The 110,890-nt window shown below is 55.2% G+C and carries 104 protein-coding genes, 2 tRNA genes, 2 pseudogenes and 1 riboswitch (1 of these 109 running past the window's edge); of the genes and pseudogenes, 48 read left to right on the top strand and 60 right to left on the bottom strand.

The annotated features are described in order from the left end of the window. The first annotated feature begins 1 nt into the window (after position 1). A tRNA-Glu gene (locus tag TA5113_RS08695) sits at positions 2 to 76 on the top strand. On the opposite strand, the gene TA5113_RS08690 is transcribed toward TA5113_RS08695, so the two are convergent. From TA5113_RS08690 to TA5113_RS08670, 5 genes are all read right to left on the bottom strand, one after another. Then, positions 64 to 1,074, bottom strand: coding sequence for a GGDEF domain-containing protein (locus tag TA5113_RS08690; protein ID WP_058314751.1), 1,011 nt, complete (start codon positions 1,072 to 1,074; stop codon positions 64 to 66). The genes TA5113_RS08695 and TA5113_RS08690 overlap by 13 nt on opposite strands. Continuing rightward, entirely contained in the window at positions 1,071 to 1,646 is a 576-nt protein-coding gene (locus TA5113_RS08685) for a heme NO-binding domain-containing protein (protein ID WP_058314655.1), read from the bottom strand. The genes TA5113_RS08690 and TA5113_RS08685 overlap by 4 nt, the downstream gene beginning before the upstream one ends. A gap of 65 nt (positions 1,647 to 1,711) precedes the next feature. Continuing rightward, complete coding sequence (locus tag TA5113_RS08680; RefSeq protein ID WP_082625848.1) at positions 1,712 to 3,460, bottom strand: DUF4153 domain-containing protein; 1,749 nt, start codon at positions 3,458 to 3,460, stop codon at positions 1,712 to 1,714. A 38-nt stretch (positions 3,461 to 3,498) separates the two neighbouring features. Beyond that, entirely contained in the window at positions 3,499 to 4,191 is a 693-nt protein-coding gene (locus TA5113_RS08675; protein WP_058314653.1) for an HAD family hydrolase, read from the bottom strand. A 76-nt stretch (positions 4,192 to 4,267) separates the two neighbouring features. After that, positions 4,268 to 4,552 (bottom strand): DUF3572 domain-containing protein, encoded by a 285-nt coding sequence (locus TA5113_RS08670; RefSeq protein WP_058314652.1) that lies wholly within the window; start codon positions 4,550 to 4,552, stop codon positions 4,268 to 4,270. A 76-nt stretch (positions 4,553 to 4,628) separates the two neighbouring features. Here TA5113_RS08670 and TA5113_RS08665 point away from each other — a divergent pair, with 76 nt between their 5' ends. After that, the gene (locus TA5113_RS08665) at positions 4,629 to 6,011 is read left to right on the top strand and encodes a diguanylate cyclase (RefSeq protein WP_058314651.1); all 1,383 of its coding nucleotides are present in this window, start codon (positions 4,629 to 4,631) and stop codon (positions 6,009 to 6,011) included. 15 nt (positions 6,012 to 6,026) lie between these two features. Here the strand turns inward: TA5113_RS08665 and TA5113_RS08660 are convergent, their stop codons facing one another. The 4 genes from TA5113_RS08660 to TA5113_RS08645 all read right to left on the bottom strand — a co-directional run bounded on the left by TA5113_RS08660 (position 6,027) and on the right by TA5113_RS08645 (position 8,095). Beyond that, complete coding sequence (locus TA5113_RS08660; protein ID WP_058314650.1) at positions 6,027 to 6,563, bottom strand: periplasmic heavy metal sensor; 537 nt, start codon at positions 6,561 to 6,563, stop codon at positions 6,027 to 6,029. A 4-nt stretch (positions 6,564 to 6,567) separates the two neighbouring features. Further along, positions 6,568 to 6,960, bottom strand: a complete 393-nt coding sequence (locus TA5113_RS08655; RefSeq protein WP_058314649.1) for a hypothetical protein — start codon at positions 6,958 to 6,960, stop codon at positions 6,568 to 6,570. Beyond that, positions 6,953 to 7,537: an RNA polymerase sigma factor gene (locus tag TA5113_RS08650; protein WP_058314648.1), complete on the bottom strand. Its 585-nt coding sequence runs from the start codon at positions 7,535 to 7,537 to the stop codon at positions 6,953 to 6,955. The genes TA5113_RS08655 and TA5113_RS08650 overlap by 8 nt, the downstream gene beginning before the upstream one ends. 84 nt (positions 7,538 to 7,621) lie before the next feature. Continuing rightward, positions 7,622 to 8,095, bottom strand: coding sequence for an EF-hand domain-containing protein (locus TA5113_RS08645; RefSeq protein ID WP_058314647.1), 474 nt, complete (start codon positions 8,093 to 8,095; stop codon positions 7,622 to 7,624). Between the two features lie 349 nt (positions 8,096 to 8,444). On the opposite strand from TA5113_RS08645, the gene TA5113_RS16650 reads away from it, so the two are divergent. Beyond that, positions 8,445 to 8,804 carry a DUF983 domain-containing protein gene (locus tag TA5113_RS16650; protein ID WP_082625846.1) on the top strand — a complete coding sequence of 120 codons (360 nt, stop codon included), beginning with the start codon at positions 8,445 to 8,447 and terminating at the stop codon, positions 8,802 to 8,804. Further along, positions 8,743 to 9,459 (top strand): NUDIX hydrolase, encoded by a 717-nt coding sequence (locus TA5113_RS08640; protein WP_058314646.1) that lies wholly within the window; start codon positions 8,743 to 8,745, stop codon positions 9,457 to 9,459. The genes TA5113_RS16650 and TA5113_RS08640 overlap by 62 nt, the downstream gene beginning before the upstream one ends. A 5-nt stretch (positions 9,460 to 9,464) precedes the next feature. Here TA5113_RS08640 and TA5113_RS08635 read toward each other — a convergent pair whose 3' ends face one another. From TA5113_RS08635 to cobO, 6 genes are all read right to left on the bottom strand, one after another. After that, complete coding sequence (locus TA5113_RS08635) at positions 9,465 to 10,367, bottom strand: EamA family transporter (RefSeq protein ID WP_058314645.1); 903 nt, start codon at positions 10,365 to 10,367, stop codon at positions 9,465 to 9,467. Between the two features lie 72 nt (positions 10,368 to 10,439). Then, complete coding sequence (gene modC, locus TA5113_RS08630; protein WP_306338164.1) at positions 10,440 to 11,576, bottom strand: molybdenum ABC transporter ATP-binding protein; 1,137 nt, start codon at positions 11,574 to 11,576, stop codon at positions 10,440 to 10,442. After that, entirely contained in the window at positions 11,534 to 12,235 is a 702-nt protein-coding gene (gene modB, locus TA5113_RS08625; protein WP_370736438.1) for a molybdate ABC transporter permease subunit, read from the bottom strand. The genes modC and modB overlap by 43 nt, the downstream gene beginning before the upstream one ends. Further along, the gene (modA, locus tag TA5113_RS08620; RefSeq protein WP_058314643.1) at positions 12,225 to 12,950 is read right to left on the bottom strand and encodes a molybdate ABC transporter substrate-binding protein; all 726 of its coding nucleotides are present in this window, start codon (positions 12,948 to 12,950) and stop codon (positions 12,225 to 12,227) included. Before modA ends, modB begins: the two co-directional genes overlap by 11 nt. Before the next feature lie 72 nt (positions 12,951 to 13,022). Beyond that, positions 13,023 to 14,483, bottom strand: a complete 1,461-nt coding sequence (locus TA5113_RS08615; RefSeq protein ID WP_058314642.1) for a cobyric acid synthase — start codon at positions 14,481 to 14,483, stop codon at positions 13,023 to 13,025. Positions 14,484 to 14,581: 98 nt separating this feature from the next. Next, entirely contained in the window at positions 14,582 to 15,199 is a 618-nt protein-coding gene (gene cobO, locus TA5113_RS08610) for a cob(I)yrinic acid a,c-diamide adenosyltransferase (protein ID WP_370736437.1), read from the bottom strand. A 39-nt stretch (positions 15,200 to 15,238) separates the two neighbouring features. Beyond that, positions 15,239 to 15,454: riboswitch (cobalamin riboswitch) on the top strand. Positions 15,455 to 15,549: 95 nt separating this feature from the next. Between cobO and TA5113_RS08605 the strand changes: the two genes are divergently transcribed. The 7 genes from TA5113_RS08605 to cobJ are packed head-to-tail and all read left to right on the top strand — an operon-like array spanning position 15,550 to position 23,640. Next, the gene (locus TA5113_RS08605; RefSeq protein WP_245627140.1) at positions 15,550 to 15,975 is read left to right on the top strand and encodes a DUF1636 family protein; all 426 of its coding nucleotides are present in this window, start codon (positions 15,550 to 15,552) and stop codon (positions 15,973 to 15,975) included. Between the two features lie 35 nt (positions 15,976 to 16,010). After that, positions 16,011 to 17,099 (top strand): cobalamin biosynthesis protein CobW, encoded by a 1,089-nt coding sequence (cobW, locus tag TA5113_RS08600; protein WP_058314640.1) that lies wholly within the window; start codon positions 16,011 to 16,013, stop codon positions 17,097 to 17,099. Between the two features lie 18 nt (positions 17,100 to 17,117). Continuing rightward, the gene (gene cobN, locus TA5113_RS08595) at positions 17,118 to 20,393 is read left to right on the top strand and encodes a cobaltochelatase subunit CobN (RefSeq protein ID WP_058314639.1); all 3,276 of its coding nucleotides are present in this window, start codon (positions 17,118 to 17,120) and stop codon (positions 20,391 to 20,393) included. After that, entirely contained in the window at positions 20,390 to 21,532 is a 1,143-nt protein-coding gene (gene cobG, locus TA5113_RS08590) for a precorrin-3B synthase (protein ID WP_058314638.1), read from the top strand. Before cobN ends, cobG begins: the two co-directional genes overlap by 4 nt. Next, positions 21,532 to 22,161, top strand: coding sequence for a precorrin-8X methylmutase (locus TA5113_RS08585; protein WP_058314748.1), 630 nt, complete (start codon positions 21,532 to 21,534; stop codon positions 22,159 to 22,161). Before cobG ends, TA5113_RS08585 begins: the two co-directional genes overlap by 1 nt. A gap of 4 nt (positions 22,162 to 22,165) precedes the next feature. Beyond that, entirely contained in the window at positions 22,166 to 22,891 is a 726-nt protein-coding gene (locus TA5113_RS08580) for a precorrin-2 C(20)-methyltransferase (protein WP_058314637.1), read from the top strand. Further along, complete coding sequence (gene cobJ / locus TA5113_RS08575) at positions 22,888 to 23,640, top strand: precorrin-3B C(17)-methyltransferase (RefSeq protein ID WP_058314636.1); 753 nt, start codon at positions 22,888 to 22,890, stop codon at positions 23,638 to 23,640. The genes TA5113_RS08580 and cobJ overlap by 4 nt, the downstream gene beginning before the upstream one ends. On the opposite strand, the gene TA5113_RS08570 is transcribed toward cobJ, so the two are convergent. Further along, complete coding sequence (locus TA5113_RS08570) at positions 23,613 to 24,371, bottom strand: cobalt-precorrin-6A reductase (protein WP_058314635.1); 759 nt, start codon at positions 24,369 to 24,371, stop codon at positions 23,613 to 23,615. The two genes, cobJ and TA5113_RS08570, sit on opposite strands and share 28 nt — an antisense overlap. Between TA5113_RS08570 and TA5113_RS08565 the strand changes: the two genes are divergently transcribed. The 6 genes from TA5113_RS08565 to cobF are packed head-to-tail and all read left to right on the top strand — an operon-like array spanning position 24,370 to position 29,515. Beyond that, positions 24,370 to 25,572: a bifunctional cobalt-precorrin-7 (C(5))-methyltransferase/cobalt-precorrin-6B (C(15))-methyltransferase gene (locus TA5113_RS08565; RefSeq protein ID WP_058314634.1), complete on the top strand. Its 1,203-nt coding sequence runs from the start codon at positions 24,370 to 24,372 to the stop codon at positions 25,570 to 25,572. The genes TA5113_RS08570 and TA5113_RS08565 overlap by 2 nt on opposite strands. Further along, entirely contained in the window at positions 25,569 to 25,931 is a 363-nt protein-coding gene (locus TA5113_RS08560; RefSeq protein ID WP_058316678.1) for a cobalamin biosynthesis protein, read from the top strand. Before TA5113_RS08565 ends, TA5113_RS08560 begins: the two co-directional genes overlap by 4 nt. Then, complete coding sequence (gene cobM / locus TA5113_RS08555; protein ID WP_058314632.1) at positions 25,928 to 26,722, top strand: precorrin-4 C(11)-methyltransferase; 795 nt, start codon at positions 25,928 to 25,930, stop codon at positions 26,720 to 26,722. The genes TA5113_RS08560 and cobM overlap by 4 nt, the downstream gene beginning before the upstream one ends. Then, positions 26,715 to 28,040, top strand: coding sequence for a cobyrinic acid a,c-diamide synthase CobB (locus tag TA5113_RS08550; RefSeq protein ID WP_058314747.1), 1,326 nt, complete (start codon positions 26,715 to 26,717; stop codon positions 28,038 to 28,040). The genes cobM and TA5113_RS08550 overlap by 8 nt, the downstream gene beginning before the upstream one ends. Further along, positions 28,037 to 28,756 (top strand): uroporphyrinogen-III C-methyltransferase, encoded by a 720-nt coding sequence (gene cobA / locus TA5113_RS08545; protein WP_058314631.1) that lies wholly within the window; start codon positions 28,037 to 28,039, stop codon positions 28,754 to 28,756. The genes TA5113_RS08550 and cobA overlap by 4 nt, the downstream gene beginning before the upstream one ends. Before the next feature lie 3 nt (positions 28,757 to 28,759). Continuing rightward, positions 28,760 to 29,515: a precorrin-6A synthase (deacetylating) gene (cobF, locus tag TA5113_RS08540; protein ID WP_058314630.1), complete on the top strand. Its 756-nt coding sequence runs from the start codon at positions 28,760 to 28,762 to the stop codon at positions 29,513 to 29,515. Here cobF and acuI read toward each other — a convergent pair whose 3' ends face one another. Together acuI and acuR are read right to left on the bottom strand one after the other, a co-directional pair. Continuing rightward, positions 29,516 to 30,505, bottom strand: a complete 990-nt coding sequence (acuI, locus tag TA5113_RS08535) for an acrylyl-CoA reductase (NADPH) (protein WP_058314629.1) — start codon at positions 30,503 to 30,505, stop codon at positions 29,516 to 29,518. Between the two features lie 13 nt (positions 30,506 to 30,518). Beyond that, positions 30,519 to 31,154 carry an acrylate utilization transcriptional regulator AcuR gene (acuR, locus tag TA5113_RS08530; RefSeq protein ID WP_106387462.1) on the bottom strand — a complete coding sequence of 212 codons (636 nt, stop codon included), beginning with the start codon at positions 31,152 to 31,154 and terminating at the stop codon, positions 30,519 to 30,521. 180 nt (positions 31,155 to 31,334) lie between these two features. Between acuR and TA5113_RS08525 the strand changes: the two genes are divergently transcribed. After that, positions 31,335 to 32,243 (top strand): endonuclease/exonuclease/phosphatase family protein, encoded by a 909-nt coding sequence (locus TA5113_RS08525; protein WP_058314627.1) that lies wholly within the window; start codon positions 31,335 to 31,337, stop codon positions 32,241 to 32,243. Here TA5113_RS08525 and TA5113_RS08520 read toward each other — a convergent pair. From TA5113_RS08520 to TA5113_RS08460, 13 genes are all read right to left on the bottom strand, one after another. Further along, positions 32,240 to 33,352 carry an aldose 1-epimerase family protein gene (locus TA5113_RS08520; protein ID WP_058314626.1) on the bottom strand — a complete coding sequence of 371 codons (1,113 nt, stop codon included), beginning with the start codon at positions 33,350 to 33,352 and terminating at the stop codon, positions 32,240 to 32,242. The genes TA5113_RS08525 and TA5113_RS08520 overlap by 4 nt on opposite strands. Before the next feature lie 30 nt (positions 33,353 to 33,382). After that, positions 33,383 to 34,819, bottom strand: a complete 1,437-nt coding sequence (locus TA5113_RS08515) for an aldehyde dehydrogenase family protein (RefSeq protein WP_058314746.1) — start codon at positions 34,817 to 34,819, stop codon at positions 33,383 to 33,385. A gap of 54 nt (positions 34,820 to 34,873) precedes the next feature. Further along, entirely contained in the window at positions 34,874 to 35,992 is a 1,119-nt protein-coding gene (locus TA5113_RS08510; RefSeq protein WP_058314625.1) for a fumarylacetoacetate hydrolase family protein, read from the bottom strand. 55 nt (positions 35,993 to 36,047) lie between these two features. Further along, on the bottom strand, positions 36,048 to 36,893 hold the full coding sequence (locus TA5113_RS08505) for an amidohydrolase family protein (protein ID WP_082625844.1): 846 nt from the start codon (positions 36,891 to 36,893) through the stop codon (positions 36,048 to 36,050). Continuing rightward, positions 36,890 to 37,918 (bottom strand): aldo/keto reductase, encoded by a 1,029-nt coding sequence (locus tag TA5113_RS08500; RefSeq protein ID WP_058314624.1) that lies wholly within the window; start codon positions 37,916 to 37,918, stop codon positions 36,890 to 36,892. The genes TA5113_RS08505 and TA5113_RS08500 overlap by 4 nt, the downstream gene beginning before the upstream one ends. Before the next feature lie 3 nt (positions 37,919 to 37,921). Then, positions 37,922 to 38,950: an aldo/keto reductase gene (locus tag TA5113_RS08495; protein WP_058314623.1), complete on the bottom strand. Its 1,029-nt coding sequence runs from the start codon at positions 38,948 to 38,950 to the stop codon at positions 37,922 to 37,924. A 2-nt stretch (positions 38,951 to 38,952) separates the two neighbouring features. Beyond that, positions 38,953 to 40,479, bottom strand: a complete 1,527-nt coding sequence (locus TA5113_RS08490; RefSeq protein ID WP_058314622.1) for a sugar ABC transporter ATP-binding protein — start codon at positions 40,477 to 40,479, stop codon at positions 38,953 to 38,955. Beyond that, positions 40,476 to 41,456 carry an ABC transporter permease gene (locus TA5113_RS08485; RefSeq protein ID WP_106387461.1) on the bottom strand — a complete coding sequence of 327 codons (981 nt, stop codon included), beginning with the start codon at positions 41,454 to 41,456 and terminating at the stop codon, positions 40,476 to 40,478. The genes TA5113_RS08490 and TA5113_RS08485 overlap by 4 nt, the downstream gene beginning before the upstream one ends. Before the next feature lie 13 nt (positions 41,457 to 41,469). Then, on the bottom strand, positions 41,470 to 42,486 hold the full coding sequence (locus TA5113_RS08480) for an ABC transporter permease (protein ID WP_058314621.1): 1,017 nt from the start codon (positions 42,484 to 42,486) through the stop codon (positions 41,470 to 41,472). Positions 42,487 to 42,559: 73 nt separating this feature from the next. After that, entirely contained in the window at positions 42,560 to 43,588 is a 1,029-nt protein-coding gene (locus TA5113_RS08475) for a substrate-binding domain-containing protein (protein WP_058314620.1), read from the bottom strand. A 173-nt stretch (positions 43,589 to 43,761) separates the two neighbouring features. Beyond that, on the bottom strand, positions 43,762 to 44,532 hold the full coding sequence (locus tag TA5113_RS08470; protein ID WP_058316677.1) for an IclR family transcriptional regulator: 771 nt from the start codon (positions 44,530 to 44,532) through the stop codon (positions 43,762 to 43,764). A 502-nt stretch (positions 44,533 to 45,034) separates the two neighbouring features. After that, positions 45,035 to 45,109, bottom strand: a tRNA-Gln gene (locus TA5113_RS08465). A gap of 167 nt (positions 45,110 to 45,276) precedes the next feature. Continuing rightward, complete coding sequence (locus TA5113_RS08460) at positions 45,277 to 45,738, bottom strand: GatB/YqeY domain-containing protein (protein WP_058314618.1); 462 nt, start codon at positions 45,736 to 45,738, stop codon at positions 45,277 to 45,279. 186 nt (positions 45,739 to 45,924) lie between these two features. On the opposite strand from TA5113_RS08460, the gene carA reads away from it, so the two are divergent. Continuing rightward, positions 45,925 to 47,088: a glutamine-hydrolyzing carbamoyl-phosphate synthase small subunit gene (gene carA / locus TA5113_RS08455; RefSeq protein ID WP_058314617.1), complete on the top strand. Its 1,164-nt coding sequence runs from the start codon at positions 45,925 to 45,927 to the stop codon at positions 47,086 to 47,088. Positions 47,089 to 47,158: 70 nt separating this feature from the next. After that, a complete protein-coding gene (locus TA5113_RS08450) occupies positions 47,159 to 49,042 on the top strand; it encodes a glycosyltransferase family 2 protein (RefSeq protein ID WP_131726409.1) in 1,884 nt (627 codons plus the stop codon). Here TA5113_RS08450 and TA5113_RS08445 read toward each other — a convergent pair. Further along, positions 49,025 to 49,663, bottom strand: coding sequence for a GntR family transcriptional regulator (locus TA5113_RS08445; RefSeq protein WP_058314615.1), 639 nt, complete (start codon positions 49,661 to 49,663; stop codon positions 49,025 to 49,027). The two genes, TA5113_RS08450 and TA5113_RS08445, sit on opposite strands and share 18 nt — an antisense overlap. A 104-nt stretch (positions 49,664 to 49,767) precedes the next feature. Between TA5113_RS08445 and TA5113_RS08440 the strand changes: the two genes are divergently transcribed. Then, on the top strand, positions 49,768 to 50,418 hold the full coding sequence (locus TA5113_RS08440; protein ID WP_058314743.1) for a pyrimidine 5'-nucleotidase: 651 nt from the start codon (positions 49,768 to 49,770) through the stop codon (positions 50,416 to 50,418). Between the two features lie 54 nt (positions 50,419 to 50,472). Next, complete coding sequence (locus tag TA5113_RS08435; RefSeq protein ID WP_058314614.1) at positions 50,473 to 51,669, top strand: UbiH/UbiF family hydroxylase; 1,197 nt, start codon at positions 50,473 to 50,475, stop codon at positions 51,667 to 51,669. A 74-nt stretch (positions 51,670 to 51,743) separates the two neighbouring features. Here TA5113_RS08435 and TA5113_RS08430 read toward each other — a convergent pair whose 3' ends face one another. From TA5113_RS08430 to TA5113_RS08420, 3 genes are all read right to left on the bottom strand, one after another. Beyond that, positions 51,744 to 52,868 (bottom strand): aminotransferase class V-fold PLP-dependent enzyme, encoded by a 1,125-nt coding sequence (locus tag TA5113_RS08430; RefSeq protein WP_058314613.1) that lies wholly within the window; start codon positions 52,866 to 52,868, stop codon positions 51,744 to 51,746. Between the two features lie 102 nt (positions 52,869 to 52,970). Then, positions 52,971 to 53,426 (bottom strand): Lrp/AsnC family transcriptional regulator, encoded by a 456-nt coding sequence (locus TA5113_RS08425; RefSeq protein WP_058314612.1) that lies wholly within the window; start codon positions 53,424 to 53,426, stop codon positions 52,971 to 52,973. Then, positions 53,423 to 53,878 (bottom strand): Lrp/AsnC family transcriptional regulator, encoded by a 456-nt coding sequence (locus tag TA5113_RS08420; protein ID WP_058314611.1) that lies wholly within the window; start codon positions 53,876 to 53,878, stop codon positions 53,423 to 53,425. The genes TA5113_RS08425 and TA5113_RS08420 overlap by 4 nt, the downstream gene beginning before the upstream one ends. A 129-nt stretch (positions 53,879 to 54,007) precedes the next feature. Here TA5113_RS08420 and ilvC point away from each other — a divergent pair, with 129 nt between their 5' ends. Further along, a complete protein-coding gene (gene ilvC / locus TA5113_RS08415) occupies positions 54,008 to 55,030 on the top strand; it encodes a ketol-acid reductoisomerase (RefSeq protein ID WP_058314610.1) in 1,023 nt (340 codons plus the stop codon). 74 nt (positions 55,031 to 55,104) lie between these two features. Here the strand turns inward: ilvC and glmM are convergent, their stop codons facing one another. The 8 genes and pseudogenes from glmM to TA5113_RS08375 all read right to left on the bottom strand — a co-directional run bounded on the left by glmM (position 55,105) and on the right by TA5113_RS08375 (position 65,641). Then, positions 55,105 to 56,448 (bottom strand): phosphoglucosamine mutase, encoded by a 1,344-nt coding sequence (gene glmM, locus TA5113_RS08410; protein WP_058314609.1) that lies wholly within the window; start codon positions 56,446 to 56,448, stop codon positions 55,105 to 55,107. Next, positions 56,438 to 57,452: pseudogene (gene folP, locus TA5113_RS08405) on the bottom strand (dihydropteroate synthase). The gene glmM and the pseudogene folP overlap by 11 nt, the downstream one beginning before the upstream one ends. 42 nt (positions 57,453 to 57,494) lie before the next feature. Continuing rightward, positions 57,495 to 58,403, bottom strand: a complete 909-nt coding sequence (locus TA5113_RS08400) for a dihydroneopterin aldolase (RefSeq protein ID WP_245627139.1) — start codon at positions 58,401 to 58,403, stop codon at positions 57,495 to 57,497. A 69-nt stretch (positions 58,404 to 58,472) separates the two neighbouring features. Continuing rightward, positions 58,473 to 59,108: a cell wall hydrolase gene (locus tag TA5113_RS08395; protein ID WP_058314607.1), complete on the bottom strand. Its 636-nt coding sequence runs from the start codon at positions 59,106 to 59,108 to the stop codon at positions 58,473 to 58,475. Positions 59,109 to 59,258: 150 nt separating this feature from the next. Next, a complete protein-coding gene (ppdK, locus tag TA5113_RS08390) occupies positions 59,259 to 61,811 on the bottom strand; it encodes a pyruvate, phosphate dikinase (protein WP_082625843.1) in 2,553 nt (850 codons plus the stop codon). A gap of 145 nt (positions 61,812 to 61,956) precedes the next feature. Next, positions 61,957 to 64,182, bottom strand: a complete 2,226-nt coding sequence (glyS, locus tag TA5113_RS08385; protein ID WP_058314606.1) for a glycine--tRNA ligase subunit beta — start codon at positions 64,180 to 64,182, stop codon at positions 61,957 to 61,959. A 2-nt stretch (positions 64,183 to 64,184) separates the two neighbouring features. Beyond that, positions 64,185 to 64,712, bottom strand: a complete 528-nt coding sequence (locus TA5113_RS08380; RefSeq protein WP_245627138.1) for a DUF6446 family protein — start codon at positions 64,710 to 64,712, stop codon at positions 64,185 to 64,187. After that, positions 64,709 to 65,641: a glycine--tRNA ligase subunit alpha gene (locus tag TA5113_RS08375; RefSeq protein ID WP_058314605.1), complete on the bottom strand. Its 933-nt coding sequence runs from the start codon at positions 65,639 to 65,641 to the stop codon at positions 64,709 to 64,711. Before TA5113_RS08375 ends, TA5113_RS08380 begins: the two co-directional genes overlap by 4 nt. A gap of 153 nt (positions 65,642 to 65,794) precedes the next feature. Between TA5113_RS08375 and TA5113_RS08370 the strand changes: the two genes are divergently transcribed. After that, a complete protein-coding gene (locus TA5113_RS08370) occupies positions 65,795 to 67,537 on the top strand; it encodes a serine protease (RefSeq protein WP_058314604.1) in 1,743 nt (580 codons plus the stop codon). Positions 67,538 to 67,592: 55 nt separating this feature from the next. Here the strand turns inward: TA5113_RS08370 and TA5113_RS08365 are convergent, their stop codons facing one another. From TA5113_RS08365 to hisS, 4 genes are all read right to left on the bottom strand, one after another. Beyond that, the gene (locus tag TA5113_RS08365; protein ID WP_058314603.1) at positions 67,593 to 67,961 is read right to left on the bottom strand and encodes a DUF4260 domain-containing protein; all 369 of its coding nucleotides are present in this window, start codon (positions 67,959 to 67,961) and stop codon (positions 67,593 to 67,595) included. A 92-nt stretch (positions 67,962 to 68,053) separates the two neighbouring features. Continuing rightward, the gene (gene hisG / locus TA5113_RS08360; RefSeq protein WP_058314602.1) at positions 68,054 to 68,752 is read right to left on the bottom strand and encodes an ATP phosphoribosyltransferase; all 699 of its coding nucleotides are present in this window, start codon (positions 68,750 to 68,752) and stop codon (positions 68,054 to 68,056) included. Then, on the bottom strand, positions 68,749 to 69,834 hold the full coding sequence (locus TA5113_RS08355) for an ATP phosphoribosyltransferase regulatory subunit (protein ID WP_058316676.1): 1,086 nt from the start codon (positions 69,832 to 69,834) through the stop codon (positions 68,749 to 68,751). The genes hisG and TA5113_RS08355 overlap by 4 nt, the downstream gene beginning before the upstream one ends. After that, positions 69,835 to 71,334 (bottom strand): histidine--tRNA ligase, encoded by a 1,500-nt coding sequence (gene hisS, locus TA5113_RS08350; protein WP_058314600.1) that lies wholly within the window; start codon positions 71,332 to 71,334, stop codon positions 69,835 to 69,837. Between the two features lie 197 nt (positions 71,335 to 71,531). On the opposite strand from hisS, the gene TA5113_RS08345 reads away from it, so the two are divergent. Both TA5113_RS08345 and TA5113_RS08340 read left to right on the top strand, forming a co-directional pair. Then, positions 71,532 to 71,726 carry a SlyX family protein gene (locus TA5113_RS08345; protein WP_058314599.1) on the top strand — a complete coding sequence of 65 codons (195 nt, stop codon included), beginning with the start codon at positions 71,532 to 71,534 and terminating at the stop codon, positions 71,724 to 71,726. A gap of 74 nt (positions 71,727 to 71,800) precedes the next feature. After that, positions 71,801 to 72,049, top strand: coding sequence for a hypothetical protein (locus TA5113_RS08340; protein ID WP_058314598.1), 249 nt, complete (start codon positions 71,801 to 71,803; stop codon positions 72,047 to 72,049). A gap of 32 nt (positions 72,050 to 72,081) precedes the next feature. Here the strand turns inward: TA5113_RS08340 and dnaE are convergent, their stop codons facing one another. After that, positions 72,082 to 75,600, bottom strand: coding sequence for a DNA polymerase III subunit alpha (dnaE, locus tag TA5113_RS08335; RefSeq protein WP_058316675.1), 3,519 nt, complete (start codon positions 75,598 to 75,600; stop codon positions 72,082 to 72,084). A 344-nt stretch (positions 75,601 to 75,944) separates the two neighbouring features. Between dnaE and xdhA the strand changes: the two genes are divergently transcribed. The 8 genes from xdhA to TA5113_RS08290 all read left to right on the top strand — a co-directional run bounded on the left by xdhA (position 75,945) and on the right by TA5113_RS08290 (position 85,903). After that, positions 75,945 to 77,321 carry a xanthine dehydrogenase small subunit gene (gene xdhA / locus TA5113_RS08325; protein WP_058314595.1) on the top strand — a complete coding sequence of 459 codons (1,377 nt, stop codon included), beginning with the start codon at positions 75,945 to 75,947 and terminating at the stop codon, positions 77,319 to 77,321. Further along, entirely contained in the window at positions 77,318 to 79,663 is a 2,346-nt protein-coding gene (xdhB, locus tag TA5113_RS08320) for a xanthine dehydrogenase molybdopterin binding subunit (RefSeq protein WP_058314594.1), read from the top strand. The genes xdhA and xdhB overlap by 4 nt, the downstream gene beginning before the upstream one ends. Continuing rightward, complete coding sequence (gene xdhC / locus TA5113_RS08315) at positions 79,656 to 80,600, top strand: xanthine dehydrogenase accessory protein XdhC (protein ID WP_058314593.1); 945 nt, start codon at positions 79,656 to 79,658, stop codon at positions 80,598 to 80,600. Before xdhB ends, xdhC begins: the two co-directional genes overlap by 8 nt. 13 nt (positions 80,601 to 80,613) lie before the next feature. Continuing rightward, positions 80,614 to 82,158: an ABC transporter ATP-binding protein gene (locus TA5113_RS08310; RefSeq protein ID WP_058314592.1), complete on the top strand. Its 1,545-nt coding sequence runs from the start codon at positions 80,614 to 80,616 to the stop codon at positions 82,156 to 82,158. Continuing rightward, positions 82,155 to 83,237: an ABC transporter permease gene (locus TA5113_RS08305; protein WP_058314591.1), complete on the top strand. Its 1,083-nt coding sequence runs from the start codon at positions 82,155 to 82,157 to the stop codon at positions 83,235 to 83,237. The genes TA5113_RS08310 and TA5113_RS08305 overlap by 4 nt, the downstream gene beginning before the upstream one ends. Beyond that, a complete protein-coding gene (locus TA5113_RS08300; RefSeq protein ID WP_058314590.1) occupies positions 83,237 to 84,157 on the top strand; it encodes an ABC transporter permease in 921 nt (306 codons plus the stop codon). Before TA5113_RS08305 ends, TA5113_RS08300 begins: the two co-directional genes overlap by 1 nt. Positions 84,158 to 84,204: 47 nt before the next feature. Next, positions 84,205 to 85,275 carry a BMP family ABC transporter substrate-binding protein gene (locus TA5113_RS08295; protein WP_058314589.1) on the top strand — a complete coding sequence of 357 codons (1,071 nt, stop codon included), beginning with the start codon at positions 84,205 to 84,207 and terminating at the stop codon, positions 85,273 to 85,275. A gap of 157 nt (positions 85,276 to 85,432) precedes the next feature. Next, a complete protein-coding gene (locus TA5113_RS08290; RefSeq protein WP_058314588.1) occupies positions 85,433 to 85,903 on the top strand; it encodes a PaaI family thioesterase in 471 nt (156 codons plus the stop codon). Here TA5113_RS08290 and TA5113_RS08285 read toward each other — a convergent pair. Continuing rightward, positions 85,893 to 86,507 carry a CDP-alcohol phosphatidyltransferase family protein gene (locus TA5113_RS08285; protein WP_058314587.1) on the bottom strand — a complete coding sequence of 205 codons (615 nt, stop codon included), beginning with the start codon at positions 86,505 to 86,507 and terminating at the stop codon, positions 85,893 to 85,895. The two genes, TA5113_RS08290 and TA5113_RS08285, sit on opposite strands and share 11 nt — an antisense overlap. Positions 86,508 to 86,624: 117 nt before the next feature. Between TA5113_RS08285 and TA5113_RS08280 the strand changes: the two genes are divergently transcribed. Next, positions 86,625 to 87,572: an aldo/keto reductase gene (locus TA5113_RS08280; RefSeq protein ID WP_058314739.1), complete on the top strand. Its 948-nt coding sequence runs from the start codon at positions 86,625 to 86,627 to the stop codon at positions 87,570 to 87,572. Beyond that, a complete protein-coding gene (locus TA5113_RS08275) occupies positions 87,572 to 88,237 on the top strand; it encodes a DUF938 domain-containing protein (protein ID WP_058314586.1) in 666 nt (221 codons plus the stop codon). The genes TA5113_RS08280 and TA5113_RS08275 overlap by 1 nt, the downstream gene beginning before the upstream one ends. On the opposite strand, the gene TA5113_RS08270 is transcribed toward TA5113_RS08275, so the two are convergent. Both TA5113_RS08270 and TA5113_RS16950 read right to left on the bottom strand, forming a co-directional pair. Beyond that, positions 88,226 to 89,299 carry a hypothetical protein gene (locus TA5113_RS08270; protein ID WP_058314585.1) on the bottom strand — a complete coding sequence of 358 codons (1,074 nt, stop codon included), beginning with the start codon at positions 89,297 to 89,299 and terminating at the stop codon, positions 88,226 to 88,228. The genes TA5113_RS08275 and TA5113_RS08270 overlap by 12 nt on opposite strands. Before the next feature lie 114 nt (positions 89,300 to 89,413). Beyond that, on the bottom strand, positions 89,414 to 89,557 hold the full coding sequence (locus tag TA5113_RS16950; RefSeq protein ID WP_165589399.1) for a hypothetical protein: 144 nt from the start codon (positions 89,555 to 89,557) through the stop codon (positions 89,414 to 89,416). Positions 89,558 to 89,734: 177 nt separating this feature from the next. Between TA5113_RS16950 and panC the strand changes: the two genes are divergently transcribed. Both panC and panB read left to right on the top strand, forming a co-directional pair. Further along, positions 89,735 to 90,574, top strand: coding sequence for a pantoate--beta-alanine ligase (panC, locus tag TA5113_RS08265; protein WP_058314584.1), 840 nt, complete (start codon positions 89,735 to 89,737; stop codon positions 90,572 to 90,574). Further along, a complete protein-coding gene (gene panB, locus TA5113_RS08260; protein WP_058314583.1) occupies positions 90,571 to 91,380 on the top strand; it encodes a 3-methyl-2-oxobutanoate hydroxymethyltransferase in 810 nt (269 codons plus the stop codon). The genes panC and panB overlap by 4 nt, the downstream gene beginning before the upstream one ends. Before the next feature lie 97 nt (positions 91,381 to 91,477). Here the strand turns inward: panB and TA5113_RS08255 are convergent, their stop codons facing one another. Further along, positions 91,478 to 91,999, bottom strand: a complete 522-nt coding sequence (locus tag TA5113_RS08255) for an SH3 domain-containing protein (RefSeq protein ID WP_058314582.1) — start codon at positions 91,997 to 91,999, stop codon at positions 91,478 to 91,480. Between TA5113_RS08255 and TA5113_RS17355 the strand changes: the two are divergent. Both TA5113_RS17355 and TA5113_RS17350 read left to right on the top strand, forming a co-directional pair. After that, positions 91,932 to 92,567 (top strand): annotated as a pseudogene (locus TA5113_RS17355) (Rossmann-fold NAD(P)-binding domain-containing protein); the annotation flags it as partial. The gene TA5113_RS08255 and the pseudogene TA5113_RS17355 sit on opposite strands and share 68 nt — an antisense overlap. Further along, complete coding sequence (locus TA5113_RS17350) at positions 92,486 to 93,085, top strand: NAD(P)-dependent oxidoreductase (RefSeq protein WP_370736436.1); 600 nt, start codon at positions 92,486 to 92,488, stop codon at positions 93,083 to 93,085. The pseudogene TA5113_RS17355 and the gene TA5113_RS17350, both read left to right, overlap by 82 nt. A 19-nt stretch (positions 93,086 to 93,104) precedes the next feature. Here the strand turns inward: TA5113_RS17350 and TA5113_RS08245 are convergent, their stop codons facing one another. Then, positions 93,105 to 93,611, bottom strand: coding sequence for an anthrone oxygenase family protein (locus tag TA5113_RS08245; RefSeq protein WP_058314580.1), 507 nt, complete (start codon positions 93,609 to 93,611; stop codon positions 93,105 to 93,107). 91 nt (positions 93,612 to 93,702) lie between these two features. Here TA5113_RS08245 and TA5113_RS08240 point away from each other — a divergent pair, with 91 nt between their 5' ends. Next, positions 93,703 to 94,296, top strand: a complete 594-nt coding sequence (locus TA5113_RS08240; protein WP_058314579.1) for a TetR/AcrR family transcriptional regulator — start codon at positions 93,703 to 93,705, stop codon at positions 94,294 to 94,296. 6 nt (positions 94,297 to 94,302) lie between these two features. Here TA5113_RS08240 and rpe read toward each other — a convergent pair whose 3' ends face one another. Then, entirely contained in the window at positions 94,303 to 94,983 is a 681-nt protein-coding gene (rpe, locus tag TA5113_RS08235; RefSeq protein WP_058314578.1) for a ribulose-phosphate 3-epimerase, read from the bottom strand. Between the two features lie 324 nt (positions 94,984 to 95,307). On the opposite strand from rpe, the gene TA5113_RS08230 reads away from it, so the two are divergent. Both TA5113_RS08230 and TA5113_RS08225 read left to right on the top strand, forming a co-directional pair. Continuing rightward, positions 95,308 to 96,018: a hypothetical protein gene (locus TA5113_RS08230; RefSeq protein ID WP_058316674.1), complete on the top strand. Its 711-nt coding sequence runs from the start codon at positions 95,308 to 95,310 to the stop codon at positions 96,016 to 96,018. Between the two features lie 117 nt (positions 96,019 to 96,135). Then, positions 96,136 to 96,360: a DUF1127 domain-containing protein gene (locus TA5113_RS08225; protein ID WP_058314576.1), complete on the top strand. Its 225-nt coding sequence runs from the start codon at positions 96,136 to 96,138 to the stop codon at positions 96,358 to 96,360. A 107-nt stretch (positions 96,361 to 96,467) separates the two neighbouring features. Here the strand turns inward: TA5113_RS08225 and ilvD are convergent, their stop codons facing one another. The 4 genes from ilvD to zwf all read right to left on the bottom strand — a co-directional run bounded on the left by ilvD (position 96,468) and on the right by zwf (position 102,389). Further along, on the bottom strand, positions 96,468 to 98,321 hold the full coding sequence (gene ilvD / locus TA5113_RS08220; RefSeq protein WP_058314738.1) for a dihydroxy-acid dehydratase: 1,854 nt from the start codon (positions 98,319 to 98,321) through the stop codon (positions 96,468 to 96,470). A 144-nt stretch (positions 98,322 to 98,465) separates the two neighbouring features. Continuing rightward, complete coding sequence (eda, locus tag TA5113_RS08215; RefSeq protein WP_058314575.1) at positions 98,466 to 99,113, bottom strand: bifunctional 4-hydroxy-2-oxoglutarate aldolase/2-dehydro-3-deoxy-phosphogluconate aldolase; 648 nt, start codon at positions 99,111 to 99,113, stop codon at positions 98,466 to 98,468. A 4-nt stretch (positions 99,114 to 99,117) separates the two neighbouring features. Next, on the bottom strand, positions 99,118 to 100,923 hold the full coding sequence (gene edd, locus TA5113_RS08210; protein ID WP_058314574.1) for a phosphogluconate dehydratase: 1,806 nt from the start codon (positions 100,921 to 100,923) through the stop codon (positions 99,118 to 99,120). 26 nt (positions 100,924 to 100,949) lie between these two features. Beyond that, positions 100,950 to 102,389, bottom strand: coding sequence for a glucose-6-phosphate dehydrogenase (gene zwf, locus TA5113_RS08205; protein ID WP_058314573.1), 1,440 nt, complete (start codon positions 102,387 to 102,389; stop codon positions 100,950 to 100,952). 457 nt (positions 102,390 to 102,846) lie between these two features. Here zwf and xylB point away from each other — a divergent pair, with 457 nt between their 5' ends. The 3 genes from xylB to TA5113_RS08190 are packed head-to-tail and all read left to right on the top strand — an operon-like array spanning position 102,847 to position 106,604. Beyond that, positions 102,847 to 104,301 (top strand): xylulokinase, encoded by a 1,455-nt coding sequence (xylB, locus tag TA5113_RS08200; protein ID WP_058314572.1) that lies wholly within the window; start codon positions 102,847 to 102,849, stop codon positions 104,299 to 104,301. A gap of 18 nt (positions 104,302 to 104,319) precedes the next feature. Further along, a complete protein-coding gene (locus tag TA5113_RS08195) occupies positions 104,320 to 105,303 on the top strand; it encodes an aldose epimerase family protein (protein WP_058314571.1) in 984 nt (327 codons plus the stop codon). Then, positions 105,300 to 106,604, top strand: coding sequence for a cytochrome-c peroxidase (locus tag TA5113_RS08190; protein ID WP_058314570.1), 1,305 nt, complete (start codon positions 105,300 to 105,302; stop codon positions 106,602 to 106,604). Before TA5113_RS08195 ends, TA5113_RS08190 begins: the two co-directional genes overlap by 4 nt. 9 nt (positions 106,605 to 106,613) lie before the next feature. On the opposite strand, the gene TA5113_RS08185 is transcribed toward TA5113_RS08190, so the two are convergent. Together TA5113_RS08185 and TA5113_RS08180 are read right to left on the bottom strand one after the other, a co-directional pair. Continuing rightward, on the bottom strand, positions 106,614 to 108,152 hold the full coding sequence (locus TA5113_RS08185) for an FG-GAP repeat domain-containing protein (protein WP_058316673.1): 1,539 nt from the start codon (positions 108,150 to 108,152) through the stop codon (positions 106,614 to 106,616). Beyond that, on the bottom strand, positions 108,142 to 109,350 hold the full coding sequence (locus TA5113_RS08180) for an ROK family transcriptional regulator (RefSeq protein ID WP_106387460.1): 1,209 nt from the start codon (positions 109,348 to 109,350) through the stop codon (positions 108,142 to 108,144). The genes TA5113_RS08185 and TA5113_RS08180 overlap by 11 nt, the downstream gene beginning before the upstream one ends. 170 nt (positions 109,351 to 109,520) lie before the next feature. Between TA5113_RS08180 and xylF the strand changes: the two genes are divergently transcribed. Beyond that, entirely contained in the window at positions 109,521 to 110,549 is a 1,029-nt protein-coding gene (gene xylF / locus TA5113_RS08175) for a D-xylose ABC transporter substrate-binding protein (RefSeq protein ID WP_058314567.1), read from the top strand. Between the two features lie 74 nt (positions 110,550 to 110,623). Beyond that, positions 110,624 to 110,890: the start of a sugar ABC transporter permease gene (locus TA5113_RS08170; protein WP_058316672.1), read on the top strand. 1,032 nt of this gene lie beyond the right edge of the window; only the first 267 of its 1,299 coding nucleotides appear in the window; the start codon lies at positions 110,624 to 110,626; the stop codon falls past the right edge of the window.

The raw sequence follows: 110,890 nt of genomic DNA, 5'->3' as shown, positions 1-110,890 counted from the left end.
TGGCCCGTTCGTCTATCGGTTAGGACGCCAGGTTTTCAACCTGGAAAGAGGGGTTCGATTCCCCTACGGGCTGCCACTTTTCCCAAAATCACACGACTTTGAAAAAGCATACTGACTGCGACCTCTCGCTTTGCTCGAATAAAGCGCTTTATCGGCTTGTTGCATCAGTTGATCAGAGGTCAAGACACGCCCTGACTGCACTTTTGATATGCCAATACTTGTGGAAATCCGGCACATCTCTCCTTCAAACATAATGGGCTCGGACAGGTGATCAATGATCCCTTGCGCAAGCTCAGCCAAACGGATGTCATCAATTGGCCCCCTCAGGACAATGACAAACTCATCCCCCCCAATACGAGCCACATCATCCCCAGCGCGTGTCGCGGTTAGAAGTCGGCTCGACACAACCTGCAAAACATGATCACCGGCCGCATGACCCATTGTGTCATTCACGGCCTTAAAAAAATCTAGGTCGAGCTGCATGAATGTAAATGCAGCCCCATCCTCAAGCAAACGCTCAACACTTTGTTCAACCGCCCGCCGGTTCTTCAATCCCGTCAATGAATCGGTGAATGCTTGCAACTCGGCTGCGTTTTTTGCCTTTTCCAACCGGCGATTGAGGCTTAGCGACGCATTCATTGCAGCCGACTTTGCTTCGACCAAGAATAACATCTCGATTGCCATGTCTGTTGCCGCGAAATCCGCATTTGTCAGTCCATAAGTCTGCACCGCATCTAAAACGCTGATCCCGAAACTGAGGTTGATCAAAACGCCCTCGCGGAACGGATCGGACACGACGATGCCCTGCAATGTGGTGTTTGGTGGATCTCCCAATTGCAAATGCAACTTGATATTGCGTGCTTCAAGCAGGTTGCTTTTGATCCCGAGGCGATGCGGTCTCAACACACGAAAAACCTCGAGAAAGCTCTGCCCCACCCATTCCAAATCCGGGCGCAACTTCTGAATTGTGGGCCCGACATGATGAATTCGGCCCGTTTGATCGACCTGAACGTGCATCGGACACAGCGCATCCAGTGCAAACGACCACTTGGAGGTTTTTGCTCGCACATTCATGCGGGCTTTGCTCCCAGCTCAAATCGACGCCCGGCGCTGAATTCCTCTTGGAATAGCTGGATATTAATGTCCCGATTGTTTGTGGTTTCCAGAAAGACAAGTGCTCCGTAGTCATCAGCCATCGTGCGCAGGACGCCCATGAACACGTAACTGAATCCAGTGTAGTCGTGCCTACATTCAAGGCTGTAACAATGACCTCCATGATCTTGCAGCTTGAGTTCTGGTAAATCCAGGTCCTCAAGAGCCAGTCGCGCACGGTCGCGCAGATCATCGAGCGAATGCAGAAACTCAAGGAAAGTGACACCGCTAAAGCGCAGCAAGCGACGTGGCGCTTGCTCTGATTTGCTGCTTACCAAGTAGGTTCCGATGTCTTCCAGAACCGTCGGCACCGGCAGGTCCAGCTCGGCAGCAACAGAGTCGACAACAACCGAAGTGATTTCATCATCATAGTGCAGCATCGCCTCAAATTGCGGTGTTTGGAGCCCCGCACGGCGTGCGGCGGAGAGCCATTTTGCGTCACCATATGTATCGCGCACAAAGCACTCGACCGCTCGGTTGATCAACCCGTGCATTTACACCCTCGCCTTCAATTGAGGCTTAGTATCAGACCAAGGGTTTTAAGATTTCTCCAATAAATTCAATTGTCGCTAGTTATTTCGACATCGCCAAACCATAGGGATTTGCGACTTGCTGAGCCAATGCGGTAGCCCCCGGCGATCAGTTTTTGATATTGATCTTCAGTCAAGCGGCGATACCCATCATGCCGCATGAGCGGATAGAAATAGGGCTCCTGATTGTTCTCCAGTGACGCGCCATACCCCTCAGCGCCTCCTTCAGCCTCTGGAACAAAAAAGAGAGACGTTTCAGTTCCTTGGTGTCCGAATGGACCGAAAACCAGCGTACACGGACGCTCTTTTTCACGGCTGCACGCGTCTACCCACCCATTTAGCTGATGGCGCGAACTATTTGAGAAGTATTCCGCTGGAACCTTGTGATCTTCGGGCCAAACTTTCAGCTGCTCTTCAATCTGTTGAGAAAGGGCGGCAAAGCTCGGCTTGCCCTCACTTTGGTTAAATTCCCACCGATTTAAATCTGCAGCACGTGTCAGTTTTTCTAAGAGAGCACCATGGCCCTCTGCATCCAGTGACTGCAATTCCGCCACCGCATTTTGGCCCGCAAGACCCCAAGAATGCGTGATTTCCCAAGCAGGGAACCCTTCGGCTTCTGTGAGGCCACCCAAATAACGGCTGATCTGTGAATGTGCAGAAAGCCTCTGAGCGTCCATGAGTGGCGTCATCCAGAGCATCGATAGGCCCAACACTGTCAAAGCCATGCCAATATTGCCTTGCCGGATCATGCGTCGCCAACCATTGCCTTGCAATACGGCAAGGCCATAGATCACCCCATAAGCTAGGATCAAAAGCGCCGCGAGGCTCGCAGCCGCACGCTCCGGCGTCCAGCCGTAAGTCGACACCCGCACCCAAATGGCCCACGTGGCAAGCCCGGCTAAGATCGGAAGTAAAAGTGCAAGCCCGCGCGTCGCAAAGGTCATCATCTTAGATTGCACGCCATCTGAATCCACCCGATCCAAAGCTGATGAAATCAGGGAAATTGCCGCAATTGCAACGCTCATGAGGATCGCTGCTGCAGAGAAGTCTCCGAACAATTGCGACAGCCCTTGAATCGGCAGCGCGACGATAAAGACCGTCACAACCAACAGCACCATGGGCAACAGCAACCGCAACAGTCGCAGCGGCAGGTAAGGCGAAATGAAGTCTGACAACTCCTGAGCAACCGATAGCGCCAACCCAAGCGCTGCGCCGGTTAGCAGATAAGGCACCGGGTCAAGATCAATCAGATCGTCGATAATTGTGATCCCAACGATCTCTAGCAATTCGTTCGACAGCATCAGCAGGCCCCAAAACAGCCCAACGAAAACCCAAGCAGCCCCATAGCGCACGACGATCCCCCAAGAGATGTCAAACAGCGCGGCATAGTCACGCGCCCTGCCCTGCAATGCGGCGGCCATAAAGGGCGCGCCTATCAGCAAAACCACACCCCAAGCCAGCAGCGCATAGCTCTCGTCCAGCAGGTTTTCGACAACCAGAAACCGGTTGCTTGCCCAGTACAGCAAGGCGGCATCGACCAGCGCCAAGAGCAATGCGCCCATCATCGCATCACGCCAACGCAAGCTGCCCAGCAGCGCAAAAATAAGCACGAAAAATCCAACCGTCGCGCTCGCAAGCCAGAGAAGAAGCCGTTGGTTTTCAACGATATCCGTCAGAAGCTCGAAGAGAACCCACATGGACAGACCTGCAAGCCCGCCCAAAAGAGCCATCCAGAGATGTTGTTTTTCTGAACTGTGTTGTGAACGCGTTGATTGCATTGCTCGCCCCTTGTTTTGGGTGAGCTTACAACATGCGCTTAGCCGCGACCTAACCAATTCGGCAGATGGCCGATATGGGGCAAAATATAGTCTGCATAATGGGCCAGTTCTTCTTCCTTTGCTGGCCCTGTCAAAACACCAATGGTCATCATGCCCGCACGACGCCCCGCAATCAGATCGTGCGTACTGTCGCCGACCATGACAACGTTTCGCGGATCAAGTTCTTGTTTCTGGGCAAATGCCAAGAGGGGGTCAGGGTCTGGCTTTGCTCCGAATCCGCTGTCGTGACCCGCCACAAAATCAAACAATTCCAAGGCATTGGCTTCGCTCAAATGGGCGCGCGCGCCTCGCTCAGTGTCATTCGTCATGACGCCAAGCTTGAGGCCTTGGCTTCGAAATTCCGTCAACAGCGGCCCCAATGGAACCACGGGCGCAAGGGGCGCTTTGGCGGCTGCTTGCGCAAGGTAGGTTTCAACATAGTCGACATCTGCATCCGCCAAAGCGGATGCGACAAGCTCGGCCGCTTCTCGGTTTGTGCCAGCTATGATGGGACTACTCGGTAAGAAAACGCGTTCGCTGAGATTAAATTGGATCGTTGTCGCGATATGAGCCGCAAGCTCAGCGCTGCCTTCGGCGAAATGATCGATGATGCCAACGGTCCAATTGCTCCATGTTTCGTTGAAATCAAACAACGTACCGTCTTTGTCAAAAAGAAGCCCCTGAACCTGCATCGGATCACCTGTGCTGTCGCTTTAAATCAAGCGCCTTCTGACACGCGCAGGGTGTTAGGTCAAAACGATCTTTTGCCTAGGTCCAATTCACCTGTTCGCCACCCGGCAACACCTGCCGAGCCATCATTGGAGCGGTGTATTCCAAATTTTGGGCATCGCAAAAAGCGATCACCCATTGATCATCCATGATGATGAAATCAAGAACAGAGGCCAAAAAAGCCGGATCACCAGCTTGGGTTTTCAAATCATCTACGGAAACGCCAGTACTGCCCATGAAAATTGGCATTAACTCATCATTGCCCGACAGCCATGCAAGCGCCTGTAAAGCAAGGGTTTCAGCGGATTCGGGAGAAAAAGACAATTTAGTTAACCTTCGAAATGGTTTCTTAACCAATGTCCTTACAAATAGAGCGCATCACTTGGCAAGGACAGGACAAATGCCCGGTAAGATTCTGATTGTGGATAGCATTGCGACCAATCGCATTGTCCTAAAGGTTAGGCTAAGCAACGCGTTTTATAAGGTTATTCAGGCGGCCGACCCAAACGAGGCCGACGTTATTCTGCAAAATGAAGCCATCGACCTTGTTATGGTTAATGCTCATTTGGAGAGCGCTGACGCCATCGCGTTTTGTCGTCGGTTGAAAACAGGCCCCAAAACATCGCATTTACCAATCTTGGTGATCAGCAGCCAACATGATCGCGAAATGCGGTTAGCTGCCCTAAAAGCCGGGGCGAATGATGTTTTGGTGCGCCCGATTGACGATGTATTTCTATTCGCACGATTGCGCAGCTTACTACGCAGTCTTGAGACAGCGGAAGAAAGTGAGTTGCGCCAAAAGACCGGCCAGGCAATGGGATTCGCGGAAACGACCACAAGTTTTGTCGCACAATCACAAATACATGTGACCACACCCGAAAGTGCAACTTCGATCCGGTGGGCCACCGTGCTGAAAACAATGATGCCCTACAGGATCACTCCCACAATTCATTCAGACACGCTCAAACACCTTTCTGGATCAAAGGTTCCGGACGTTTTTGTCATCGCCGTCGACCGCCAGAAACCAGATACGGCCTTGCGTCTGATCGCTGAGATCCGCGCGCGCGCCTCAACACGTCATTCTGGCATTCTGGTGGTCGTGGATGATGAACGACGCAGGATCCTAGTTGACGCCATGGACCTTGGTGCGCACGACGTCATGATGAACGGATTTGACCCCGACGAAATGAGCCTGAGGATTTCGACCCTGGCATCGCAGAAGAGGCTCTCGGATCGCTTGCGCGACAACGTTACGATTGGTTTGGATGCGGCGGTCACCGATCCGTTGACCGGTCTCTTTAATCGCCGTTACGCACTGCCGCACGTGGAGCGCCTTTGTAGCCGCGCAAAGCTCAAGAAACAGCAATTTGCGATCATGATTGCCGACCTTGATCATTTCAAACAAGTGAATGATCAGTTTGGCCACGCCACGGGAGATGCAGTATTAACAGAAGCGGCGCGCCGCCTGCGCGAACATCTACGCCCAGTTGATCTCGTCGCTCGCATTGGCGGCGAAGAGTTCTTGATCGCGATGCCCGAAACCACACCCGAACGAGCAAACCGAATGGCGTTAGATATGTGTTCCGTAATGCGCGAACGCCCTGTTCAGGTTTCAAGCATCAACAAACGCATTTCTGTCACGATGAGCATCGGCGTGACCATGGGCGGGTGCGGACACCTCACGAAACCGGTCAATGCCCTCATCGAACAAGCAGACTCTGCGCTTTATGACGCAAAATTACGGGGCCGCGATCAGGTCAGGTTTGCGAAAGAGCACGCCTGACCCTCCTCACCTCGCTTAGTAGCCATCGTTGTTCGGAGCTTTGGCTGGTTTGTCTGGCTTGCCGTTGGGTTTATTACGCGGCAAGCGCTTGAGCTGCGCCTCGATTTGATCTGCATAGTCTTGGCGTTCGGCGTCGCTCATCGCTTCGACACGCTCCAACCAAAACACCTGTGCCGCTTGACGGCGATCAAAGGCAGCCTGCGCTTGCAATTCAAGACGCTCGGTCATCGCGCCTGCATCAAAAGGCGTGGCGCGCAGCATCGCCAGCATCTCTTGGAACTGGGCCCGCGCCTGGTCACGACCGATCCCTGATTTGCGGTGGTACTCGCGGATTGATTTGCCAATGGCGCGGCGATCCTCGTCGGGCAATGCCCGTGTGTAAGCCCCCATGAAGTCGCCACTGCGAGGTGGCTTAACGCCTTGACGATCCTTGCCAAACACTGCCCCTGCGACCAGCCCGACAACGATTAAGTTGGCTGCCAACGAAGCAAACAAAAGCACGCGTAGACTACGGCGCATCGGGGTTTTTGCTTGTGGTGTTTCGTCACTCATCCGCTCATCCTTCCCCAAGATCAAAACTAAAGTCACCGCCGAGATCAGACAGGTAGAATTCCGTGTCCCCTGACACAACGGCCTGCAACCCCTCGACCGTTAGGCTATCGGCGCCTGAAAACCCGATCCAGACGCTGGCCATGGTTGCAGCGACCAATCCGCCAGTGCCTTGCCAGCCGCCCAGCGTCGCAAACAGAGTGGCCAACAATCCACGCGACGGTACCGTCGCGGGCGATGCAGCCACTGGAGGCGCCTCTGGCTGCAAACGTTCTGCATCCGCCAAAACTCGCGCCATGAAATCTTCTGTCGGGGCCGGCGAGCTATCTGCCTTGGCCTCCGCAAAAAGATCGTCCAACAGATCATCCATATTCTGTTTTCCAGCCATTTTATCAGCCATCAGAATACCCCAATTCTTCTTTGCGCCCGGCCAATGCATTGGCAAGCGCGCGTTTTCCTCGTGCGGTCAGGCTTTCGACAGCTTCAACGCCGACTTCCATGATCTCTGCAATCTCGGGGTTACTCAACCCTTCTATGTGACGCAGAATAACCGCCTGTTTCTGCCGTTCTGGCAATGTGTTGAGCCCCGCCTGCAATGCATCAAGGCGCGATTTGTGTTGTATCTGCTCGACGGCGCTGGCCGCCTCGTCTTCTGGTTCCGGGATCGCGTCTAGATCGACACCCTTGGTTTTGCGCAGCCGGTCGGTACAAAGGTTGGCAACAACCCGGTACAGCCAAGTGGTGATTTTCGCCTCACCCTGCCGCCAATCTGGCGCGAGCTTCCAAAGACGGATCAACGCTTCTTGCGCCACATCTTCTGCTTCGCTGCGTTCCCCCAACATGCGATAGGCATGGCCCATCACCTTTGGCGTCAACCGCAAGGTCAATGCGCGGGCCGCCTCGGGATCACCATTGGCATAAAGAACCAATAGCGCCTCATCGCTTGCGTCTTGAAAGCTGTCTCGCGGCATATCCATCCCAGTTGGAGTAGCGGGTTGATGTCCCCACATCAATCAATTTGGGGGCGCTCCGTTTCCGATGCGCCCACCGAAGCTTTCAGATCAACCTTGGTCGTTTTCGCCTTTATCGCCGCGCTTGCCTTTGCGCTTGCCTTTCATCTCGGCGAATTCTTCCGCGGAAATCACGCCGTCGCCATTGTCATCAAGACGTTCAAACATCTTGTTTGCACGATCTTCATTGGGTTGCATTTCCGCTTGGCTCAACTCGCCATCGCCATTCTCATCGCGCTTTTCAATCATGCGCGCGATACGCTCTTCTTTGGCGCGTTCAGAGGCCGCAGCCAGTTCTTCAGCCGACAGATTGCCGTCACCATTGGTGTCCGCTTCATTAAAGCGCGCTGTCGCTTGCGCGGCGAGTTCCTCTTTGGTGACTTGGCCATCACCATTTAGATCAAGCTGTTCAAAGGTCATTCGCGGTCCACCTTTGCCGCCGTGGCCACCTTTCGCAGCGACAACGCCAGCGCTCAGCGCCAGAGCAAATGCGGTTACACCAGAGATCAATACTGCACGTTTCATAGTCAGGTTCCTTTTTTGCGTTTTTCCAAACCGGCTTGCTGCCCGTTTTCAGAAGGTCAAACGCTGGGCCATGCAGTTTCCGTCGCAAAAAAATTGGATTTTTTCGAAAAAATGCGAATGCGGTTTTGAATCGACGATTTTTCCCTCAATCCCCCTTGGATCTTTGCGACACGAGGACGCGGACGCGCTCATTTCCCTTTGAGCCTTGGATTTATGGCCCCAAGTTTGGTGCAAGTAAGAGGTACATTTGTCGGATTTCATCGCCAAAACAGATCAAAACACGCTCGCCCGCTCACTCTTTCGAGGATGGCGTCGTCGCTGCCCGAAATGCGGAAGCGGCCCAGCAATTATGCCGTTTCTAACGGTCCGCAGCCCATGTTCTGTATGTGGTGAACCTTTGTCGATCCGCCGCTATGGGCTATTTCCTGTGCTGTTCACTCTGCTTCTGGTCGCTCCTATTATGGGGCTGGCAATTTACGTGCTCCATTACAAATTACGTCCCGACGCTTTGACCTTGTTTTCGATCCTAGCTGTTGGCTGTGTCGCACTAACGCTCTACCTTTTACCTAGAATGAAGGGTGCGGTTCTTGCATTTGAATGGCGACAAGAAAATGCGATGAACGCATCAGATCCGGGGAGCAAGGGGCATGGACAAAACGGCAATTCGCGACGCGGCGACAGTGATTGTGCTGAGAGACAAAGCGACTGAGCCCAAAGTTTTGATGGGTCAACGCGGCTCCAAGGCCGCATTCATGCCTAACAAATTTGTCTTTCCCGGTGGCGCGGTAGACGCGGGCGATCATGCGGTCTCCCTTGCCTCTTCGCCGACCGGTCTAACTGCAGCGCGACTTGCCGAGGATTTGCGCCCAGAAACTGCAAGTACAATAACAACCGCCTTGTTTGCGGCGGCCATTCGTGAACTCTGGGAAGAAACTGGCCTAGTGCTCGGTGCCAAAGGCGATTGGGAACAGCCACCGGTCGAAGATTGGCATTCCTATGCTAAAACAGGGCATAAGCCGCATGCCGAAGGCTTAAGCTTTGTTTTTCGGGCCATAACGCCACCGGGTCGTCCCCGCCGGTTTGATGCGCGATTTTTCCTTGTAGATGCCGAAGATCTCAATTCTGATCCCGACGATTTTTCGCGGGCAAGCGATGAGCTCTCACACCTACAATGGGTGCCGCTTGCCAATGCTCGTGGTTTTGATCTGCCATTCATCACCGAAGTTGTTTTGGCCGAGATCCAAAATCGACTGCCAGACACCAGTCAGCGCCAAAGCGTTCCCTTTTTCTACAATACGGATGAAACAGAGCTCTTTACACGACTGCACGGTCGCGCACCAACCAAAGACGACCTAGGTGGCTAAAGCCTTTAAGACCAGAGAACCAAAACCATGATGCTTGTGGCGACGAGCGCCATACCTGCGATTTCGCGCTTCGTGATTTTCTCTTTAAAAAACAAGGTTGCAGCGGCGATGCCGAAGATAAGTTCGATCTGACCAACGGCCTTCACGTAAGCTGCGTTTTGCAATGTGAAGGCCGCAAACCAACAAAAAGAGCCCGCGAGGCTGGTAAGCCCAACGAAAACCGCTGTTTTCCAGGTGCTCAGGACACGGAGTATTTCAGGACGATCTCGGAAATAAAGCCACACACTCATGGCGATCATTTGCATCATGGTGACAGCTGCAAGGGTTACGATTGCGCGTTCAAATGGGTCCGCACTTGAGACAGTCAGACTGGCGGCGCGATAGGACACGCTGGACACGCCGAAAAACGCGCCAGCAGAAAGACCAAGGATCGCCGACGGGGTGAAAAGCCGCCTTAAAAAGGATCCCTCCACTTCGATCGGGCCCGAAAGCACCAAGACCCCAGCCAGACCGATGCACAGTGCAATTGAGCCAAATGCAGAAATCATATCTCCCAAGAATACCATGCCAATCAGCGCTGCCATCATGACCTCGGTTTTCTTTAGAGTGATCCCAACAGCAAAGTTTCTTCTCCCGAACAACATCACCGTAAACACGGTCGCCAAAATTTGCGCAGTGCCGCCAAGAGCACCATGGGCCCAAAAACCGATGGATAGATTGGGGACGCCCTTGCCGACAGTGTGTAAGTAGATCGCAGCAACACCCAGTGCGAGCGGCGCCGAATATAAAAACCGCGCAAATGTTGCCCCAGACGCGCTGAGTTTGATCTGGCTTAGTTGCTTTTGCAGCATGAAACGCACTGTTTGAAACAGCGCACCTGCCATAGACAAAAAGACCCAAAGTTCCATGGAAGCTCCAAAGTATACAAATGCAAACAAGCCAAATGCAAGCTATGTCAACGATTTTGAATTTTGGTGATGTTACCCTTGTCCCACATCGCCGCGTGCGACCGATACCGTTTTTAAGACCGCATAGATTGGCTCACCAACCCTAAGATCTAGCGCGTTGAGCGACCGCAAGGTGATACGGGACAGAAGCAGGTCATCTCCGCAACGGACTCGCACCAAAACGCCCTTTCCTGATTGATCAGGGTCCTTAGATATGTCGACAATCGTGCCAGAAAGAACATTCAGAGCGGAAATCTGCTCTGGCTTTTGACGACTGAGCATGACGTCTTGAGCACGGATGCGAACGCGCTGAAACGCACCAATGTCTGCGTTGGTTTTGGGGAGGAACAATCGCCCCCCTGCCGAAGCCAATTCAGTGACACCATCGGAATGATGCGCGTGCACCTTGGCAAACAATACAGCACCGAGATCCTCTGCTCCCATCCGTCCAGCGGCGTGCGGATGGGCAAAAACATCTCCGACCGGACCGAGAACACTCTGCTGACCCTGATCGATCACCAGCACCTGATTTGAAAGCCGCGCCACTTCACTGACCGAATGGCTTACATAAAGAATTGGCAAACGCGCCTCATCCCTAAGTCGTTCCAAATAAGGTAAAATCTCTTGACGCCGCATCTGATCTAAAGAAGCAAGCGGCTCATCAAGCAACAAGACTTCCGGTGCAGACAATAAGGCGCGACCAATGGCGACGCGCTGTTTCTCTCCGCCGCTCAGGGCAAAGGGGGAACGTCCAAGCAGTTGCTCTAGCCCCAACATGGAGACAATGCGATCGAAATCCGCGCGGTTTTCACCAATCTTGCGCGCGCGACGGCCAAAATTTAGGTTCGCCTTCACATCAAGATGCGGAAACAAGCGATGATCTTGAAACACGTAACCAACCTGCCGCTTTTGCGTGGGTAGATTGATCCGTCGGTCACTGTCAAAGAACGTCGCGCCGCGTGACGTGATGCACCCAGAATGGGGTAAGAACAGGCCGGCCACCGCATTGATGATCGTCGTTTTACCCGCGCCGGATGGGCCAAAAATGGCCGTTACACCTTCTGGAGCCTCGAGATCCACATCCAAGCGGAACGCGGGAAATGGGTGAGATATGCGAACCGAAAGCGTCATTGCCCCTGCATCCCCCGCACTTGCCGTCGGGCCAGCCATTCTGACGCCATCAGAGCACCCATCGCCAATAGGATGGATAGGACAACAAGTTTGATGACATCCCCTTCGCGGCCGGGAACTTGCAAGAACGCATAAATTGCGGATGGGACGGTTTGGGTCTCGCCCGGGATATTACTGACAAAGGTGATCGTCGCGCCGAACTCGCCCATTGCCTTGGCAAACCCCAATACGGAACCAGCAATGACCCCGGGCATGATCAGCGGCAAAGTCACGGTGCGAAACACAAAGAACCGGCCTCCTCCCAAAGTTGCTGCCGCTTCTTCAAGTTTGGGATCAACCGCTTCAATCGCCAAGCGTATGGCGCGCACAATGAGAGGAAAGGCCATCACTGCTGCCGCCAGTGCCGCACCGGTCCAACGAAAAGCGAATTCAATGCCAAATTGTTCAAGAAACTGGCCCACTCCAGACCGGCGCCCAAAACTCAGAAGCAAAAGATAACCCGTAACCACAGGGGGAAGAACGAGCGGCAAATGCACCAAACCATTCAGAACTTGTTTTCCAAAAAAATCTTTTCGGGCCAGAAGGTAAGCCACCCAAACCGCCAGCGGCAAACTGCATAGGGTCGCCAAGAGCGACACCCTTAGAGAGAGAAAAACCGCATACCAGCTTTCAGCGCTCAGGAAAGGATCAGCCATCATCTGCGCCCTTTGCAATGAAGCCGAACTCCGCAAAGACCAACTGCGCCTCTACAGACGTTAGATGCGTCATATAGGACATCGCGTCAGGCGCTTCCGATAGCAATGCGGTCTTATAGATGATCTCAGAATGCAGTTCTGAAGGCACCACATCCAAGACCCGGGCGTCAGTCGATTGCGCGTCGCTTTGATAGACCACCCCGTAGCCGACTTCTCCTAACTCCACGAGTGCCAAGGCCGCTCGCACGTTGTCAGTTTGCACAATATGCGGCGCGACACGCTCCCAAAGTGATAAGTTTTCAAAGGCTTGCTGTGCATAGATACCCGCAGGCACCGCATCAACAAAACCCACCGCCAAGTTCCGTCCCTCAAGTTTGTAGGGAAGGTCTTCTAAGGCCGTCTCTGACGCCTTACTTGACGCGACCAAAACCAGCCGGTTGCTCATAAGATCCGCACTCTGCAGCACCGAAACAAATTCATCGTCTTCCAAATACTGCACCCAATCGGTGCTCGCAGAAACAAACACATCCGCCGGTGCGCCTTGTGCAATCTGCCGGGCAAGAGTTGCGCTGCTGGCATAGGAAACACGCACATCGCCCTCAAACTCTGCATTCACCGCATCCAGCGCCCCACGCAGGCTTGCTGCGGCAAAGACGGTGACCTCCGCACGCGAAGGCGACGCAAAAAACACAAGGCAAATCAAAGCGATGAGACGCATTATGGGGCTCCAAAATCGACTGTACTATTGTCGATGTCTGGACCAGTGACAAGCCGTGCAACCAACATGCCTTTATCGCGCGCTGGCGAGCAGTCCTTCTACATCCAAATGAGTTTCTAGATGATCCGCGAGCGCATCGAGCGTGTCGTCGACAGTCTGGCTGTAAGAGGTGCCGCTTCCTTCACCGCCCAAAGAGGTCAAAAACGCACTGCGAAAGCCATCATCGGCAAACATACCGTGCAAATAGCTGCCCATAACCGCGCCATTCAAAGACACGGCCCCTTCATTGCGGCCATTGACCTGCGCAAAGGGGCGCTCACAATCGGCACCTTCCGTGCGGCCAATATGGATTTCATAGCCTGCGAAACTTTGCCCTGACGCCGTGTGAATCGCATTCGTCTCGGTCAAACGTTTGTCTGATGTCATGCGTGTCGTCACATCAAGAAACCCAAGCCCTTGCGTTTCCCCGGGCGCACCTTCAATACCCTCGGGATCACTGATGCTGGACCCAAGCATTTGATATCCGCCACAAATCCCCAACAGGGCACCGCCCCGCCTCAGATGCGCCTGCAGGTCCACATCCCATCCTTGGGCACGCAAAAAGGCCAAATCACCGCGGGTCGATTTACTTCCAGGGATGATCACCAAATCCGTATCTCCGGGGATCACCTGACCAGCACGCAGCATAGATAAGTGCACGCTGGGCTCCTGCGCCAGTGGATCAAGGTCATCAAAATTCGCAATGCGGGAAAGCCCAAGGCAAACGATCTTTAAGTCCCCACCCCGACCAGAATCTCGGCCAGAGCCCCGAATATCCAATGCATCCTCTGCTGGCAGCTTCCACGCGTCAGGAAAATGCGGCAAAACACCAAAACCCGGCCACCCGGTACGCTCTTCAATGAAGGCATATCCATCATCAAAAAGACTTGGATCACCGCGAAATTTGTTAACCAGAAAGCCGCGCACCATGGCAGCGTCTTCAGGATCAATCACGGCCTGCGTACCGACAAGCTGCGCGATCACCCCACCGCGATCAATGTCGCCAGCGAGGATTACAGGCGTATCGCTCGCCTGCGCAAACCCCATATTGGCGATATCGCCTTGCCGCAGGTTTACTTCCGCTGGACTGCCTGCCCCTTCCACAATCACCAGATCATGTTGCGATTTCAGAAGCTCAAAACTCTCCAAAACGCGCGTCATCAAAGTCGGTTTTAGCTTTGAATAATCCCGCGCTTTTGCAGTTGTGAGGCGCTTGCCTTGCACCACCACCTGAGCCCCTACATCGGTCTCAGGCTTCAACAGAACCGGGTTCATATGCACGGTCAAAGGCACGCGACACGCCAGAGCCTGAAGCGCCTGCGCGCGCCCGATCTCGCCGCCATCAGACGTCACCGCAGCGTTATTTGACATGTTCTGAGACTTAAACGGCGCAACAGAAAGGCCGCGGCGCACCGCAGCGCGACAGAGCCCCGCCACCAACATGGATTTTCCCACATTGGATCCGGTGCCTTGGATCATGATGGCCTTACTCAAATCAGTGCCCCGTCCATTATCTCGCGAAACCTCATGTTTCTTCTGGCCCAAATATCCTCGCCGAAGGCGTCATTGGCATCTAAACAAGCTGAAAAGTGTTAGAATTCCACACCCTTCTGCGCCTTGATGCCATCGCGGAACGGATGTTTCACCAAGGTCATCTCCGTCACCAGATCCGCCGCCTCAATCAGTTCTGGTTTCGCGTTCCGACCCGTCAAACAGACATGGGTCATATCTGGCTTCTCAGACAGCAGGAAATCAACGACCTCATCAATATCCAGATAGTCATTGCGCAGCGCGATATTGATCTCATCCAGCAGCACAAATCGATTGGTCTCATCACGGATCAGCTGCTTGGCCAATTCCCATCCTGCTTCGGCCTTTGCGATATCGCGATCCCGATCTTGGGTTTCCCAGGTGAAGCCCTCGCCAGAAACGTAGAATTTACATTCATCAGCAAAATGGGTTTCCAAAAAGTCTCGTTCGCCCGTCGCCCAAGCGCCTTTGATGAACTGCACAACGGCGCAAGGCATGCCGTGAGAAATGCACCGCATGATCATGCCAAATCCGGAAGAAGACTTGCCCTTACCGGGACCTGTATGGACCATGATCAGGCCCTTTTCTTCGGTCTTTGTGGCCATCAGCTTGTCCCGCGCGGCCTTAATCTTCTTCATTTTCTCTGCATGGCGCGCGTTTTGATCTGATTTGTCAGCCACGTCACAATCCTCCAAGCTTGACTCACCTTGCGCCATGGCGCATGTGCATTCCGTTGGTTCCTGTTCTTAGAGCAGGTGAAAAGGGAATGCGATAAGGATTGCGACATATCTGAAACGCAGCCGCCCCCGCGACCGTGACCGGAGAGGGTCTGGACGCCACTGGCCAAGTGCCGGGAAGGCCCAGATTCACCAGAGATGATTTGATCATCTCTGATATCCGTAAGCCGGGAGACCTGCCAGCAAGGAAAGACATGTAACCGGACGGGGTGTTCCGGTGTCGGGACATTGGGCGTCAGGAAACCGACCGCCCGCCCCGTACCAACGCCCCGCCCATTGATGGGAGAGGCATCTTGTCCAAAGATGAAACGCCAGATCAAGCACCAGAGGCAACTCTGGAACTCGCGCCGGTCGAGCTATTGGTTTGCGCCACTTGCCGCTCGAGCGTACAGGAACAAACCGACCCAGAGGCCGCACGCCCCGGCGCGCTGTTAAGCGCAGCGCTTTCGGAAAAGGCCTGGCCTGACCACGTGACTTTGCGCGAAGTGGAATGCCTTTCAAATTGCACCAGCGGTTGTTCCGTTGCCATACGAGGCGGGGCAGATCGTTGGACCTATGTCTACGGTAATTTTGATGGGGCCAATGACGCGGATGTTCTGCACGAAGGCGCGGTGAAATACGCATCCACCCCCGATGGTGTCGTTCCGTGGCGAGAACGCCCCGTCCATTTCCGCAAAAACTGCATAGCGCGGGTCCCACCGCTCAATTTGCCAGACTAATTTCCGCCGAAGTAACGCAAGATCGAGAGGCGCCGATGAGCAACCTTGAAAAACTACCCGTCACCGTCATCACTGGCTTTTTGGGAGCCGGGAAAACGACACTTGTGCGCCATCTCATGCAGAACCCGCAAGGCAAGCGATTGGCCGTTGTAGTGAACGAATTTGGCGATGTGGGTGTGGATGGTGAGATTCTGAAGTCCTGCGCCATCCCTGAATGCCCGGCTGAAAACATCATGGAACTGGCAAATGGTTGCATCTGCTGCACCGTTGCCGATGACTTCATTCCGACAATCGAAGCGCTCATGGCGCTGGAGCCGCGCCCCGAGCATATCATTATCGAGACCTCCGGCTTGGCATTGCCAAAACCGTTGCTGAAGGCGTTTGATTGGCCAGATATCCGCTCCAAAATCACGGTGGATGGCGTGATTGCGTTGGCGGATGCTGAGGCGGTCGCAGATGGTCGTTTCGCTACCGATGTGGCCAAAGTAGACGCCCAGCGCGAGGCAGATGACAGCTTGGATCACGAAACACCGCTTTCGGAAGTGTTCGAAGACCAAATTGCCTGTGCAGACATCATTCTGCTGACCAAACCGGATTTGGCAGGCCCAGATGGGGTCCAAAGAGCCAAAGCAGTGATCGCAGAAGAATCCCCACGCTCTATCCCGGTCGTCGAAGTGGCCGAAGGCGCGGTTGATCCGCGTGTGGTTCTGGGCCTAGAGGCGGCTGCCGAAGATGATATCGATGCGCGCCCATCCCATCATGAAAGCCACCATCATCACCATGATCACGACCATCATCACGGACATGATCACGACCACCACCATGACCACGATCATGATGATTTCCACAGCGTTATTATTGAGCTCCCGGAACAGACAGATGCTGCAGATTTTGCTGCGCGCGTGGAACGTCTTGCAAAAGAACAAAACATTTTGCGCGTAAAAGGGTATGCTGCGGTAGAAGGCAAACCGATGCGCTTGCTGGTTCAGGCGGTTGGAACACGGGTACGCCATCAATTTGACCGCCCTTGGCAGCCCGACGAGAACCGTCAGGGCAGAGTGGTGGTCATTGCGGAACAAGCAAACGTCAACCTTGATGCGATCCGCTCTGTTTTGATCGACTGAAGGAGCTGAAGACCAGCGATGCATGTCGTCTTTCGTGAAAGCCACGGGTTAGAGGAAAGCGAAACCCCAATGGACCTGGGCCAAAGCCCGGCGGACTTGGTGGTATTGTCTTTTTCTGACAGCGACCTCGGCGCATTCGCGGCGGGCTGGCATCGCGCGAATGGCGACCTGCCAACCCTGCGACTGGCCAATATCACGGCGCTGAAACACCCTCTCTCGGTCGATACCTATGTTGAGCAGACCCTTGAGGGGGCAAAAGCGATCCTCGTGCGCTTGATCGGGGGTATTCCTTATTGGTCCTACGGTATTCAACAGCTGCAAGATTTAGCGAGACGCAACGGCGTTGCGCTCGCTGTTTTGCCTGCAGATGGACGCCCTGACAGTCGTTTGGTTGAGGTCTCGACCTTACCCAAGTCCACCTTGGATCGTCTCACCCATCTCTGCGACACTGGCGGAGCGGTTGCGGCGCAGGCCGCACTTGCGCAATTGTCATTGGCGGCGGGGCTTTATGCCAAACCGGTTCCGGGGACAAAAAACGTACCAAACCATGGCGCATGGCGGCCTGACATCGGTATCTGCGCTGCCGAACGACAAAGCGACAAGCCCCTGATCGTGCTGAGTTTTTACCGTTCCTATCTAACGGCTGCCGACATGGCCCCGATAGAAGCGCTCTCTGCAGAATTTGAGACCCGTGGTTTTGAGGTGATCGGCCTGTTCGCTCCAACGCTCAAGCAACCGGACGCCGCGGCTTGGATTGCACAAATGCTACAAGAGCTGCGCCCAGCGGCCATCGTGAACGCCACCGCTTTTTCCGGCAAAGGCATGGACGGCACCTCTCCGCTTGATGCGACTGACGCGCCCGTCTTCCAAATGGCTCTGGCCACCAGCCGCAAAAAGGCATGGGCTGAAGCAGAACGAGGGCTGGCACCGGCGGATCTGGCGATGCATGTGGTTTTGCCCGAAGTAGATGGTCGCTTGTTTTCGGGCATCGCCAGCTTCAAAGAACCGGGCAAGAAAGACCCGCACCTTGAATATTCCCGCTTTGGCCATCGCCCCCATGCGGACCGGATCTGTGCGATCGCCGACAAGGTCGAGCAATGGGTGCGCCTCGAGCAAACCCCAATGGCAGACAAAAAACTCGCCATGGTGCTGTCCACCTATCCCGGTCAGGATTGGAACATGGCCCATGCGGTCGGTTTGGACGCCTTGGCCAGCGCCGAGGCAATCGCGGGTGACCTAACGGAGGCAGGTGCCAAGATTGATGCTGGCCCTGCCCTCAGCGAAGCTTTGGCTGATGCCGAGTTTTCTTGGCCGCTCGCTGAATACAGGGAAGCGTTGAAATCCCTGCCACAATCATTGCAAGAAGACCTTGCGAAGGTTTGGGGTGATCCCACCGAGGACCCCAGCTTTGAAAATGGCACATTCCGTTTCAAAGCCACCCAGCGCGGCAATCTGTTGATTGCTTTGCAACCTGAACGCGGTGCAGATGATCAACGCGCGGACGAATACCACGATCTCGCCCGCACCCCGCGCCACAGCTATGTGGCCTTCTACCTGTGGCTCCGCCAGCACTTTACGGCCCATGCACTGATCCATGTGGGTGCCCATGGCACATTGGAATGGTTGCCAGGTAAATCCGTTGCCCTCTCTGACGAATGCTGGCCTGAGGTCCTCACGGGTCACCTGCCGGTCGTATACCCCTTCATCGTGAACGACCCCGGTGAAGCCGCCCAAGCCAAACGGCGCATTGGCGCTGTGACCTTGGGTCACGTGCCCCCACCGCTGAAAGAGAGCGCTGCGCCACAACGGTTTGCTATCCTAGAAAACCTGCTGGACGAGTTCTCAAACGCCGATGGTCTGGATCCAAAGCGCCGTGATCGGCTGCAGGACAATATTCGCACCGAAGCGGATGCGCTTGGCTTGTCAGACCAACTTGGGTTGAGCGAAGCCACGTGTTTGGCCGAGGCCATCACCCGGATCGACACCTTCGTCTGTGACATCAAAGAAAGCCAATTTGGCGATGGCCTCCATGTCTATGGTCGTCGTCCAGACAACCAAACCGCCTTTGATGCAAGTACCTCAGCGGATGCCGAACGCGACGCCCTGATCCGTGCGCTAAGTGGCAAACGCATTGAAGCGGGGCCATCCGGCTCTCCTTACCGCGGTCGCACCGATGTTCTGCCGACTGGACGCAACCTGTTCACCACCGATCCGCGCAGCGTTCCGACGCGTTCAGCCTATGCTCAAGGTGTGAAACTCGCCGAAGAACTGGTGCGCAAACACCTTCAGGACGAAGGCGATTACCCAAAGAACCTGATCGTGGATCTGTGGGGTTCTGCCACCATGCGCACTGCCGGCGAAGAATTCGCCATGGCCTTGCACCTGTTAGGAGCCAAACCGGTATGGGATGAAGGCTCTGAGCGGGTCTCTGGCGTTGAAATCCTGCCCATTGCCATGCTGGATCGTCCACGTTTGGACGTCACCTTGCGGGTCTCTGGTCTCTTCCGTGATGTTTTCCCAACCCTCTCGGCTCTCTTCTCCCAAGCGGTGCGCGCCCTATCAGAGCGCGATGAGGCCGCAGATTGGAACCCGTTTGTTGGCGACCCGCCTGCCCCGCGCGTTTACGGACCAGCCCCAGGCAGCTACGGTTTGGGAATGGGGCACCTGACTGAATATGGTGAAGACGCCCGTGCGCAAGCCGGTGCGGCGTGGCTATCGGCCTCAAGCTGGGCGCTGGACAAAGATCAGCCACACCAAGACAAAGAAGGCATTCAAGACCGCGTCGCCGCAGCTGATAGTTTTGTGCATCTGCAAGATATGCCAGAAACCGATATTCTTCTGGCGGTGGATTACGCGAGCCACGAAGCAGGCTTTAAGGCGGCGCAGTCGATTACCGGCGGCGATGCAGCGCTCTACCACTTGGACGCAACCAATCCTGAAAAGCCCCGTGCGCGCACATTGGATGAAGAGGTTGCGCGCGTCGTTCATGCCCGCGCCACCAACCCGGATTGGCTTGCAGGCATGATGCGTCACGGGTTCCGCGGTGGCGCAGAAATTGCTGCTACGCTTGAGCATTTGGCTGCCTTCGCACACCTAGCTGATGCAGTTCACCCTGCCCTGTTTGATGCTTATCACGAGGCCACTTTAGGCAATGAAGCAATCGTAGATTTCTTAGCCGAAAATAACCCGCAGGCGCTTGCAGCCATGCGTGACCGTTTTGCGGCCCTGCATGAAGCAGGCCTATGGCAGACCCGGCGGAACTCGATCCTCGTTGAGCTGGAGCGCAGCGCATGAGCCAAATCGCCCAACGCCCTGACGCAAAAGGCTGGTGCCCCGGTGCCTATCGCCCAATGATGTCCGGCGATGGGCTAGTGGTTCGGGTGCGGCCCACATTGGCGCGACTGACTGCAGATCAGACTTTTGGCTTGTGTGATTTGGCAGAGCGACATGGCTCTGGCGTCATAGACCTCACAAACCGCGCCAATCTTCAAATTCGCGGGGTGCGGCCAGAAAATCATGAGGCGCTTCTGAGCGACTTACAATCGTTGGGGCTGCTGCCCGATGACCCAGATTTGGAGGCAAGACGCAATGTTCTTGTGCCGCCAGACTGGGTAGACGGAGACGCGACTTCCACGATCACACGTGAATTGATCCAAAGACTGGATGAGCTCCCCCTTCTGCCAGAGAAGTTTGGTTTTGCGATTGACGCTGGAACCGCACCAATGTTGGCCAACCAATCCGGCGACCTGCGCATAGAACGCACCGTCGACGGGTTAATTGCCAGAGCTGATGGTTTGAAACGCGGCCTTCCTGTGACGGTGGAAACCGCTGTCGATCAGCTCATTGAAATGGCACATTGGTTTATCGCGTCCGGCGGTTTTGACGCGAAACGCATGGCCCGTCATTTGACGTCGGTAAAGGCACCTAATGACTGGCAACAAGCTGCGCCCCGCCAAGAACGCGCTAGACCGGTCATCGGCCAGCACCCGAACGGCGCGGTATATGGCGTGGCATTCGGTCAGATGATTGCGCAGGATCTGCGCGCGCTCCTAAACGCGTCCGGCTGCAAAGCGCTGCGCGTGACCCCTTGGCGGCTGATCCTCACCGAAGACGCAGCGCCAGTCGCGAGCAATACCTTTATCACCGACCAAAATGATCCCCTCTTACGCATCGACGCTTGTTCAGGCGCTAAAGGGTGCCCTGCCGGCGAGTTTGACACCCGCATGCTCGCGCGCGAGCTGGCTGGCCTAACCGAAGGAAGCTTGCATGTGAGCGGCTGCGCCAAAGGCTGTGCCCGCCCCCGTGCTGCAGACGTCACGTTGGTGGGTCGCGATGGAAAAATCGATCTTGTCCAAAACGGCCTCCCATGGGATGAGCCAATGGCCCGCGCGCTTGCCGCAAGCGAATTAAAAGACCGCATCGGAGACTTATGATGCCCTATGATTATGAAAAGAATGGCCAAGCCATTTATGATGAAAGCTTCGCCACCATTCGCCGCGAAGCAGAGCTTTCAGGGTTTGACCAAGACGAAGAACAAGTGGTTGTGCGCATGATCCATGCTGCGGGCATGGTTGGGCTTGAGAAGTTTGTAAAATTCACCCCGGGCATGGTGGCCGCCGCACGCAATGCGATGGAGAATGGAGCCCCCATTTTCTGCGATGCGCGTATGGTTTCAGGCGGTGTGACCCGTCCGCGTCTGCCTGCCAACAATGACGTGATCTGTACCTTGCATGCGGATGGTATCCACGAGCTGGCAAAAGAGATGGGCAACACCCGCTCTGCCGCCGCTTTGGAACATTGGCGAGATCGTCTTGGCGGCTCGATTGTGGCGATCGGCAACGCCCCAACCGCGCTTTTTCATTTGCTGAATATGCTTGAAGATCCAGATTGCCCACGTCCGGCTGCGATCATAGGTTGCCCAGTGGGCTTCGTCGGCGCACGCGAAAGCAAAGACGCGCTTTGGCAAGATCAGCCAGTGCCGTGCATGATCGTCGAAGGTCGCCTTGGCGGCTCAGCCATGACCGTCGCAGCGATTAATGCCATCGCCAGCCGGAAGGAATAAATCCATGAGCGGTACTATTTACGGCATCGGCCTTGGCCCCGGCGATCCAGACTTGATGAGCGTGAAAACGCATCGATTGCTGACCAATGCGAAGCATGTCGCTTTCTTCCGGAAAGCGGGCCGCAAAGGACAGGCACGCAGCATCGTTGACGGTATGATCCCTGAAGATGCCGTTGAATTCGCAATGGAATATCCGGTCACGACAGAGATCCCTTTGACCGATCCTCGCTATAATGAAATCCTGTCTGGTTTCTACGAAGAGGTCACCTCTCACCTGATAGACCTAGCCAAATCCGGCGAAGATGTCGTCGTGCTTTGTGAGGGCGATCCATTCTTTTATGGCTCTTTCATGCACATCTACACCCGTGTGAAAGATCACGTGCCTACAGAAGTCGTCCCCGCCATCACCGGCATGTCGGGCGCTTGGACCGCGACTGGTGCGCCGATCACATGGGGCGATGATGTTCTGACCGTGCTGATGGGCACATTGGATGAGGACAAACTCGTCAGTCATATCGCCGCCACCGATGCACTGGTGATCATGAAGATTGGAACCAATTTCGAGAAAGTCATTCGCGCCTTGAAGGCGGGTGGTAAGTTTGATGATGCCTACCTGGTGCAATTTGCGACCATGGCGAAGCAGACCTGCATGAAGCTGTCGGAAGTGACCGAAAAAGTCACGCCTTACTTCTCGATTATTGTCGTGCATGGCCAAGGGCGCAGGCCATGACCGGGTCCGTGACCATCGTTGGAATTGGCCCCGGCGATGACAATCTGATTACGCCCGAAGTGCAGGCGGCCATTGATCAAGCCACGGATGTTGTGGGCTATATTCCCTATGTCGAACGGATCACCGCACGCGAGGGGTTGACGAAACATGCGTCCGACAACCGCGTGGAGATTGATCGCTCTCGGCACGCCTTAGAGATGGCGAGCGAAGGCAAAAAAGTCGTCGTCGTGTCGTCCGGAGATCCCGGCGTGTTTGCTATGGCCGCTGCGGTTCTTGAAGCCGTGGAACACGGCGAACCGGATTGGCGAAATTTAGACATTCAAGTCCTGCCAGGCATTACGGCGATGCTGGCCGCATCCGCCGCCTGCGGTGCCCCTCTTGGGCATGATTTTTGTGCCATCAACCTTTCGGACAATATGAAACCGTGGGAACTCATTGAAAAACGCCTCCGGCTTGCGGCCGAGGCCGATTTTGCAATGGCCTTCTATAACCCACGCTCCAAATCCCGCCCGGAAGGGTTTGGAAAAGCTGTAAAAACCTTACAGGAGGCCTGCAGCGACAATCGTCCGATGATTTTTGCCCGCAATGTAAGCCGGCCGGATCAAACCATTCGTATTGTGCCTTTGCCAGACGTAACAGAGGACATGGCGGACATGCGGACCGTCGTGCTTTTGGGTTCATCAACAACACGCATTATCGAACGGGATGGCGCTCCACTGATTTATACACCCAGATCGGTTGCTGGATGATCAGACACCCACTCCAAAATCTCGGCGGGCGTCGCGCATTCGGGCCGGATAGGCAGTTCGGGGCGATCAATCATGATGACCGGCAAACCCAACGCCCTTGCGGCGTGAAGCTTCGCAATGGCGCCGGTACCGCCAGCATTTTTGCAGACGACCACGTCCACCGCATGGGCTTTGAAAAGCGCTGTGTCGTTGGCCACATCAAACGGGCCTCGAGCGACGGTCACCGTGTGGCTGGGCAAAGCTGGCGGTGCTTCGGGCTGATCGACCAGTCGCAGAATGTAGTGGTGTTGCGGTTGCGCAGCGAAGGCGTCCATGTGCAATCGACCCAGCGCCAACATGACCCGCTTTGGCGGGCCTTCCAGCGCAGCGATCGCGACGTCGATATCGGGTACAGATTGCCAGTTGTCTCCGGTCTGAGGCTGCCAAGCTGGTCGCGTCAGCGCCGCCAATCGTGCACCCGTCATCTCGCAAGCTTTAGCCGCATTCCAACTCATCTGCGCAGCAAATGGATGCGTCGCGTCGATCACATGGGTCACCGCGTTGTCATGAATGTAGCGCGCCAGCCCGTCGGGGCCACCGAACCCACCGGTCCGGGTCGGGAGTGGCTGGGGTTTTGGGTTGTCCACACGCCCCGCGTAGCTGAAAGTCGCCTGCAAACCGCGCTCCGCAACCAGCCGCGCCAAAGCGCTGGCTTCCGTTGTGCCACCCAAAATCAGGAGGTGTTGCGTCATGGCTGATCCCGTTTCTCACCCGTGGTTGACCATCGTCGGTCTGGGCGAAGATGGCGCAGATGGCTTGCCGCCCGCAAGCCTGAAGGCGCTGGAAAACGCAAAAATCATCATGGGGGCGAAACGTCATCTTGGCTTATTGCCAGATGTCGATGCGGAATTGGTGGAATGGCCTGTGCCCTTCGCCGATGGGATTTCTGTTTTGCAGGGATTTAAGGGGCAAGAGACAGTCGTGCTCGCGTCAGGAGATCCGTTTTGGCACGGGGCGGGCGGCGCTCTTTTGGATATTTTTGACCAAAAAGAAGTTAAGGTTTTGCCCGGTGTCAGCAGCTTGTCTTTGGCCGCTGCACGACTGGGCTGGCCTTTAGAAAAGACGCCTTGTTTGGGGCTTCATGCAGCGCCTTTTGAGCGGCTGCGGCCGCTCTTGGCAGAGGGGCGGCGCGTGTTTTGTACCGTCCGCGACGGAGATGCGGTAAAAGCGTTGGGTGCTTGGCTCGATGAAGCTGGGTTTGGCAGCTCGTTGGTTCATATCCTCGAAGCTCTTGGCGGGCCTAGGGAACGGGTGCGCGTTGTGCGCACTTCCCATATCCCAGATGACATACAGCATCCCGTATTGGTCGGGCTGGATGTCCGCGGTGATGGGCAAACACTGCCTTTTGCAAGTGGCCGACCAGATGCATTCTTTGGCAATGACGGCCAGATCACCAAATCGCCGATCCGAGCGATGACCCTTTCAGCCCTAGCGCCAACATTTGGCGAGCATTTGTGGGATATTGGCGGCGGCTCAGGCTCAATCGGCATCGAATGGTGCCTGGCAGACGCGTCATTGTCAGCGACCATATTTGAAATTGATCGAGAACGTTCTAAACGCATCGAGACCAACGCCCATTCGCTGGGAGTTTCTGTCAACGTCGTGACCGGACCTGCCCCGGAAACACTGCGTGATCAACGCGCACCGGACGTGGTTTTCATCGGCGGAGGCATATCCGCTCAGATGCTTGATTGGATTTGGACGAACGTCTCTGAAGGCAAACGCCTTGTCGCAAACGGGGTGACCTTGGAAGCGGAAGCTTTATTGGCGGCTTGGCATCGCGAAAAAGGTGGAAAGCTCTTGCGAATTGACTTGAGCGAAGCCGCACCTCTTGGCAGTAAGCGCGGCTGGAAGGCAAACTATCCAATTGTGCAATGGAGCGTCACCCTATGATTATCGCTGGTTTTGGGTTTCGTGGGGAAGCCACTTTAGACAGCCTGCGGGATGCCTATGAGCGTCTTGGTGGTGGAGCGGATGCGCTGGCGGTTCCAAACGACAAAGCTGGCGCTCTTTGTATAAAGCAGTTGGCAGCGGAAACGTCCCTGCAACTGATAAGAGTTTCTGCCGAGGCACTGCAAAACACCGAAACCGAAACGCAGGCGGAGCGCGTGATTGAAGCGCGCGGGACGGGCAGCGTTGCGGAAGCATGTGCACTGGCAGCCGCGGGCACGGATGCTCGATTGATCGCTGCACGGCATATATCGACCGACCGAATGGCCACCTGCGCCTTGGCAGAAGGAAATGACCAATGACCGTGCACTTTATCGGTGCAGGACCAGGCGCGGCGGACCTGATTACGCTTCGTGGACGCGATCTGATCGCCTCTTGTCCGGTGTGCTTATATGCGGGCTCTTTGGTGCCCGACGAAATCCTATCCCATTGCCCGGAAGGGGCGCGGATCGTGAATACTGCGCCGCTGGATTTGGATGCCATCGTGACCGAATGCAAAGCCGCTGCCGAGGCAGGCCATGACGTGGCACGTATCCATTCGGGTGACTTGTCGGTTTGGTCGGCCATGGGCGAACAAATTCGCCGCCTGCGCGCAGAAGGCATTGACGTCTCTGTCACACCGGGTGTTCCGAGCTTTGCCGCAGCCGCGGCTGCGCTTGAAAGCGAACTGACCCTGCCAGGCCTTACCCAATCGGTGGTTTTGACCCGCACGCCAGGGCGTGCGTCGTCAATGCCGGACGGCGAAACATTAGCGAATTTTGCAGCCACGGGCGCGACCTTGGCGATCCATCTTTCCATCGGAAACTTGGATAATGTCGCGAACGAGCTGACCCCATATTATGGCGCTGAATGCCCTGTCGCCGTAGTGTATCGCGCTTCCTGGCCTGACCAGGAAATCATTCGCACGACGCTCGCCACGCTTCCCAAAGACGTCCCCGATCATGTGACGCGCACTGCGTTGATCCTCGTTGGCCCCGCCCTGGCGGCGCAGGGGTTTGAGGAAAGCGCCCTTTATTCAACAGATTACGACCGCCGCTACAGACCCCAAAGCGCTGAGAGCCCGTGGTCCAGCTGGAGACATGGCGATGATTGATAACGCGAAGACGAATGCACCCGGTATCTTAATTTCTGCGCCCTCTTCGGGCACCGGCAAGACCACAGTCATGCTGGGTCTTTTGCGCGCATTGGCGGAAGATGGGCTGAATGTGCAGCCCTTCAAATCTGGCCCTGACTACATTGACCCAGCCTTTCACCGGGCGGCAGCGGGTCGGCCCTCGTTCAATCTAGACACATGGGCTATGCGTCCCGAATTGGTAGGCGGAATTTCCCAGCAATCAAATGGCGCAGATATCATCGTCGCGGAAGGGTCCATGGGCCTATTTGATGGCGTTGCAACCAAGGGCGAAAGTGGCTTTGGCTCCTCGGCAGAGACCGCTCTGACCATGGGCTGGCCCGTTGTGTTGGTCATCGATGTGGGCGGCCAAGCGCAATCAGCTGCGGCGACGGCGCTGGGATTTAAGGCCTACAATCCAGAGCTGCCCTTCGCGGGCGTCATCCTCAATCGCTGTGCAAGTCCGCGCCACGAGCGGCTAACCCGCCTTGGCATGGAAAAGGCAGGTGTTAAGGTGCTTGGCGTCTTGCCCCGTCGCGGAGATCTGGCCCTGCCTGAGAGGCATTTGGGCCTGATCCAAGCGGTAGAACATCCGGATCTAGAAGCGGCGATCGCGGGCTATGCGGCCTTCTTGCGCGAAAACGTTGATTTGGAAGCTATCAAAGCAGCCGCCGCGGCTGGACCAAGTTTGACGGGTGCATTGCCACAGCCGCCGGCGCAAAAAATTGCCATGGCGCAAGATGCGGCGTTTAGTTTTACGTACCCACATTTGGTGGAAGGATGGCGCGCAGCGGGCGCAGAGATTGCGCCCTTCTCTCCACTGGCGGATGAAGCGCCTGCGCATGACGCAGATCTTGTGTGGTTACCGGGCGGATATCCGGAACTCCACGCTGGTAAGATCGCAGCGGCGACAAATTTCCGTAACGCAGTGCGCAAACACGCAGAAACAAAACCCGTCCACGGGGAATGCGGTGGCTACATGGCCCTTGGCGAAACACTGATCGACAAAGAGGGCATTCGTCACCAAATGCTTGGACTACTCGGTCTAGTCACCTCCTATGAAAAAAGAAAATTCCACCTTGGATACCGGCAGGCAACATTGAACGCACGAATGCTTGGCTATGAGGCCGGCGCGCGTCTTCGCGGCCATGAATTCCACTACTCGACCATTTTGGAAGAACCAGATGCGCCATTGGCGCAAGTTGGCGATGCAGACGGCAATCCTGTGCCGGAAACCGGCTCTGTGAAGGGCCAAGTGACAGGCACGTTCTTCCATCTGATTGCAGAGGCGACGTCATGAGCGGATTTGTCAGCTTCGTCAGCTCGGGACCGGGCGATCCAGAGCTTTTGACGGTGAAGGCCGTCGATCGGTTGAAAAAAGCCGACGCCATTCTGTTTGATGACCTGAGTTCCGGACCCATTTTGGAGCATGCGGGACCAGAGGCCGATTTGGTGGGCGTTGGCAAACGCGCTGGCCGGCCATCGCCGAAACAAAACCATGTGAGCCAGTTGCTTGTGGACTATGCCAAAACGGGTGCCCATGTGGTGCGGCTAAAGTCCGGAGATAGCGGCATTTTCGGCCGTCTTGAGGAAGAGCTGGACGCGCTGAAAGAGGCTGGAATTTCTTATGAAATTATCCCCGGCGTCACGTCCGCATGCGCAGCGGCTGCGGCGGCTGGCATACCTTTGACCCGTCGTTTGGTGGCGCGCCGTGTCCAGTTTGTCACCGGCCATGATGTGGCGGGAGCCCTGCCCGGTGATTTGAACCTGCAGTCCCTCGCCGACCCGGGCGCGACCACCGTCTTGTTTATGCCCAAACGCACCTTCCCGGAACTGGCTGAGAAACTGTTTGAGACCGGTCTGCGGCGTGACTGCCCTGCCCTTTTGGCGGAAAATGTAACTCACTCAGACCAGACGCTCACCCGAACAACGATGGAAGAGCTGGCGGCGCAGCTGCGTGAAGAGGTTTCCCCTGCGGCGGGCCTAATTCTCTTTGGCGAATTGGCGGAGACGTAAGCCATGATCACGCTGTCTCTTGTTGGTATCGGATCTGGCAACCCAGATCACCTGACGCTGCAAGCGATCAAAACCCTTGAAGGCGCGGATCTGATCCTGTTGCCGCGTAAAGGGGACGAGAAGACAGAGCTCGCTGATCTGCGCCGAGATATCGTGGCTGGTGTTCTGAAAACCGCACCGAGCGTCGTCGAATTTGATTACCCCGTGCGCGACGCGAAGACGCCAAAATACCTTGATGGGGTGAATACATGGCACGACGCTTTGGCCTCGATCTGGGGCGGCTTAATCGCTGAACACGCGAAACCAAATGCAAATGTCGCGCTGATGGTTTGGGGCGATCCATCGCTTTATGACAGCACATTGCGCATTGCAGACAGGCTGATTGCACAGGGGTTGGATATCAAAGTAGAAGTTGTCCCTGGTATTACGTCGCTTCAAATGCTGACAGCGGCCCATGGCATTCCGCTGAATGACCTTGGCGCACCTGTGGTGATCACCACTGGACGCCAATTGCGTGAAAATGGGTGGCCTGATGGCACCAATGCTGTCGCGGTTATGCTGGACGGGGAGTGTTCATTCAAACATATCGATCAAGAAGGCATTGATATCTGGTGGGGCGGCTATGTGGGCATGCCTCAGCAGATCTTGAAAGCAGGTCCATTGGCAAAAGTTGGTGCCGACATCATTCGCACCCGCGCCGAAGCGCGGGAGCTCAATGGTTGGATTATGGATATCTACTTGCTGCGCAAACGCGCCTGATTAAAGGTCGGTATTGATCGGGACGATTACACGTCCGCGCACCTTGCCGTCCAAAAATTGTGGCGCAGCGTCAATAACTTGATCAAAGGCCACTTCAGTTTCCATATCCGCAAGCTTGCCCATATCCAGATCCTGCGCCAACCGTTCCCATGCGGCGACGCGTTCTGGTTTCGGGCACATCACACTGTCAATCCCAGCCAGAGTGACACCACGCAAGATGAAGGGGGCTACAGAACTTGGCAGATCCATTCCGCCTGCTAGTCCACAAGCGGCAACAATACCGCGGTATTTGATCCCCGCCAGTAGGTTCGCAAGCATAGTGCTGCCCACCACATCGATGCCTGCCGCCCAACGTTCTGCATTCAACGGGCGCACTTTGCCCTCTAGCTCCGAACGATCGACAATCGACGTGGCCCCAAGTGATTTGAGATAACCCTCTTCCGCCGGACGCCCAGTCACCGCCGCCACAGAATAACCTTTCGCCGCCAACAAAGCCGTCGCAACGCTTCCGACACCACCCGCGGCACCTGTCACAACAACGTCGCCGCTCTCAGGCGTAATACCGTGGTTTTCCAGAGCCAGAACGCAAAGCATAGCCGTATAGCCAGCGGTCCCGACCACCATCGCTTGGCGCAATGACATGCCGTCTGGCAGCTTAACAAGCCAATCACCTTTGACTCGCGCCTTCTCGGCCAAACCACCGGAGTGTTTCTCGCCAACACCCCAACCATTCAGCACCACCCGGTCACCGGGTTTGAAATCGGCATGTGCACTTTCCGTGACGACCCCTGAAAAATCGATACCCGGTGTCAGCGGGTACTTACGAATGATAGGAGCAGAGCCAGTCAGAGCCAAAGCATCTTTATAATTCAACGTGCTATAGGCAACATCGACCTGCACATCACCTTCAGGCAACTGGTCTTCGCCAATCTGTGTTAGGGCAACGGTTTGTTTATCTTCAGGTTTGTCGATGACAATGGCATTGAACATGAGTGTTCTCCGATCAGGCGGTTAACATGGTGAAAAAGGTCTCGGTGAAGTCGGTGAGCGGTTTCGGGCTGCGTTCAAGTTTCGCGCGCAAAACCGCCCCCTCCCAACCAATCCAGAAGAAACTGGCGAGGGCTTTGGGGTCTTTGGTCTTTGGGATTTCTTCCTGGGCTTGTGCCCGGCTTAAGCAGTCTGCGGAATGCGTTTCCCACTGCGACAGAACATCAATCAGCTTGGCACGGTAGTCTTCAGGCAATGCGCCCATCTCCTGACCAAGGTTTCCAACAAGGCAGCCCCTGCGAAACCCGTGGTGGGCCATGCGCTCAATAGCTCCTTCAGTAAACGCGCTGAATTGATTGAGTGGCGTCAAATCCTCGTCAGAAAAGGCCTCATCGAGCCGACCAATAAAATAGTCGTTATAGGCGTCGATCAACTGGCTGCCATAGTCAGCTTTGTTCTGGAAGTAATGGTAAAAGCTTCCCTTTGGGACGCCGGATGCCTTCAAAATCTCGTCCACGCCCACCGAAGAGTAACCCCGCTCCGTCAAATGAATGAGCCCTGTGCGGATCAATTTCTGCCGCGCTTCGGCAGTTTGCGGGTCACGCTTAGGGCGTCCGCGTCTTTTTTCGGTGGATGGTGAGGCAGCCGTCATAGTTATTTTCTAGACTAACCTGTCTAATAAATCAATTTCGATACGCACCGCCGACGCAACGTCGCTTTTGACCGCCTACAATCCGGAGTTGCGCTCTATGTCACAGAAACTCAACAAAGTTGATTCAACATAACAACGCCATTAGGCTTCAGTTTTATTGAATTTTCGGGAGGATTTTTTATGAAAGTTAAAGTGCTTAGCTGGAATGTCGAACATTTCACGGGAAAGAAATCCGGCGCAAGAAAGGACCGATTGAAGCGTGTGATCGACGTCATCAAACAAGAAGACCCGGATGTTTTTGGTCTGATCGAAGTGGAAAGCGACGATGTCGAAGACGCATTCAAAGATGCTTTCCCGAACCATTCGCAGTTCGTGACCCGCGGCGACAATTCCCAGCAAATCCTGACCTCTGTGCGGCCGGGACTGGGAAATCTCACAATCCAAAAAGATCAGTTTAAGAAGAACAATCCTTATCTTCGGCCGGCCGCCTGGCTAAACCTTCATGATGGCACCGGCAAAGATGACCTCTATTTCCTGTTTTCGCATTTCAAAAGTAGTTCGACACCAGAGGGTTTCGGCCTGCGCGACGCGATGTTTGATCACGTCAAAAAACTAAAGAAAAAGTATGATGAGAAGCATGAAACAGAAGGTGGCTGTAAAATGGTCCTTCTGGGCGATCTGAATTTCATGGGTATGAACCTCACCTATTCAGATAAGGACTTTGTCAACTATGAGGAAATCGAGCGCTTCGACAAAATCCTTGGCAGACAGGGGCTTGATCGCAAAACCATGACCCTGCCCCAAGTGATTCCAAGCAAGTATGAAGATCATTACACCGACGAAGCCGACGAGCTGAACATCCCCTATGTGCCGCGCCCGATGACCTATAATGGCGGCTCAGATTCAAGCTATGTGCCCGCACTCTTGGATGCGGTCTACGCAACCGACAACTTGACGTTCACACCAACGGGTGGCGAAGACGTCCGTGTTGGCGGCTGGGCCGAAGAGGCCAGCGAAGCGGCACAGGACGATTGGATTGAACGCTTCTCAGACCACGCGCCGCTCATTTTCGAAGTGTCGACGACCTAAGCTGGCATGAGGCGCGCTTTGAGATCGTTTAGCGCGCCCTCTCCGACATGGCATGTCATCGCCAGCTGGTAAGTGCGAGACTCACCATGGGCCAGCATGGGCATCTCACCTTTCGCAAGCCAATCTGCGCGGGAACCGGCGTGGGTTGAGCAAGGTTCGATCGCCGTCACATAGTTGCCGGATTGGAAATATTGCCATTGGAAGAAAGCGGGTAAAGTATTTGAATCATAAGACAATTCAAACGCCAACCCGCTCCCATGCTGCGGCGAAACGAATGATTGGTTTGCAAGTGCAACAGACACCATTCCGTCGGCGCCTGCTGCAACATCGTGTTCATAAACCCGTTGTTCATATGGCGCAGAAGGCTTGCCATGGATGATCGGATCGCCGTCCCGCAACGTCCAAGGGGTGGAACGGATGTCGGCCCAAAGTTCGGTACCCTCATCTAGCACAGGATACCCGAGGTTTACGTGATAAAGAATGGCGTGAGGCGTCGGGTCAAAACCGATATTGGTGACCGTGTCTGTTTGGCGAATGGTCTGCCCACCCACATCGGCCTCAATCCGCCGGATGAGGCTAAGTTGTTCCCCAAACAGAGCAGCCTGGCGTATCTCAGCCTCAGCAAAGATCACAGCCTCATCGCCAGACCATTCAACGCCGTATGAGCGAAGCCGCGCTGGCGCAAAAGAAATACGGCCATGTAATTTATGCGCAACCCGGTCCTTTAGGTCATAGTGATAGTGATCCGCCGTATCCTCGACCGGAGCATGGATGTGATCCAGACCACAAGTGCTGACCAAGCCCGAAGCGGAACGCGCCCATCCAAGGCCGTCTTCACCTTCCGGCTCATGATAGGCCCCATGTCGGAAGCCAGCGGGACCATGCCAGCCAACTGGCACTCCACCGTGGCGCATGGACGCGATATCCATGGCCCGATCCAGAATAACGTCAAATTCCAGCCCGCCACCGGTGCGAAACCGCAACATGCGCACGCCGCGCTCTGGGCCATCCTGAAAGGTGAACTGATCCACGCCAAACAGCAGTGAAGGATCACTGCAATAGGTGTTCAACTCTGCCCGAGTGAGGGACTTTCCAAAAAGCTTGGGCATGGGTGGCCTCGCAAGTGTTAGCGCTAAAACTCAAGCTGCGGTATAGGCTGTCTTCACGGTTGTAAAGAACTCAGCGGCGTACCGACCCTGTTCGCGCGGACCAAAGCTTGAGCCTTTGGAGCCACCAAATGGCACGTGAAAATCCACGCCTGCAGTTGGGACGTTCACCATCACCATCCCAGCCTTAGAATTGCGTTTGAAATGGGTCGCGCGCTTTAGGCTTTCAGTGCAAATCCCCGCAGAAAGACCAAATTCCGTGTCATTCGCCAAAGCCAGAGCTTCGTCATAGTCCTTGGCTTTGATGACGCCTGCCACCGGACCAAAGATCTCTTCTTGGCAAATGCGCATGTCATTGGTGCAATCTGTGAACAAAGCCGGACGCATGTAGAAACCGGGTGTGTTCGCAGAAACCACATCGCCGCCAAAGGCAAGTGTCGCACCCTCTTCCTGACCGATCGCCACATAGGACAGGTCTTGGTCAAGCTGGGATTGGTCCACAACAGGACCAATGTGCACCCCTTCCCCACGAGCGTCACCGATGCTTGTCTCTCCCAGACGCTCGATCAGACGGGCCACAAAGCGGTCGTGAATTCCTTCGGTCACAATCAAACGAGAGGACGCGGTGCAACGTTGGCCTGTGGAATAGAACGCGCCATTTAGGGCACATTCGACAGCATTCTCCAGATCCGCATCATCCAGAACCACGAGAGGGTTCTTGCCGCCCATTTCCAACTGGAATTTGCGCATGTGTTTGACCGACGCCGCTGCCACGCGCTGACCGGTGCCGACGGAACCAGTGAAAGTGATCGCATTGATATCTGGGCTATCAAGCATCGCTTGCCCGACAACGGACCCCTTACCCATAACGAGGTTCAGAACTCCATCCGGCAGCCCAGCGCGGTGCAGAATATCGACGATGGCCCAGGCGCTGCCTGGGACCAGATCGGCAGGCTTAAACACCACCGTATTGCCATAACAAAGCGCTGGAGCGATTTTCCATGCGGGGATCGCAATCGGGAAGTTCCAAGGGGTTATGATGCCCACAACACCTACCGGCTCGCGGGTGATCTCAACGCCAATGCCCGGCCGCACGGAAGGAATGGTATCGCCAGCCAAACGCAGGGCTTCACCGGCGAAGAAATCAAACACCTGCGACGCCCGGATGGTTTCACCAATCCCTTCAGCGAGGGTTTTGCCCTCTTCACGCGACAGCAGCGCGCCGAGTTCTTCTTTGCGCTCTAGGATTTCATCTGCTGCTTTGCGCAAAACCGCATGGCGCTGCAGGATGCCTGACTTACCCCAGTCTTCCGAGGCCGCTTTCGCCGCCGCGATTGCCTCAAGAGCGTCCGCTTCCGTTGCGTGGCCGTATTCGCCGATTACGTCATTTGTGTCAGACGGGTTGATATTGGCTTTGAAGGTTTCGGCCTTCCATTCGCCGTTGATCAGGTTTTTGAATTGTTCAGTCATCAGAAGGTCTCGTGTCTTGGCGCTCAAAAAGGCGCACATGAAAAAGAAGGAAAGTTAGATCAGGCCGCGGGCCGCAAGGTTGCGCATCAAGGCGCGTGGACCGAAGGTCCATGGTGGGCAGTCGTTAGATCGCGCTACTGGATTGCGAAGCTCACCCAATAATGGTGTGGAGATGGACACCACGTCATTCATATGATGGGTGAAACCCATGCCCGGTGCGCCTCGGTCTTTGGTCGGAGCGAAAGGCGTCCCCAAGAACAGCATGAAGCCATCCGGATATTGATGGTGCCCGCCCACTGTTTGGATCACCAAGTTGCGTGGATCGCGGCTAATTTGCGACATTTCGCAAGTCTCAGAAAGCTCGAAACCGTCTTCTCCGGAAATGCGTAGAGTGAGCGTTTGCTGCATTAGCTGATCAAGGGTGAACTCGTCATCAAACAGCCGGATCATAGGTCCGATCGCGCAGGAAGCGTTGTTGTCTTTTGCTTTAGACAACAAAAGCGCAGAGCGGCCTTCGACATCCCTTAGGTTCACATCATTTCCGAGTGTCGCACCGATGATTTTCCCTTTGGAAGAAACGGCCAAGACAAGCTCTGGCTCTGGGTTGTTCCAATTGGACATGGGGTGAAGGCCCACATGGTCCCCGTGGGCCACCGCGGACAAGGATTGGGATTTCGAAAAGATTTCTGCATCAGGCCCAATGCCCACCTCAAGATACTGGCTCCAAAGATCCTGTGCCATGAGCGCTTGTTTGGCTTTCTCGGCCAGCACTGATCCCGGCTGAATGTCCTTCAGGTTAGCGCCAATCGCTTCCGTAACCTGCTGACGGATCTGATCCGCCAATTGTGCATCTCCCGCGGCGCGTTCTTCGATCACCCGCTCTACCATGGAGGCGACAAAAGTCACGCCAGCGGCCTTGATCGCTTGCGTGTCGCACGGGGCGAGCAGTTTTACTGTTTTTGCTGTCCCGCTCAAAACCTCGTCAAGCTGGGCCACTGCCCTTCCCGATTGGCTTTTCACGAAAGTCAGCGGGTCATCCATTTCGAAAATGTCACTGACCAGCGGCGCGGTTTTAGAGGTGATGTCATACACAGTGCCGTCGCGCACGGTCGCCACGATCGGGCCGTCGGTCTGATTGCACCAAAGGCGCAACACATAGGTTTCGGTGGTCATTTTTCTCTCCACTGAGGTGGATACGGCCCAGGGTCCCGGGCCGCGTCGCATTCAGTTACACATCAAGTCGATAAATCCGGGCGGCGTTTTGCCCGAACACTTTGCGTTGATCTTCTGGCGACAACGTGCCGGTCAGGCTTTGGGCAGCCTCAAAGATATCCGCGTAGTCGCCAGCCAGCAGACACACCGGCCAGTCAGAGCCAAACATCACGCGGTCCGGGCCAAACACTTCCAAGATCACATTGGCATATTGGCGCAGATGATCGACGGTCCAGTTCTCCCAATCCGCTTCGGTCACCATGCCGGAAAGCTTGCATGCCACGTTGGGGCGTTTGGCGAGTTCAGACACGAGATCCACCCAAGGCTCAAGCGCGCCTTCTGCAATGCGGGGTTTGGCGATGTGATCAAGCACGAACTGAACGTCGGGCAACGCATCGACACATGTGATGCAAGACGGCAGTTCAGGCTCTTTCGGCAGCAGATCATAGACCAGCCCGGCATCTCCACAGGCCTTGATGCCTTGGATCACTTCGGGACGCGCCAGCCAACTTTTGTCTTCTTCGTCATGGGCCTGATGGCGAATGCCTTTGAGATAGTGCCCATGGGGACCAGACAAGATCTCGGCCAGAACGCGGTGCACTTTTGGGTCTTGCAGGTCCACCCATCCAATGACCCCTTTGACAAAATCCGTTGCCGCCGCAGTCGCCAGAAACTCCTCTGTTTCTTCGACTGTTGGAACGGTCTGCACGATGATCGTTCCTTCAACACCTTTCGCCTGCAGATGCGGGCGCATGTCTTCGGGGCCGATCGGCCGACGGATCGGCGCAAGCACGTCACCACCCATCCAATAATAATCGCGTTCTTCTGGGTTCCAAAAATGGTGGTGGCTATCAATGATCATTGCAAACCTCGGTCTTGAGTGTTGTCTGGGGTTGGCGCATCGGCCGGTAAAAGATTTTCGCTGCGCAGGTCGCTCCACAGCTGATCTGGAATCGGCGTTTCAAAAAGCACCCGGTTCTCTTCAAATTCTGCCACGCTTGTGACGCCGGTGAGGATCGAAGAAATGGCCGGATGAGAAAGCGGGAACTGAATGGCCGCCGCCTTCATATCGACGCCGTTTGCTTCACAAACCGCTTTGATGGCCAATGCGCGATCCAGAATTGGTTTTTCGACTGGCACATAGTTGAAGGTGATGCCCGGTTTCGGGTCCGCCAAAAGGCCCGAATTGTAAACTCCGCCAGCGATAATCCGTGTGCCATGTTCCAAGCATTTCGGCAGGAAACTTGGCAGCGCCGTATGATCGAGCAGCGTGTACCGACCAGCCAGCAAGAATGCGTCATAGCGACCGTGATCCATGAAATCTGACAGCATTTCCCACTGGTTCATGCCAGCAGAGACACCTTTGATCACACCTTCTTCGCGCAGCTTCGCCAGCGCCGGGTATGCCCCTTTGACCGCTTCATCAAAATGATCATCAGGGTCATGGATATGCAGGATATCCACGTAATCCATTTGCAGACGTTCAAGGCTTTCTTCAAGCGAACGCATTATCCCGTCATAGGAATAATCGCGCACAACATTTCTTTCGGGATAGGCAAGATAGAAGCTCTTGCCACCATCATAAACTTCAGCCCCAGAGCGCTCCCCTTCGCGGATCAGGCGTCCGACCTTGGTGGATACTACAAAGTCCGAGCGGTCTTGCCCTTTCAGCGCCCGCCCGAGGCGTTCTTCGGCGAGGCCGTAGCCATAAAATGGGGCGGTGTCGTAATAGCGAACACCTGCATTGAGAGCTGCTTCAAACGTGGCTTCGGATTGCTCCTCTGGGATATCTTTCAGCAAGTTCCCCAGTGGCGCCGTGCCTAATCCCAGCTGGGAAAGGTTGAGGCCAGTTTTGCCAAGCGGCGTTCTGTCAGTTGCAGATGGCATCCGTTAGGTTCCTGTCATTTCAAGGGTTTGTGGGACCGGGCAGCTTTCTGGCAGCAGCCCCTCAGTTTTTAGGGCATGCCACAGTTCCGCTGGGATATCGGTGGAGAACAGTCGCACGTTCTCTTCCACTTCAGTCGCCTTGCGCACGCCAATCAAGACACTCGCGATAGCCTCATGACCCAGCGGGAACTGTAATGCCGCTGCTTTCAAAGGCACATCGAACCGCTTGCAGACGCTTTCGATTTTCAAGGCGCGTTCGACAAGATCGGATGGGGCCGCCTTGTAATTGTAGGTGGCATTGCCACGCGGGTCCGCGAGCAGGCCCGAGTTGAAAACGCCACCCAACGCTATGCGGCAACCAGTGCGGATGCATTTGGGCAGGAAGGATTCCAGCGCTGGTTGTTCCAAAAGCGAATAGCGCCCCGCCAAAAGAACAATGTCGAAATCAACATGGTCGAGGAAGTTCGACAGCATCTCCCATTGGTTCATGCCCGAACCAATGGCTTTCACGACCCCCTGCTCGCGCAGCTCGACCAGCGCTTTGCAGGCCCCGTTCACCGTGTCCTCAAAATGCAAGTCTGGATCGTGAATATAGGCGATGTCGATACGGTCCTGTCCCAAACGCGTCAGGGATTCTTCGATAGATCGGAACACCGCATCGTAGGAGTAATCGCTCACCAGCATCATGTCTGGCTTTGCGTAGTAATAGGGCTCTCCGTTTTCCTGAATCTCATCCGCTGCCGTGCGCGGACCTTTGCGAACCAAGCGCCCAACCTTGGAGGAAAGCGCAAAGTCAGACCGGTTGTGCGGCCGCAGCCCCATACCAATCCGTTCTTCCGCCAACCCATAGCCATAGAATGGAGCAGTGTCATAGTAGCGGATGCCTAAATTCCACGCGGTTTCAATGGATTGCGCGGCATCCTCATCGCTCACTTCAGACAGAAGATTGCCAAAAGGTGTCGAGCCCAGCCCCAGTCGCGTAACCGTCACGCCAGTGTCGCCGATGGCGACTTTTTCTGTTGGATCCGCCATGGTTACGCGCTTTCTTTTAAGTCAGACGCGCCGACGATGGATTGCATAATCTTCTGGCTCATCTCGTCGTAGTCACGCGAGTTCGGCAGATCGCCAACAACCTGCATTTCATTCATCACAATCAGGCGGTCCGCCACGGCGACGATTTCTGGCATGTCTGAGCTGATCACCAAAACGGTCACCCCAGCCTCTGCCACTTCCCAGATGAGTTTGTGCAAATAGCCTTTGGTCCGGATATCCACCCCGACGGTGGGCTCATCAATGATGAGAATTTCCGTCTCAGCGGCGAGCCATTTTGCAACCGACACTTTTTGCTGATTGCCCCCGGACAGATTGCCCAAGGTCTGTTGCAGAGAAGGTGTTTTGACTTCCAGCCGATCAACAAATCCTCTGACGGATTTGCGTTGCATCGTGTCCGTCACGAACCCGCCAAACTTCGCAATCTTGTGCCAGATGGTGACACCGATATTGTCCGCAACAGAATGTGCCAAGATCAGGCCATCGCCTTTGCGGTCCTCGCTGACATAGCCCATTTGATACTTGCGCAGCGCATCCTGAACGCTGGAAATCTTAGCTTCCTTGCCGTCGATCAATACCTGACCGCCGGTAATTTTATCTGCACCGATCAGGGCGCGGGCGAGTTCAGACCGCCCTGCCCCGACCAGACCATAGAACCCAAGAACTTCACCTTTTTTGGCGTGCAAATTGACGTTCGAATGGCCGATGCGAGTGGAGACGTCTTTTAGCTCAAGCTTGGTCGGCGCATCTACCGGCGCGCGGTGTCCAAGATCAGAAAGCGCATTGTCGCGGCCAACCATATGGGCAACCACGCCATCGCGGTTCAAATCAGAGATTGGAACATTCGTGCAGGCGTTTTTGCCGTCGCGAAGCACGGTCACCCGGTCACAAATTTCAAACACTTCTTCAAGTTTGTGGCTCACGAAAAGGATCGCAACGCCTTGTGCTTTCAGTTTCCGCAGAAAGCTAAACAACACCTGAACTTCGTGTTCCGTGATCGACGCAGTGGGTTCATCCAGAAGCAGCACCCGGCTTTTCAGAGATAGCGCGCGCGCAATTTCCAAGAGCTGCATTTGAGCCACGGAGAGACGTTGCACCGGCAGGTCCGGGTCAATATCCAGATCAAGCTCAGACAGCCAATATTCGGCCTGGCGGCGCATCTCAGCATAGTCCACTTGACCGCGCTTGGTGGGCACCGCTTCCAACATGATGTTTTCGGCAACAGTAAAGCGCGGGATCAGGTTACGTTCCTGGTGCACCGCACCAATGCCTGCATCCATGGCGTCATGAGGCGACTTAAAGGTGACCTCTTCGCCATCGACCCATACTGTGCCTTCGGTAGGCTCATGCACGCCGGTGATGATTTTGATCAAGGTGGATTTACCCGCCCCATTCTCACCGAGCAGAGCGTGGACTTCACCTGGGCGCAATTCCAGCGCCGCGTGATCCAGAGCCAGAACTCCTGGGAACCGTTTGGTGGCGTTTTCGATTTTCAGAGCAACGTCAGTCATGCTTTGCCCTCCTTCAAGCGCGCTTCGGCCCGCAGGCTGCGCCAGTGGTTAAAGCCCACGGCGGCCAAGATCAGAGCGCCGACAAAGAATTCGTTGTATTGCGGGTCCACGCCGTAGAGCACGAGAAGGTTCTCGATCAGGATGATCACCAGAACGCCAAGCACCGTGCCGAGGATCGGGATATGGCCACCCAATAGGATCGCTCCACCAATCACCGGCGCTGCGAAGGACGCCAGCAGCCAATCACCGCCGATGGTCGGCTGCCCGACCCCAAGGCGCGCCACTGACAGCATGCCTGCCACACCCGCCAATGCACCGGAAATCGTGTGCGCCAGAATGGTCACACGGTTGTTGGAAATCCCGGCGAGCTCTGCCGCATGAGCATTGCCGCCCACCGCCAAAATCTGACGGCCATAGATGTTGTATTTCAGGAACCACGCCAACGCGACGACGCAGATCACCGGTACGATCAAGATCGCGGCAAAGGGTCCAAAGCGAGCCTCGCCAAACCACACCAGCGCGTCGGGCATTTCATAGAACGGGATCGACTTGGTGACCCCAAGATTCAGACCCTTGAAGATGGAAAGCGTCGCGAGGGTTACGATAAAGCCGTTGATGCCAGAGAAAGCAATGATCGCGCCATTCAGTGCGCCTGCAGCCACGCCGCAAGCGAAACCGATGGCGATGGCGACAGGGATCGGAAAGCCCCAAGCTTCCATCATGCCGCCAAAGAACACGGCGACCATGCCACCGATAGCGCCCACGGCGAGGTTCATCTGGCCGATGCCAATCACGATCGCCTGGGCAAAGGCCACGATCAGCAGCGGTGCCAGAGAGCGTGTCAGGATCGCTTGGTTGTCAAAGTTCAAAAAGCGAGGGGTAATGATCGTCATCGCGGCCATCATGACCAGCGAGAGGATCAACAAAGATGACCATTCAGCGGCCAAGAAACGTTTCATAAGATTATCGTTTTTCATCAGTCTGCCCGCCTCAATTGCCGCGCCGTGCCGCAAGCACGTTGCGCAGTCGATCCAAGGAAACGGTGATTAGAAGAGTGAGGCCCAGCACGAACTCGACCCAGAAATCAGGAACGCCGATCAGGACAAGGCCGTTTTGTAGAATGCCGACAAGCATTGCCCCAAGGAACGCGCCCACAACAGACACATAACCGCCAGCCAAAAGTGTGCCGCCTAGGAGTGGTGCCAAGAAGGACGCAAGCAGCCAGTCTTCGCCGGTCGACAGCAAGGCAGATCCCTGCCGCGCGGTGAACATGACACCCGCAAGTGCCGCAAGGAAGCCAGACAACGTGTGTGCCAACAGGATCGCGCGAGATACCGGGATGCCGGAAAGCTCTGCCGCGTCGGGGTTTGCCCCGGTGGCCAACATTTGCCGTCCCAATGTCGTGAAGCGATACATCACTGCCAGAACGACGCCTGCAACTAGCGTGATCAGCAGCATGCCAGACACCCAACCAAAATAACGTGTCTTCGAGATACCAGTGAATTCGCGGGGAAGGTCAGAGATCGGGCCGCCTGGAAACATGATCAACACAAGCCCCAAAAACATCGACGCTGTCGCCAATGTAATAATGAACGAGTGCAGCTTGGTTTTGACAATCAACCAGCCATTGAGCAGCCCCAAAAGAGAACCAACAGCAAGACCACAACCCACGGCCACAGGCACCGGAAGCGCCGCCACTTTCATGACCCAGCCCATGATCATAACCGAGGCCAAAGCCGTTGACCCAAGTGCCAGGTTCATATGCCCCAGCGCCAAAACGACCATCATCCCGAAACCAACAACAGCAGCAACCGAGAGGTTCCGTGTCAAGTTGAACAGGTTGAATTTGCTGGTAAACCCTTGCGCGCCGTATACAAAGATGAGGATCAAAACCCCAACAATCAGCGCAAGCCCGGCGGATTTGGCGATCCGGGCGAGCAACTCGTTGAGGTTTACGGCGTCAGGCCGAGGGGGCATTGGTTTGCCCTCCATTTCTGAGGCAGACATTTCGGTATTCCAGAATGTAAGTGTTTAAGGATGGGCCGCGATCGGGGAGAGTGATCGCGACCCAAAGTGCGACTTAGCTTGCGCAGTCGAGGAATTTCTCGTCAAACGTCGCCATGATGCCGTCAGTCACGGCTTTCATCTCAGCTTCCCAGTTGTCGATGTTGTCTTTTGTGACCAACATGGTGCCGCTGTCGATGAAGGTTGTGTGCTGTGGCGTTGGGCTGAATGGTGCATCCGCTTTGATGGTGCAGCCGTTCAACAGTTTGTCCAAAGCATAGGTCGCGATATACGCCTGACCATGCGGGTTCTGCAGCATGGTCCCCTGAATAACGCCGTCTTTGATCGCGTCCAGAACGATCTGGTCGTGGTCAATCGCGATGAATTTCAGGTCTTCATTGTTGGAAGAACGCAGTGCTTTGGATGTCACAACGGAAGCAACCCAAGCGGTGGATACCAGACCGTCAAACTCATGCGCTTTACCCGCGAGCAGAGCGTTGATTTTCTGGTCCGCTTTTTCTTGGTCATCCACGTCGGTCAGGTGCTGATACAGCTCGACCTTTTTGCCTTCCGCTTGTGCGTCAGCAATCGCTTGCTCTACCGCCGCAACGCGTAGCTGCGTGTTCGGGTCAATCAGCAAAGATGTTTCGTGAACGATTTTGCCTTCGTTGCCCATCGCTTCGATCAGAGCCATGGTGCCTTGATATGCAGACTTATAAACGTCTGTCGCCAGGCAGAACTCAACCGGGCTTGGGGACTGGGTGCAGCCCGCAATAGAAACTGTCGGCGCACCGAAGTCTTTCAGTTCGGAAACCATCGCATTGGTGCCGTTTGCATCGCCAGGGAAGACGGCAAAGGCGTTGTAGCCTTGGCTCACCAGGCTCTCGAGCATTTTGTTCTGCATGTCGAGCTTCCACTCTTGTGGAACGCGGTAGTCAGAAGATGCCACACCAAAGTCTTTCACGGCATCAACGCCGCCACCTTCCCAGTTGGCAAAGAATGGGTGTGGGCCACCAGGGACCAGCGCGACACGGGTTTCCGCCGCCGCCATAGTCGCCGCTGATGCTGTTACAGCCAAAACGGCCGATTTAATGAAGTTGTTCATGTAATCCTCCCTAAGGTCTGCAGCGTCTTGCCGCTCATTCAATCTAGCTTTGCGGTTCCCCCCTCAGAACCGCGGAGCCGGGTTTTCCACCGGCTTTGGTGTGAATTTAGTGATTTTTGAGTTTATTTATTCTCCATTGTTCACTATTTGATTTTCTTAACACTTTTTAAACATCAGACTGACCACTGTGGCCCGCCCCGACGACGTGTCAGCTCTCGCGCCCCTTCTCGAAGAATCACCTCAAGCTCGGCAACTCGCTCATCTGTGTAACGGCCGGTCGGCCCAGACATCGCGATGGTAGAGCGTACACTTCCATCGGCTTCAAAGATCGGGGCAGCCAGACAACGCAGCCCAATCATCAACTCTTCATTGTCGTAAGCAACGCCATGCGCACGAACAGTCAGAAGCTCTTGGCGGAGCTCGGACGGTGTACATATTGTATTGACGGTGTGACGCGGGAGCTTCTTAGACAAGATCTTCTGAGTAAAGCGGGTGTCGGCGAATGCGAGCATCGCCTTGCCGCCTGCTGTTGAATAAAGCTCGGCGCTTTCGCCAACTCCAAATTCCACACTTACAACCTGTTTTCCCCTTTCTCTTAGGGTTATCACAGACTTTTCGCCATCAAGCGTTGAATAGTGGCATGTCTCTGTGGAACGGTGGGAAATCATGCGCATTACCTCGCGCACCATCTCTACTTCTTTGTCTTCTTGCAGGAGCTTCCGCGCCAAAGAGACGACACGGAAACTGATTTCAAACTTCTTTGTGTCGACATCCAAAGAAACATACTGCGCCTCTTTAAGAGTCATCAGAAGCCGATAACAAGTCGCTCGGTCATACCCAGTTTCACGCGCGATCTGCGTCGCAGACATAGGCGTATCGCTGTCTCCTAAAGCTTCCAGAACAGAAAATGCTTTCAAAACTGTGGTACTGGTTTTTGCAGACATGTGACTGGCTACCTCTTCTTGGTACTTTCCCTCGTATGTTTACATTGTGAATTATTTGTTCACTTTTGGCGATTCATTTTTTTGCAAGCGCTACGCAATTGCGTTCAAATAGAACCAGCGCATGTACATTGTGAACAAAATTGACAAATCAATCGCACCCAGTATCGAAATGCAGCCCCATAGGTTTGAACATCACAGGCTTCGAACATAGGCGTCGCGCAGCCCAAGCGCGTTAATTTGAGATTTCGTAATCAGTAATCATAAACGGCAATCATCTAGCGCCAAAACTGCCAAAGGGATCGCCCATGCCGCGTCAAAAATTACGCGCCCAGTCGACAGTTGTTGATTTGGGATATCGCTCTCGGTCAACGGCATAAAACTCGTCGGGACAACTAGGTCGCCATGCCGTTTGACATACACATGATCTCTGCCGGAAACACCACATTCGACGACCGTCACAAAATCGCGAAGGGATCTCAGTTTCTTAGATCATGGAAGTGTTTGGCTGGGATGGTAGGATTCGAACCTACGGTACACTGTACCAAAAACAGTTGCCTTACCACTTGGCTACATCCCAACTGTGAGCGGCTGAATACGACTTGTGTCCGGGCGGTGCAAGACCTGAAAAGCAAATTTTTTCGCCAAATCAGATTTTTTTTATTTCCTCACTTCGGACCACCCAAACGAAAAGAGGAGCGCAGTGCTGCCACACCGGCCCCTCCAAAAATACGCTGATATTTGCGCTTACTGGTTCAGGCGCGCCTTCACCATGCCGCCCACCTGGCCAAAGTCCATTTGGCCGGTGTATTTGGCCTTCAACCCGCCCATGACCTTGCCCATATCACGAATGGAGCTTGCGCCCACTTCCGCGACAACCGCATCAATCGCAGCAGTGATTTCGTCGTCAGACAACTTACGTGGAAGAAAATCTTCAATAACGGTGATCTCTTTGAGTTCACCTTCCGCTAGATCCAGACGACCACCCTCTTCATAGGTTTTCGCGCTTTCTTGGCGCTGCTTCACCATCTTGGACAGAATTTGTAGGACATCAGCTTCGCTGGCCCCCTCTTCTTTCCCCTCACCACGCAAGGAGATATCCATGTCTTTGATCGCTGCGTTCATAAGGCGCAGCGTGGAAAGGCGCTCTTTGTCGCGCGATTTCATCGCTTCCTTTAAGGACTCGTTGATTTTTGCACGCAAACTCATCTGGTTATTCCCCGGCTTAGACTAGAGGCTTGGACCATAAGGGATTGCCAAGAAAGGCGCAAGCGGCGTTAAAAAATGTTAAGGCATTGATTTTATTAAATTTTCAAACCAGCGATTGCCCTTGACGTCGATGCCCCTGGGCCTTAGTTTCCCGACAATTTGTCCCCAGCCCGGAGAGTCGCTGCCATGGCCCAGGTCCCCACCAATACCCCAACCGCTTGCCTTGCCCTTGCCGATGGGACAATCTTCTATGGTCGAGGATTTGGCGCAACCGGTGTGACCACCGCAGAACTTTGCTTTAACACAGCGATGACCGGCTATCAGGAAATCATGACGGACCCGTCTTATGCGGGTCAGATCGTGACCTTCACCTTCCCACATATCGGCAATACCGGTGTGAATGCTGAAGATGATGAAACCGGCGATCCTGTGGCGGCGGGCATGGTTGTGAAATGGGATCCGACCGATCCTTCCAATTGGCGCTCTACTGGCGATTTGCCAAGCTGGCTTGCAAGCCGCAATCGTATTGCGATTGGCGGTGTGGATACGCGTCGTCTTACCCGCGCAATTCGTGCCCAAGGTGCGCCACATGTCGCGCTGGCACATGATCCAGAAGGCAAGTTTGACATTGAAACCTTGGTCGCAAAGGCGCGTGAATTCTCTGGCCTAGAGGGTTTGGATCTCGCCAAAGAAGTCACTTGTGCGCAGAGCTATCGCTGGGACGAAATGCGTTGGGCATGGCCTGATGGCTACCCGACGCAAGAGAACCCGCGCCATAAGGTTGTCGCCGTCGACTTTGGTGCAAAACGCAACATCCTGCGCTGCCTCGCATCCGTGGGCTGCGACGTGACTGTGCTGCCAGCGACTGCGACTGCGGAAGAAGTATTGGCGCACAATCCTGACGGCGTTTTCCTGTCCAACGGACCAGGCGACCCAGCCGCGACCGGAGAATACGCAGTACCGATGATCCAAAAGGTATTGGAAGACAAAGACCTACCGGTCTTTGGCATCTGCTTGGGTCACCAAATGTTGGCGCTGGCGCTAGGTGGTTCCACCATCAAGATGAACCACGGTCACCACGGTGCAAACCACCCGGTGAAGGATCACGAGACAGGCAAAGTCGAGATCACCTCGATGAACCACGGTTTTGCGGTCGACAGCCAGTCTCTGCCAGAAGGCGTGGTTGAAACACACACCTCGCTGTTTGATGGCTCCAACTGTGGCATCCGCATCTCTGAGCGCCCGGTTTACTCTGTTCAGCACCACCCAGAAGCAAGCCCTGGCCCACAGGACAGCTTCTACCTGTTCGAACGCTTTGCTGCATACATGGACGAGCGCAAAGCTTCTTAAGTTCGCAGCAACCTTAATGGTGCGTTAAGATTTAAAGGCCACCTTGATCGCGACGATCAGGGGGCCTTTTTTGTTACAAGCTGCGGAACAGTTCTTTGCTCAACCAACGGATATTGCTCCGGATCGGCAATTGTCGCTTGGGCGACGCCTGCTTGAAGATGGCCTGATCGCGCCATGGCAGCTTTTTTACGGGCTATCTGCGCTGACAAAATGGGATGCCTGCTTGGCTGATGTGTTGATCGCAAAAAGCTGGGTCTCTGAGGCGCGGCTTATGCCCTATTTGTCGGATCATTACGCAGCGCAGGTGATCGACCTAAAACAAGCGCCGCCAGACTTTCGGCTGTCGCAGCTTTTGCCTGCGAGTTTCTGTATCAAACATGCGATCGTTCCCTGGATTTCGACAAATGGGCAATTGGTCTTTGCAACAAGCCGCCCGCACGCTTTTGAAACCCTAAAGCCCGCGCTACCCGCTGGGCCCAATGGCCTTCGTTTCGTTTTGGTAAACGAGCGTGATCTTCACGAGCACCTCGCCAAAGTTTTTCACCATGATCTTGTGCATTTATGCGAGACTCGAGTGCCAAGCGAGAAGAGCTGCCGGGATTGGACAGGTGGCGAAAACCGGAGATACAAAATCATTGCAACACTTTTGGCTATGATGGTGACCATCTTCGCCGCTTTTCCAATTGAGACGCTGCTGTTTATTGCCGTTATTATCCTTTTTACGCAGGCCATGGCGGCAAACATGAAAGCCTCCGCCTTTTTTAAATCTCGCCCAGCCAAGGTCGTGCGTCCGAAAACTCACGGAAAACTCCCAAAAATCTCTGTTTTGGTGCCATTGTACAAAGAAACGGAAATCGCACGCGCACTCATCCGCCGCCTCGGCGCTCTAACCTACCCCAAAGCACTTTTGGATGTCGTTTTGGTGCTGGAAGAAGACGACACCCAAACAAAAGCCGCATTGGATAAAGGGCGTCTCACGGATTGGATGCGCGTCGTCCAAGTGCCGCCCGGCAGCGGTCTCACGACCAAGCCACGCGCTATGAATTATGCTTTGGATTTCTGCAAAGGCGATGTGATCGGCATTTGGGACGCTGAGGATGCACCTGCCCCTGATCAGCTAGAAATAGTGGCCGCACACGTACTTTCGGCTGACGGCGACGTTGCATGCTGGCAGGGGATATTGGACTATTACAACCCCAAAACAAACTGGTTATCGCGTTGTTTTGCATTGGAATATTCGATGTGGTTTCGCACAATTCTTCGCGGCATGTCCCGGCTTGGAGCAGCGATTCCACTTGGGGGGACCACGCTTTTTTTGCGTCGCGATGCAATTGAAGCGGTTGGCGGCTGGGACGCCCACAATGTCACAGAAGACGCTGATCTAGGCATCCGCCTCTATCGTCACGGGTACAGAACAGAGCTCATTTCAACGGTGACCCAAGAAGAAGCCAATTGCAGGTTTCAGCCATGGGTCAAACAAAGATCGCGCTGGCTAAAGGGCTATATGATCACCTATTTGGTGCATATGCGCCGGCCACGCTTACTTCTTCAAGAACTGGGTTTGCGGGGATTTCTCGGCTTTAATGCCATCTTTCTTTCAACACTTTCTCAATTTCTTTTGGCACCGTTCGTCTGGAGTTTTTGGCTGATTGCACTTGGAGCCCCCATAAGCTGGCTGACAATTCTACCAAACACATTGATCCTGTTGGTCACGGCTCTGTTTATTGGGTGCGCGGCGTTGGATATGACCTTGGCCGTGACTTCATTAAAAGGACAAAACAGACGATGGCTCGCGGGCTGGGCAGCCACTTTGCCGTTCTACTTCACGCTCGCGACCGTGGCGGCATACAAAGCGCTCTTCGAGCTCGTTTCAATGCCATTTTACTGGGATAAGACCGCACATGGTCAGACACCGGAAGGCTTACAGGCGGAATATTCAGCTCTCAGCCCGTAACTTCAAACGCGTTTCAAAGGCCACAGAAATATGAGTTCGCAGGGCCTCATCCGCGCGTTCAACGTCACGCGCGGCAATCGCATCGACGATGGCCTGATGTTCCTCAAGCGCTTTCTCCCCGCGCCCATCGGCCGCCAAGGAAGTGGTCGCCATCAGCGCCATGGATCGGTGAACCATATCCAGTTGTTGTACCAAAAAGCGGTTATGGGACGCCAAATGGATCATCTTGTGGAACCGGCGATTGGCCCGCGACATTGCGTTCGGGTCACCAATCAGCGCGTGATCGTCCTTAACCATGTCACCAAGAACCTTGACCTCTTCCGCTGTCGCGTGCCGCGCTGCGAGCCCTGCAGCAAGGCCTTCAAGCTCACTGCGCACCGCATACAGCTCGGCCAGCTGATTGTGATCCAGCGAGGACACGATCAGACTACGCCCATCGCGCGAAAGAAGGGATTGGGTTTCCAATCGCTGCAACGCTTCGCGGATCGGAGTACGCGAGACACCAAAACGATCGGCAAGGTCGCTCTCCACTAAGCGATCCCCCGGTTTGAAGACACCCACGTCGATCGCTTCCAAAATAAGCGTGTAGGCGTCTTTGTTCTGGTTACGAGGGTTAGACATTTGAGCACTCCGACATTTAGCGCAGAGACTAAGCACTCCCACGTCAAACTTGCAAGCAATGCATTGACTCGGCGCAGACAAAGCCTAGCTTGCGCAGCATGACGATGCGCGCTCCTAAAGACGATTTTTCCCATATTACGACATGGGTCTTTGACCTCGACAACACACTTTATGATCCAAGCGTGCGCTTGTTTGATCAGATTGAAGTACGCATGACGGAATACGTGGTTCGGACACTAAACGTTAGCAAAAAAGAGGCAGATCGCCTGAGATCTGAGTATTGGGCGGAATACGGGACGACACTTGCCGGTCTTATGCGAGTGCATGACATTGATCCGGATCCATATCTGGAAGAGGTGCATGATATTTCTTTTGATGAACTCACCCATGACGCGGAGTTGCGTCAATTGATCACCACGCTTCCCGGCAGACGGATTGTCTACACCAACGGCACGGCCCCTTATGCCGAGAATGTGCTGAAAGGGCGCGGATTAGACGATGTGTTTGACGCCATTTACGGGATCGAGCACGCCGATTACTTACCAAAACCTGAACAGGCAGCTTTTGAGCAGGTGTTTGCAAAAGACGGGCTGAAACCAGCGCAAGCCGCGATGTTTGAGGATACCCACCGCAATTTGATCGCCCCGCATGAAATGGGCATGCGTACGGTTTATGTCGCGCCGGACCCATATGATGCAGATCATATTCACCACCACACGGGTGACCTAAACCGGTTCCTGCGTGCGCTTGTTTGAGCGTTTGGATAGGCTACGAGCCAAGCTCCCAATTCGGGACAGAAAGGATCAGCGATGACGCAGAGTTTTGACGTCTTGGTCTCGGGCGGTGGTATTGCCGGGCTGACCGCTGCAGCTGCTTTTGGCAGCGCGGGCTTTAGCGTTCTCTGCGTTGATCCGACGCCGCCGGTGACGGAAAGAGACGCGCAAGGGTCCGACTTACGCAGCACCGCGTTCTTGCAACCCGCGCGCATTTTGCTGCAAGAGGCCGGGCTTTGGGCAAGGCTGGAAGAACACGCAGCCCCGCTGCAAACCATGCGTATTGTGGATGCGGGCGGTGCGGAACCCAAACCGCGGGTGATCAAAGACTTTGACGCATCCGATATTTCAGATCTGCCTTTTGGATGGAACCTGCCCAACTGGCTTTTGCGTCGGGAAATGGTGGCGCATCTGCAAGAGTTGGATAATGTCGAGCTGCGGCTCGGCGTGGCGAGCGCTGACCTCTTTACACGTCAAAGCGAGGCCCGTGTCTCGCTGAGCGACGGCACAAAAGTGCAATGTAAACTGGTGGTGGCGGCGGATGGCCGGGCGTCAAAACTGCGCGAAAAGGCAGGGATTGCGGTTAAAACAACCCGCTACGGGCAAAAGGCGCTGGCACTGGCGGTCACCCACCCCATCCCGCATGACAATGTCTCCACCGAAGTCCATCGCAGCGGCGGTCCCTTCACTCTGGTGCCCCTGCCCGATTACAAAGGGCATGCGTCTTCGGCTTTGGTTTGGATGGAACGCTCGGCCCGCGCCCAGGAACTTTTTGAGATGGAAGAAACCGCGTTTAACGCCGCTATGACGGAGCGCAGCGGTGGGCTTTATGGTCCTTTGGAACTTGCGTCACGCAGAACAATCTGGCCGATCATCTCTCAGATTGCAGAGCGATTTAGCGGCGAGCGTTTGGCGTTGATTGCAGAGACTGCGCATGTTGTGCCGCCAATTGGTGCGCAGGGGCTGAACACCTCCTTGGCGGATCTCCGTGTTCTTTTGGAGCTGTCTAATACAGGCCCGGCACGGATTGGTGATGCGGAGATGTTGGCCGCGTATGAAAGCAAACGCCGCTCAGACGTTGCCGTACGGGTGAAGGGCATCGACCTGCTCAATCGTGCTTCTATGGTGCAAACTCCTGCCTTGCGCGATGCGCGCGCGCTGGGTTTGCAGGCGCTTTATGGTTTGGCGCCCGTTCGCAAAATGCTGATGCAGATGGGGCTCGGCGTGCGTTGATCAAGCGCACTTAGTAGCGAGAGACCCGGGGCGTTGCCCCGGACCCCATTTGAGTATTTAAGCAAAGAAGAAGCTTAGAGAAGTTTTTCGACGGCAGGTTTCAAGCGAGCCAATGTGGCGTCGACATCAAAGAGTTTGTCCAAACCAAAGAGACCGATACGGAAGGTCATGAAGCCTTCAGGTTCATCGCAGGCGAGCGGGACACCCGCGGCAATTTGCAGCCCTTCGGCAACAAATTTGCTGCCGTTTTGGATGGCTGGATCAGAAGTGTAGGACACCACAACACCGGGCGCGCCAAAGCCATCAGCAGCCACGGACTTGATACCTTTTTCCGCCAGCATTTTGCGAACACCATTGCCCAGGGCCCATTGCGCATCACGCAGCTTTTCAAAACCAAACTCTTTGGTTTCGAGCATCGTATCGCGGAAAGCCTTCAATGCATCGGTTGGCATGGTCGCGTGATAGGCGTGGCCGCCATTCTCATAGGCTTGCATAATGCCGTGCCATTTCTTCAGGTCGATTGCGAAGCTGTCTGACGTGGTCACCTCTAGGCGCTCAAGCGCGGGGGTGCTCATCATGACCATCCCCGCAGATGGCGACGCGGACCAACCCTTTTGAGGGGCAGACACAAGCACATCGATGCCGATTTCTTTCATATCAACCCAAGCGCAGCCCGACGCGATGCAATCAAGCACCATCAATGCTCCGACCTCATGCGCAGCTGCGGCCATGGCTTTGAGATAGTCATCGGGCAGGATCACGCCTGCCGAGGTTTCCACATGCGGAGCAAAGACGATGTCAGGTTTCTCAGATTTGATCTTCGCAATAACTTCGTCGATTGGCGCGGGTGCAAAGGGCGCAGTGACGTCATTGCCGTTCTGGCGCGCTTTCAACACGGTCGAGGACGCCGCAAATGCGCCCGCTTCAAATATCTGAGACCATCGGTAGGAAAACCAACCATTGCGCACCACCAGAGTATTGGCGTCCCGGCTAAATTGGCGTGCGACCGCTTCCATCGCATAGGTGCCACCGCCTGGGATCAATGCAACGGCTTCGGCGTTGTAGACGTTTTTCAGCATGCCCGAGATATCGCGCATCACCTGCTGAAAGCTTTGGCTCATGTGGTTCAAAGAACGGTCAGTGAAAACGACTGAAAACTCTTCAAGTCCGTCAGGGTCTACGGTGTTGAGTAATGCCATAAGGAAGCTCCTTTACCCGCCACCTTGGGTGAAACCGACCTGTTCTGCAATCTCTGAAAGAACAGCGCTGAACAAGAACCTGTTTCTTGGTTTCCAAAACAATCAAAGAGGCCCGGGGCGCTTTTCCTCACTTAAGAGCACATTAGCCTCGACATCCCCGACACCCGGCAGGGTCATAATGCGGCGGCGCAGGACACGTTCAAAGTCCGCGATGTCTCGGGCCGTCACCCTTAAGCGATAGTCGTAAAGACCCAATACGTGCTCAGCGGTTTGCACCTCTGGGATTGCGGTTACAGCACGCTCAAAGTCCTCTAGGCTCACCCGCCCTTTTGTGGCGAGTTTAACACCGAGAAAGACCGTCACGCCAAAGCCCAATTTTTCCTTATCCAGATCAAGCCGACGTCGCGCCAAGATGCCAGCATCCTGCAATCTCTTGATGCGCCGCCATGTGGCCGGTTGGCTGAGCCCAAACTTGCGTCCCAGTGCGCCCGCGTTTTGGGTCGCGTCCTCAGACAAGGTCGCCAAAAGCTTTCGGTCGATATCATCGAGATCAATCATATCGGCAGGCTTTCATCGGACTTTAGACGCGAAACCAGCATTAGCGCCTCGATATCGGCGATATGGGGCAGGCCCAAAATGCTACTCCGGTAAATCTCTTGGTAATGGGCCATGTCCTTGGCGATCACACTCAGACGCACGTCCACACGACCAAGAAAGGTCTGGATTTCGATGACTTCGGGAATTCCGCGCGCTGTTTCAATGAAATCATCAAAGGCACGGCCTTGGGTTTTATCGAGCGTGACACGTAGCGATACCTCCACCTCATACCCCAAAGCTTGCCAGTCAATCACACCGCGCACCCCCCGCAGCACACCTGCGTCGCGCAACCGATCGATCCTCCGAGACAAGCGCCCCGTAGTCATCCCGATTTGGTCCGCCAATTCAGGAATCGGCAAATCAGTATCGTTTTGCATGAAGCGCAGAATGCGCCGATCCGTGTCATCAAGCATGATTTTGTCAGTATTTGATTGTTGAACGAATGAAAAGCCACCAAAGTGAGCAAATTACGCCTGAAACACCGTCGATTATCTGAAAATCATCCCTATGATCGCCTCAAACATCACAGAAAGGGTGCAGACATGCGCGTTTACTACGACCGCGATTGCGACGTTAATCTCATCAAAGAAAAGAAAGTGGCCATCCTGGGCTACGGTTCCCAAGGCCACGCACACGCGCTGAACCTGCGCGACTCTGGCGCGAAGAACCTTGTTGTTGCCCTGCGTGAAGGCTCTGCATCTGCGAAGAAAGCAGAAGCGGAAGGCCTGCAAGTCATGGGTATCGCGGAAGCGGCGGCATGGTGTGACGTGATCATGTTCACAATGCCCGATGAACTTCAGGCAGAGACTTACAAGAAATACGTTCACGACAACATCAAGCCTGGTGCAGCAATCGCATTCGCACACGGCCTGAACGTACACTTCGGCCTGATCGAGCCAAAAGAAGGCGTTGACGTGATCATGATGGCGCCAAAAGGCCCAGGTCACACCGTACGTGGCGAATACACCAAAGGCGGCGGCGTGCCTTGCTTGGTTGCTGTTGACACAGACGCAACTGGCAAAGCGCTGGAAATCGGCTTGTCTTACTGTTCCGCAATCGGTGGCGGTCGCTCCGGCATCATCGAGACCAACTTCCGTGAAGAGTGTGAAACTGACCTCTTCGGTGAACAAGCCGTTCTCTGCGGTGGCCTGGTTGAACTGATCCGTTGTGGCTTCGAAACTCTGGTTGAAGCTGGCTACGCACCTGAGATGGCCTACTTTGAGTGTCTGCACGAAGTGAAGCTGATCGTAGACCTGATCTACGAAGGTGGCATCGCGAACATGGATTACTCCATCTCCAACACTGCGGAATACGGTCAGTATGTCACCGGCCCACGTATCCTGAAGTACGACGAAACCAAAGCGCGTATGAAAGCGGTTCTGGAAGACATCCAACAAGGTAAATTCGTTCGCGACTTCATGCTGGAAAACCAAGTTGGCCAGCCAACTCTGAAAGCGTCCCGTCGTGCAAACGATGAGCACCTGATCGAAGAGACAGGCGCGAAACTGCGCGGCATGATGCCTTGGATTTCTGCAGGAAAAATGGTCGACAAAGAGAAGAACTAAGAGCTTTCGCTTTAAATCAAACAGAAAACGCCTCGCAAAATTGCGAGGCGTTTTTCATTGGTAAGTTGCAGGTATCAGACGCTTGCTTGCACTTCAGCGACGATCGCATCCACCACTTCGGCCAGAAGCGTCGAATCTTCGCATTCTGCCATCACACGGATCAATGGCTCTGTGCCTGATTTGCGGATCAGCAAACGGCCCTTCCCTTTCAGACGCGCCTCAGCCTCGCTGATCGCAGACTGAACAGACGCAATTTCGAGCGGTGCTTGGCCGGTACCATAGCGAACGTTCTTAAGCAGCTGCGGCACGGTTTCAAAGCTCTGCGCCAGCTCAGAGGCAGGCTTGCCGCTTTCCACCATCGCCGCCAAGAACTGAAGGCCCGCCATAAGACCATCACCCGTGGTGGCATAGTCTGTCATGACGATATGGCCGGATTGCTCGCCCCCAAGGTTAAATCCACCTTGGCGCATACGCTCAACGACATACCGGTCACCTACGGCGGTGCGTTCCAGACGCAGACCCTGCCCTTCCAGATAACGCTCCAGGCCAAGATTTGACATCACCGTGGCCACCAAGGCGCCGCCCTTGAGCTGATCAGCAGCGGCCCAGCGGCTTGCCAAAAGCGCCATCAACTGGTCGCCATCTGCCACCTGACCTTTTTCGTCGATCACCATGACGCGGTCCGCGTCACCATCCAGCGCAACGCCCACATCGGCACCATGGGCCACGACGGCTTCTGCTGCGGTTTCGGTATGGGTCGAGCCGCAGTTTTCGTTGATATTGGTGCCGTTTGGATTGACGCCGACCGAGATCACCTCGGCTCCGAGTTCCCACAGGGCTTCAGGTGCGGCGCGGTAAGCAGCACCGTTCGCACAATCAACCACAACTTTCAAACCCTTGAAGGGCAAGCCTTTCGGCAACGAATTCTTCACCCGCTCGATATAACGGAAACGTCCGTCATCGATCCGCTTTGCGCGACCAATGTTTTGCGATTGAACCGGTTCGACCCCATCAATCACAAGCTTTTCGATCTCAAGCTCCGCCTCATCGGACAGCTTAAATCCATCAGGGCCAAAGAACTTGATCCCATTGTCGATTGCTGGGTTATGGCTGGCAGAAATCATAACGCCCAGATCAGCGCGCATCGATTTGGTGAGCATACCAACCGCTGGGGTCGGCACTGGACCAAGCAGCAACACATTCATACCCGTTGATGTCAAACCAGCGGTCAGTGCATTCTCAAACATATAACCTGACAGACGCGTGTCTTTACCGATCACCACCCGGTGCTGATTGTTGCCGTCATTGCGGAAATAACGCCCAACGGCTGCGCCGAGTTTGAGCGCCATCTCTGCGGTCATCGGATATTGGTTTGCCGTGCCGCGCACACCGTCGGTGCCAAAAAACTTACGCGTCATTGAAAGCTCCTGTCGTGGATGCGGTCCACAGGTCCAATGCCTGCTTGGTTTCCGCCACATCGTGTACTCGTAAAAACTGAACGCCTTGGCTTACGCCTGCCAAAGCCAAGGCTAAGGAACCCGGCATGCGTTCGCTTGTATCGGTTGCCCCAGACACATGGCCGATCAAGCTCTTGCGCGATGCGCCGAGCAGGATTGGGCAGCCAAGACTGTGGAAAAGGCTAATGCGCGCAAGTAGTGCGAGATTGTGGGTCAGGTTTTTGCCAAAACCGATACCGGGATCGACAACGATCTGATCACGCGGAATACCCAGCGCCTCTAACTGACGCACCTGTGCATCCAAGAAGTCGTAAACATCCAGCAATACATCATCATAACTTGGATCATCTTGCATGGTCGCGGGATCACCCTGCGCATGCATGACGCAAACCGGCGCTTTTTGTGATGCTGACAATGGCCCCAGCTCCGCATCGAAAGTAAAGCCCGACACATCGTTGACCAGAACAGCTCCCGCCTTCAAAGCCGCTGCAGCAACGGGCGCTTTGCGTGTATCGATGCTAATCGGAGCATCAATGGCAGGCGCGACGGCTTCAATCACAGGTGCAGTCCGTGCGATCTCCTCTTCGATTTCCACGTAGCCAGAACCGGGGCGCGTTGACTCGCCACCGATATCAATAATCGTTGCCCCTTGCGCAACCATATCTTTGGTGCGCGCAATGGCTTGGTCTGGCGCATTAAACTGGCCGCCATCAGAGAAACTGTCTGGCGTGACGTTTAGGATCCCCATCAATTGGGGAGTTGCCATGGACCCCCGCCACATCGGAGCGCTTGCCTGTCATGCGATCCAGAACATCCTGAGGAGCATCATCCGCAGCTATGATCCGAGGCTCAGCGCCTCTGTTCAAACACTCGACTTGCGTGAACCACGCCCATCCCCCGGCGAGGGATTTCGCGGTCTCAGGTCGGGCCGCATCAATATGCGGAATAGCGCGATAGTAAGTCATAGTGCAGTGTGCATGGGCGATCTTCGTTTACAAGGCAAGCACTCAGTTTGCACTGTGACTGACTGTTACAATCTCCAGCGCATTTGTGTCGGACACACGCAGAGTTCCGCCGACATCAATGAGCTTTTTTGCACCCCACTGCGTCGCAAACCAAAGCGCCAAAGCGCCTGCATCTTCCGGCGGTGTATCCACCGCGTCGCTCACCAGTTTCGACGGCGCCCAAATACAACTTTGACCGGTCTTCATTGCCCAGTCGAGTTCGGTTCGTGTTGCGGCTACGGATACATTCGTTAGCTCTGCAGAAAGCTTCCAACCCGCTTGCTCGATGGCGAGCAAATCGATCTGGCGCTGCGCTGTTGAGCTCCCCGCTTGGGGCCGATCAATTGGAAGATCCAGCACGATCACCAAAGGCGCATCAACGGTGTTGTCTAGGAGGTTCTGAACTTCCATCGCGACAATAGGTTCCCCCCCTATGAACACAACGGTTGGTCTGGCTTGATCCGCGTTGTATTTCTCGCCCTGCCCCGGCACGCGCACCACTTCGACGCCAAGTTTTCCGTTGCCTTTGTCGAGCTTTTGAATGCGCACAAAAACCCGCAACGCTTGTGGCTCCGCTAAAATGCGGTCAGCGATGCGTTCGGCCAGTGTTTCAAGTAGATTCAGTCTTTGGGCGGCAAGCTCTGTCTCAATTGCCCAAGTCAGGCGATCATAAGAGAGGATCCGGTCCACATCATCTTCAAGATCAGCATCTGGGGCCGCGACCTCAACGACCACATCAAAAGACACGCGCTGGGTCATATCGCGTTCCGCCTGAAATGCCCCAATCTCGACCTCCACCACATGATCGCGCAGAGACAGGCGATCATGAACACCGTCAAGCGGCATCGACGCTGCGCGAAACTCTGGGTGTGCGAAAGCGTTTGTGGTGTCTGTGGCTTTATCTTGGGTCACAAAATAGCTCCGGCTCGGAATGATGTTCCGAGCCGCTATAGCAGTGCCTTAGGTCTGAGGCCAGACAGCTTAGTTTTGAGAAACCCGCACGTGTGGGCGGTAGAAGTGGTGTACGCCAATTGTTGTCGTGCGCGCAAATTTGCGTGCCCAGCGTGGGTTCACCGCTTTTGTGTGATAATAGGTCGCCCCATCGGTCAAATCCCGAGCTGCGCCGTCCATCATGAACTTAGCGATCTTGCCAACCCGTGCATAAGCGCCCTTTTCGTGGATGTTTTCCGGATGCCCATCGCAGGTGAACGTAAACTGGCACGCAAATTTACGGCCGGTGCCTTGGTGGATCACTTTGCAAATCGTGTCGGGAAACTTCGCGCTATCGACGCGGTTCAGGATGACTTCTGCCACAGCAAATTGACCACGTACGCTTTCGCCGCGCGCCTCAAAATACAGTGCTTGCGCAAGGCAAGCCCATTGCTCATCCCCTGTGACCACCGGCTGCGCATCAATCCAAGCGCGGCTGCGTTCGATCTGCAGCGGTTTTGTGGTCTTCTGGCGGGTGAAAAAATCACGGATCTTAGATCCATCCAATGACGCCAGCTCACGAGCTTCGCTGTCAAAAGCGGCTTGAACCGGGTCTTGGGTCGCCCCTGCAAGGGCGGTTTGTGCCGTCAAGAAAACGGCGATCATCATCGTTGCTAACGTGCGCATGGCAGCCTCGCATAACTGAGGCCGGACCCCCCAAACCCGGCAAACATTCGGGGGGAGATAGCGAAAAATACTTAAAACGTCCAGAAAAAGCGCAATTCAGCAAATTTTGACAAAATTGTGGCCAATATGCTGCGTAACTGCGGCGTCAGCCTACCCGATCTTGTCTTTTATGGTAAATTGCGCGGCGGCTAACCGCGCAACGGGAACCCGGAATGGCGAGCAAGAAACGTAGTCGATTCCCACTTTTCGGCAAAAAGCGATTGATTCGGGGCTGCCCCCATGCTCTCCGCAGACTGACATCGTGAGGCCCGGCTGCGCTTTACGTCCCCGATCAACACCCAATTGCACCAATTCACCGACCCCTTCGGCGTCTAGCGTATGGAAAGGGTCTTCGGGATAAACACCCTGCTGCACATAGGCCGACATAAAACGACCGGCGTCATCGCGCGACAATCCATAGGCCATTTGGGTAAGGTCATTTGTGCCGAAGCTAAAAAAGTCGCAATGCGGCGCGATATCTTCTGCGCGCAGTGCCGCACGTGGCGTTTCAACCATGACGCCAAGTTTGAAATCAAAATCAGCACCGCGTTCGGTGCGAACAGCAGCGGCCACCGCGTCAATGCGCGTTTTCACGAGCTCAACTTCGCGTTTTGCGCTTACCAATGGGATCATGATCTCGGGAACAACAACAGCTCCGTCTTTTGCAGCATCTAGTGTTGCTTCAAAAATGGCCCGCGCCTGCATTTCGTAGATCTCAGGAATAGTGATCCCAAGACGCACGCCGCGCATACCCAACATAGGGTTATACTCGCTGAGAGCCTCAATCCGGCGCTCCACATGGGATAATGGAAGATCCAACGCTTCCGCCAAATCGCGCATACCGGCGCGATTTCCGGGAAGGAATTCATGCAATGGCGGATCAAACAGGCGGATACAGACCGGTTGATCCTTCATGATCCGGAACAGTTCGACGAAATCCGCGCGTTGAATTGGCATCAAGCGATCGACTGCCGTGCGGCGATCTGCGGGATCATCGGCAAAGATCATCTCTCTCATGACAGTCAGACGGTCTTCGTCAAAGAACATGTGTTCTGTCCGGCAAAGCCCGATCCCCTGCGCCTTAAAATTGCGAGCGGTTTTTGCATCTGACGGCGTATCCGCGTTGGCACGCACACCGATGTCGCGCGCCTCGTCTGCCCAGGTCATCAGTGTTTTGAACGCATCATCCAGAGCCGCTTCCAGCATTTCCGGCTCACCCGCAAGAACCTGACCATTGGTGCCATCGACAGTGACAACATCACCTTCTTTGAAAATGCGTCCGCCTTGGGCCGTCAGCTGCTTGGAGCGTGTTTGAAACCGCAATGAGCTTGCGCCAACAACGCAAGGCAACCCCAGTCCACGCGCGATCACCGCAGCATGGCTGGTCACACCGCCTCTTTCCGTCAGCACAGCGACGGAAGCATGCATCCCACGCACATCTTCTGGGCTGGTTTGGCGGCGCACAAGGATACAAGCCTCTCCGCGCGCGGCAGACGCCTGTGCTGCTGCCTCTGAGAAGACCAGCCTTCCGCTTGCAGCGCCGGGGCTTGCCGCCACGCCAGCACCGATCACATCTCGCTTTGCATTAGGGTCGACCTGACGGTGCAAGAGCTCATTCAACGCGCGCGGCTCGATTCGCATGAGAGCCTCTTCATGGCTAATGATACCCTCTTCCGCCAGAGCCACCGCAATCCGCACCGCGGCGCGAGCGCTGCGTTGGATGCGGACGCCATCCAGAATATGGACTTCACCATTTTCAATCGTGAATTCCATCTGCATTTCTTCGCGCAAGCGCTTGCGCATCAGTTCCGCATGTTCGATCAGCGCGTCAAACGCTTCTGGGAGCTTCTCTTGCAAGGATGGTCCGCGCTTGTCTTTGGTTAGGAACAGAGACTTGTCCCCCGCATGCAGTGCATCGCGGCCTTGAGACTGGCTGAGGTAACGCCCTTTGATCACCTGATGCCCTGACGCACCGTCCACCAGTTGCAAAACGCCGGAACCGCTTTCACCCTGCCCCATGCCCAAAGCCACCGCCTGGACCACGAGCCCGAGACCCGCATCTGCGGGCGCGCCTTTGGCCATGCGCAAGAGGCGCGCCGAAGTCCCGCCCCAAGCGCGTGCCATGGAGCGTAATACACCTAACAATTGGGTTGCGGCATCTTGCGGAAATGGCTCTTCCGCTTCGTCTTCATAGGCTTCAAGCGCTTCGTGAACGGCTTTAGGGCCAGATAGATCGATGTCGTCAAACATATCTGGGTCTAGACGCGCCACATGTTCCGAATAGGCCTGAATGAACCGCAAATAGATCTCATCGGCTGCTTTGCCGATGGATTTCGCAAGTTCCGCATGCCGTTCGTCATTGATACCGATATTAAGCACCGCGCGCGGACCGCCCCAATCGGGATCCTCTGAACTCGGACGCACGCAGAGCAAACACCCGTCTTCAAAGGGTTCCATCAATCGCTCTAGGTCCGGGATTTCGCCCCCGGCAAGCCGGTGCACCGCATCAAAAGACACGGCGACAGTTGTTGGAACCGGCAGATCAAGACGGACCAAGCGTTGCAGACACTTCGCCCGGCCACCATGGGTTTGCACAGTGATCGGTGCGGTGGGGGTCACTAGAGTGATAAACGGGCTATTTTTCTGCACTGCGGCATCCTCCATGGGGCGGCAGCATAAGGGTGCTGCGCTATGAGGCAAGGAAAAGGTTAACGGAAAAACATTGCGCTTGCGGAAAGAGCAGCGCCGGATTTCTTAAGAAATCCGGCGGTTTGAGTATTTTGACAAAGAAGAAGGGAACGGGTTTCGTTTAGCCTTCGACTTTGGTCAAATCCGCAACCGAGGCGCAAAGCTGGCGAATGCGGCTGAGCAGGTTCAAGCGGTTGCGGCGTAGGATCTCGTCATCGCTGTTGACCTGAACCGCTTCAAAGAAGCCATCAATCGGCGCACGCAGACCTGCTAGGCCCGCCATTGCTGCGGCGAAATCCTCGCCTTTGATGGCTTCGGCAATGGAAGGCTCGAATCTGTCCAGCGCTTCAAACAGGGCTTTTTCTGCATCTTCTTTGGCGAATTTGGCATCGGCGCCGAAGGAGTATTCAACGCCGTCTTTTTCCTCAGCTTGGGTGAGAATGTTGTTGGCGCGTTTAAATCCTTGCAGAAGGTTCTCGCCATCATCAGTGCCAAGGAAGGTCTGCAATGCTTTGGCGCGATTGACCAAGAGCGCGATATCGTCATTGCCCTCCATGGCGATGCAGGCGTCGATCACGTCGTGGCGGATGCCTTGGTCGCGCAAGAAGACTTTTAGGCGATCGTGGAAGAAGGAGAGAAGATCAACCGATGTGTCGGGCAAACGAGTCTTAAGCTCTTCGATATGTTCAGGAAGATCACCGTCAACGGCATCCACAACGGTACGCATCGCCGCACCGAACACGCCGTGGTCTGCGATTTCTTTAAGCAGATCCCCCATCAGGGACTTTGACGCTTGGTCATCCCCGTTTTGTTCGATTTCGTGACGCAACAGTTGCGCGTCAAAGAACCGGTCCAGCGGCATTTTCAGGCCATTTTCCACGACGAGGCGGATCACACCCAGCGCAGCGCGACGCAGCGCAAAAGGATCTTTTGACCCAGTGGGCTTTTCATCAATCGCCCAGAATCCCGTCAGAACATCCAGCTTGTCCGCTAGTGCGACGGCCACAGAAATTGGCGCGACAGGCACGTCATCAGATGGGCCAAGGGGCGAGTAATGTTCAGTCGCCGCCGCCGCAACCTCGGCCGGATGGCCTGCAAACTCAGCGTAATAGCGGCCCATCAGGCCCTGCAGTTCCGGGAATTCATAGACCATTTCAGAGCTGAGATCGGCCTTCGCCCAACGCGCGGCCTTTTCGGCCAGATCCGCATCTGCATTCACAAGCGGCGCAATATCACGTGCCAGCTCTGCGAAACGGTCAATGCGTTCGGCCTGAGAGCCCAGCTTGTTGTGGAAAGTCACGTTCGCAAGTTTCTCGGTCCACTCAGACGCGCCAGCTTTCGCGGTGCGCACGTCATTTTCCCAGAAGAATTTCGCATCTGACAGCCGCGCAAACAGAACCTTCTGGTTACCTGCCAGAATGGTCGCGCCATTGTCTTTGGTTTCACGGTTCGCAACAGTAATGAATTTCTCAATCCGGCCAGTTTTTGGATTTTTGACCGAGAAGAACTTCTGGTGTTCTTTCATGGAGGTCTGAAGCACTTCAGGCGGCAGGTTCAAGAAGTCCTCGGCAATGTCGCCCATCAGGGTGACAGGCCATTCCACCAATCCTGCGACTTCCGCCAACAGGCCTTTGTCATCCACCACTTCCAGACCTTGCGCAAAGGCGAGGTTTTGAGCATCGGCCCAGATGGTTTCGGCGCGTTCCTCTGCCGAAAGGATCACGTGGTCGCGCTTCAGCTTCGCAGCGTAGTCTTCAAAGCCAGTGACCGCAAAACGCCCTGCCCCCATAAACCGGTGCCCTTCGGTGGTGTCGCCAGATGTGATGCCTTCCACATCCATGGGCACAACCGTTGTGCCGGCCTCATCTGTCATGATGCAGAGGATGGAGTGCAACGGGCGCACCCAGCGCAACGCGCCCGATCCCCAGCGCATGGACTTTGGCCAAGGGAAGTTGCGGATGGTGTCTTCGAGCACTTCGGCCACGATCTCAGCCGCCGGGCGGCCGGGTTTTTCGATGGTCGCAAAATACACGGCACCTTTTGGTGTGTCGCGCTCTTCCAGTTGATCCATCGTCAGGCCTGCACCACGCAGGAAACCTTCGATGGCCTTTTCCGGCGCACCCACTTTCGGGCCTTTGCGTTCTTCGCGTACGGTTGGGCTCTCTGCCAACATGCCCTCAAGCGCAAGGGTCAAGCGCCGCGGGGTCGAGAAGCTTGCGGCATTTCCATAGGTCAGACCCGCGGCCACCAGACCATCGGTCACGCGCTTTTTCAGGTCATCCGCGGCACGGGCTTGCATGCGCGCAGGAATTTCTTCGGAAAAGAGTTCAATCAGCAGATCAGGCATATCTATTGGTCTTCCGGTTTAGGCGGGCAGGATGCGGGCAGGTCTTCGCCGTCAAAGGCAAGCTTGCCGCATGCGTTGATTTCATGCCAGGCAAAGCCCCGGCCATCGGGCAGGATCGCAACGATACGGTCGATCCCATAGGTGATATTTTCGGTACCCATAAAGGCAATCGCGTCGCCATTGCGCAGGGCGGCGCCAATTTCATCGGCGTCAAAACAGTCAAACCAGCCGGGCGCATTCAAAGGTGTTGCCTTTTCCACCGGTTGGTAGGTTTCACTCATCATGGCTTGGGACATAGATGTCGTGAAGCACGCCCGGTAGCGGATCGGAGAGCTACCTGCGTCGATGGCTTCAAAGTCTTCATATAGAACGGTCTCCGGTTGACCGGTCGCCAAGAGGGTCATCTGCACATCATCCGCGCCGGTGGCATTCACCGGCTCATAAAAGGCGTAGATCTGGGTGTACCAGAGGCCAATGCCCATTGCGATGGCAGACAAAACAAGCACTCCTGACAGAAGTTTCCCGGTCACGCGGCCTCTCCGGTCGCAGCGCGGGTTTGCGCGAAGGCGTCAGCACATTGCTTTGCCAAAGCACGGACGCGGCCAATATAGGCCTGACGTTCCGTGACAGAGATCACCCCACGCGCGTCGAGCAAGTTAAAGATATGGCTGGCTTTGATGCATTGATCATAGGCCGGGTGCGCCATGATGATGGTTTTGCCGGTCTTTGGATCTAAATGTTCTTGCGCGAGGATCGCTTCGCATTCAGCTTCCGCCTCTTCAAAATGGCGCAGCAGAACCTCGGTGTTGGCCACATCAAAGTTCCAACGGGCGTATTCTTCCTCTGTTTGCTTGAAAACATCGCCATAGGTCAGCGCAATCGGGGATTGCGGGTCATTGAATGGCATATCCATCACGTGGTCCACACCCAGCACATACATGGCCAGACGTTCCAGACCATAGGTCAGCTCGCCAGAGACCGGGTGACAGTCATGGCCGCCAACTTGTTGGAAATAGGTGAACTGGCTGACTTCCATACCGTCACACCAGACTTCCCAACCCAGACCCCAGGCGCCAAGCGTTGGGCTTTCCCAGTCGTCTTCCACGAAACGGATATCGTGCATCTCCATATCGATGCCGATGGCGGCCAAAGAGCCTAGATACAGCTCTTGCAGATCCGGTGGGCTTGGTTTGATCAACACCTGATACTGGTAATAGTGCTGCAAACGGTTTGGGTTTTCACCATAACGACCGTCGGTTGGACGGCGAGAGGGCTGAACATAGGCCGCGGCCCATGGTTTTTGGCCTAAAGAACGCAAGGTTGTGGCCGGGTGAAATGTCCCTGCACCGACTTCCATGTCGTAAGGTTGCAGCACTGCACAGCCTTTGGCTGCCCAATAGTTTTGCAGCCGCAAGATGATCTCTTGGAACGACCTTGGTTTGCTATCCGTATCTGCCATAGCTCTGCCCTTTTCAAACGCGTTTCGTACCTATTCGCAACAGACAGGCGGGTCAATTGCACCAAAGGCCAAAATAAGGGTGCATGACGGCGCAAAGTTGGTAAAAGGTCGAGCGAATAGGAAATTTTTTACGATCAAAGGACCCAAGTCAGGATGTCGCGGTTTTTCTTCTCTTTCGTTTGTGGGTTTTTCTTCCTTTGCCGCGCGGCATTTGCACAAGAAGACATTGCTTGGGTTCAGATCGAAGCGCAGCCAAGCTTGTCTGACGCAAATGCCCAAATCATCAAATACGCCGGCCAATTAGAAGACGTAAACGGATTTGCCCTTGGCGGCGGCTGGTACGGCATCGCTCTTGGCCCGTACACGCGTGAAGATGCGGAAACCGTGCTGCAAGCCTACCGCCGCGATGGGCTGATTCCACGCGATGCCTATGTGACTTTTACTTCAACCTTCCGCAGCCAGTTTTGGCCAATTGGTGCGAACCTGCTGAATGTGCGGCTTGATCCTGCAGAAAATGAACCTGCTCCATCGGTTGAAGCCGCTTCTGAACCACAAGTATTGGAACTTAACGTTCCCGATGAAACCCCACGGGAAGCGCGTGCCAGCGAAGCGCGGCTGACGCGGGATGAGAAAAAAGAGCTGCAAATCTGGCTGCAATGGGCTGGCTTTTACAACAGCTCCATCGACGGCGCATTTGGTCGTGGCACCCGCGCCTCGATGTCTGCATGGCAGGCAGCCAATGGCCATGAAACCACAGGCGTGATGACCACCGGCCAACGCGCGCAACTCAAAGCGCAGTATAACGCGGTGCTCGATGGCTTGGACCTACGTGCCTATACCAGCCTAGAAGCGGGCATCGAAATGTTGGTTCCGCTTGGCGTTGTTGAAAAGAAATCTGCGGAATACCCATTTGTGAATTTCTCGCCGACAGCGGATGTGGATGCCCAAGTGGTCCTTATCAGCCAAGAAGGTGACCAATCCACGCTGTTCGGCCTTTACGACATCATGCAAACGCTAGAGCTGGTCCCGCTGGAAGGCCCACGCGAGCGTCGCAAAGACAGCTTTGTTTTGGTGGGCGAAGATGCGGCCCGGATCAGCCACACCGAAGTCAGCCTGAAAAACGGTGAAATCAAAGGCTTTACGCTGGTATGGCCTGCGGGTGACGAAGAACGTCGTCGTCGTTTGCTGAGCGAAATGCGCGCGTCTTTCACGCGTATCGACGGGGTCATGGATCCGGCAGTGGGTGCTGAATCCCTCCAAGATCTGGACCTCTTATCTGGTCTTGAAATTCGCCGTCCGAAACTCTCCCGCTCTGGCTTTTTCATCAACAGCCAAGGCACCGTTGTCACCACGGCAGAAGTTGTGGACAGCTGTCAGCGGATCACCCTTGAAGGGGAATATGACGCAGAGTTGCTGGGCGTGAATGAACAGCTTGGCGTTGCGGTATTAGCTCCTGCAAAAGGTTTGGCCCCAATGTCTGTCGCGAGCTTCAGCGCTGCAACACCGCGATTGAAGTCTGAGATTGCAGTTGCAGGCTACTCTTTCGAGGGTGTTTTGGGCGCACCGACCGTGACCTACGGCACGCTCGCTGACCTGCGCGGTTTGCAGGGTGAAGAAGAACTCAAACGACTGGCACTCGCGCCATTGCCGGGCGATGCGGGTGGCCCGGTGTTTGACACTGGCGGTTCGGTTGTTGGCATGCTGCTGCCAGCGCCGACAAATACCGGTCGCCAATTGCCGCCGGATGTCAGCTTTGCCGCGAGCGGGCGGACCATTCAGACCATCTTGAATGATGAAGGCATCGCAACCAACAGCAGCGCGACAGCCGGAAGCATTGCTCCGGAAGACCTGACGACGCTCGCAGGCGAAGTCACTGTTTTGGTGAGCTGCTGGTAAGAAACCAAAAAGTTTTTTCAAAAAGCCCTGCCCTTTCGGCGGGGCTTTTTTTGGTTTAGCTCTTACCGATCTTGCCCAAATGGGTGATCTGAAAACCCTCAGGTGACTTCAGCCCATAGCCAAGCACGCGATCAAAACCGCAATGGGCAATAAGCAATAGCCCCATACCAATCCAGAACACTGAACCAGCCGCGAAAGCGACGGCTGTGACAACTGCCCCGAAGCCGTAAATATGCGTGAAGTTGTAAGCCAATGCGCCAACTTTTGGTCCAAATGCGTAGCCGAGAAAACTAAGGTCAGGCGCAAAAAAAATGATCAGAGCAAGCCACCAAGCGATGCCATGATCAAGGTTCATGTAGGCAGAAATGGCTCCAAGAAGGACCAAGCCTCCTTCCATTCTTTGCCACGATTTTGCAATTGCCATTTCGCCCCCTCCACTGTCCCTAAAAGACAGATGGGAGCGTAAGTATACAAATTGAAGGCCAACCGGCCTTCAATTTTCGTCAGAAAGAATGCTTAGCGATCTAGCTCGAGTTGCTTTATCAGAGCGTTCAAGGTTTCTTTTTGTTTCTGCTCCAGCTTGGCATTCCGAGACCGAAACAGCGTCGCCTGAGATTTCAGGATCGTTGAGTCAGACAGGATCTTCAGGTGGTTTGCGCGCAACGTGTCACCGGTCGACGTAATATCCGCGACAGCTTCCGCAGTCAGGTTCTTAATTGTGCCTTCTGTTGCCCCTTGGCTGTCCACCAACTGATAATCCGCAACCCCATGATCGCGCAGAAATTCACGCACAAGACGGTGGAATTTGGTCGCGATCCGCAAACGGAACCCGTGTTTCGCGCGGAAGGCCGCAGCCGCTGCATCCAAGTCTTCGAGCAAGTTCACATCGACCCAGCACTGAGGCACCGCGATGATCAGGTCCGCACGACCGAAACCAAGCTCGGCCATGGTTTCGACTTGCTGCTCCCAAAGGCCCAGTTTCTCTTGCACCAGATCTGTACCGGTGACCCCAAGGTGGATACGGCCCGCTTTCAGTTCGCGCGGGATTTCACCCGCACTCAAGAGCACCAATTCGACCCCCTCAATACCTTCTACTTTGGCGGCATATTCCCGATCCGATCCGGTCCGCGACAAGGAAATTCCCCGCGCGCCGAACCAATCAAAAGTCTTCTCCATCAAACGGCCCTTTGAGGGCACCCCAAGCTTGATCGTCATGCCTGAGCCTCCAATTCCAGAACCACTTCGGGACGGATCACCGCACCGACCGCAGGAATTTCATTGCCGCCCCCAAGCACGCGAGTGAGCGCGTCATAACGCCCGCCAGATGCTACAGCAGGCAAATCAGCACGGCCATTGGCAAGGAAACCAAAGACGAACCCGTCATAATATTCCATGTTGGTGCGCCCATAGCTGCCTTCAAAGTCGATGGCATCGACGTTGATCCCGCGCGCATCAAGCGCTTCAATACGCTCCCGCAAACGATAGACCGCATCGGTTATGGCAGGCATATCAACGGCAATATCGCGTAGCTGCTCTAGTGCAAATGGCAGGGTTTCCCGAACATCGAGCAAAGCATCCAGCATTTCCACCTGCCCAGTGGAAATTGGCATCGCCCCGTGATCTTCGCGCAGCGCTTCGATACGCGCAGCGATTTCATCCGGACCGCGCAAACCAATGAATGGCACGCCCGATTGCATCGGATCAGCTTCCGCCAATAGCGCTTCACGTTGAGCAGGCACGGGCAAGCGCCCTGAAAACCGGTCCAGCAACGCCCGGAAGCGCTTCGGCCTCCAGATGTGGCGTGCCAATGCCGCCTTCCGATGCTCTGTGGTTTCAATGCCTTGTACGGCCGCTTTCAACAGTCCGATATCACCGGTCACCGCGCGCGCGTTGAGATGCGCCAGGGCATCATGCACCAGACCAAAAACTTCTGCGTCAGCAGCGGCGGGGTTTTCCCGGGCAAAAACCTCATAGCCCACCTGTGTGTATTCATTCGCGCGGCGTGTATCTTCTTCCTGACGACGGAAAACCTCGCCAGAATAGGTGTAACGCGCCGGCTCGGCCCCGTGGTCCATATGCATCTGCACGACAGGCACCGTGAAATCCGGGCGCAGCATTTGCTCACCCAACAGCGTATCACTGGTCACATAAGCGCGGGCTCGGATGTCCTCGCCATAGAGATCAAGCAGCACCTCAGCGGGCTGCAAAACAGCAGTCTCCGCCACCTTTGCCCCAGCAGCTTCAAAGCGCGCGCGCAATTCCGCGGCCCGCGCTCGGATCAATGCTTTATTCGGCATTTAACCCTGCCCTTCTGTTTGGCTTGCGAGGATTTCACGCACCTTCGCCACCAAATCCCCACGCGGGACTTCAAACTGACTTGGGCGTTCTTTCCACTCTTCCAATGTGGCGCTTTCGGCAATCTTCGCCCCAAGGATCAAGTCTTTGATCTGGATGACGCCATTGGCCTTCTCGTCACCACCTTCGATGACTGCGACAGGAGAGTTCCGCTTATCCGCGTATTTCAGCTGGTTGCCGAAGTTCTTTGGATTGCCAAGGTACACTTCCGCGCGGATCCCAGCATTACGCAGTTCGGTAACCATAGCCTGATAATCCGCCATCCGGTCGCGATCCATCACGGTCACAACAACCGGACCTGTGGTAGTGCCGCCAATGCGGCCCTTCTCCCGCAGCGCCGCCAAAAGACGGTCCACACCAATGGACACACCGGTTGCTGGCACCGCTTGGCCGGTGAAGCGTTTCACCAGATCATCGTAACGACCGCCACCAGAGACAGACCCAAACTGACGCTTGCGCCCCTTTTCATCAAAGATTTCAAAGGTCAGCTCAGCTTCAAACACCGGACCAGTGTAATAGCCAAGGCCACGCACAACCGATGGGTCAATCTCAATGCGATCCGCGCCGTAACCGCCAGCAGCCAGCAAATCACCGATCTGCTCAAGCTCAGCAATCCCGTCAGCCCCCACAGAGGAGCCGCCAACCGCATCCCGCAAATTGGCGAAGGTTTTGGCCACATCATCCGCTTTTGAGGTCAAGAACGCGAGAACGGGTTCCGCCTGATCATCAGACAAGCCAACCCCGTCGATGTAAGCGCCAGAGGCATCCAAGCGCCCTTTACCCAGCAGTTCTCGCACGCCGCTCGCGCCAACTTTGTCAAACTTATCGATGGTACGTAGCACGTTGTCTTTGGCCGCTTGATCATCGCCCAGCCCCATGGCTTCCAGAACGCCATTGAGAACCTTGCGGTTATTGACGCGCACCAGATAGTCGCCGCGGGGAATGCCGACGGTTTCCAGCGTATCAGACAGCATCGCGCAGATCTCTGCATCCGCCGCCACAGAAGGCGCACCAACCGTGTCCGCATCACATTGATAAAACTGACGATACCGGCCCGGGCCTGGCTTTTCATTGCGCCAGACTGGGCCCATCGCGTAGCGGCGATAAGGCGTCGGCAGGTCATTGCGATGCTGCGCATAGACCCGCGCCAATGGCGCCGTCAGATCATAGCGCAAGGCCATCCAATCGCCCTGCCCGTCTTCATCGGCCTCTTGCCACGCAAAGACGCCTTCATTTGGGCGATCCACATCGGGCAGAAACTTACCCAGCGCTTCCACGGTTTCCACCGCCGCGCTTTCCAAAGCTTCAAACCCATATCGATGATACACCCCTGCAATCTGATGCAGCATTTCGGTCCGCTCTGTCACTTCAGCGCCGAAATAGTCGCGGAATCCCTTGGGCGTCACCGCCTTAGGGCGCGGGGCTTTTTTCACTTTTGCCATCGCTATGGGTCCCTAGTCAGATTGGTGGGCATTAAAACGTGCGTCGCACTTACCCCACCCCTATCCTGCAAGCAACCCGGCCTGTCCCTTCCACATCTTCTTCTTTGCCAAAATACTCTGGGGGAGAGGGACCTCTGGTCCCTTGGGGGCAAAGCCCCTCCCTTGACCAACATCGCCACAAGGCCTAGGCCGGGGTCATGGAAAAGCTGGAAGAACAAATCGCCCACCTGACGAAAACCGTCGAAGAACTCTCGGACGTCATCGCCCGCCAAGACACAGAGTTGGCCTTGCTAAAGCGCCGCGTCCAGATGCTGCTGGAGCGAGAAGCGGATCGTGAGTCAGCGGGCACCGGTGGTGTTGTAATGGGCGATGAACGGCCGCCGCATTATTGAGCGCGCCCTTCAATGTGATCCAAAAACGAATTGCCCTCGTAAAAGGTTATGTTAACTAATTTTGGGAGGATCAAATGAAACGACTAACAATCTCAGTCTTTGCCCTCGGCTTGATGTCAGCACCTGCTTTCGCGAACGGCCATTGCGATGGCGATGCCTGTATCGTCAACAAGGGTGGCAAGGTCGTCTGGACAATTACAGATCTAGGTGAACTCAAAGGAACCAACCCTGGTGGCAAAGGGCGCACACAGAATGCCGCTGGCGGTTTGACGAAAGCTGCTGACAATGGCCTGGAACTCGTTGTGGTGCCAGCTGATGACTAAGACTGTTCTTGATCCTGGCTTAGTTGCCGGGATCAAAAATCCTCAACCGCCATAACCCCCGGCAGAGACTTGATCGCCCCCTTGATTTGAGGGTTCACCGGAAATTCCACGCCCACGTCAATCTCCACCTCGCCGGGCAATTCCGGGTCCATGAGGTTGAACATCACCGGCCCGCGTGGCCCGTTTTTCACCGCTTGCCGCGCACCATCCAGCACGCCAGCAATATTGGCCACGGCCTCCGCATTCTCCACGAAAATGCGCAAACCCGCTGATCCGGCATCCGCGACAATCGTGTCAATCGGACCAATGGACTTCGCCAACAGTTTCAACTGATCAGCCTCCATATTGGCCTCAACGCTCACAACAACCTTCGAGCCGGTCTCCAAATGCTCGCGGCATTTTTCCAGAGTCTCCGAGAAGATCGTCACCTCATAGGCCCCGGTCGGGTCCGAGAGCTGCGCAAAGGCAAAGCGATTGCCGCGCGCGGATTTGCGCTCCTGCCGGCCTGACACCCGCCCCGCAAGTTTCGCAACACATGGCCCAGAGCGCGCTTTTTCCGTCAGCTCATCTAGAGTGAGAATTTTCTTACGCTTCAACGCAGGCATATAGTCTTCCAGCGGGTGACCAGACAGGAAGAAACCAATGGCGCGGGCTTCTTCATCCAGCTTCTCCGCTGGCAACCAATCTGCGGCCTTGCTCAGACGTGGCTCTGGCAAGTCATCGCCCGCTTCGCCAAACAGCGAGACCTGATTGCTTTCTTTTTGCTCATGGATCGCTGCCGAGTAATTCACCAGCCCTTCAAGGCTTTCAAAGACCTTGCGGCGGTTCTTGTCGAGTTGATCAAACGCCCCAGACCGCGCGAGCATTTCCAGTGGCCGTTTGCCAACTTTCTTCAGGTTCACCCGGCGCGCGAAATCAAACAAGGTCGCGAAGGGTTTATCCACCCCATCCACTTTGCGCCCCTCGGTCACGAGCGTCATCGCCTCCACGCCGACGTTTTTCAACGCGCCCAGCGCGTAGACAAGGTGTTGATCACGCACGGTAAACGTCGCCTCAGACCGGTTCACACAAGGCGGGATATACGGCAACTTCAGCTGCTTTTTGACTTCCTCGAAATAGACCGCCAGCTTGTCCGTCAGATGGATATCGCAGTTCATGACGCCGCCCATGAACTCCACCGGATGGTTCGCTTTCAGCCATGCGGTGTAGTAAGACACCACCGCATAGGCCGCCGCGTGGGATTTGTTAAATCCGTAGTTCGCAAATTTCTCAAGAAGGTCAAAAACTTCGGACGCTTTCTTGGCCGGAACACCGTTTTCCGCAGCGCCTTTTTCAAACTTTGGACGCTCTGCATCCATCGCTTCTTTGATTTTCTTACCCATCGCGCGGCGCAGCAGGTCAGCGCCGCCAAGGCTATAGCCCGCCATGACCTGCGCGATCTGCATAACCTGTTCCTGATAAACGATAATCCCCTGCGTTTCCGCAAGGATATGATCGATCAGTGGGTGAACAGATTCAATTTCTTTGAGGCCGTTTTTGACTTCACAATAGGTCGGGATATTCTCCATCGGACCCGGACGATAGAGCGCCACAAGCGCAACGATGTCCTCAATACAGGTCGGCTTCATACGCTTCAACGCGTCCATCATACCGGTGGATTCCACCTGGAACACTGCAACGGTTTTGGCAGATGCGTAGAGTTTGTAAGTGGCCTCATCATCCAGCGGGATCGCGTTGATCTCGTTCACCGCGCCTTCGGGGGGATCGTAAAGCGTGGTGCCATCCGCCTTGATGTGTATGTCGCGCCCTTCCCCTTGGATTAGGTTCACAGCGTTTTGGACGACGGTGAGGGTTTTTAGGCCCAAGAAGTCGAATTTCACAAGGCCTGCCTGTTCCACCCATTTCATATTGAACTGGGTTGCTGGCATGTCAGAGCGCGGATCTTGATAAAGCGGCACCAACGCATCCAGCGGCCGGTCGCCAATCACAACACCCGCCGCGTGGGTGGAGGCGTTTCGCAGCAAGCCTTCCACCTGCATCCCGTAATTCAGCAAGCGGTCCACAACCGGCTCAGCTTTAGCTTCATCGCGCAGACGCGGCTCGTCTTTTAGAGCTTTCTCGATAGAAACGGGCTTAACGCCTTCCACCGGAATCATCTTCGACAGACGATCCACCTGCCCGTATGGCATCTGCAGAACACGGCCCAAGTCACGCACCGCGGCTTTAGACAGAAGCGCACCGAAGGTGATGATCTGACCCACCTTGTCGCGACCGTATTTCTCTTGCACGTAACGGATCACCTCTTCCCGGCGATCCATGCAGAAGTCGATGTCAAAGTCTGGCATGGACACCCGTTCTGGGTTCAAGAACCGCTCAAACAGCAGGGAATAACGCAGCGGATCAAGGTCGGTGATGGTCAGCGCGTAAGCCACCAATGAACCCGCACCGGACCCCCGGCCCGGCCCTACCGGGATGCCTTGATCTTTGCCCCATTGGATAAAGTCCGCAACGATCAGGAAGTAGCCGGGGAATCCCATGCCTTCGATAATGCCCAGCTCAAAATCCAGCCGCTCTTGGTATTCTTCTACCGAAACCGCATGTGGGATCACCGCCAGACGTGCTTGCAGGCCTTCGTTTGCAATGCGGCGCAGTTCGGCGACCTCGTCATCGGCGAATTTTGGGAGGATGGGGTCACGCAGATACGCACCAAAGGCGCAGCGCTGTGCGATTTCGACCGTGTTCTCAATCGCTTCTGGCAGATCCGCAAACAGAGTGATCATTTCTTGCGGAGTTTTCAGATAGTGCTGCGCAGTCAGCTGACGGCGGCCTTCGGTCTGGTCCACATAAGCCCCTTCCGCCACGCAGATCAGCGCGTCGTGGGCCTCGTACATATCTGATTTCGGGAAATAAACGTCATTGGTGGCCACGAGTGGGATATCCATCGCGTAGGCCATTTCCACAAAACCACGTTCAGACAAACGTTCCGCTTCTGGCTGCCCCCCCTCTCCGGGATGGCGCTGAAGCTCCACATAAAGCCGATCTTCATAGATGTCTTTGAATTCGCGCATCATGGCTTCGGCCGCAGGTCGTTGACCCTGACGCAACATACGGCCCATTGGGCCATCAGGACCACCGGTCAAACAAATCAAACCAGCAGAATGTTCGCGAAGCTCTTCCATGGTGACCTGAGGCACCTCATCCGGCCGTGCCACATAGAGGCACGAGCTGAGCTTCATGAGGTTCTCATACCCCTCTTCCCGTTGGCTCAGCAGTACAATCGGCGCCGGCGGCGGGGCTTGGGTGCGGCCCGTCGGGTCGTCATGGGGCATTTGCAAATCAACCTGGCAGCCCACAATCGGCTGAATCCCTGCCCCTTTGGCGTTCACGGAGAATTCCAGAGCCGCAAACATGTTGTTTGTGTCCGTGATGGCGACGGCGGGCATTTCCATCTCGGCGCAAATGCTGGGGAGTTTCTTAACCCGAACAGCCCCTTCAAGAAGGGAATATTCGGTATGGACGCGGAGATGAATGAATCGGGGTTGGCTGCTCATGAGGGAAAGCTACATCACCGGCGCGTCGGGGGAAATCAAATCTGGCGGTCTGTGGATAAGTCAGAAAAGACACCGCAGCACTGAAGAGACGCGCGACAAGTCTTTCAAGAATTTCAAAAAAATACTCGCTAACTTTATTGTTTTCAGAGGCTTAGAGAGCAATTCCTCGCGCCCATTTTTTAAGCATTTATTTTGATCATTTGGACAAATTGGCTTGCAAGCCCTTGCCAGAAAGGGATTTTGCTCCCTATCCTAGCGCCAGGTGATGACAAGCCGCGCTTTTTCTACGTCGCATCGAAAAAGCGTACCAAGGCATAGCTTAGGTAAGGCGACGGGTTAATTTTATGGATATCACGTTTCTTCTGAACGGAGAGACCGTGGACCTCAGCGATGTGAACCCCACCACAACGCTTCTGCAGTGGCTACGCGATCAGCGCGCAATGACAGGTACGAAAGAGGGCTGCAACGAAGGCGATTGCGGTGCCTGTTCTGTCATTGTCCAAGACGCCGACACCGGCGGCGAGATGAAAGCGCTTAACGCTTGTATTCTTTTCTTGCCTCAACTGCAGGGCAAATCCGTGCGGACGGTAGAAGGCATTGCGGCATCGGACGGCAGTTTGCACCCAGTGCAAAAAGCCATGGTGGATTGTCATGGCAGCCAATGCGGTTTTTGCACGCCGGGTTTCGTAACGGCGATGGTTGCAGGGCACCAAAATGGTGCCACCGATTGGGATGACCAGTTGGCGGGGAACCTGTGTCGTTGCACCGGCTATGCGCCTATCATTCGAGCCGCGGAACAGGCCGCAACTGAACCCACGGCAGAGTGGCTCAATGAGCCCATACCGCAGTTCACTGATTTGCCGTCTCACGCGATGCAGCCAACGACATCTGATGAGCTCGCGACAGCCTATCTTGCCAATCCTGACGCAACTTTGGTGGCCGGCGCCACGGATGTCGGTCTTTGGGTGACCAAAGGGTTGCACGACTTAGACCCGGTGATCTTTCTCGGGCGTTGCACAGACTTGAAAGAGATAACTGAAACGGACACGCAGCTGCATTTCGGAGCAGGTGTGAACATGAACGAGATGCGCGCGGCAATTACGCCCCATTTTGCAAGTTATGGCGAGATGCTGCGCCGCTATGCCAGCAACCAAATCCGCAACGCGGCGACCCTTGGGGGCAACATCGCCAATGGCTCTCCGATTGGCGACAATCCTCCGGCCCTGATTGCGTTGAACGCACAGGTTCAGTTGCGCCGTGGGGATGAACGTCGGACAATGCCGATCGAAGACTTCTTCATCGAATATGGCAAACAAGATCGACAGCCCGGCGAGTTTGTGGAACGCATTTCTGTGCCGAAACAGCCGGACCGTCTGAAGGTCTACAAGCTGTCCAAGCGCTTCGATCAGGATATTTCCGCCGTGCTTGCCGCGTTTAACGTGACGGTTGAAGATGGCGTGGTCACAGAAGCCCGCATTGCATTTGGCGGCATGGCGGGCATTCCAAAGCGTGCCGCTCATGTGGAAAACGCGCTAAGAGGGCAACCTTGGACAGAGACAATCATCGCAGCAGCCCGTCCCGCTTGGGATCAAGACTTTACGCCGCTCAGCGACATGCGTGCATCCGCCGCCTATCGTATTGATACTGCTAGAAATATGCTGACCCGTTACTTCTTGGAGGACCAAGGCGCAGCGACGTCTGTGCTGGAGGTGGCCTCATGAGCGTCGCCAAACCCATCCCCCACGACAGCGCCGCACTGCATGTGACGGGTCATGCCCGCTATGTTGATGACATTCCATTGCCGCAAGGCGCTTTGCATCTGGCTTTTGGCCTCTCAACAATTGCCCATGGCGACATCAAGTCGATGGATCTGAGCGCGGTACGCGCTGCGGACGGCGTGGTTTTGGTGATGACTGCAGAAGACCTGCCGTTTGAGAACGATGTAAGCCCCTCAATCCATGACGAGCCGTTGCTGAGCACCGGATCTGTTCACTATATGGGACAGCCATTGTTTGCGGTTGCGGCGACCTCCCATTTGGCGGCGCGCAAGGCAGCGCGGTTGGCAGAAATCACATATGTGGAAAAAGGGCCTATTCTGACGATTGATGAGGCCATTAAGGCGGGCAGTCATTTCGAAGAGGGTCCGCGTATTTGGACCGTCGGAGATGCGGCGAAAGCATTGGAGGCCGCACCAAATCGCCTGCAGGGCGAGATTGAGATGGGTGGCCAAGAGCATTTTTACCTTGAGGGTCAGGCCGCGGTGTCATTGCCCCAAGAAAACGGCGACATGCTGGTGCACAGCTCCACCCAACACCCAACGGAAATCCAACACAAAGTCGCGGATGCGTTGGGCATTCCAATGCATGGGGTTCGTGTTGAAACCCGCCGTATGGGTGGCGGATTTGGCGGAAAAGAAAGCCAAGGCAATGCTTTGGCAGTGGCCACAGCAATTGTCGCCTCAAAGACCGGACGCGCGTGCAAAATGCGCTACGACCGGGACGACGATATGGTCATCACCGGCAAGCGCCACGATTTCCGTATCTCTTATGACGTGGGCTATGACGACAGCGGCCGGGTTCTAGGGATTGATTTTCTGCAGCTCGCCCGCTGTGGCTGGGCACAAGATCTATCATTGCCGGTCGCCGACCGCGCCATGCTGCATTCTGACAATGCTTATCAGCTTGATCACATGCGGATCGAGAGCCATCGCCTAAAGACCAACACTCAATCTGCGACGGCATTTCGTGGCTTTGGTGGCCCCCAAGGCATGTTGGGCATTGAACGTGTGATGGATCATGTGGCGCACGCTTTGGGCAAGGACCCGCTTAAGGTGCGACAGGTCAACTATTATGACGATCAAAGCGGTGGGGCGTTGCCCCCCCGGGTCGACGCAAGCGCCGACACTCCCCCCCAGAGTATTTCTGCAAAGAAGAATACGACCCATTATGGGCAAGAGGTCGTTGATTTCGTACTGAACGATCTGACAGAGAAATTGGCTGGCAGCAGTGACTATGCTGCGCGCCGCGCGGCCGTGGCGAAATGGAATGCAGAAAACCCAATTCTGAAAAAAGGCATCGCGCTGACGCCGGTCAAATTTGGGATCTCGTTCACATTGACGCATCTCAACCAAGCGGGCGCTTTGGTGCATGTCTATCAGGACGGCTCTGTTCAGATGAACCATGGCGGCACCGAAATGGGTCAGGGCCTGAACCAGAAGGTCGCACAAGTGGCTGCGGCGCGGTTTGGGATCAGTTTGGACGCCGTGCGCATTACGGCGACGGATACAGCGAAAGTTCCGAACACGTCTGCCACAGCTGCGAGTTCCGGCAGTGATCTCAATGGCATGGCCGTGCGAAACGCTTGTGACACGATCAAAGCGCGGATGGCTGAGTTTTTGGGCGAATATCATCAGAGCTCCGCTGATCACGTGATGTTTGACGATGGCGTGGTCCGGATCGGCGATAGTGAGATGAGCTTCGCGGCAGCCGCGAAGCTTTGTTACGAGAACCGGATCAGCCTTTCGGCAACCGGGTTTTATAAAACACCGGATCTAAAATGGGACCGGATCAAAGGTCAGGGACGGCCGTTTTATTACTTCGCTTACGGAGCTGCCGTCACCGAAGTGGTCATTGATACGCTGACAGGTGAAAACCGCATCTTGCGCACAGATCTTTTGCATGATGCGGGCTCATCTCTGAACCAAGCGTTGGATATCGGTCAGGTTGAAGGCGCTTATGTGCAGGGCGCGGGATGGCTTACCACCGAAGAGTTGGTCTGGGACGACAAAGGCGCTTTGCGCACCCATGCGCCGAGCACCTATAAAATCCCCGCATGCTCTGACCGCCCGCCGATCTTCAATGTCGATCTTTATGAAAATCAAAACGCCGAAGATACGATTTATCGATCTAAAGCTGTTGGCGAGCCGCCATTTATGTTGGGAATTTCAGCCCTGATGGCCTTGTCAGATGCGGTTGCGTCTTGCGGATCGGCCTATCCAGATTTGCAGGCCCCGGCGACAGCGGAGCGTGTCTTGCAAGCCGTGCAACGGGTGCAAAATGCTTGATCGCGCGGCGCTCATAGGCCTTACCGCCCAGCACGGGCCTTGCATGCGGGTTGTCACCGCTGAGGTCAAAGGCTCTGCCCCCCGCGAAGTGGGATCCGCGATGATTGTCTGGGCGGATGGGCAAGCGGGCACAATCGGCGGCGGCACCTTGGAATTTGAAGCCACCAAAACTGCGCGCCAGATGTTAGCAGATGGCAAACACCTGAAGCGTTCATCGCACCCGCTGGGACCCGCACTCGGCCAATGCTGCGGCGGCGCGGTCACATTGGTCACGGAGCGGTTTGACCACGAGAGGATAAATCAAATCGACGGCACGGTGTTTGCCCGCCGCGTGTCGGGCGACGCTCCCATGCCTTTTAATATGCGCCGCGAAGTATCAGATGCCCGTTCGCAAGGGGCAGGCATTGCACCGCAATTGGTCGACGGGTGGTTCATCGAACCCGTCACGCCGACACAAAAACCCCTATGGATCTGGGGCGCTGGACATGTTGGGCGCGCATTTGTGGATGTGTTTACGCCCCTGCCCGGTTTCGGCATCACGTGGATCGACACCGAACAGTCCCGTTATCCGGAGACCATTCCTGACGCGGTAGATCCGCTCGTTGCGGCGGACCCATCACAAGTGGTCAAACATGCGCCGTGCGACGCGCATCATCTGATCGTGACTTTCTCACACGCGCTTGATCTGAATCTGTGTCACCACTTGCTGCAACAAGACTTTGCATTCACTGGACTTATTGGGTCCAAGACCAAATGGACGCGGTTCCAAAAGCGCTTGCGTGATCTGGGCCATTCAAATGATCAAATTTCACGCATCACCTGCCCGATCGGTGACCCTTCCTTGGGCAAACACCCGCAAGCAATTGCAATTGGGGTCGCCGCTAAGCTATTGAAGTCTGGTCAAGAACAGACGCTTGGGTGGAAAAATTTCGGATGAGGGACAAAACGGAATGAACACACCGCTGCTTTCGATCCAAGGGCTGACCAAAGCCTACCCTGGTGTTGTCGCAAATGACGACGTGTCTTTTGACATCGCTGAAGGGGAGGTTCACGCGCTTTTGGGCGAGAACGGCGCCGGCAAATCCACCCTCGTTAAAATGATCTACGGTCTGGTGAAACCAGATAGCGGTACAATGACATGGCAAGGCAACGCCTTCGCCCCTGCCGAACCCCGCGCTGCCCGCGGGAGCGGTGTCGCAATGGTGTTCCAACACTTCTCACTTTTTGACGCGTTGAATGTGGCGGAAAATGTTGCTCTGGGCATGGAAAACCCACCACCGATGCGCGACCTAGCGAAGCGGATTAAAGATGTCAGTGAAAACTATGGACTGCCACTAGATCCAGATAGAACTGTCGGCGACCTATCCGCTGGCGAGCGTCAACGGGTTGAGATCATTCGCTGTCTTTTGCAGGACCCGAAGCTTTTGATCATGGATGAGCCGACCTCGGTTTTGACGCCTCAAGAGGTTGAAATCCTGTTTCAAACCCTTCGGAAATTGAAATCTGAAGGCACCTCGATCCTATATATCTCTCACAAACTGGAAGAGATCCGTACGCTGTGTGACCACGCGACCATTCTGCGGCTTGGCAAGAATGTGGGCGAATGTGTGCCTGCTCAAACCTCTGCCCGTGATATGGCCGAGATGATGGTGGGCGACACATTGCAGACCCCAACACGGACTGCGCAAGATGGTGGTGAGGTCGTCCTTCAGGTGGACGACTTGAGCGCTGCCTCTGGGAACCCATTCGGCACATCGTTGAAAAACATCAGCTTTTCCGTAAGCGCCGGAGAAATCCTTGGTCTTGGAGGCGTCGCTGGCAATGGTCAGGACGAATTGCTGGCGGCTTTGTCAGGCGAGCTTCTGACGGCCGCCACCGCCGTCACGATCCGCGGCGATGCGGTAGGCAATTTAGGCCCCAACCAACGACGTGGCATCGGAACTTTGGCGGCACCAGAGGAACGGCTGGGCCATGCGGCTGCGCCAAATATGAGCCTGGTCGAGAACGCCCTTCTAACCGGCGCAATCCGCCAAGACCTGACCAAGAAAGGGTTCGTGAACTGGAAAGGCGCGACAGAATTTGCCGATCAGATCATTTCAGAATTTGACGTGCGCACCCCGGGATCTGACCGCGCGGCGCGTGCGCTTTCAGGCGGCAACTTGCAGAAATTCGTGATTGGCCGCGAGGTTTTGCAAGACCCTGAAGTGTTGATCGTGAACCAGCCGACATGGGGCGTAGATGCCGCAGCGGCGGCGGCTATCCGGCAATCTTTGATGGATCTGGCGGCCAAAGGCGCGGCAATCGTAGTGATCAGCCAGGACCTTGATGAGCTTATGGAAATCTCTGATCGCTTCGGCGCTCTGAATGAGGGACGTCTGTCTGAGCTGCGTCCGACATCAGGCCTCACAATTGATGAAATCGGCCTCATGATGGGCGGAAGCCACGGCATGCATGTCGCTGGTGAGGAAACCGTTGAACAGGAGGCAAGCGCATGATCCAACTGGAGAAACGCCCGCAGCCAAGCCGGTTCTGGTCGCTGTTTACACCGGTCATCGCGGTGATTGTGACGATGATCGCCGGTGGTTTGCTGTTTGCCGCTTTGGGCAAGAACCCAATTGAAGCGATCCGTACGATTTTCTACGATCCGCTGTTTGGTGAGTTTTCGTTTTACTACCGCCCACAACTCTTGGTGAAAGGCGGGCCACTGATCTTGATTGCCATAGGTCTGAGCCTTGGGTTCCGCGCCGGGATTTGGAATATCGGCGCCGAAGGGCAGTATATTCTTGGTGCGATCTGTGGTGCAGCGGTGGGTCTGGCATTTTACCCGACCGAGAGCGTTTTCATTTTCCCACTCATGATCCTTGCAGGCCTATTGGGAGGGATGCTCTGGTCGATGATCCCTGCCCTGCTCAAAGTGAAATTTGGCACCAACGAGATCCTCGTTTCCCTGATGCTGGTTTACGTCGCCGAGCAACTTTTGGCGTCCATGTCTTTGGGTCTGCTACGAAATCCTGACGGCCATGGTTTCCCGGGCAGCCGAAACTTTCAGGATTACCCAAGTGGACACAACACAGAGATCTTGGCCGGAACCGGCCTTCATTGGGGTGTGGCAGCGGCGTTCATCGCCGTGACTTTCGCCTACATCCTGCTGAACAAACACATCTTGGGCTTCAACATCCGCCTAACCGGCGAAGCCCCACGTGCTGCGCGTTTTGGTGGCGTAAACCCGACCCGTCTGACAATTCTTTGCATGGGTATTTCCGGCGCACTTGCCGGGCTCGCGGGTCTGTTTGAGGTCTCCGGTCCATCCGGCCAGATCAGCATCGACTTCAATGTTGGTTACGGCTTCACCGCAATTATCGTCGCGTTCTTGGGTCGTCTGCATCCGATCGGCATTTTGCTGGCCGGTCTCTTGATGGCGCTGACGTATATTGGCGGCGAGATCGCGCAGGCCAACCTCGGCCTCCCAGCTGCGGCCATTCAGGTCTTCCAAGGCATGCTCTTGTTCTTCCTCTTGGCGCTTGACCTTCTCTCTAACTTCCGCATCCGACTAGCCGTTAAGGGAGCCGCATAATGGATCTTTCAGCCATCAGCCCAACCCTTTTGATCGCGTCTCTTATGGTGGCCGCGACCCCACTGCTGCTGGCAGCCATCGGCGAGCTCGTGGTGGAAAAGGCAGGCGTTCTGAACCTAGGCGTCGAAGGCATGATGATCGTCGGAGCGGTATGCGGCTTTGCCGTTTCCGTCGAAACCGGTTCGCCGTACCTCGGCATCCTTGCCGCCATGGCAGGCGGGGCGATCCTGTCTATGCTCTTTGCCTTTCTCACCCAGTTTGCACTGGCAAACCAAGTGGCATCGGGCTTGGCGCTCACGCTCTTTGGTCTCGGCCTCTCCGCCCTCATGGGGCAAAGCTATGTGGGCGTCAAACCGCCCGTGATGGGCAAAGTAGATATCCCGGTTCTCTCGGACCTGCCCTTCGTCGGCCATATCCTATTTGGTCATGACATCGTTCTTTATATGGGCCTTGGCCTGACAGCCGCTGTGTGGGCTGTGCTGAAATATACCCGTGCAGGATTGGTCCTGCGTGCGGTCGGTGAAAACCACGAAGCGGCACACGCGCTTGGCTATCACGTTGTCCGCGTCCGTATCCTTGCCATTTTGTTTGGCGGTGCCTGTGCGGGGCTTGGCGGTGCCTACATCAGCCTGATCCGCGTACCTCAATGGACGGAAGGCATGACCGCTGGCATTGGGTGGATTGCTCTGGCTTTGGTTGTTTTCGCCAGCTGGAAGCCGTGGCGTGTCTTGCTGGGCGCTTACTTGTTCGGCGGCATCAATGTCCTACAACTCAACTTGCAGGCGGCAGGTATTGCCATCCCTGTCGAGTACTTGGCAATGTCGCCATATCTTATCACGATCATCGTGCTTGTTATTCTGTCGGCTGACAAAAGCGCCGCTCCTGCGTCGCTTGGCCGTCCGTTTCACGCTTCGAACTGATCTTTCAGTCAGAAGCCAAATATAAAACTGCAACAGGGGGAACCCAAATGAAATTGACCAAACTGCTTGCCACAGCTGCCGTGGCAATGGGCCTTGCGACCACCGCAATGGCTGAGAAAACCAAGGTAGGCTTCATCTACGTTGGCCCAGTGGGCGACGGCGGCTGGACCTATGAACACGACCAAGGCCGTAAGGCGGTTGTGGCTGAGTTCGGCGACCAGGTTGAAACCGTCTACCAAGAGAACGTACCAGAAGGTGCTGACGCGGAACGTGCGATCACACAGATGGCGTTGCAAGGTGCTGACCTGATCTTCACCACATCCTTTGGTTACATGGACCCAACCATCAACGTTGCGAAGAAATTCCCGAACGTGAAGTTCGAGCACGCAACCGGCTACAAAACCTCTGACAACGTGTCCATCTATTCCGCACGTTTCTATGAAGGTCGCGCGATCCAAGGTCACATCGCGGGCAATATGACCGAGAGCAACATCATCGGTTACATCGCTTCCTTCCCGATCCCAGAAGTGATCCGTGGCATTAACTCTGCCTACATCCACGCCAAGAAGGTGAACCCAGATGTGCAGTTCAAAATCATTTGGGCTTACACATGGTTTGATCCTGCAAAAGAAGCAGACGCGGCGAAAGCTCTGATCGAGCAAGGCGCGGACGTGATCCTGCAGCACACCGACTCCACCGCGCCACAAGCCGCAGCTCAGGCGGCAGGCAACGTTGTGACATTCGGTCAGGCGTCTGACATGGGTGAATACGCGCCGTTCCCGCGCGTGTCTTCTATCATTGACGATTGGGCGCCTTACTACATCGCGCGCACCAAAGCGGTTATGGACGGCACTTGGGAAACCAAGAGCACATGGGACGGCATCGGCGCTGGCATGGTTGGCATCGGTGAAATCTCTGACCGCGTTCCTGCGGACGTGAAAGCGGAAGCGCTGGCAATGAAAGAAGCCTTGGCATCCGGCGAATACCACGCCTTCACTGGTCCAATTAACAAACAAGACGGCACCCCATGGCTCGCGGAAGGCGAGACTGCGGATGACGGCACCTTGGCGGGTATGAGCTTCTATGTGGAAGGCATTGAAGGCGACGTACCAAACTAAGCATTCGCTTAACGATTAAACGCCAAAGCCCCGCCCCACGGCGGGGCTTTTCTTTTGAAGTCACGAATGACGTGGCGTTCTCTCATAGGGCCGTATCTTTTGGCACAAGGCTCTGCAAAGGTTGACCTATTCAAAGCTGGTCAGAGAAAGCGCTGCCATGAATAGCGATGATCCGAAAAAACATGTTCCACGGTTTGCAGGGTGGGACGCAAAGGTCCGCGAAAGCTTTGCCAAGCAGAACGCGATGCACAGCTTGGGTGTCGAAATCACCGAACTCGAACCGGGGCTGATCACCCTCGCGATGCCATTCAATCCCGATTTCACGCAGCAACACGGTTTCATGCATGCCGGCGCGATCACCACCGCCATGGACAGCGCTTGTGGTTACGCAGCGCATTCGTTGATGGACGAAGATGCAGCTGTTCTGTCTATTGAATTTAAGAGCAATTTCCTCGCTCCGGCGCAGGGGGATCGGTTTTTGTTCCGTGCTGAAGTAGTGAAATCGGGTCGCACAATTACAGTGGCAGAGGCCACCGCTTATGCGGCCGAGGACGATAAAGAAAAACCCATCGCCAATATGACAGCCACATTGATGTCAGTGCGCGACAGGCCTGACGTTAGCGAATAGCGCCAAACACGCGCCACGCGAGGATAACACGCGACGTGGCAGTGATGAAACACAGGGCACCAAACACCCAAGAGAGTGGCGCAAACCAAGCGGGCAACAGGCAAAGCAGCACAAAGAAACCAATGGTTTCTGCGCCCTCCAAAATACCTCCTGTGAAATAGAGCGCTTTCTCTCCACGCGCTTTGCTTTCCATCTCGTGTTTCTCGGCAAGCACCGCATAGGCCAGAAAGCTCGCCCCGTTCACATAGAAACTGCACAGCAGAAAGGCCCCCGCCGCGCCGTTCGTCACCGGGTCCGCGAACACAAAGGCCATCGGGATCAAGCCATAGAAGGCAAAATCACACACGATGTCCAAAAAACCGCCGAAATCGCTCCCCCCTGCGGCCCGGGCAACGGCCCCGTCCAGACCGTCAGCCAATCGTGAGAGCGCGATGAAAACCAAGGCCCAGATCGGCTGCCCAAACGCAATCAAGATTGCTGCCAAAACACCAAATGCAAAGCCAACCAACGTGACGCCATTGGCCGTCACACCAATGCCTGCAAGCCCGCGACCCAGCGCATTCAAAGGCGGGTCAATTAAGGGGCGAATTCGCGCATCAAACATGTAAAGCCTCCGCTTGCCAAAGCCGTTGCGCCCCTTCACGATAGGGTCACACAAGCCCTTTACAGCATGTCCATTGTGCCGACGCAAAGGCCAACTCAAAAACAAAAGGACACATTCATGCGAGCGCCCATCACATCCCCAAACGGCACACCAGTTAGCCGCTTCACCTTTGGCACCATGCAATTTGGGGAACGGGCTGATGCCAAAGCAAGCCGCGAAATGTTTGATGCTTGTGTGGCCGCCGGGATCAACCATTTCGACACGGCCTATGTTTACACTGAGGGAGCCTCAGAAACCCTCTTGGGGGAGTTCGCCGCCCCAATGCGCGATGATCTGGTGATCGCGACCAAAGCCGCTTACTCGGGCGGTTCAGGGCGCGCTAATATTCTACAAGCTTTTGACACGTCGCGGCAGCGTTTGAATATGGATTACGTGGATATCCTTTATTTACACAGGTTCGATCCAGCCATGCCTTTAGAAGAAACCTATGACACTTTGGCCGAGCTCAAAGCCCAAGGCAAAATTGGCCACATCGGCGTCAGTAACCATGCCGCATGGCAAGTGATGAAATCAGTCACCGTCGCAGCGGAGCGGGATTTGACAATCGATATCCTGCAACCCATGTACAACTTGGTGAAACGCCAAGTAGAGGTTGAACTCCTGCCGATGGCCAAAGACCAAGGCATTCTCGTCGCCCCCTACTCGCCTCTTGCCGCAGGTCTTTTGACCGGCAAATATTCAGGGATTGAAGATACCACAACTGATGGACGTCTGACCGAGGACAGCCGGTACCATGCCCGGTATGGCCAAGAATGGATGTGGCAAACGGCGCGAGACCTCAAGGCGCTGGCCGAGGATCATGGCGTCGCACCCGCGACACTTGCGGTCGCGTGGATCGCCAAACATGTCGATGGGCTCAGCCCGATCTTGTCCGCCCGATCCGCCGAACAGCTTGCGCCATCACTTGCCGCGATTTCTTTTGAGATGGATGATGCGCTGTATCAAGAGATCACGGCCCTCAGCCCAACCCCGGCGCCAGCGACAGACCGTTTGGAAGAGGCATAATGGCAAAGCGTGCCCCTGAAGCGACGGGCTTTGCGCAAGCCACAGAAGGCGAGAAACTCTTCGCGCCGACCGCGGCGCGCAATCAACCTGCCATTAACGCGGTCATGGCGCGCATTGCTCCTCAATCAGGGAAAGCCTTGGAAATCGCCAGCGGTACGGGCCAGCATATTATTGGGTTCGCCGAAATGCGCCCCGACATCCTTTGGCAACCAACAGATGTCGCACCGGATCGGCTCGCAAGCATCAATGCCTATCGAGAGGATAGCGCCTTGGAAAATATCTTGCCCGCCCATGTACTAAACGCAACGCAAGATGGTTGGGCGGAGACCAATGGCCCCTTTGATTTGATTTACTTGTCAAACCTGCTGCACCTCATCTCTGAAATCGCGGCCAAGACTCTGATTTCTGAAGCCAGCGCCGCGCTCAATCCTGGAGGGGTCGCGCTCATCTACGGGCCTTTCATGCGCGGTGGTGAACTGAGCAGCGAGGGCGACAAAGACTTTCATGCCAAACTTACGGCGCAAGACCCAGAGATCGGCTATAAAGACATTCAGACCGTTATTGCATGGGCCACGAAAATGGGCCTCCACCACGTGAAGACCCATCAAATGCCTGCAAATAATCTGGCGATGCAGCTGACTAAGCCAAAAGCGTCAGTGCGCTAGCACCTTACAGGTTTTGCCATTCTCCGCAGAGCAGTTTTCACTGCCAAAACCGCCTTTATGGGCCTTTGGCAGAGTTTTCTGATCAGCTTGTGCAATCGTTTTGGCCTCGACTTCGGTTTGGCCGACATCTGTACCGTAGCTTGCGGTCGGAACCTCACCGGCGTGTTCAGACAACCACTCTTCTGGCGTATCGATCAGATATTTACCAAGACCTTCTGCGATCAATGGGCTTGGCAAAGTCTGCATCTGGTTCAACGATTGATAATCAATCGCGTCCATCACCTGTTTGATTTCCGCCTCTGAGGCATGTGCGCGCAGTTTGAGCACAACACCGCCGCCAAGGGATGCAAACATATAGCGCATCTTTTCGTCCCGACGCGCGGATTTGTTCTTAGCGCTTAGCCAATGCACGCCTTCCACTTTATGGAAATGCTTGTGATATTTGGCGTTGTAAACGCTGTTGCCCGAGCTGGTTTCCTTGAAATTGGTCCAGAAATAGCTCGCCCTCGGACGCCCCTCGTGCAAGCGATCCAGAGAGCGGCCAGTGTCCACAACCCAATAAGCCTGCTTCAAACGATTGGCCAAAGTCATGGTTGGTTCCGCGCGTTCGACGCGCATATAGATCGAGCTGCGGCCATTCAGATAGATGGCAATATCATCATCCAGATTAGGCGCGTATTTTCCCGGCTTTCCGTCGGTGATCCCGTCGGGCCAGCCAAATCCCGTCTGAAAGTCATCGCTCCACGCGAGTCGCTCCCATCCCGCAAGCACCTCTTCAGACGGCGTTGGCAAATAGCTGTTTAGGGGCGCGGAACGCAGCACGCGGCGTTCAAGCCGCGCGGTCGCCAAAGTTGGGTTCGGCAACCCTTTGGCCATACCGATTTTGCTGAGCAGATGATCCTTGTAGGACACCTCTGCCACTTCAAAACCCGCGTCAATTTTTGTTGCCGCTTCATGCAGCGTCGCTATTTCAGCAGAGCGGCCGCGGAAACCCATGAAATCAAGTGCGGCAACCACACCTAAGGCGATGATCGCAAACGCGACTGGAATATATTTTAGCATCTGATCGCTCCAACAAGATTGATTGGATCAGAGCTATCAGTGCGATTTGACACGAAAAGGAAAGAAATCAGGCATCTTTGGGCCAGTTTTGGACAACCAACGCCAAAACATCCATCAATAGGTGAGATGCTCTATCTCGATAGGCGTCGCAGTAGGAATGTATTGTGCGTGGTTCTCTGCCTTCACTGCATGCGCTTGAAACACGGCATAGCCGACAATCGCAAAGCAGGTGAAAATCATTGGCAGAACACGACGCATCGAGGCAAACTCCTTGCTGATGTTTAAAGTCTCACAAAGGAACGTGCCGGAATTCGGGGAAAAATCTGCCAAAATTGCGGCAACTCACGTTGCGGAAGAATTATCTGCACGCTTGCCGCAGCGCAGCGCCTTTTGCTACACCCCTCTTCAGTAAGACAAGAAAGACAGGGGACTGCCATGCAGGTCGTTCGCACAATCGCTGACTGTCGCACCGCGACAGGCGCATTTCGAAGTGCAGGAGAGACCATCGGGCTCGTCCCAACCATGGGCTTTCTGCATGCAGGCCATATGGAGTTGGTGGCGACGGCAAAGTCCAAAGCGGACCGTGTTGCAGTCACGATCTTTGTGAACCCAACCCAATTCGGCGAGGCTTCCGACCTCGACAGCTACCCGCGAGACGAAGAGCGTGACTTAGAAATGTTGCGCGCAGCGGGCGTCGATTTGGTTTTGATCCCGGACGTTTCTGACGTCTATCCTGACGGTGATGAAACCATCGTTGAAACCACCCGTATGGCCAATATTCTTCATGGCGAAGTCCGCCCCGGCCACTTCCGCGGTGTCACCACCGTGGTCGCGCGGCTGTTCAACTTCGTGCAACCCGACGTCGCGTGTTTTGGGGAAAAAGACTACCAACAGCTGCAGATTATCAAACGCATGACCCGCGATTTGGCCTTTCCGATTGAGATTATTGGCGTGCCGATCGTGCGTGAGAACGACGGATTGGCGATGTCCTCGCGCAACGTGCGTCTGAATGCGGAAGACCGCCAAGCGGCTTTGGTCTTGTCTCGGTCTTTAGATGCAGCCGAAGCGCTGAAAAACAAATCGGTCGACTCCCTACGCGACACCATCGCAAACACCATTCACGCCGAGCCGCGCGCCACCCTGCGCGGCCTCGATATTGTTCAGGCGGAAAGCCTTGCTGATCTCGCAGGCCCCCTGACCACCCCCGCTGCCATTATGCTCTCCGCAGAGTTTGGTGGCGTCCTTCTGCTAGATCAAAGGGTCATCACACCATGAGCGCACAAGCCAAGATTCGCCGCACAACCGTGCCTGAAATCGCAGCCCGCAAAGGCGGCGAACCGATTGTGTCGCTGACCAGCTATCACGCCCATACAGCCGCCATCGTCGATAAATATGCGGACTTCATCCTGGTGGGTGACAGCCTCGGCATGGTGATGCACGGCATGGAAAGCACTGTTGGTGTGCCGCTTGACCTAATGATCATGCATGGCAAAGCGGTGGTCCGCGGGACAGAGAAAGCGCTAATCGTCGTCGATATGCCATTTGGTACATATGAGGAAAGCCCAGCCGTGGCTTTCCGCAACGCTGCCAAGATCATGAAAGAAACGGGCTGCGGTGCGGTGAAATTGGAAGGCGGAAAGCGTATGGCGGAAACCATCCATTTCCTGGTGGAACGCGGTATTCCCGTCATGGCGCATATTGGTCTGACGCCGCAATCAAGCCACGTGATGGGTGGATTTAAAACCCAAGGCCGAGACGAAGCAGGCTGGGATGCATTGATCGAAGATGCTGTTGCGGTTGCAGAGGCTGGTGCGTTCTCTGTCGTTGTTGAGGGCGTCGTTGAACCTCTTGCGGTGAAGATCACCAAAGCCTGCCCAATCCCGACCATTGGGATTGGCGCATCTGCAGAATGTGACGGCCAAATCCTGGTTTTGGAAGACATGCTCGGGCTGAACGAGTGGACCCCGAAATTTGTAAAAGTCTACGGCGACTTGGGTCCAGCCATTGAACGCGCGGTGTCTGAATACGCAGACGATGTGAAAACAAGGGCCTTCCCGACGGAAAAAGAAGTCTACAAGTAACGTCTATTGGTGGGCGTGCTGTTCATTTTGAGTATTTGGGCAAAGAAGAAGGCAGTTTAGAAGCGCCGCTTCGGCCCATGCGTTCACAAGGTGCCGTTTACTCGCGGATCTCTTCGTCAAGGACACCCCAGATATCGGATTTCCGGGCCCAGCCCTTATAGCCCCCTACGGAAATCCGGCACCATTCGGGATGACACTTGCCAAGGCTGGCCACAACGCCGAGCTCTAGTTGCGCGACCATCGGCGTGTCAGGCTCGGGGCGGACGTTCAGAGGCAACATATCCGCTTCAACGATCACGGTTCGGTTGCCAGAAAGCAGCGAGTAATGCACCCAGCCCCCTGCCCCGTCGCGATCCTGTACCCGGCGCCAATGGCCGTGTTCTGCCGTGACAACCAGCGGCATATCGCGACGCTTGAAAATCCAGTCGATCCGGTGGGTCAACGATGGGCCGCGACGCACATTCGCCTTCGCCGCTTTCAGGCTGACATAGCGCGGCATGGGCAGATTGGTGACCGGACCGCGTTTCTGTTCAGCAACCGCTGCGCCCGTCATGGCGAGAACCGCAAAAGCTGCCGCCAAAACATGCGTCCATTTCTGTCCGTTGGTCACCGAAATCATTTGTCTGCTCATAAAATTGCGCGGGGGTTCTTGTGCCCCGTCATTCTGTCAGGCACTGTGCCAGCAACGTTCTGATTTGGAAAGAACTCCGAGGTACCCAATGGCAAAGCAACGTCTGAGTGTTGTCGTTACGCGACGGTTGCCAGAACCGGTCGAGGCGCGGCTCTCGGAACTGTTCGATGTACGTTTGCGCGAAGACGAAACGCAGATGCCTCGAGCAGAGCTAATTGAAGCGGTCAAAACCGCTGATGTCATTGTCACGAACCTCAATGACAAAATTGACCACGAGATTCTCGCGAATGCGGGTCCGCAACTCAAGCTCATCGCAAATTATGGGGCTGGCGTTGACCACATCGAAGTGGATGACGCGCGGGAAAAAGGGATTTTGGTCACAAACACCCCCGGGGTTATGACCGAAGATACTGCGGACATGGCCATGGCGCTTGTGCTCGCGGTCCCCGCCGCATTCCAGAAGGCCTTGCGCAGATGGAACGCGGAAAATGGGAAGGTTGGTCCCCAAGCGCAATGCTTGGTGGGCGTATTGGCGGTCGAAAACTCGGCATCCTTGGCATGGGCCGTATCGGCCAAGCCGTGGCACGGCGCGCCAAAGCGTTTGGCATGGAAGTCCATTACCACAACCGCCGCCGCCTGCATGCGGGGATCGAAGAGCGTTTTGAGGCCACCTATTGGGAAAGCCTCGACCAAATGCTGGCGCGGATGGATGTAGTTTCAATCAACTGCCCCCATACGCCAGCCACTTATCACCTCGTGAATGCGCGTCGTTTGAAGCTGATGAAACCTGATGCAGTCATCGTAAACACCTCACGCGGTGAAGTGATTGATGAAGCAGCGCTTGCTTTGGCGCTTAAGGCCAATGAAATCGGCGGCGCAGGTTTGGATGTGTATGAAGGCGGCGACGAAATGGCCGCCGAGCTTCGCTCTCTCGGCAATGTGGTCATGCTCCCGCATATGGGATCTGCCACCATGGAGTGCCGGATTGAGATGGGCGAGAAGGTCATGCTGAACATCCGCACCTTTGAGGATGGACACAAGCCGCCTGATCGTGTTCTGCCAGAGATGCTCTAAAGCATCTCTGTTTATGGCCTCACGCTTCTGGGCTTGTCCGGAAGAAAAACACACCCGCCAGTGCAATCGCAAAGGCCAAGCCTGACGTGAAGGTGCGAACCTGGTTCCACATCTGCCAAGTCCCTGAATAGTCTTCCCAAATCACGCGTGCTTCCTCGATGGATGCAGGCACCTGCACCAATGCCAAGGCTTCGTTCATTGGCACGTTGATCCCCATGGTCAGCAGCATGCCCAAGGCAAAATAGGTCAGGCCGGCAACCGCAAAACATCGCGCGCTTGCGATGTTCTGGGACCGCCACAACAAAGCAGCCGCCAACCACAATGCAAAGGGCGTTCCAAAGAATGCCGGCGCAAAGGTCATGTTGCGCACCGAGGCATTCATCGCCTGCATCGCCTCAATCGCAACGCGCGGGTCTGCGGCATCGAGCCCCCACATGGTCGAACAAACCCAAGCGTAAAAAAAACCAAAAATTCCTGCATTCAGCAGCAGGGCGACACCCATGGCGCAAATCGTAATTACTAACATTTCTGATCTCCAGCTTACCGTACACTTTTGTACGCTTGCAGATATCCGTAATCATCTGTACGCTTTTTGACAAGACATAATTGGAGCCCCAATGCGCGACGCCCGGAAACAAGAACGCCACCTTGCGATCACCCATGCCGCCTATGATTTGATCGCAGAAAAAGGTTATGCGGGCACGTCGATGCTCAACATCGCGAAAGCCGCAAAGGCTTCAAATGAAACACTTTATCGCTGGTACGGAGACAAACGCGGGCTGTTTGAAGCGATGGTTCAGGACAATGCAGCAGAGACCGAAGCACTGCTGAAATCCGCCTTGGACGACGATGCTGATCCAATGGCGTCGTTAAAAACAATCGCACCGACTTTCTTGGCGATGCTACTTGGAGACCGGGCGATTCTTCTCAATCGCGCTGCAGCGGCAGATGCTACGGGAGAGCTCGGGCTTGCAATATCACAAGCCGGGCGCGACGTGATCGCACCGCTTTTCGCCAAGCTGATTGCTGCACTGCCGGGCGTAGGTGCAGACGATGTCGGCCCACTGACGCAGGCTTTCATTCATTTGCTGATTGGCGATATGCAAATCAAACGCGCGATTGGCGTTGAGAAAGCCCCGTCGGCGGAAGACATCGACGCCCATTGCGCCAGCGCCTTCCGTCATTTTCAAGCTATCTTGGAAGCGAACTAGCCGCGATTAGGCGACGGATGCTTTGATGGCGCGGATGTTTTCACCATAAGGCGCTGGGTTGGATACGCTGCCGCCTTTAAAGACGGCAGAGCCCGCAACCAACACATCTGCCCCGGCCTCGGCCATAAGCGGTGCGGTTTCCGGCGTGATGCCACCATCAATCTCGATATGGATCGGACGGTCTCCAATCATCGCGCGCAGCTTGCGCACTTTGTCGACCTGCGAATGAATGAATTTCTGCCCGCCAAAGCCCGGGTTCACGGTCATAACACAGATCAGATCGACCATATCCAGAAGGTATTCGATGTCTTCAATGCCTGTGCCAGGGTTCAACGCCAGACCCGCCTTACATCCTGCGCCACGGATCGCTTGCAATGTGCGGTGAATGTGCGGGCCAGCTTCCAAATGCGCGGTCAGTACATCAGCGCCAGCATCCGCAAAGGCGTCGATATACGGATCAACCGGCGCGATCATCAAATGAACATCCATCACGGTGTTGATGTGTTTGCGGATCGCTTTGCACAGCGGCGGGCCAAATGTCAGATTTGGCACAAAGTGGCCATCCATAACGTCCACGTGGATCCAATCCGCACCTTGCGCCTCCACCGCTTCAATTTCTTGGCCAAAATTGGCGAAATCTGCGGACAGAATAGACGGGGCGATTTTGATGGAGCGGTCGAAGCTCATGGGGTTCTCCTAAGAGCAGATGATTCGTTGCCGGGAAAATGCGCTGAAACCTAGAAAAGTGCAACGAAACCGTATTTGCAGCCCGGTGACGCAGCGAAAACCAGCAAAATGCCGCACCGCAGCAATTTCCAGTTGAAATTGCTCAATCATACGCGTTTGATGATCTCAAACGCTGCAAACACTGGTTGAGCACGGTGTATGTGGCAGCATTTCGGGCCAATTGTCATGCGCCTGACGTGCCGATTTAAGAAGAATTAAGACCAAGCCGCATTCACTAAAGTGATCCTGACGTCCAGGGTCGACAGACAAAGAAGGACGATCGAAATGACTATGATTGTTGATCCCATCAGCGCAACTGTCGCTGGATGGCAATTGATCGGAAAGACAGTGGAGCAACAGCTGCGCGTCAATCATGCCATGAACCAAGCACTTTGGGCTGCGTTCACCCCTGCGGCGACGTTGACAAAACCAGACGCACCTAAGTCGGCTGCGACCTCTTCTGCACCGGACTTCACAAGTCAGCGCGCAGCAAAGCCGTCAAGCAAGCCAAAGGCTGCACCGAAAAAGGCCGCACCGAAAGCGAAGGCGACTGCCCCAAAAGCTGTGGCGAAACCTGCACCAGCGGCGAAAAAAGCAACCCCTAGCCCAAAGCCGGTGCCTGCAAAAGTAGAAACCGTTAAGGAAAAGCCGAAATCGGTGGCCAAAGTGGCCACTACACCTGCGACGCCGGAACCGAAAAAGGTTTCGCCAAAATCTAAGGCAAAAGTTAAGCCCGCATCCGAGACGGTCAAAGTGGCGACTGCTCCGGCGGCTAAGCCTGCAAGCAAGCCGGCAAAGGCCGAGGCAGCGAAACCTGCTGCGAAGGCGAAAACGACCGCCAAACCCACTGTGGCAAAAACCGAAGCCGTGAAACCTACTCCCAAGCCAGCAAAAGCTCAAACCGCTAAACCTGCAGATGCTGTCGAAGCGCCAAGAGCAAGGCGCAAACGCCAACCTTCTGCCCCGCCAGCGATGCCGAAGCCCGTCAAAAAATAAGTCTATTCGCGTTGCGCTCGGCGCATAGCGGTTATTCGGAAGGCGGTCTTACGCCTTCCGTTTTCGTTTGGTATGAAAGGCTTAGGGAGGGACAACGACCGTTTAGGAGACTGTCCCATGGCGACAATCGCAATTCAACAGAACGCTGCTGGTTCAGTGTTCAGCCTGATCAAAAAGCCGTTCGCTGCTATCGGCACATTCATGATCCAACTGGCAGAAGCAAACCATCGCGTGCAACGCGTTCGCGCACTTCAAGACATGAGCGACGCGCAGCTTGCCGCGAAAGGCATCAAACGCGAAGACATCGTTCGCACCGTTTATGCGGACCTAATGTACGTTTAATTCGCGATCTGTATTTGGGCGCAACCGCGCCCGGTTCAGAAATAACCAAGGCGCCTCAGAGTTCTGGGCGCCTTTGTTGTTTTTATCAGTCTGTAAAAGACGAGGGCTTATTCGTCTTCTTCATCAATCGTACGCACCGCACCCAAAGATGCGTTTGCAACATGTGCCGCGTAGACCTTCAAGGCTTTTGAAACCGCACGTGGACGACCTTCTGCTTTCCAGAATTTCTTGTCCGCTTGCGGGTGGTTCGCACGGCGCTGCGCCAGTTCTTCTTCGCTGACATCAAGGTGGATCGTGCGGTTCGGTACGGAAATCTTAATCTTATCGCCGTCTTCTACCAATCCGATCACGCCCTTCTCTGCCGCCTCAGGGGATGCGTGGCCAATGGAAAGACCCGCTGTACCGCCAGAGAAACGACCGTCCGTCAGCAAGGCACAGGTTGTGTCGAGCTTTTTGGATTTCAGATAAGCCGTTGGGTAAAGCATTTCTTGCATGCCCGGCCCACCCTTTGGCCCTTCGTAGCGAATGACAACAACAGAGTAAGGCTTCACTTCGTTTTGCAAGATGCCGTGCATCGCGTCTTCCATGGATTCAAAGACCTTCGCAGTGCCTTCGAATTCGTACATCTCTTTGATGACGCCCGCGGTTTTCAGGATACAGCCCTGCTCTGCAATGTTGCCGAAAAGAACGCACAGACCGCCCTCTTGAGAATAGGCGTTTTCAAAGTCGCGGACGCAGCCGTCTTCGATGTCCACATCAAGCTCTGTGTACATGCGAGACTGGCTGAATGCTTGTGTTGTGCGGACGCCACCTGGTGCGGCGATGAAGAGATCATGCGCTTCATTTCCGGCGCTTTCGCGGCGCACATCCCATTTGTCGATGAACTCACCCATGGTGCGCTCGTGTACGGTCGCCACTTCGCGGTGAATTTTACCTTCGCGGTCCAACTCACCCATAATCCGGGCGATGCCGCCGGCACGGTGCACGTCTTCCATGTGATACTTCGGTGTCGACGGTGCGACCTTACACAGGTGAGGAATTTCGCGGCTCAGGCGATCCATATCCGCCATGGTAAAATCTACCTCGCCCTCGTGGGCAATCGCCAGAAGGTGAAGCACGGTATTGGTTGAACCACCCATGGCGATATCCAAAGCCATGGCGTTCTCAAACGCTTTGAAGTTCGCAATGTTACGCGGCAGAACAGATGCGTCGTTGTCTTTGTACCAACGCTCACACAGTTCAACGATCTTATGCCCTGCTTCTTTGAACAGGCCTTCGCGCTTAGAGTGGGTTGCCAGCAAAGATCCGTTGCCCGGCAGCGCCAAACCCAGCGCTTCGGCCAGACAGTTCATGGAGTTCGCGGTGAACATACCAGAGCAAGAACCACAGGTTGGGCAAGCAGAACGCTCTAGCTTATCCACCTCTTCCTGACTGCGATCTTCGTCGGTTGCACCAACGATCGCGGTCACGAGGTCGGCCTTATGCTCGCCGTCCTGCAAGATCACCTTACCGGCTTCCATAGGACCACCGGAGACAAAGATCGCTGGAATGTTGAGGCGCATTGCGGCCATCAACATACCTGGGGTGATCTTGTCACAGTTAGAGATACAAACCAGCGCGTCGGCGCAGTGTGCGTTTGCCATGTACTCGACAGAGTCAGCGATGACTTCGCGAGACGGCAAGGAATAGAGCATCCCGTCGTGGCCCATCGCAATACCGTCATCAACGGCGATGGTGTTCATCTCTTTGGCAACACCGCCCGCTTTCTCGATTTCACGCGCAACCAGTTGCCCCATGTCCTTGAGGTGCACGTGGCCCGGCACAAATTCAGTGAAAGAGTTCACAACCGCGACAATCGGCTTGCCAAAGTCCTCTGTTTTCATCCCGGTCGCGCGCCATAGGGCGCGGGCTGCCGCCATCCGGCGACCAAACGTAGATGTCTTAGAACGAAGATCTGGCATATCGCTACCCTCTATTGTCTGCGCGCAATAAGTCTGGTCCTGACGGGTGCCACCCTGAACAAGGATTTGCAAGTGAAATGGGATGGATTCTTGCGAAAACCACCCCATTTTTGAAATCTTTTTTGCGTCGGAGGTGGGCGGTGGCTACCTCGGGAGCTGGCTGGCCTCACGTGCCAAGGCTTCGATGCCTTCCCAGTTCCCCTCATCCATCATTTTCTGCGGGGCAACCCAGCTGCCGCCACAGCATACGACATTGGGAAGAGACAGGTAGGTTTCGGCATTTTGAAGACTTACCCCACCCGTTGGGCAGAAGGACAGTGCTGGCAGCGGAGATCCGATTGCTTTCAGCGCCGGAGCGCCCCCGTTTGCTTCTGCCGGAAAGAACTTGAGCATGGAGTAACCACGCTCGAGCATTTTCATGGCTTCTGAAGACGTCGCAACACCTGGGAGCGCGGCCAAACCTTCCGCCTCGCAAGCGTCCAGCAGTTTGTCAGTCGCACCGGGAGAGACGCCAAATTTTGCGCCCGCTGCTTTCACAGCTTTCACATCGGCTTCGGTGAGCAATGTACCCGCACCAACCACACCGCCTTCGACCTTAGCCATTTCAGCGATGGCTTCGACCGCGCAGGGCGTGCGCAAAGTGACTTCCAACGCGGGCAGGCCGCCGCGCACCAAGGCTTCTGCCAGCGGCCGCGCGTGTGCCACGTCTTTAATCACAATGACCGGAACAATCGGTGCCAGCTCACAAATCTTGCGGGCAGCTTGGCTTGCTTCAACGGGGGTGATGGTCATGTGGTTATACTCCGAATACAGATGCACCCGTGTCGGCAGAGCCAACAGAAGCGCGGAAGGCTTGGAAAAGTTCGCGGCCAACACCGGTTTCATAGGCGCTCAGGTCCGCGACGGCAGGCTCTCGATCAAGCACACCTTCGGTCAAAATCTGCAAGTCACCCGCAACGGCATCCAGACGCACCACATCGCCATCCTTCAGATATGCGATCGGTCCACCATCCAGAGCTTCAGGGCTGACATGGATCGCAGAAGGCACTTTGCCAGATGCGCCAGACATGCGCCCGTCGGTGACCAGCGCCACTTTCTGGCCGCGCCCCTGCATGATCTGCAGAAGCGGTGTCAGGCTATGCAATTCAGGCATGCCATTCGCTTTTGGGCCTTGGAAACGCACGACGATGATCACATCCTCGGTCAGCTCACCATTCTTGAACGCCGTTTTGGCGTCTTCTTGATCGTGGAACACGCGCACTGGAGCTTCGACAATCCGGTGTTCAGCTGCCACGGCGGACACTTTCATGACGCCCGTTCCAAGATTGCCCGTCATGTGAGAGAGGCCGCCATTCTCTTGGAAAGGGTCGTTCAAAGGGCGAACGATCTTTTCGTTCAAAGACACGTTGGTGCCGGCACGCCAAGTCAAGCCGTCGTCACTTAGGAAAGGCTCTGCGGTGTAGTTCTCTAGCCCCTCTCCGGCAATTGTTTTGGTGTCTGCGTGCAGAAGGCCACCATTCAGCAGCTCGCCGATCAGGTACCCCAGACCGCCTGCCGCATGGAAGTGGTTCACATCTGCCAAACCATTCGGGTAGACCCGCGCGAGCAGCGGAATGGCTTCCGAGAGATCCGCGAAGTCCTGCCAATCAAGCACAATGCCCCCTGCCCGCGCCATGGCCAGCAGGTGGATCAGCAAGTTGGTGGAGCCGCCGGTCACCATCAAGCCGACGATGCCGTTCACAAAGGCTTTCTCGTCCAGAATATCGCAGGTTGGCGTGTAGTTATTGCCCAGCGCGGAAAGTGATAGAGAGCGCTTTGCCGCTTCTTTTGTGAGTTCGTCACGCAGTTCGGTATTTGGTGTCACGAAGGAAGATCCCGGCAGGTGCAAGCCCATGAATTCCATCAACATTTGGTTTGTATTGGCAGTGCCGTAAAAGGTGCACGTGCCCGGCCCATGATAAGCCGCCATTTCGGACGCCATCAGCTTGTCGCGGCCACATTCACCTTTGGCAAACTCTTGGCGCACTTTGGCTTTGTCGTCATTGGCGATGCCGCTGGTCATGGGACCTGCTGGAACAAAAACGGCTGGCAAATGGCCAAAGGCTTGAGCGCCAATCACCAGACCCGGAACGATTTTGTCGCAAACCCCAAGGAACACCGCCGCGTCATAAACGTTGTGGCTAAGCGAGACGCCAGTCGCCATCGCGATCACGTCGCGACTGAAAAGGCTGAGTTCCATGCCCGCCTCGCCTTGCGTAACGCCATCACACATCGCAGGCACGCCACCTGCGACCTGCGCAGTACCGCCTGCCTCACGCACCGCTTCGCGGATTAGGCCAGGGAAACGCTCATAAGGCTGGTGCGCCGACAACATGTCATTGTAGGCAGTGACAATCCCCAGATTGCCAGCAGACTTCGTGGCCAAGGCGTCTTGGTCGACACCTGCGCCGGCATAAGCGTGCGCTTGTCCGGAGCAGGACAGATGCGCGCGGCTTGGGCCTTTTGATTTGGCGGCGGCCATACGATCAAGATAGGGACGACGCGTCGCTTCGCTGCGCGCAATAATCCGGTCTGTGACGTTTTTAACGGTGGCATTCAACATCGTGTCGAGCTTCCTGTTTGAACGGGTTAAGTCCCAATCGGACGCCAGCGGCGTCCATCTTTATGCATCAAGAGCAGCGCGTCTTCAGGGCCTGCGCTGCCCACATCATATTGCTGCGGTTTCGCACCGCTTTCTGTCCAACCTTGGATGATCGGGTCGGCCCATGCCCAAGCGCTTTCCACTTCGTCACCGCGCATGAACAGCGTCTGATCCCCACGGATCACATCCATGATCAGGCGCTCATACGCATCTTGCGGTTTCTCGGCATCTTTGAGGCTATCAGCAAAGGTCATGTCCAAAGAAGCTTCTGTCAGGCGCATTCCGCCCGGGCCGGGATCTTTGATTGTTGTATGGAGTGTCATGCCCTCGTCAGGTTGCAAGCGTATGACAAGCACGTTGCCCTGAGGGGTTTCGGTCCCCGGGAAAATCATATGTGGCGGGTTGCGGAAATAGACCGCAATCTCTGAAACGCGATCCCGCAAGCATTTCCCGGTGCGTAGGTAGAACGGTGTCCCCGCCCATCGCCAATTTGCGACCTCAACCTTCATCGCAATGAAACTTTCCGTGGTGCTGTTTGGATTGCTAGAATGGTCTAAATAACTACCCTGCTCGCCAAAAGCGCGATATTGCCCACGGGCAATGTCCTGCATTGGAACCGGTTCAAGCGCCTCAATCACTTTCAGTTTTTCATTACGCACCGCGTTTGGTGTGAACTTTGAGGGTGGTTCCATCGCCGTCAGACACAGAAGCTGCATCAGGTGGTTCTGCACCATATCGCGCATGGCACCGGAGTGGTCGTAATATTCCCCACGGCCCTCAACAGAGAGGCTTTCAGCCACGGTGATCTGCACGTGATCAATCTGGGATGAATTCCAAAGAGGCTCAAACAATGAGTTCGCAAAACGCAAAGCCATAAGGTTTTGAACGGTTTCTTTGCCCAAGTAATGGTCGATGCGGTAGATTTGGTGTTCCTGAAAACACTCTCGCAGCTCCGCGTTTAAAACCTTTGCGCTTTCCAAGTCATGGCCAAACGGCTTTTCTACGACGATCCGACTGTCGGGCGTCGCTATTCCATTTCGCTCCAATCGCCTTGCAATGGGGCCGAAGAAATTCGGCGCGACGGACAGGTAGAACGCACGAACAGTGTCTGGGCGCATCGCATTCGCTAACGCCTCCCAGCCCCGCTCTCCGGTTGCGTCAATCGAGATATAGTCAACGAGCTCAAGAAACTTCGCAACCTGCGCTTTGTCTGCGGTTGGGTCCTCAATGGCCTTGGCAACGCGCGCCTGGAAGGTCTCTCGATCCAGATCCGACCGGGACACCCCGAGAATGCGGCTGCTCTCGTCAAACTGACCTGCGACGAAACGGTGAAACAATCCCGGCCAAATCTTGCGCCGAGCAAGATCGCCGGTGGCACCAAACAGCACCAGATCAAACGCGCTGACAGGGATTACTCTTGAGACCATTTCGCCCTCTTGTGCGCCTTAAAAACGCACCTTCTTCTATTTCGTATTCTATCGGTCCATTGGACCGTATCACTTACCATTTCTGAGCCGCCCACGAATGTCGAACACGCCAAAGTCCGACACCGCGAGCGACTCAGGAATGATAGCGCTAACATAGTTTCCGGCATTTTGAATGCAAGGATTATTTCTTGTGGTCAAAAAAAATTATTAAACCAACTCAACTCATGCGTCAGCTTCCCGCAATCATCTGTGCAAAAATTTCTTTTAGTCAATTGTAATAGAATGGATTTTCAGGAATTTTCTGCGGCACACACATGTCGATTCAACTCTTGGAACGTCGATGACACATAAGGCAAGCCGCGGATGGCGCGCGCCTCCCCCACGAATGATTTAGGTGGACATTCACTGCCACTTCTATATTTTAATTCGGAAGTCGAATTAAATTGGGAGTGAGGACATGTATCTAGGCTTAGATCTAGGCACATCTGGTATTCGCGCGTTGCTTGTAAACGAATCAGGGATGCCAATCGGGGAAGCCTCTGCGTCTAGCGACGTGTCGCACCCTCACCCCGGCTGGAGCGAACAGGACCCAGCGCAATGGATCGCTGCTTGCGAGGCCGCAATTACAGAATTAAAAGCAAATCACGGCTCAGAACTGCGCGCCGTAAGGGCCATTGGTCTGAGTGGCCATATGCACGGCGCGACGTTGCTCGACAAAGATCACAAAGTGCTGCGGCCCTGCATGTTGTGGAATGATACGCGTTCCGCTCAAGAAGCTCAGCAGCTCGACAGCCAAGACCGGTTCCGTACCCTTACCGGAAATATTGTCTTTCCGGGATTCACCGCTCCGAAAGTGGATTGGGTGCGCGTCCATGAACCGGACGTTTTTTCGCAGGTTGCAAAGATCCTGCTTCCAAAAGACTACCTTCGCCTTTGGTTAACAGGAGACTGCGTCAGCGACATGTCCGACAGCGCGGGCACCGCTTGGCTTGACGTTGACAAACGCAATTGGTCCGGCGCGCTACTGGATGCCTGCCAACTTACTGAAGACCAAATGCCGAGCCTTGTGGAAGGCTCTGAATCTTCGGGCGGATTGCGGGCTGAGTTGCTCAGTGATTGGGGCATCGAAGGGCCCGTCATCGTTGCGGGTGGTGGTGGTGATAATGCTGCAGCCGCGTGTGGATTGGGCTGCTTGCAAGCGGGAGACGGGTTCGTTTCCCTTGGCACGTCCGGCGTTTTACTTGCCGCCACAGACACTTACGCCCCCGCGCCTGAAAAAGCTGTGCACAGCTTTTGTCATGCCATTCCAAACACTTGGTTCCAGATGGGGGTGACACTGGCAGCGACGGACAGCCTGAACTGGCTCGCAAAAATCTGCGGCTCAACACCTGCGGAATTGGCGTCGGCTTTGCCTGAGATGCCAACAGGGCCTTCCTCCGCGACTTTCTTGCCGTATATCTCTGGCGAGCGGACACCGCATAACGACGCCTCACCCAGCGGCGTCTTTGCGGGTCTGAGTGTGGGCGCGGAGCAGGCAGACCTCACCTCCGCGGTGATGGAAGGTGTCGCCTTCTCTCTTAAAGACTGTCTGAATGCCTTGCGGGCAACCGGAACGAATGTGACCTCGCTCATCACCACAGGCGGCGGAACGCGCAGCCGGTTCTGGCTGAACACCTTAGCGAATGTGCTGGATGTCCCGCTGCAGGTTCCGGCGAAAGGCGAGTTTGGCGCAGCTTTGGGTGCGGCGCGGCTTGGTATGGCTGCTGTCTCTGATCAAGCGCTCACCGAGATCATGACCAAGCCAGAAATCGCTGAAACCATCGAGCCAAATACGGACTTGAGCGACGCCTATGCGGCCCGCTATGAGCAGTTCAAATCTCTCTATCCAGCGGTAAAATCCGCCACTGCCTAAATTCCAAGGGACGCCTCTATGACGACATCTGCGCAGGATCTGCAATCTATCACGCTCCGAGCCGATGGCGCGCGCATAGACCTGCTGAACTTCGGGGCGACCACCTGCGATTGGCGGATTGTGTCTGACGGGCAAAGAGTGCCTTTGATCCTTGGATTTGACGATCTAAGCGACTATCTGACCTCTCCAATTTTCTGTGGCGCGATTGCTGGTCGCGTATCCAACCGCATCGGTGAAGGTCAATTTGAAGGCCCGAATGGTCCTATTAAACTTGACCAAAACGAAGGCACCACAACAGTGCATGGCGGTGCGATGGGCACAAGTGCCGTGTTTTGGAAGCTTGAGCAGGTCAGCGAAAACGAAGCGCGTATGACGTACCATTCCGCTGACGGCGAAAACGGGTTTCCGGGGAATGTTGACTTTGAAGTTCGCGTGATCTTGTCCAAAGACTCGCTTGAGTACATCATGCGCGCCACAGTGGACGAGGAAACGCCGATCAGCCTCGCGCAACACAACTATTACAATATTGGCGGCACCCCAGACATCTGGGACTATCAGTTGGCGTGCAATAGCAGCCGGACGCTCGCGCAGAATGACAAAGGCGTATGTAACGGCGAAGTTGCCGATCAATCTGACAGCGCTTTGGATTTCCGTACCCTTAGGCCGCTCAGGAAAGTTGAAGCCCGGGGGCTGGACGACCATTTCCTATTTGACGACGAGGCAACTCATCTCCGCAAAGTGGCCACGTTGCAGAGCCCTGACGGAATTGCATTAACCTTCTACTCCGATCAACTCGGGGCTCAGCTCTATACCGCGCATCACATGAAAGAGATCAAAGGCGGTCTAGACGGACAGACCTATGGCAAGGCGAGCGGATTCTGCTTTGAACCTCAAGGACACCCAAATGCGGTGAATATCCCCTCTTTTCCCTCGGTCTTTGTCAGCCCTGACAAGCCTTATGAACAACGTCTAGTGATCAAAGTCAGTGGTGGCGACCCTTGAAACAGTCCTGGCTAATCATTCTCGCCAGCGCGGTCTTTCCGTCGCTTTGCCAGGCCTATGACAACGATGATCGGCCTGTCTTCTCGACGCATGACTATGAAGCTGTCGAGCTTGGTTGGCTGCTATTCTACGATCCTATTCTTTCAGGCAATCGCAACATCAGTTGTGGCACGTGTCACCACCCGAAATTTGGGACAGCGGACGGTGTTGCGCTGTCGCTCGGAGAGGGTGGTATTGGGCTTGGACCAGAGCGTATTGCCGACCCAAAGAACATGCCTGAACAACGCATTCCCCGAAATGCGCCTGCGCTTTTCAATCTCGGCGCGGAAGAATTTCAGGTCATGTTCCATGATGGTCGCCTTGAGGCTGATCCAACGCAGCCAGGCGGTATGCGCACCCCATTGGGGCAAGACATGGTCGCAGGATTTGACTCTGTTCTGTCGGCGCAAGCCATGTTCCCAGTTCTAAGTCCAGACGAGATGGCAGGGCACTATTCAGAGAATGAAATTGCGCAAGCCGTACGACTGGGGCGACTGTCCGGTGAAGGCGGCGCTTGGGATTTGATTTCGCAACGCGTATCAGACATTCCTGAATATGAACAAAGGTTTGCCGCGCTATTGGGACCGGGTGAGCCTGTCGAATTTACAGATATCGCAAATGTTCTAGCCGCCTTCATTGCCGAAGAATGGCGCGCGGATGAAAGCCCATACGACTTGGCACTCACTGGTGAAAAACCATTGTCGGACGCGGCTCAGCGCGGGCAAGACATTTTCACCGGCAAAGCGCAGTGCAGCAGTTGTCATAGCGGCCGTTTTCAGACCAACCATAGCTTTCATGGCATTGGCATTCCTCAATTTGGCCCGGGTAAAGCGGCGCGTTTTGAAAGCCATAACCGGGATGAGGGCCGCGGCCGCGTGACCGGACAGCTGGCTGACTTTTACACTTTCCGCACCCCCAGCCTGCGCAATGTGACTCTGACTGGTCCTTACGGCCATAATGGCGCGTTCACAGACTTGCGCGAGATGGTGGCGTTCCACACCCAAGCAGTGTCTGAACATGAATTTGACCAAGAGCAGGTAGTCCTACCTGTCTTTGACGCGCCAAACGATTGGGATGCGTTTACTGACCAGCAAGCTGTGGCTGACATCAAAGCCGCCAGCAGTGCTCCGGTGATTTCTTTGTCTGAAGGTGAAATGGATGACTTGATTGCATTTTTGGACGCTTTGACGGACGTCAACTGGCGAACCCGCGGGCTTGGCGTCCCTGAAGCCGTGCCCAGCGGATTGCCAGTGGATCGGTAAATCGGATCGCTAGCGCAGGCTGACCTTCACTCCATCATCCGTCACAACAATGCTCTGATTGGTTGAAACGTCTATCCAAGCGGAGACAGATTGATCGGGGCGGATCAATCTCAGCTTTGCTCCTTTCAAGCCACCCAGACCAAAGTGCTGCGCGCCTAGACTGCCACCAGCGTGACCACCGCCGATCGTGACTTCACGCACTTGCACACGATCGCCCGTATCCACTTCAATAAAATAGCCGACCCCTGCTCTGTTTACGCCTTTGACGTCCAACGAAGCAGCGAGCCAATTTCCCGCGTCGGTTATGTTCTCAAACAGCTCTGCATCAACACGCCGGTTCACAACCAAGAGGTCCAACCGACCATCGTTATTGAGGTCGGCGAGCAAGCCACCGCGGGAGCGGTGCACGCTCGACACGCCAGCAACTTCGCCTACTTCTTCAAAGGTTCCGTTTGGGTTTTGAATCAAAAGGTTATTCGGATCATCCATCGCCGCAACAGGCATCTGATCCACATTGCCTTTGGCAACAAAGATATCGTCTAGGCCGTCATTCTGCACATCAACAAAGGCTGCATGCCAACCGGTCGAAGGCCGTCCGTCACCGCCGGTGTATGGGCGATGAGCGCTGATGCCGATCTCATAAGGCGCGTTTGCGTAAGCCGGGCCTTCCCCATCCGCATCAAAATACTGGAATTTCTGATCGCCCATGGATGTCAGATAGACATCCGAGTAGCCGTCCCCATTCATATCGCGCGATGCGATGCCCATGCCCCAAAGCTGATAGTCTGCCCAGCCATCTGCTTCGCCATAAAGCCGAGGCGTCTCGCTCATAGCCCAAAGCTGTTCCTGCCCGCCGCGCACATAGTAGTGCCGATCGTTGCTGACGCGCAGGTCTTGGCGACCGGAACGGTCCCAGTCCGTAAACAGCATCGAAAGCGCACAATAGCCCGGGGCAAGTTCTGTTGGCTTGCCGTAGCTCTCCCCATCCGGACGGTACAAAAGCGTGACATCACAGGCCTCAAACGGCCCATCTGGATTGCTGCGGTCCACATAGGTGCCAAAGGCAAGCGTCGGAAGACTGTTGCCTTCTTCCCAAGTGGCCGAAAAGGCCGTGGTCCAATGATCGCCAGAGCCAAATCCTAATTCCGGCCCAAATGGCGCAAACCCACATGCCCCGTCTCCTTTAAGAAGCAAATCCGCGCCAACCCGCAATACCGCGAGGTCCAAGTGGCCATCGGCATCGATATCAAGTGGATACGCACCTGTGACACCCGTGATCGTTTGAAAGTCAGCTTTGGCAAACGCAATCGCTTCGCCCGCAACCGAAGCGTTGACCATCAGTTGCGCGGGGTTCTCGCCCCCTGCCAAAACAACATCCATCAAGCCGTCGCCATTGCAATCGAACCCCGCGACACCACCGCCGACGAAATGCTCCCAACCGCCGTTATAGACATGGCTTGGCAAGGGGCGAGCTTCAAAACTGGGCAGATCCAGCGCCATCGCTGATGTCCCTGCCAAAGCAAACAGACCCGCGAACTTAACTCGCATTCTTCGCCAACTCCCGGATTTTTGACGCTGCCACACCATCTAATGCGTACGCTGCCGCCCCTTTGGCCCACATTTCATCGCCCCATTGGTGCGCGATGACTTCTGTCGGTTCCACGTCGATAGCAATCATATGAGCGCGCATCTCTCGTTTGACTTCTTTGAGGTCCAAATGATCAAACGCAGCGCGGCCGCCCGCCAAAATGATGAGTTCAGGGTCGAAAATGTTCACCACATTGGCCAGCCCCATGGCGAACATTTTGCCTGCCCGTTCAAAAACCGCGTTTGCAAGTGGATTTCCGCTCTGCGCCATTTTCCAAAGGGTGGTGAGATCGGTCAGCGGCTCCCCCGCGATCACCGCATTTGCTTCGCGCAACAAGGCATAGTCACCGACATAGGCTTCCAAGCAGCCACGTTGGCCACATTGGCACAAAGCGCCTTCAAACTGCACCTTGGCGTGCCCGAATTCAGCACCGGTGCCCCGTGTGCCGCGATAGATTTTGTCGTCAATCACGATGCCCATGCCGACACCATGCTCGATAGTAATAACGATGAAATTCGAGAGGTTTCGCCCGTGACCAAATAGCTGTTCTGCCTTTGCCACGAGGTTGGCGTCATTCTCGACCAGTACGGGACAATGAAAAACCTTCTCAAAGGTTTCGCCGATGTCCACATTGCGCCGATCCAAAGAGGGTGACCAATGCACAAATGAACGCGGCGCATCGATCAACCCTGCCAAGCCGACACCGATGGCCGAAATATCAGAAAGCTCCATGCCCGCCTTTTGGCTGGTCATCAACAAGGCCCTGAGGATTTCTTCTGCCAATTCTTCCGGCGTCATGCTTGGGTTTGTCAGCGTGTATTCGTGGTTTGCTAGCTCTTTCCCTGCAAAATCCACGATCATCGTCGAAAGCGTCTCGCGGGCAACTTTGACTCCCGCAACTGGAAACGCGTCACCGCGGATCTTCAACGCCACACGCGGTCGACCGCGTTTCGCTTTTTGACGAGGTTCATCCGGAACGATTTCTTCAATCAGTCCCGTCTCCATCAATTCGGATGTGATGGCAGTAACAGTGGCCGGGCTTACACGGGTTTCTTTGGCAATATCGATTCGCGCGATGTTGCCCGCTTTCCGAATCGCTTCGAGAATTTGCGCCCGTCCAACGCCTCTCTGCTCCTCCACATGTTTTAGTTTTTGCACGCTTTCCCCTCCCAGGAGTGCGCGAATACTTATTTATTTTAGCAAAACAAGCAATCGCTTCCCGAAACCATACAATATTTAATTTGACGTTCAAAATAAATTAATGTTAGCGTTATTAGGCAATCGGATTGGGTAGCAGTCCGACAAGCAATCTTAATGGGAGGAAGAATATGAAATTCTTTGGTGGAATTTCGCTCGCAGCCGTAATCGCAGTTACCGGCTCCGCAGCATTTGCAGACGACATCACCGTTGGCGTGAGCTGGTCAAACTTTCAGGAAGAACGCTGGAAGACAGACGAAGCAGCCATTCTTGGCGCATTGGACGCAGGCGGCGCGACTTACGTATCCGCGGACGCGCAGTCGTCTTCATCTAAACAGCTGTCTGACATCGAAAGCCTGATCGCTCAGGGTGTTGATGCGCTGATCGTTCTGGCGCAAGACGCACAGGCCATTGGCCCAGCGGTTCAAGCGGCTGCAGACGAAGGCATTCCTGTAATCGCGTATGACCGTCTGATCGAAGACAACCGCGCATTCTACCTGACATTCGACAACGTTGAAGTTGGCCGTATGCAGGCGCGCGCTGTTTTTGAAGCGGCACCAAAAGGTCGTTATGTCATGATCAAGGGCTCCCCGACTGACCCGAACGCAGACTTCCTGCGCGGCGGTCAGCAAGAGATCCTGCAAGCGGCAATCGACTCTGGTGACGTGACCATCGTTGGCGAAGCCTACACCGATGGCTGGCTGCCAGCGAACGCACAGCGCAACATGGAACAGATCCTGACAGCAACAGACAACGGCGTTGACGCGGTTGTAGCGTCTAACGACGGTACTGCAGGCGGTGTTGTTGCAGCTCTGACAGCACAAGGCATGGAAGGCCTGCCAGTGTCTGGCCAAGACGGCGACCACGCAGCTCTGAACCGCGTTGCAAAAGGTCACCAGACCGTGTCCGTTTGGAAAGACGCACGTGAGCTGGGCAAAGCAGCCGGTGAGATCGCAGTCGCTCTCGCAGGCGGCGCTATGAACAAAGACGTTGACGGCGCGCAGTCCTGGACATCCCCAGGCGGCACCACAATGTCTGCAGTGTTCCTGGCACCAGTGCCTGTGACCGCAGCGAACCTAACCGATGTTGTTGACGCAGGTTGGATCACCAAGGACGCTCTGTGCCAAGGTGTAACCAACGGCCCAGCACCTTGTAACTAATACTTAAAATCGCAGGTGCGCCCACGCCAACTTGGGGCGCCCCTCGCCACAACGCTTGCTACTGGAATTCGGACATGACCGACACCACGACGCAGCCAATCCCGAGCAGTAAACCACGTAACTTGTTCCAGCAATTGGAACTGGATACGCGTTTGCTGGGTATGATTGGCGCATTCATCATTCTCTGTATCGCGTTTAACGTGCTGACAGATGGGCGCTTTTTGACACCGCGCAATATCTTTAACCTTACGATCCAAACCGTATCCGTCGCCATTATGGCCACAGGGATGGTGTTTGTGATTGTCACACGCCACATCGACCTCTCTGTTGGTGCATTGTTG

This window comes from Cognatishimia activa, assembly GCF_001458335.1.
GTDB lineage: Bacteria > Pseudomonadota > Alphaproteobacteria > Rhodobacterales > Rhodobacteraceae > Cognatishimia > Cognatishimia activa.
The sequence above is the reverse complement of the archived record's forward strand: the minus strand, read 5'-3'. Positions and strand labels throughout refer to the sequence as shown.

Excerpts from the sequence above, each read along its gene's own strand:
- cobG (WP_058314638.1), top strand. The coding sequence starts at position 20,390 with ATGAGCCAAATCGCCCAACGCCCTGACGCAAAAGGCTGGTGCCCCGGT.
- hisG (WP_058314602.1), bottom strand. The coding sequence starts at position 68,752 with ATGACGATCAAGCTTGGGGTGCCCTCAAAGGGCCGTTTGATGGAGAAG.
- modB (WP_370736438.1), bottom strand. The coding sequence starts at position 12,235 with ATGATGGCTGATCCTTTCCTGAGCGCTGAAAGCTGGTATGCGGTTTTT.
- TA5113_RS08345 (WP_058314599.1), top strand. The coding sequence starts at position 71,532 with ATGGAAAAGCTGGAAGAACAAATCGCCCACCTGACGAAAACCGTCGAA.
- modC (WP_306338164.1), bottom strand. The coding sequence starts at position 11,576 with ATGGCTGGCCCGACGGCAAGTGCGGGGGATGCAGGGGCAATGACGCTT.
- cobA (WP_058314631.1), top strand. The coding sequence starts at position 28,037 with ATGAGCGGATTTGTCAGCTTCGTCAGCTCGGGACCGGGCGATCCAGAG.
- cobM (WP_058314632.1), top strand. The coding sequence starts at position 25,928 with ATGACCGTGCACTTTATCGGTGCAGGACCAGGCGCGGCGGACCTGATT.
- glyS (WP_058314606.1), bottom strand. The coding sequence starts at position 64,182 with ATGCCTGATCTGCTGATTGAACTCTTTTCCGAAGAAATTCCTGCGCGC.
- TA5113_RS17350 (WP_370736436.1), top strand. The coding sequence starts at position 92,486 with ATGGAACGCGGAAAATGGGAAGGTTGGTCCCCAAGCGCAATGCTTGGT.
- TA5113_RS08185 (WP_058316673.1), bottom strand. The coding sequence starts at position 108,152 with ATGCGAGTTAAGTTCGCGGGTCTGTTTGCTTTGGCAGGGACATCAGCG.
- TA5113_RS08255 (WP_058314582.1), bottom strand. The coding sequence starts at position 91,999 with ATGATTTCGGTGACCAACGGACAGAAATGGACGCATGTTTTGGCGGCA.
- TA5113_RS08655 (WP_058314649.1), bottom strand. The coding sequence starts at position 6,960 with ATGGCTGATAAAATGGCTGGAAAACAGAATATGGATGATCTGTTGGAC.
- TA5113_RS08310 (WP_058314592.1), top strand. The coding sequence starts at position 80,614 with ATGAACACACCGCTGCTTTCGATCCAAGGGCTGACCAAAGCCTACCCT.
- TA5113_RS08225 (WP_058314576.1), top strand. The coding sequence starts at position 96,136 with ATGGCGACAATCGCAATTCAACAGAACGCTGCTGGTTCAGTGTTCAGC.
- xdhB (WP_058314594.1), top strand. The coding sequence starts at position 77,318 with ATGAGCGTCGCCAAACCCATCCCCCACGACAGCGCCGCACTGCATGTG.
- TA5113_RS08275 (WP_058314586.1), top strand. The coding sequence starts at position 87,572 with ATGGCAAAGCGTGCCCCTGAAGCGACGGGCTTTGCGCAAGCCACAGAA.
- TA5113_RS08355 (WP_058316676.1), bottom strand. The coding sequence starts at position 69,834 with ATGCCGAATAAAGCATTGATCCGAGCGCGGGCCGCGGAATTGCGCGCG.
- TA5113_RS08445 (WP_058314615.1), bottom strand. The coding sequence starts at position 49,663 with ATGTCTAACCCTCGTAACCAGAACAAAGACGCCTACACGCTTATTTTG.
- TA5113_RS08520 (WP_058314626.1), bottom strand. The coding sequence starts at position 33,352 with ATGCCCAAGCTTTTTGGAAAGTCCCTCACTCGGGCAGAGTTGAACACC.
- panB (WP_058314583.1), top strand. The coding sequence starts at position 90,571 with ATGAGCGCACAAGCCAAGATTCGCCGCACAACCGTGCCTGAAATCGCA.
- TA5113_RS08480 (WP_058314621.1), bottom strand. The coding sequence starts at position 42,486 with ATGTCTGCCTCAGAAATGGAGGGCAAACCAATGCCCCCTCGGCCTGAC.
- TA5113_RS08395 (WP_058314607.1), bottom strand. The coding sequence starts at position 59,108 with ATGCGCACGTTAGCAACGATGATGATCGCCGTTTTCTTGACGGCACAA.
- TA5113_RS08565 (WP_058314634.1), top strand. The coding sequence starts at position 24,370 with ATGGCTGATCCCGTTTCTCACCCGTGGTTGACCATCGTCGGTCTGGGC.
- TA5113_RS08420 (WP_058314611.1), bottom strand. The coding sequence starts at position 53,878 with ATGCTTGATGACACGGATCGGCGCATTCTGCGCTTCATGCAAAACGAT.
- ppdK (WP_082625843.1), bottom strand. The coding sequence starts at position 61,811 with ATGGAGGATGCCGCAGTGCAGAAAAATAGCCCGTTTATCACTCTAGTG.
- TA5113_RS08280 (WP_058314739.1), top strand. The coding sequence starts at position 86,625 with ATGCGAGCGCCCATCACATCCCCAAACGGCACACCAGTTAGCCGCTTC.
- acuI (WP_058314629.1), bottom strand. The coding sequence starts at position 30,505 with ATGTTCAATGCCATTGTCATCGACAAACCTGAAGATAAACAAACCGTT.
- TA5113_RS08560 (WP_058316678.1), top strand. The coding sequence starts at position 25,569 with ATGATTATCGCTGGTTTTGGGTTTCGTGGGGAAGCCACTTTAGACAGC.
- panC (WP_058314584.1), top strand. The coding sequence starts at position 89,735 with ATGCAGGTCGTTCGCACAATCGCTGACTGTCGCACCGCGACAGGCGCA.
- TA5113_RS08270 (WP_058314585.1), bottom strand. The coding sequence starts at position 89,299 with ATGCTAAAATATATTCCAGTCGCGTTTGCGATCATCGCCTTAGGTGTG.
- TA5113_RS08365 (WP_058314603.1), bottom strand. The coding sequence starts at position 67,961 with ATGGCAATTGCAAAATCGTGGCAAAGAATGGAAGGAGGCTTGGTCCTT.
- zwf (WP_058314573.1), bottom strand. The coding sequence starts at position 102,389 with ATGGTCTCAAGAGTAATCCCTGTCAGCGCGTTTGATCTGGTGCTGTTT.
- TA5113_RS08685 (WP_058314655.1), bottom strand. The coding sequence starts at position 1,646 with ATGCACGGGTTGATCAACCGAGCGGTCGAGTGCTTTGTGCGCGATACA.
- TA5113_RS08295 (WP_058314589.1), top strand. The coding sequence starts at position 84,205 with ATGAAATTGACCAAACTGCTTGCCACAGCTGCCGTGGCAATGGGCCTT.
- TA5113_RS08195 (WP_058314571.1), top strand. The coding sequence starts at position 104,320 with ATGACGACATCTGCGCAGGATCTGCAATCTATCACGCTCCGAGCCGAT.
- edd (WP_058314574.1), bottom strand. The coding sequence starts at position 100,923 with ATGTTGAATGCCACCGTTAAAAACGTCACAGACCGGATTATTGCGCGC.
- TA5113_RS08635 (WP_058314645.1), bottom strand. The coding sequence starts at position 10,367 with ATGGAACTTTGGGTCTTTTTGTCTATGGCAGGTGCGCTGTTTCAAACA.
- TA5113_RS08300 (WP_058314590.1), top strand. The coding sequence starts at position 83,237 with ATGGATCTTTCAGCCATCAGCCCAACCCTTTTGATCGCGTCTCTTATG.
- TA5113_RS08675 (WP_058314653.1), bottom strand. The coding sequence starts at position 4,191 with ATGCAGGTTCAGGGGCTTCTTTTTGACAAAGACGGTACGTTGTTTGAT.
- TA5113_RS08585 (WP_058314748.1), top strand. The coding sequence starts at position 21,532 with ATGCCCTATGATTATGAAAAGAATGGCCAAGCCATTTATGATGAAAGC.
- xylF (WP_058314567.1), top strand. The coding sequence starts at position 109,521 with ATGAAATTCTTTGGTGGAATTTCGCTCGCAGCCGTAATCGCAGTTACC.
- TA5113_RS08470 (WP_058316677.1), bottom strand. The coding sequence starts at position 44,532 with ATGTCTGCAAAAACCAGTACCACAGTTTTGAAAGCATTTTCTGTTCTG.
- TA5113_RS08245 (WP_058314580.1), bottom strand. The coding sequence starts at position 93,611 with ATGTTAGTAATTACGATTTGCGCCATGGGTGTCGCCCTGCTGCTGAAT.
- TA5113_RS08475 (WP_058314620.1), bottom strand. The coding sequence starts at position 43,588 with ATGAACAACTTCATTAAATCGGCCGTTTTGGCTGTAACAGCATCAGCG.
- TA5113_RS08580 (WP_058314637.1), top strand. The coding sequence starts at position 22,166 with ATGAGCGGTACTATTTACGGCATCGGCCTTGGCCCCGGCGATCCAGAC.
- dnaE (WP_058316675.1), bottom strand. The coding sequence starts at position 75,600 with ATGAGCAGCCAACCCCGATTCATTCATCTCCGCGTCCATACCGAATAT.
- TA5113_RS16650 (WP_082625846.1), top strand. The coding sequence starts at position 8,445 with ATGCCGTTTCTAACGGTCCGCAGCCCATGTTCTGTATGTGGTGAACCT.
- TA5113_RS08230 (WP_058316674.1), top strand. The coding sequence starts at position 95,308 with ATGACTATGATTGTTGATCCCATCAGCGCAACTGTCGCTGGATGGCAA.
- glmM (WP_058314609.1), bottom strand. The coding sequence starts at position 56,448 with ATGACGCGTAAGTTTTTTGGCACCGACGGTGTGCGCGGCACGGCAAAC.
- TA5113_RS08440 (WP_058314743.1), top strand. The coding sequence starts at position 49,768 with ATGCGCGCTCCTAAAGACGATTTTTCCCATATTACGACATGGGTCTTT.
- TA5113_RS08490 (WP_058314622.1), bottom strand. The coding sequence starts at position 40,479 with ATGACTGACGTTGCTCTGAAAATCGAAAACGCCACCAAACGGTTCCCA.
- TA5113_RS08515 (WP_058314746.1), bottom strand. The coding sequence starts at position 34,819 with ATGACTGAACAATTCAAAAACCTGATCAACGGCGAATGGAAGGCCGAA.
- ilvD (WP_058314738.1), bottom strand. The coding sequence starts at position 98,321 with ATGCCAGATCTTCGTTCTAAGACATCTACGTTTGGTCGCCGGATGGCG.
- TA5113_RS08340 (WP_058314598.1), top strand. The coding sequence starts at position 71,801 with ATGAAACGACTAACAATCTCAGTCTTTGCCCTCGGCTTGATGTCAGCA.
- TA5113_RS08505 (WP_082625844.1), bottom strand. The coding sequence starts at position 36,893 with ATGATCATTGATAGCCACCACCATTTTTGGAACCCAGAAGAACGCGAT.
- cobN (WP_058314639.1), top strand. The coding sequence starts at position 17,118 with ATGCATGTCGTCTTTCGTGAAAGCCACGGGTTAGAGGAAAGCGAAACC.
- modA (WP_058314643.1), bottom strand. The coding sequence starts at position 12,950 with ATGCGTCTCATCGCTTTGATTTGCCTTGTGTTTTTTGCGTCGCCTTCG.
- xdhA (WP_058314595.1), top strand. The coding sequence starts at position 75,945 with ATGGATATCACGTTTCTTCTGAACGGAGAGACCGTGGACCTCAGCGAT.
- cobW (WP_058314640.1), top strand. The coding sequence starts at position 16,011 with ATGAGCAACCTTGAAAAACTACCCGTCACCGTCATCACTGGCTTTTTG.
- acuR (WP_106387462.1), bottom strand. The coding sequence starts at position 31,154 with ATGACGGCTGCCTCACCATCCACCGAAAAAAGACGCGGACGCCCTAAG.
- TA5113_RS08680 (WP_082625848.1), bottom strand. The coding sequence starts at position 3,460 with ATGCAATCAACGCGTTCACAACACAGTTCAGAAAAACAACATCTCTGG.
- TA5113_RS08550 (WP_058314747.1), top strand. The coding sequence starts at position 26,715 with ATGATTGATAACGCGAAGACGAATGCACCCGGTATCTTAATTTCTGCG.
- TA5113_RS08690 (WP_058314751.1), bottom strand. The coding sequence starts at position 1,074 with ATGAATGTGCGAGCAAAAACCTCCAAGTGGTCGTTTGCACTGGATGCG.
- xdhC (WP_058314593.1), top strand. The coding sequence starts at position 79,656 with ATGCTTGATCGCGCGGCGCTCATAGGCCTTACCGCCCAGCACGGGCCT.
- TA5113_RS08485 (WP_106387461.1), bottom strand. The coding sequence starts at position 41,456 with ATGAAAAACGATAATCTTATGAAACGTTTCTTGGCCGCTGAATGGTCA.
- hisS (WP_058314600.1), bottom strand. The coding sequence starts at position 71,334 with ATGGCAAAAGTGAAAAAAGCCCCGCGCCCTAAGGCGGTGACGCCCAAG.
- cobJ (WP_058314636.1), top strand. The coding sequence starts at position 22,888 with ATGACCGGGTCCGTGACCATCGTTGGAATTGGCCCCGGCGATGACAAT.
- eda (WP_058314575.1), bottom strand. The coding sequence starts at position 99,113 with ATGACCATCACCCCCGTTGAAGCAAGCCAAGCTGCCCGCAAGATTTGT.
- cobF (WP_058314630.1), top strand. The coding sequence starts at position 28,760 with ATGATCACGCTGTCTCTTGTTGGTATCGGATCTGGCAACCCAGATCAC.
- TA5113_RS08495 (WP_058314623.1), bottom strand. The coding sequence starts at position 38,950 with ATGGCGGATCCAACAGAAAAAGTCGCCATCGGCGACACTGGCGTGACG.
- TA5113_RS08435 (WP_058314614.1), top strand. The coding sequence starts at position 50,473 with ATGACGCAGAGTTTTGACGTCTTGGTCTCGGGCGGTGGTATTGCCGGG.
- TA5113_RS08240 (WP_058314579.1), top strand. The coding sequence starts at position 93,703 with ATGCGCGACGCCCGGAAACAAGAACGCCACCTTGCGATCACCCATGCC.
- TA5113_RS08375 (WP_058314605.1), bottom strand. The coding sequence starts at position 65,641 with ATGGCAGATACGGATAGCAAACCAAGGTCGTTCCAAGAGATCATCTTG.
- TA5113_RS08425 (WP_058314612.1), bottom strand. The coding sequence starts at position 53,426 with ATGATTGATCTCGATGATATCGACCGAAAGCTTTTGGCGACCTTGTCT.
- carA (WP_058314617.1), top strand. The coding sequence starts at position 45,925 with ATGGCCCAGGTCCCCACCAATACCCCAACCGCTTGCCTTGCCCTTGCC.
- ilvC (WP_058314610.1), top strand. The coding sequence starts at position 54,008 with ATGCGCGTTTACTACGACCGCGATTGCGACGTTAATCTCATCAAAGAA.
- rpe (WP_058314578.1), bottom strand. The coding sequence starts at position 94,983 with ATGAGCTTCGACCGCTCCATCAAAATCGCCCCGTCTATTCTGTCCGCA.
- TA5113_RS08645 (WP_058314647.1), bottom strand. The coding sequence starts at position 8,095 with ATGAAACGTGCAGTATTGATCTCTGGTGTAACCGCATTTGCTCTGGCG.
- xylB (WP_058314572.1), top strand. The coding sequence starts at position 102,847 with ATGTATCTAGGCTTAGATCTAGGCACATCTGGTATTCGCGCGTTGCTT.
- TA5113_RS16950 (WP_165589399.1), bottom strand. The coding sequence starts at position 89,557 with ATGCGTCGTGTTCTGCCAATGATTTTCACCTGCTTTGCGATTGTCGGC.
- TA5113_RS08290 (WP_058314588.1), top strand. The coding sequence starts at position 85,433 with ATGAATAGCGATGATCCGAAAAAACATGTTCCACGGTTTGCAGGGTGG.
- TA5113_RS08285 (WP_058314587.1), bottom strand. The coding sequence starts at position 86,507 with ATGTTTGATGCGCGAATTCGCCCCTTAATTGACCCGCCTTTGAATGCG.
- TA5113_RS08370 (WP_058314604.1), top strand. The coding sequence starts at position 65,795 with ATGTCGCGGTTTTTCTTCTCTTTCGTTTGTGGGTTTTTCTTCCTTTGC.
- TA5113_RS08665 (WP_058314651.1), top strand. The coding sequence starts at position 4,629 with ATGCCCGGTAAGATTCTGATTGTGGATAGCATTGCGACCAATCGCATT.
- TA5113_RS08510 (WP_058314625.1), bottom strand. The coding sequence starts at position 35,992 with ATGACCACCGAAACCTATGTGTTGCGCCTTTGGTGCAATCAGACCGAC.
- TA5113_RS08650 (WP_058314648.1), bottom strand. The coding sequence starts at position 7,537 with ATGGATATGCCGCGAGACAGCTTTCAAGACGCAAGCGATGAGGCGCTA.
- TA5113_RS08640 (WP_058314646.1), top strand. The coding sequence starts at position 8,743 with ATGGACAAAACGGCAATTCGCGACGCGGCGACAGTGATTGTGCTGAGA.
- TA5113_RS08500 (WP_058314624.1), bottom strand. The coding sequence starts at position 37,918 with ATGCCATCTGCAACTGACAGAACGCCGCTTGGCAAAACTGGCCTCAAC.
- TA5113_RS08525 (WP_058314627.1), top strand. The coding sequence starts at position 31,335 with ATGAAAGTTAAAGTGCTTAGCTGGAATGTCGAACATTTCACGGGAAAG.
- TA5113_RS08305 (WP_058314591.1), top strand. The coding sequence starts at position 82,155 with ATGATCCAACTGGAGAAACGCCCGCAGCCAAGCCGGTTCTGGTCGCTG.
- TA5113_RS08460 (WP_058314618.1), bottom strand. The coding sequence starts at position 45,738 with ATGAGTTTGCGTGCAAAAATCAACGAGTCCTTAAAGGAAGCGATGAAA.
- TA5113_RS08660 (WP_058314650.1), bottom strand. The coding sequence starts at position 6,563 with ATGAGTGACGAAACACCACAAGCAAAAACCCCGATGCGCCGTAGTCTA.
- TA5113_RS08570 (WP_058314635.1), bottom strand. The coding sequence starts at position 24,371 with ATGACGCAACACCTCCTGATTTTGGGTGGCACAACGGAAGCCAGCGCT.
- TA5113_RS08430 (WP_058314613.1), bottom strand. The coding sequence starts at position 52,868 with ATGGCATTACTCAACACCGTAGACCCTGACGGACTTGAAGAGTTTTCA.